Raw genomic sequence first — 115,343 nt, forward strand, 5'->3', positions numbered from 1 at the left:
AGTATTCAACATCTATTGCCAATTTCCTTTTTGTGAAAAAGAAAAACCTTATCATAATTTCTTATGACAAGGTTTTGACTTTTTCAGCGGCCTCGGTTCTACCGGGGGTTCCAAAAAGCTTTGGCTATGAGTAGAAAAAAATAACCTTCTTTTGTTAGAATAGATACGGTTCGCCAACCAAATTTGAGACAAAGAGAGGTATCGTTATTTTTCTCTTGAGAGTGCTTATAAAAGCTGTATTTAATTTTATCATAGCGAATAGAAAATACAAAATACAAAAACGTTTTGGTTAATATTAATGTGGATTATAGTAAAAAAGGAATCAAAGTTATGAAAAATATATATAGCTATAAACAAAATATAGTAGTGAAAGGATTGAAATCAATAATTACTTTATGTTGGGTTAAAATGTATTGACATAATCTTCTTATAATTCTATAATGACAATATAACAACAAAAACGTTTTAGTAAATATGAGGTGACTGTTTTGAAAAAGCGTATTACTATCAAGGACATAGCTGAGAAGTCAGGTGTTTCCATAGGCACAGTACACTGTGCTTTGTCTGGAAAACCGGGAGTGAGCGAAGAAACACGATTGCGTATTCAGAAAGTTGCTAAAGATTGCGGCTATCGACCGAATGCCGTTGCAGCATCGTTAAAGCGTAAAACCATTCGTATTGCGGCAGCATTTCCAGGTCCAACTGAAGATAACAGATTCTTCTTTACTTATGTGTGGGAAGGCGTGCGTGACTATATGCGCACGATGAGTGACTTCAACGTTGAACTGCTTGAGGTGCAGTACTATGACGGCCTTAATAATCAAGCAGATGAACTCACTGATCTGTTGAAACACACTGAAGTTGATGGTTTGCTGACGATGGGCTACACGGATATTCGGGAAAAAGTGGCTATTCAGCGCTTTATTGAAAAAGAGATTCCTGTTGTTCATGTTGGTATGGACTCACCACAATCCGGAAGATTGTGCTGTGTGCAGCCCAACTATCAAATCATCGGACGCACATTGGCAGAGCTTATCATTCGCCAAACGCCAAAGGATGGGGGAATTCTGCTTTGTGCCGGAGATGCAGCAGTTCCAGCTCACTACCTAATTGCCCAGGGGTTCGATGCCTATTTGGAGGAAAAAGGACTGAAAAATCCAATCTACAAAATTCACACCAATAAAATCCAACAGGAAGATTACAATCGTATTCTTCGAGGCTTGCAGCGTGAAGAAGTGACTGCGTGTTGTAGTGTAAATGCCCGAGGCAGCGTAATGCTGGGAAAGGCGCTGATTGAAAGCGGTAAGGCTGGGCAGATGACAGCAGTAGGGAGTGACTTGTTCGAAGAAAATTTTGATTATTTACGAACAGGTGTCTTTACCAATTTGCTGCATAAAAATCCTTACAAGCAGGCATATTTAGCAGGAAAGTACCTAGTAGAATATGTCCTTCGAGGCATACGCCCGCCTATGGATACAGTCTATGTAGGCAGTGAAATCGTTTTTCAAAGCAGTATGTCGATGTATGAACACGGAGAATACAAGTTGTTATTTTAGCAGAACAAACAAAATTAAAGGGGGATCATTTCAATGAAAAAAACGCTTTCCTTGTTACTTGCGATGGTAATGCTCATGACTTTATTGTCTGGGTGCGGTGCAAAGCAAGCATCTAATACCGAAGCCAACTCTACAGCAGAAAAAGAAAAGCCTTCCTATACTTTTAAATATGCAGAATTAAACCCCGATGGACACATCATGGCTGAAAGTGGAAAACAGTTTGCCAAGCTTGTTTCTGAGAAATCAAACGGACGTATCAAAATAGAGGTATTCCCAGCTGGCCAGCTAGGTGATGAAAAAACTATGTACCAAACATTACAAATGGGTGGCGGTGCAATAGATATCGCCCGCGGGAATACCAACTCTCTTGGCGATTTCGGAGCTAAAAAATTGACATTGTTTGGATTGCCTTTTATCTTCCGTGATCGTGCGCATCTTTGGAATGTACTGGACAGTGAAATCGGAGAGGAATTCCTTGGTGAACCTCAAGAAATAGGTTCAGGTATGGTAGGACTCTTCTATCTTGATGAAGGAGCTCGACACTTCTTCACATCAAAAAAGATTGCGATTGACAGTATTGAAGACTTCAAAGGTCTTAAATTGCGTGTTCCTACAAATGACCTTATGACTGATACTGTAGGTGCTTTAGGTGTTCAATCAACGCCTATCAGCTTTTCAGAACTATATTCTGCTCTTCAAACAGGTACAGTGGATGGTGCGGAGCAACCTTACTCAGGTTACTACTCAAACAAATTTTATGAAGTTGCGCCAAACTATGTTCTAACAGGCCATACATATAGTCCTTCCATCGTACTGATGAGTGAGTCTGTATGGAGCAAGCTTGATACGGAAGATCAAAACTTGATTATGGAAGCTGCGAAAGAGACTGAAAAATGGAATCGTGAGAATATAGAAAAATTGGATAGTGAACTATTAGAACAAATTAAAGCAGCAGGTGCCAATGTCATAGAAGTACCTGACAAGACACCATATATTGAAGCAACAAAAGGTGTTGTGTCAAAATATGCTGCTGGTTCTGAAAAATACTACGATGCGATTCTAGCAAAATAGAAGACTTTCAGCAAAAAGTGGGGACAGTTCCGGCGCGGGTCCCCATTTTCATACTCAGATTAAAACAGGGGAGGTATGCTATGAAATGGGTTGCAAAGTTTTTTGATGGCGTATACTGTTTTTTTATGACCTCATGCAAGTTAGCATTTATAGGCATGGTAGTGATTACAACATATGTTGTGTTCAACAGATTTTTTATAAAAAGCAGTCTTGTATGGGGTGAGCCTATTGTGCTGATGTGCATGGTGTATATGTCTCTTGTCAGTGCAGCACTTGCTATACGAAATGATACACATATTCGTATGTCAGTGATTGATTTTATTGTACCTGAAAAGGTTGTATCTGTGATGCGCGGTGCGGCGCAAGTTGGTATATTTGGTTTTGGTGTATTTATGATTGTTTATGGATGGAAGTTTTCCATGTTGGCTGGAAGAAATACGATAACTGGTGTAGGAATTAAATCCATGTGGTTGTATCTTACCTGCCCCGCTGCGGGTATTGCAGTATGTCTGATGGAAATGGAGAGATTGATCAATTATTTTGACCGTCGTAGAAGAGGTATCATACTCCATGGTAATACTGTGGCAGATGATGCCAAAGCGTTGGTAGAAGATGCTGCAGAACAAATTCGTGAAACGGAGGGAAAAAGCAAATGGATGTAAATACAATTGCTATATTGATTCTAGTTGGTTCCTTTTTTGTTATGCTGATTTGCCGATTCCCTATCGCTTTCGCCATAGGTATTTCCAGTCTTTTAACAACTTTGTATCTGGGATTGCCACTGATGCAAATTGCACAGCTAATGGTAAAGGGTGTAAATGTATTCACGCTAATGGCAGTGCCATTCTTTATCATAGCCGGTGAGCTCATGGGGGCAGGCGGTATATCCAAAAGACTTATCAATCTTTCTAATGCCCTTGTAGGCTGGCTTCGAGGTGGGCTTGCCATGGTAAACGTGGTTGCCTCAATGTTCTTTGGCGGCATATCAGGATCTTCCACTGCAGATACTGCATCTCTTGGAACCATTCTTATTCCAATGATGAGAGAACAAGGGTACGATGATGAGTTTTCAACGAACATTACAATGACAAGTTCGGTTCAAGGACTATTGATCCCTCCTAGTCATAATATGGTCATGTATGCCATGGTGGCAGGTAGTGTATCTGTAGGTCGTCTATTTCTAGGCGGAATTGTTCCTGGAATCACCTTAGGAATTGCATTGATGGTATACAGTTACATTCTTGCTGTAAAACGAAACTATCCAAAGGGTGATCCATTTGATATCAAGCATGTATGGAAAACGCTGATTGATTCCATTTGGGGGCTTATAACTGTTATTATTGTAGTCTTTGGTGTTGTAACTGGTGTTTTCACGGCTACAGAATCTGCAGCCATTGCGGTAATATGGGCAATGTTCGTTAGTTTCTTTATTTACAAGGAACTTACACTGGCAAAAATGTGGCGAGTTATCGAACGATCCCTTGGCACTCTTGCGATCGTGATGATTCTGATTTCTACTTCGCAGGTTTTCGGATGGCTGCTGACCTACTTGAAAATGCCTGAACTGGTGGCAAACGCTATTACCAGTGTAACAGATAACAGATATGTAATCATGCTCATTCTAAATATAACGTTGTTATTACTTGGTACGATTATGGATATGTCTGCGATCATTCTTGTAGCGACACCAATATTGTTACCGATAGCGGTTGGCGCTGGACTTGACCCAGTTCATTTTGGGGTAATCATGATATTAAACCTTGGTATTGGGTTAATTACACCACCTGTAGGAGGGACGTTGTTTGTAGGTTCCGCAGTATCCGGTGTGCCTATTGAAAAATTGACGAAAACACTGTTACCTTTTTTTGTGGTTATGATAGTGGTATTGCTTATCATAACATACGTTCCAGGTATCGTAATGTATATCCCAGACTTGGTTATGCCTGTAATGGGAGGCTAAAGGAGGTTTTATATTGACCCAGTGCTTCATTAACGAAGATACAGGCGCGAGCCTTTCTTATAAGCAAATACCCAATGCAAAAGGTGCAATCATTATCTGTCCGGGAGGAGGATATCAATTTCTCTCACCTCGGGAAAGTGAACCGGTAGCCGACGCATTTTGCTCTGCAGGCTGGCAAGCATTTGTGCTTCGCTATTCAGTGGGAGAAAACTTAGGAAAGAAGCCCCTAAAAGAGCTTGCATGGGCTGTAAGGGAAGTAAGAATACGTGCTGCAGAAATGGGTTTTGAGGGAAAACCTGTGATTGTTTGCGGTTTTTCTGCAGGTGGTCATTTAGCTGCAAGCCTTGGTGTGCATTGGAACGATGATACAACCTTCGGGCCTATGACCATACATAGACCAGATGGGCTTATTCTGTGCTATCCGGTTATCACCACAGGCAAATATGGACATAAGGAAAGTATAGAAGCCCTTGCAGGAAAAAATGATGCGTCATATTTTTCCTTAGAGCATTTTATAAGCGAACATACACCGCCCACATTTTTGTGGCACACGATGAATGATGAGACAGTTCCAGTACAAAATGTAATTCTGTTTGCCCAGGGGTTGGCAACCTACGGTATTCCTGCTGAGGTACATCTTTATCCCAATGGTGTCCATGGTCTATCCCTTGCAACAGAAGCCGTAGCTGAGCCTGAAAAAGGACGCTTGCCTGATAACCATGTAGCAGGCTGGTTTGAACAATGCATTCAATGGCTCGACACTATTAAACTAGTAAAGGAGAAATATTTATGACAATCTGGAAAAATGAAGATGAAATGTTTGCTCTGATGAAAGAAAAACTATATACGCCCGTTGTTGGCGACATCCTGGATGTGATGGGATATACCCATCAGTTCATGCCGCAATATATTCGACCGTTGCAAAATGATATGAAGATAGCGGGAAAGGCATGTACAGTTCTCGAACACGATGTGTTTGGTGCACAAAAGAAGCCTTTTGGATTGTTGACAGAAGCACTGGACCAATTGGAAAAGAATGAAGTATTCGTAGCAACTGGTGCTCGAAATAGTGCTTTGTGGGGAGAACTTCTCACTGCCACTGCAAGAATGCGTGGTAGCGTGGGTGCGGTAGTGGATGGCTGGCATCGTGATACACCGCAGGTACTCAGTCAAAATTGGCCTGTATTCAGCAAAGGCTGCTGGGCACAAGATTCCAGTATCCGTACAAATGTGGTAGATTTTAGATGTCCCATTGAGATAGGACAGGTTACAATTCATGACGGCGATATTATCTTTGGTGATATAGATGGCGTCTTGGTAATTCCCAAAGAAGTTGCTGAAGAAGTGATTCAAAAATCACTTGAAAAAGCGGCAGGTGAGAAATTAGTACGAAAGGCAATCGAAGATGGCATGAGTGCCACCGAAGCTTTTGCGAAATTTGGGATACTGTAGGGAGGATATGATGAAGCAGCAAATAGCATTTCAAATTGATCCTCGTGATAATGTAGCCACTGCATTATCTGAAATAAGTGAAGGATCTGTTGTATTAAGGGGCGATTTGACTCAGGATGTAACCGATGCGGTAGAGCATATTCCAATGGGGCATAAAATGGCCCTGCGTGATATAGATCGTGATGAAGATATAATAAAATATGGCATCGTCATTGGTCGTGCAACTCAAAGTATTGCGAAGGGAAAATGGGTCCATTTACACTGTATGTGCAGTAAATATGATGAACGTTCAAGCCATCTAGATATAGTAACAGGGGCACCAAAGGACATCAAATATGAATGAGGAGGTAGTTATGGAACTAAATAATATGCAATGGCAAGGATTTGCCCGTAAGAATGGCAGCATAGGCATTCGTAATAAAGTGCTTGTTATTTATACCGTAGAATGCTCCTCTTTTGTAGCCAAAGAAATTACTCGAATCAGCAACAACATGGATGTAGAATGCGTAGGCTTTTCCGGTTGCACCGACAATGAATATGCTGTGCGTATGCTAATTTCTCTTATTCGCCACCCTAATGTCGGCGGCGTGCTTGTGATTGGACTTGGCTGTGAGTACGTTCAACCCGAATGGTTGGCCAACATCGCGGAAGAAGAGGCTAAGGAACATGCTTGGATGTTCATTCAGACAGAGGGTGGAACGAGAAAAAGCATCGATAAGGGTATCACCCTTGTACATGAAATGCTGCATGCACTCAAGGAAACGCCACGTGTACCAATGAACATGTCCGATCTTGTAATCGGTGCTGAATGTGGTGGAAGCGACTACACCAGCGGACTTGCTGGAAATGTGGTTGTAGGCCGTTTTTATGATATGCTCATAGAAATGGGAGGCACTGCTATTTTTGAAGAGATTGTGGAGGCAATCGGCCTTGTGGATTTGCTTACAGGTCGGGCCGCCAATGAGCAAGCCCGTGAGGAGATTCAATATACTTATGACAAGGCGCTGGACTATTGTAAATCTGTAAGGCAATATTCTGTCAGTCCCGGAAATTTTGCCGGGGGACTCAGCACCATAGAGGAAAAGAGTATGGGCGCCGTTATAAAGAGTGGAACAAAGCCAATTCAGGGTGTTTTGAAGGTAGCTGGCAAACCGCCGCATCCAGGACTATGGTTGCTTGACTCCACACCAGATCCCTATTGGATGCAATTTGGCATCACAAATCCCAATGATAATGAAGGTTTGATGGATCTCATATCTTGCGGTTGTCATATTGTACTCCTCGTTACAGGGCGTGGAAATGTAGTAGGCAGCGCTGTTTCTCCTTGTATAAAAATAACAGGTAACAGTGCGACATATGCACGGATGGAAGATGATATGGATTTTAATGCCGGGTTTGTTCTTGAGGGTGACTGCACCCTCGATGAATCGGCAAAATCTCTCGGGCGAATGATAGCAGATATCGCATCAGGTACATTGACAAAAAGCGAGGTACTGGGCCATAACGAGTATTTCATTCCATACAAGTATCAGGAGAAGCAAGTTACTCTGCCACGAAAATGTACGGAGTAATCGATCATATAGAAAAAGGAGGAAATAGAATGTCAATTGATCTGGCAAACTTTAATATTCAAAAAATATATTCTTTGGAAGGACAGACTGCTATCGTAACCGGAGGAGCCTCAGGATTGGGTCTTGCTATTATACGGTGTCTAGTTAGTGCAGGGGCAAAGGTGATTGTATTAAGCTCCCGAGGTCCTGAAGAGGCAGCAGAATCATTAAACGAGTTTGGTGAAGAGGTAGTATTCTACCAGTTTAATGTTACAGATACGGATCGCACCCAGGAAATGGTGGATAGGATTATCGCAGAACAAGGTCCCATTAGTATTCTCATTAATAATGCGGGTAATCACTGCAAAAAATTTATATGGGAGATGTCAGTAGAAGACTATGTAAGCGTTCTGAATGTACATCTCATTGGTGCTTTTGCACTGACGAAAGCGCTGGTACCCCATATGAAAACCCTCAATCGTGGCAGTATCATTTTTATGGCTAGCATGGCCAGTTATATCGGTCAACCTCAAATAAGTGGTTATGCCACTGCAAAAGCAGGCTATCTAGGTCTTGTCCATACCCTTACGGCTGAATGCGCTGAGTTCGGTATTCGTGTGAATGCAATTGCGCCAGGTTGGATTGACACACCAATGTTCCGTAAAGCAACTGATAATGATCCAGTGCGTTTGGCAAAAATCATGGGTCGTATTCCTGCCAAAACAATTGGTGATCCAATGGATATAGGTATGTGCGCTGCATTTTTGTGCAGCGATGCAGCTCGCTATATCAATGGGGCCTGCATTCCCGTTGATGGCGGCGGACTTATCGGTTTTTAGGGGTGAATAAAATGAACAGAAAATTTTCCGAGGAATTATTTCTTACGAACGAGACTGGCCGCAAACTATATCATACTATTGCTAAGCAAATGCCTATTATTGACTATCACTGCCATTTACAGCCCAAAGAAATCTGGGAAAACAAAGAATTTGAAGATATAGGCGAAATGTGGCTTGCCGGCGACCATTACAAATGGCGGGCCATGCGTACCTTTGGCATTGACGAAAGATATATAACTGGTGATGCAAGCTATTATGAAAAATATATGGCTTTTGCGAAGATATTTCCACAGCTCATAGGGAATCCTCTTTACATTTGGTGCGCTCTGGAATTAAAACGCTTTTTCGATATCGATGAACCTCTAAGTGAAGCGAATGCCGATGAAATTTATAATCGGACAAAGATACTGATTCGCCAAAAGGGAATGACACCTCGATGGTGCATGGAGGTGTCGAAGGTGGAGCTCGTCAGCACGACGGAAGATCCTATCGATACTTTAGAATACCACAAAAAGCTGCAGGCCGATGACACAATGAAAGTAAAGGTGTTGTCTGCATTCCGTCCTGACAAAGCTATGTTTAGTGAAAAAGCTGACTTTTCTAGCTATATTGCTAAGCTTAGCAATGCTGCCCAGGAAGACATTCATAGTTTTGAAAGTTTGCTTTCCGCATTGGAAAAACGCTTAAAATTCTTTAAGTGTATAGGAACAAATATTAGTGACAATGGTATTCCTGACTTTACATGGGCAGATTATACCTTAGAAGAGATTGAGGCTATTTTTGCTAAGGCACTTGAAGGAGAAAGGCTCAGCTCACAGGAGATAAATCAATACCGCTCGGCTTTTCTATTTGAGATGGGACGCATGTATAAACGCAATGGATTTGTCATGCAGCTCCATGTAGGAACTTATCTTGATGCAAATACCAGTAAAGTGGCTGCAATAGGCCAATCGACTGGCTTTGATTGCACCGATGATAATACCAGTGTAAAGAGCATTGGCATTTTGCTCGATCACCTAACATCCATTGATGAATTGCCAAAAACGATTTTGTATCCACTTGATAGTAGTAAGATTGAAAATTTTGCTATACTTGCTGCTGGCTTCTGTGAGGGGGGAACCCGTGCCAAAGTGCAACTGGGTGCACCTTGGTGGTTTAATGACCAGGTATATGGTATTGAGCGTCAATTTGCTGCTGCAGCAAACCTCTATCCAATCAGCTTATCAGTAGGTATGCTTACTGATAGCCGCAGTTTTTTAAGCTATCCGCGTCATGAACTTTACCGTCGTGTATTATGTAATTACCTTGGAAGCCTTGTAGAGCGCGGAGAATATTTCTCAGGCGAAGAGGAATTGAAAAGTATTGTTGAGAATGTTTGCTATTACAATGTGAAGGATTTTTTCGGTTTTTAGAATCAGAGTAAGGACAAAAGATAAAGGCCGTCTACCCAAATAGGCGGCCAAAATTATAAATATATGGCGAGTTGATTGAGTAACTGAAATTATTCCATTTAAAATAATATAGCGTTCAATAGGAGGTACTTATGAAAATAACGAAGTTTGAAACATGGTGGGTAAAACGAGATAAATGTTTTTTTGATGAAAAACGGCAGGGTAAAAGTAACATGCCGTGGGATGTTGTTGTAATAAAGATTACGACAGACACTGGTATAGAAGGAATCGCTGCGGCTATGGCTGCAAGATCGGGAGCGGTGACCGAGGCATATTTACAAGACAATATCGCACCAATACTGATGGGAAGAGACCCTTATGATCGAGAAGCCATATGGCAAGAACTATGGAATATTGACAGACACTTGTGCTTCTTTCCTGTATATCTGACAGGGCCTGTGGATGTGGCTTTATGGGATATCGCTGCAAAAGCAGCAGGGTTACCGCTATATAAATATTTAGGAGCTTATAGAAACAAGCTGCCAGTATATGCAAGTGGTCTTTTTCATGACACAGTAGAAGAATACGTGGAAGAAGCTTTATACTATAAATCTAAAGGAATTAAAGCGTACAAAGCACATCCACCAGGACCGGTGCAGAGGGATATGGAGATTCACCAAGCATTGCGGGATGCGGTGGGGGATGATTTTATCTTGTTGAGCGACCCCGTAGCGGAGTACAGCATAGATGAAGCAATAAAGGTAGCAAGGCAGCTAGAGAAGTTAAACTATTTGTGGCTGGAAGAACCTTTTAGAGATTTTGAGTTATATAAATATAAAGAACTATGTAGAACCGTGGACATACCTATTGCAGCTACGGAGACCACAAGAGGCTGTCATTGGGGTGTTGCACAGTCTATTGCACAAAATGCTGCAGATATCGTAAGGGCGGATGTATCCTGGAAGAATGGGATTACTGGAACATTAAAGATTGCTCATCTTGCAGAGGCATTCGGTCTAAGATGTGAGATACATACTACAACGATGAACTATATGGATTTAGTGAATTTGCATGTATCATGTGCCATTAGAAATTGCGATTATTTTGAGTATTTTGTCCCTGAAGACAATTTCCAATTTCCTATGAAGGGGAAGCTGCCGATAGATGAGGAAGGAATGATTATAGTTCCTGAGGAGCCAGGTGTAGGAGGAGAGTTGGATTGGGAGCTGATTGAAAGACAATGTGTATCCTATAAGAAATTAGAAGTATAGTTGTATCTTTCAAATACATTATTGAGTTCCTTAAATTGAAAAATGAAAGAAGTGTTCACTATGACTAGAATTAAAGATGTAAAAATTTATAAGGCGACTTCGCAAATATCGAAATCAATCGCAGATGCAACACACAGCATCTCTGAAATTGCTTTTTATGTTGTAGAGATTCTCACAAATAGAGGAACCAAAGGACAGGGATATTTACTGTCTTTTCATTATTCTCCTAGAGCAATAGAAGGAGCCTTAAGAGATTTAAAAACTTTTATATTAGAAAAACAGTATCATATTTACGAGACAGTTAAAATGAAAAAAGAATATGAAATAGAAACGGAATACTTCGGAAGTGTAGGAATTCAAAGATGGGCAGTATCAACCTTTAATATCGCAATGTGGGATGCATGGGGACATGAACTTAATCAACCTATATGGAAGATTCTTGGTGGAAGTAATATTAAAATACCTGTATATGGAAGTGGTGGATGGTTATCTTATACAGATGAAGAATTGTTGGAGGAAGTGCTAGATTATAAAAAGCGTGGATTTTCAGCGGTGAAGATAAAAGTTGGTTCGAAGGATATTGAAAGAGATATACAACGTATTGCAAAAGTAAGAGAAACAGTAGGAACAAATATAAAAATTATGATGGATGCGAATCAAGGAATGGATGTGCCTTCAGCCATTGAGCTTTCTAGACTGGCATCAGATATGGGGATACATTGGTTTGAAGAACCAATTGCACACGATGACTTTTCTGGTTACGAAATTATTCGCAGCAAAACAAATGTTGCACTTGCTATGGGGGAAAGGGAATATGACTGTACTGCATTAAAAGAACTTATTAGAAGAAATGCTTTAGATTTATGGCAACCAGATATCATAAGAATAGGTGGAGTAGAAGAATGGAGAAATTCAGCTGCCTTAGCGATTCTAAACAATATTCCAGTTCTGCCTCACTATTATAAGGACTATGATGTTCCATTACTTACTACAATTTCTAAGCCTTATGGAGCGGAATCCTTTGATTGGATTGATGAAATAATCGATAATCGTATGGTTATTGAAAATGGTTATGCATGCCAACGTCAAGGTAATGGTTGGGGCTTTAGGTTTAAAGAGAAGTTCTTAAATGAGGTGAATCTGGAATACCTGACAAAATAATATTAGCGTTGGAAAGCCACAATTTGTAACAAGCGAATTGTGGCTTTTCTATTGGCAAAATGCTTTTCCCTTTTTCGTTGAAGTATAGACGAGGTCATGGAACTGCTCAAACGGTTTCGTCAAAAAGATTATGTATTGAAGAAGTGAATAAAAGCCGAAATAGAGGTAAAAATATTGATAGTTATTGACCGAATCGGTTAATTGTGCTATTCTATTATCATTAACCGATTCGGTTAATGATATTTGGGAGGTGAGCCCTTTGGAGAAATTTTTAAGTTTATCCGTGGAAAAACAAAATATAATTATTGATGGTGCCCTTACATGCTTTGGCATGAACGGTTACAAAAAAGCATCTATGAGTGATATCGCTACTGCGGCTGGGGTTTCAAAAGCATTGATATTTCATTACTTCGGCACAAAAAAAGCCTTATATTTATATTTAATTGAATTATGCGGCAATATTCTTACGAAAGAAATCAATGAAAAGTTTGATAACAGTGTTACTGATTTCTTTGACAGAATTAAGCTTTTGACTGATATTAAAATTTCGGTTATGAAAAAACACCCTGCAATGCTTTCTTTTTTAAACAGTGTGTATTTTGAAAAGGAGGACGAAGTAAAAGATGATATAAAAGCTATTCTGGCAAATGGCAAAGGTGAAAATATCAGAAGCAAAATTACTTTTGATTGTATGGATACTTCAAAATTTAAAGATGACATTGATCCAACACTTGTAATGAAAATAATTACCTGGCTTACCGAAGGGTATATAAGCAAACTGACGGGAAAAACAGCGTTTGATTTTGATGCCTTATCCAAAGAATTTGATGAATGTATCAATCTGTTTAAAAAGAATTTTTACAAGGAGAAATATTTATAACATAATGTTGATTTGCCCAAAACTGCTTTTTATCAATAAAAATAATAGAAAGGAGAATCGGTATGAATTCATATGTGCTTGGCTTTCAGGAAATCGATAAAACAAAGCTTGCGATGGTCGGGGGCAAAGGTGCCAATCTGGGGGAACTATCCAGAATTGATGGAATAAGAGTGCCGGAGGGCTTCTGCGTCACTACCGAAGCATATAAAAGAATCATCGGACAAACACCAGAGTTTAATGCTCTGCTGGAGCAGCTATCCCTCTTAAAGGCAGAGGACAGGGAAAGAGTTCGTGAAATTAGCGGTAAGATACGCAGCGTCATCGAAGGGACAGCAATTGCTAAGGATATGGAAGAAGCAGTTACCCGTCATCTTACAAAGCTGGGAGATAAAAATGCCTATGCTGTGCGTTCCAGTGCTACGGCGGAGGATCTGCCCACGGCATCCTTTGCGGGACAGCAGGACACGTATTTGAACATTATAGGAAAGGAAGCCATACTGAAACACATTAGCAAGTGCTGGGCATCACTTTTTACCGATCGTGCCGTAACCTATCGTATTCAAAATGGATTCGACCACAATAAGGTCCATCTGTCGGTAGTCGTCCAGAAAATGGTTTTCCCAGAAGCGGCAGGAATTATGTTTACAGCTGACCCGATCACATCGAATAGAAAGGTTGTGTCCATCGATGCCAGCTTCGGTCTGGGTGAAGCATTGGTTTCCGGGCTGGTGGATGCTGATATTTATAAAGTACAGGAGGGTAGAATTGTCGATAAGAAGATATCGACGAAAAAACTGGCTATTTATGCATTGAAAGAAGGGGGCACGAAGGAACATCATCTAGGGCCCGACCAACAGAATAAGCAAACGCTAACGGACGAGCAGATTTTGCAGCTTGAGAAAACAGGCAGAAGAATTGAGGCGTATTTTGGCCGCCCTCAGGACATCGAATGGTGTCTTTATGAAGGTAAATTCTATATCGTTCAGAGTCGTCCCATTACTACCTTGTATCCTCTGCCAGAAGTGAAGGATGGGAAAAATCATGTCTATATGTCCCTCGGTCATCAGCAGATGATGACGGATGTCATGAAGCCGTTAGGACTGTCCCTTTTCCCGATTTGGCTTAAGAAGATTACAAGTGCTCCCATGGTGGAGGCCGGCGGGCGGATGTATATGGACGTCTCCTATGAGCTTGCTTCGCCCACAGCATCAAAGATTTTTGTCAAGAGCGGTCTCGGTTCGATAGACATCTTGATACAGAAAGCACTCACCAATGTCCTGAAAAGGAAGAACTATATTAAAACACTGGTCCGCGGAAAGACGTCAATGGGCCTAAGCGGCGGCTCGATGGGACAGGTGGTTTCCGGCTTCATGCAAGCGAGAAAAATCGAACGGGAGAATGATGCCGGTCTCCTACACAAAGTTTTTGCCAAGCATGATGTGCAAGTTCGTGACCTGGAGCAAAGGATCAACGGCAAAACGGGAATCGACCTGTTCGATTTTATTCTGCAGGATATGGATGAAGCCTATAAGTCTATCGTTTTGGACAACTACGGCGTGGGCATTGTCGGTGTATTTGCTCCCAACTGGCTTAAGAAAAACATGAAGAAATGGCTGGATGAAGAGGACGTTACCGATATCCTTACGCAATCGCTCAGCAACAATGTCACCGCAGAAATGGGGCTTGAGCTTTTGGATGTGGCGGACGTGGTCCGACAATATCCGGCGGTACTTGAATATTTTCAGCATGCCGACGATGAGGCCTTTTTTGAGGAACTGGGGAAGCTTGAGGGCGGCAAAGCTGTCAGCGATTCCATCCGGAGCTATCTGAGGAAAAACGGAGGGCGTTGCCCCGGGGAAATCGATATAACGAGGCCGCGATGGGCTGAGAAGCCGACGATGCTGATTCCTCTGATTCTCAATAACATCAAGAATTTCGAGCCGGGTTCCCATAACGTTATATTTGAGCAGAAGCAGCGAGAAGCGGAGCAAAAGGAACAAGAGCTGGTCAAAAAATTGCAGAAGCTGCCCGGCGGCAGGCAGAAGGCGGAAAAGACAAAAAAGAAGATCAGCGTTATGCGAAATTTCATCGGTTTCAGGGAATACCCCAAGTATGCGATGATGCAACGTTTCTTGGTTTATAAGCAGGCTTTAAAGAAAGAGGCCGCCCTGCTAGTACAAAAAGGACTGATCTGGGAGCAGGAGGATATCTATTATCTCACCTTTGAGGAACTGCGGGAGGTTATCCGTACGAACCAGCTGGATTACAGCATCATCACGAAGCGAAAGGCGGATTACGAGGTCTATGAGAAATTGACGCCGCCTCGTGTAATGACATCCAATGGTGAAATCATCACCAGTGAGTATGACACCAGCAATATCCCTCAAGGTGCTTTGATGGGGGTCCCTGTTTCATCAGGTATCATTGAAGGGCGGGCGAGAATCGTTTTAAAACTGGAGAATGCCGACATTGAAGAGGGTGATATACTGGTAACAGCCTTTACTGATCCCAGTTGGACGCCGCTATTTGTATCGATTAAAGGCCTGGTTACGGAAGTAGGCGGGATGATGACCCATGGCGCTATTGTTGCAAGGGAATACGGTCTTCCCGCAGTAGTAAGCGTAGAAAATGCTACCAAGCTGATTAAAGATGGGCAAAAGATTCGGGTAAACGGAACAGCAGGATATGTGGAAATCCTAGAATAGTGAACATTGTTTTCCCTGTAAATGAAGAGATCAATAAGGTAAAATCATAAAGGAAACCCTTTCAGAGCCATTTTGGCATACAAAAAAGAACCAAGGCAATGGAATTATAGAAAGAGGTGACGTAGTTGGGGAAAAATGGTAATAAGATTGAAAATACAAATCTTATGTTGTTCTTTCTTGGGAGGATGGTTTCTGATACGGGATCAAGCATCCAAATGGTGATTATGCCATTGTATATCATTGATGCCGGCGGTTCAGCGGCTACCGTAGGATTGTTTACTTTCTTATATTTAATGCCAGCTCTCCTCGTCTATCCCTTTGCTGGAGTACTTGGGGATAGGCTGAACCGGAAGATAATTATGGTAGTAACTGATTTATCCAGTGCCGTGGTAATACTGGGCTTGGCTTTGGGTGCGTATACGAATAGAATGAATCTGACTTTGCTACTGTCAGTGCAGATCATTGTTTCTTTGCTATACGGTCTATTTGACCCGGCAACGAAAGGGATGCTGCCCCAGTTGGTAACGAAGGAAGAACTTACCCGGGCCAACTCCACCCTTGCAACCCTCAGGATATTGGCCAATCTGTTAGGCCCTGTCATTGGTACTGCCCTCTATGCAAGCAAGGGTATTACAGTGGTGCTCTTTATTAACGGGATCTCATTTTTGCTGTCGGGGATCAGTGAGCTGCTGATAAGATATAAGTATGTTAAACGAGAGTCAGCCCAGGGTGTGTCTGGATTTGTTGAGGATTTGTCCAAGGGTGTCAGCGTTATGTTAGCGAATAAAGTAATCATTAAACTATGTGGTTTTTCACTGGCAACATTCGTTTTAATCCAACCAGTATATAGTACAGTGTTGCCGATTTTTTTCAGAACACAGTTGGCGTACTCCGACACACAGTATGCCTATATGCAAATGGTAATCGTATTGGGAGCGTTGTTAGGAAGTATTCTGGTGGGGCTGCTGTTCGGCAAGGAAAAGAACGTGACAAAACCTCTGGTAATCGGCTGCAGCTTGCTCATGGGCACAATGCTGACGTTTTCGATTTTGCTGTTTCCCAACATTTTATCTTTCATAGGGAATGGCACGGTTTTGTATTTTGCATTGCTGATAGTAGTTCTTAGTCTATTAACTACAGCATTCATGTTTATCAATGTTCCAATACAGACCCTTATTCAAAGGGCAACGCCCAACGAATACATGTCCCGTGTGTTTTCTATCGTTGGAATGATTACCAAAGGAGGCTTACCCCTTGGTGCCTTAGTATATGGAATTGTCCTAAGTGGTGTTGAGATGCATTGGGCTGTGCTGGCAGCTACTCTAATGATGATGCTAATTTCAGTTAAATTTTTTGTCTCATTTTTAAAAGCCCATGATCTTTAATAAAAGGCTCCATTACACAGAATCATAGGGACAGGTATCTCGATTTAATTCGAGGTACCTGTCCCTTGTAGCATATATATTAATCCACTAGACGAAATTGAGGATATTGAGAAATATTTGTGAACAGGCTGGATGCATTAGCAAAATATATAGGATTCAGCAATGGATATAGCCATAGTACCGCCAGGGTTATCTGCTAAGGTTCAGATTAACTTTTATCAGAATACGGAGGACGCTGTGTTTAAGGTTTTTGGAGTGGAATAGGTAGGTAATGTTCGGCGTAGATCGGACTGTTTTGTATATTATTAATTATGAAATTTAAATATTTGATTTAGACAGATAGCTTTCCAAATCTTTAGAATAACGATCGGCATAACAAATGTGTGCTAGTATTATTTTAGACTTAAGTGAGTATTGAAGTGTGCTTTATAATATTTTTTCTTGCCATAAAAAACAGCTTTCTATGATAATTTGATTTTCTCATAGAAAGCTGTTTTTACAGGCTTTTTTCACAGTTACTTTTGATATTTAGTGGTCGTGGTGCTCTTCAGCGGCTTCTGCAATAGCTTTCGTTTCATGAACGGTACCTCGCGGATGCTGTGGTGGTGCATAAATAGAATACAGTTTAAGTGGTTTATTGCCTGTATTGATCACATTGTGCCACTTTCCAGCAGGTATGATGATCGCAAAATCATCATAGACTTTTTCTTGAAAATCCAACTTATCTTTTCGGTCACCCATTTTAACAATTCCTTGACCTTCTTCAATACGTATGAATTGATCAAGGTTGGGATGAATCTCTAAACCTATGTCTTCCCCAACCTTGATGCTCATCAAAGTAAGTTGCAAATGGCTTCCTGTCCATAAAGCGGTACGAAAAGTATCGTTTTGCTTAGTAGCCTCCTCAATATTAACTACAAAGGGTTCTGGTCCATAATCCTTTAATTTAGTAAGCTGTTTCGAAAAGTCTGCGTTATACATTGAGGTGTTAACCCAGCTAGGATATAGGTAAGGGCTATAAACATGATACGTATTGTGTGGGTTATAAAATGGTGTATTCACATAGTAAGGACATGGATATGGTTTATAAACATTATACATATTGTTCATTCCTTTCATAGTCTTATAAAATTATCCTATGCCCTATGTTAAGAAAATGTGTTTTGATCCACAGGAATATTGTGATATGGCAGGGGATGGTTCCTTGACATACTATGATTTCAACGAAGTTGTGTATATGCTAACTGCTACATACCATGGATGTGGAGTAGTGTGTAGTGAAGATTGGGAAGAAATAGTCTCATAATAGAGATTCTAGAGGACTTCAAACAAATACTAAAGTGTATTGATAAGATATGATCATCATATGACACATTAACGGAAAAACATGGCAGTATAAAGAAGGAAGATTCAAAAAATAAAAATCATAGGCTTTGATGAAAGGCCTAATAGAGAGAGGAATATTTATTATACGGTCATAAAAGTAGCAGATGAGTTTGTAATTTAAACGAGAACCGTGCCAAGGAGAATATGAAAAGAATCTTAAATCTGCGTCGGCTTAAGATCCTTTTTAGTACATAAAGCAATAATTCACGATTCATTATGATTGGCTTTGTGGCGGGTTTTCTTTTTCTCTATTTGGATAAGGCTACCAAACCCGATGATACTGGTAAACAGAGAAATTCCTATGCTATATACACCTAGGATGCTAATCATGGCTAAAGGCTTGCCCTTCACTAGGATATATAGAGCGCCGGCGATACCTATCAGCAGGGTCACTATGAAGCAGAGATTGGGGGTTAAAAATTTTTCAATAGCGTTGTATATCATGATGAGTGCCACAACAAATAAAAGATCTATATTTAATAATAGCTTGATGACAGGTAAGAAGAAAACGAAGCGGTTGGATATACCTAATGCATATTTGCCATATTCCACGAGTGCAGCTATATTCAGTAAAAAGAAAGCAGAGAAACCTGCCAAGCCTATATAATTGATAAAAACGTGACTGCTTGTTGATAGCTGAAATAGTTTTTTCATTTGCATTTCCCCCTCAAAACCAAAATAAAGCTAAGTCATACAACATAATCCATATCCATTTGAATCATATCTAAATGTTAATATATATTTGCTTGTCCATAAAAATATGACAAGAAATAAAAGTCATAGAAGAATCGCATATATAGTCATGCCTAAATAAGAATCACTCTTCTGATCTGTAGGATACTATATACGATTAGGTGGATTTTTATGTATTTCGAAAAAGAGAAGAATTTCCTGGACAAACGATTATTGTCCACAATAAAAAGCCTGTACATTTTTTGTGTTTATTAAGCTGCTTCAAAGGTATATATAATTTAAATTCATGAATTAACAAAAAGGTATAAATTATTAACTTGGGTTAGTAAAATTATGAATCGAAAATTTGCACAACTCAAGTTAATTACTATACAGAGATAATAAAATAGAAATAATTGAAACCTTTGAAGCAGAAGATACCTATTCAATTGAGCAGCAACAGCAAGGATGGCAGGCCATCTTAGATAATTTTAAAAAATATACGGAAGGAACCTCATCAAGATAACATATAAAAGAGTAAGACCAATAATGATGATGTACATTTAAGGTATTGCATACTTTGTATCTGGAGATAGTTTTGGTAGTATATTAGATCCATTTAGGTTAAATGGTCAATTGTGGCTAAAAATAGGATAGACGTAATAAGGAGGATAATACTATGCAGAAAATAATTCCACATTTATGGTTTGACAAAGAAGCAGTAGAAGCTGCCAAATGGTATGTCAGTTTGTTTGAGAATTCGAGGATCATTAATATTGCTACGATTCCAGATACCCCATCAGGAGATACTGAACTTATTGATTTTCAACTTGCTAATCTTAGATTCTCAGCAATCAGTGCAGGTCCGTATTTTACATTCAATCCAGCGGTTTCTTTAATGGTAGCTTGTAGTACTAGAGAAGAGGTGGATAGATTACATGCTAATCTGTCTTCTGGTGGGACAGAACTCATGCCTATAGGTGAGTATCCGTTCAGTAGACGGTATGCATGGGTACAAGACAGATATGGTCTAAGCTGGCAACTCATGTTAGTTGAAAATGTGGAAGAACATCAAAAAATAAGACCGACATTACTGTTTACTGGAGACGTATGTGGTAAAGCTGAAGATGCGATTGACTATTATGTTTCAGTTTTTGAAGAATCTAAGAAAGGCTTCATAAACCATTATGCAGTCGGTGAAGCAACAGATACAAGGGCAAAAACAAACTATGGAGAGGTGAATATCTGGGGAACTCAATTAATAGTTATGGATCATGGATTTGGTGGAGATTTTACTTTTAATGAAGCTTTTTCTTTCATGGTACTTTGCGAAAACCAAGAAGAAATAGATTATTTTTGGGATAAACTTTCCTTTGTTCCAGAGGCTGAACAGTGTGGATGGGTCAAAGATCAATTTGGATTGTCTTGGCAGATTACACCTACTCATATGAACGAAGTTTTAGTGAAAGGTACAAAAGAAGAAGTAAAACGTGTGACAGAGGCATTTTTGAAAATGAAGAAGTTTGACCTAGCTGCACTGGAAAAGGCACAGTTAGGGTAGTTGCTTTAATAGCAAACTGCCCGTGATATGTTGAATTACAAGAGTGACTCGTATATGCTAACTGCAACACACCATCCATGTGGAGTGTGTCGTGAAGATAGTGAGGAAATAGATTAAAAAAACTATATTATGATTTTAAGTGAATAGGAAAAAATCCCTCAGCTGAATTAGCTGAGGGATTTTTTCCTATTTTAAATGGGGATGAAATTTCTCAGAATAGAGGCGGTTGATTTCTAAGAGTCTCGCTGAGAAATAAAAAAGTGGTTTAAATCGGGGAATCTTCATGGGAATACCGCTAAGTTTTTAGGCTACAATAATTATTGATTGAAAAGATATTCTAAAAACTTACATAAACCCTATTGACTTAAAAGTCAATGAAGTTTATACTATAAATACATTATTGACTTTTAAGTCAACGATGTAAGATAGGGGGGAAAGTGCATGGTACGAAAGAATAAAGATGCTGAATTTATTTGTGAATATGAAGTCAAAGACCATAAAATCATGACCATGGAAGAGGAGAAGCGTGAACGAGTTATCGCAGCAGCATTAAAGGAATTCAATAAAGGGTACCATTTAGCAAATATAGATGAAATCATCAAAGAAGCAGGAATATCCAAGGGGTTGATCTTTCACTATTTTGGCTCAAAAAGGGGGTTGTTTCTATTTTTGCTGAAATATTCTGCTGAAATTATGAACAATGAATATTCTAAGGTCATTTTAAGCAGTAGAGATTTTCTGGAAAATGTCAGGGTGGTATCTAAGCTTGCCATGGAAATGACATTTCAGTATCCAATCATGTTTGGATTTGTAGCGAAAGCGATTTTTGTTCTTAATGAGGTTTTTCCTGAGGGTTTACCTAAGGATATACCTAATTCTAATAGAACACTGCTACAGCAAATTCTTAAAAAATCTGATAAGGCATTGTTTAGAGATGATATTGATTATGACAAGGCGCAAAACATTATTATGTGGACGGCGAATGGTTTTTCTGAAAGCCTGCTTCAATATGGAGATGAAGCGGAAAACTATAAAATTCATATTGACGAGATAATGAAAGAATTTGAAGAATATGTGGAACTGCTTCGCAAGCTGATTTATAAATAAAACGGTAAGGAGGAACAATAATATGTTTATTGAAGTTTCAAATTTGAAGAGGAGCTATACAACTGGGGTCGTTAAAACTGAAGTGTTGAAGGGCATCGCAATGAATTTAGGAAAGGGGGAAATCGGTGTTATTCTAGGACCCTCCGGCTCAGGAAAATCCACACTGATGAATATCCTCGGCGGCATTGACCGCGGTGACAGCGGCCGGGTCTCTGTTGACGGGGTAGAGATAAACAATTTGAATGATGATCAGTTGACGGATTATAGACGTGAGGATATTGGTTTCGTCTTCCAGTTTTATAACCTGGTTCCCAACCTTACAGTGGGGGAAAACATTGAAGTCGTTTCCAACATCAGCAAATCACCTCTGAACATTGATGAAGTTTTAGCGGCGGTGGGAATGCAGGATAAAAAGCACCGCTTCCCCAGGGAACTGAGCGGCGGTGAGCAGCAACGGGTCTCCATTGCCAGGGCGATTGTCAAGAATCCAAAGCTGCTGCTTTGTGACGAGCCAACCGGGGCCCTTGATTTTTCAACTTCTCGAAGCATCCTACAACTTCTGCAGCAGGTGAACAAAAAATACGGAACAACCATTTTGATGATAACCCATAATGCTGCGATTGCCGCTATGGCCAACAGAGTATTTAAGGTGAGGAGCGGAGAAATCGTAGAAGCAGTGGTGAATCAAGTGACTGTTCCTGCGGAAAGGATTGAGTGGTAATGGCGCTAAATAAGAGAGTTTTTCGGATATTGAAAGAAAACATACTGCGATATATTGGTATTCTTATGCTTATCATCCTTGGAAGCTATACGTTTGTTTTGGCGGCAGGGCTTTCACAGAATCTCGATACCCTGGTCACCACGTTTACAGAGAGACATATGCAGGAAGATCTATCCTTTTCAACAGATAGAGCTATTTCTGATAGGGCAGAATTAGAAAAAGGGTTTAACGCTATCATCGATGAGTATATGAGCTTTGACGCTAAACTGTCCGACACCCTTACCCTGCGGCTCCTCAGTGAAACAGAAAAGCTGAACATCCCCGCTATTATAGAGGGACGGGGGCTTTCAGGTTCAGGGGAGATTCTACTTGACCCTGCCTTTGCCGAAGCGAACGGCTATTCTGTGGGAAGTCAAATAGAAGCAGCGGGTAAACAATTCACTGTGGTGGGTTTTGTATCCTTGCCCCACTATATCTATCCGTTGAAAAACGTATACGATATCATGGTTTCACCCGATAATTTTGGTGTAGGTGTTATAAACCGCGAGGAATTTGCGGATATAGACAATGCTGCCACTATTTATTCCGTCAGGTTTCATGACAGAACCCAAAGTCTCAATAAACAGGCGACGCAACTTCGGGAGCGCTTACACGCAGAAGGCATAACAGAGTCTGATTGGATTGACATTATGAACAACAAACGGGCAAGAATGGCTTGGGCATCTATAACCGGTTTAAAAACCATGAGTGTCCCGCTACCTGCGGCAATGTTTCTTTTGTGCTGTTTAATTATCGGCATCACGATATGGCGCATGATACGCCATGAATCGGTGATCATCGGAACATTCTACGCCCAAGGCTACCGGAGGCGTGAGTTAATGCGCCACTATATGGCCATTCCTCTGCTGCTGGCTATTGGGGGCGGCGTGATTGGAAGCGTATTGGCGCTGCCGTCCATTGAACCGTCAGTTATGGCTATGGTTTCATACTATAATGTTCCCGTTACAAACATTGAACTAAGTGCTTTGAATGTCTTAATTGGAATACTGACACCTGTGCTGTTTTTGGGTGCCAGCAGCTATCTGGTTATCCGTTTGGAATTGAAACGTTCTCCGGCGGAGCTTATGAAGGGTGACAAACAAAAAACCAAGGTTAACGCATTAGAGCGGGCGTTTAAGCTGGAAAGATTTAAGTTCAGCACAAAATTCAAGCTGCGGGAGCAGCTAAGAAGCATCTCACGGCTTTTGTTTCTGTTCTTGGGTGTTACCAGCGCGTCTGTCCTCATGCTCTTTGGTTTCACTATTATGAACTCCATGAACCATGCATTCAACACCGTTTCAGACGTATACCAGTTTGAATACGAATACGCCTTCAGAGATCTACAATTCGGTGAAGCACCGGAAGGAGCAGTGGCCTTTAATGCAGGAAGGTTCTATCCTGAAAACAACGAGGGAATTGAGTTTTATATAACTGGGATAGAGTCAGATTCAACGATTGTGACGCTGAAGGATAGTAAAGGAAATCCCATTTCTAATAACCAAACAAATATCACAAAGCCTTTGGCCAACCGATTGGGAATTAAGGCCGGGGACACCGTAACCTTCATAAACAAAGAGAATGGGAAGCCCTACACCTTTCATATTGATGCTGTTGCCGATTCCTACGTCGAGCAATTTATATATGTGCCAATAACAGAGTTTAACAAAAAACTGGGGTTTCCGGAAAACAGCTATATGGGGCTTTTTAGTACAAAAAAACTTGATATTCCTGACGAAAAGCTATCAGGAGTAAAATCCATGAGCGAGGTTAGTGGAATGGATGAACTGTTAGGGCAGATGGTTTCCATGGTAGCATTGATGACTATTGTCTCCAGTATTGTGGCCTTGATTATTCTCTATCTTGTAACTTCGTTGATTATTGAGGAAAATAGAAACACCATATCGCTTTTCAAGGTATTTGGCTACCGCCGTCGAGAGATTAAGTCCATGATACTAAACAGCTCCACCTTTGTCATAGTAGCTGGATTTATTATCAGCATTCCTATTATGGCAGCGTCGATGGATGCAATGTACGGCTATCTTGGCAAAATGATTAATTTAGTGCTGCCAACCATTATTAGTCCTCTTTATGTGGTTGTCTGCTTCGTGGTCATCATGTTAACCTATCACCTTAGCAAGCTGCTGTGTGCAAAGAAGGTGAACACAATTTCCATGAGTGAGGCACTAAAAGCAGGAATGGAATAGAAAAAGTCTATCTCTATTGAGGCCGCAGTAAAAGGTACTGCGGCCTCAAACTTTAGTTTTTAGCAGTACAGCCATATTGATCATTTATGAAAAGGGTAGACTAGTAGATGTTCATATCAAAGGTATTTGATATTTATAGTTATTGAGAAGAGCTGCGTACATTCGTTACAACTTGACTTGTTAGATATCTTATTGTAAACTTAGAAAGTAAAAATAATACAGACAGTTCGTAACCATCCTGTCTATAAACAAAACTAGGACCTAACTATCAGTTTAAGTAGTTATTTTGTTTAAGGGCATTTATGCCCTTTTTTATTTGCAAAAAACTATTGAAATTGAACAAGTATAATTTATAAAACCTCGAAAACATACAGGAATCATAATAAAAAAATGGGATTAACAACCATAGTACCAGGTGAAGTTCTAATTGGGGTGAGATATACTCCTATAACCTAAATAATAGTTTTATACTTTCAAAGAATCGGATGCTGCTATTACGCGAATAAGTTTTTAAGCTAAGATTAGGAGGAAAAAATATGTATATTTTGAAGGCTGAGCATAGTTTTGATAGCGCTCATTTTCTTGCGAAATACGAAGGAAAATGCGGAAACATTCACGGTCATAGATGGAAGGTTGAAATTGAGATACAGTCAGAAGCATTGGTTAACGGCGGTCAACTGGACGGTATGGTAATAGATTTTGGAGACTTGAAAAGGGATGTTAAGGCTATGGTTGATTATTATGACCATGCACTCATAATTCAGAAGGGGACGATGAGGGAAGAAACCTTGCGTTGCCTTAGGGAAGATGGATTTCATATAATAGAAGTTAATTTTAGACCAACAGCAGAAAATTTCGCATTTATATTTCATGAAACAATGAAAAATAAGGGTTATAACGTAAAAAGAGCTATAGTCTATGAAACACCTACGAATAGTGCTGTATATGAAGAAAGCGGGGGCAATTCAAGTGGATTTTAAGGTGGTTGAAAAGTTTGTCAGCATTAATGGAGAGGGTCGCCATTGCGGGCAACTGGCAGTATTCATAAGATTTTCAGGTTGCAATCTGAATTGTAGCTATTGTGATACAGCTTGGGCTAATGAAAAAAATGCACCCTATGAGTTAATGTCATCAAAGGATATTTATGAGTATATCAAATCAACTGAGGTTAGGAATATAACCTTAACAGGAGGAGAACCTCTTTTGCAAGAGGGAATCATTGAACTATTGAAAGTTTTATCTAAGGATAAAGAGCTTCATGTTGAAATTGAAACCAACGGAAGTGTATTATTGGATAAATTTTCGAATATAGCAAATCCCCCGAGCTTCACTATGGATTATAAGCTGCCTTCAAGTAATATGGAAAACAGAATGGTATTAGACAATTTTAATTATTTAACGAGTAAGGACACCATCAAATTTGTATCAGGGAGTATTGAGGATTTAGAGAAAGCTAAAGAATTAATAAACAAATATAATCTAGTAGATAAAACTAGTGTATATATAAGTCCGGTGTTTGGAGAAATTCATTTAGACAGTATCGTGGAATTTATGAAAAATAATAAAATGAACGGGGTTAACTTACAGGTACAGCTCCACAAGATAATATGGGAGCCGAGCAAGAGGGGGGTATAATATATGGCAATTGATATAAAAGCAATTGAAGAGCATATAAGAGGTATTTTATTAGCCCTAGGTGATAACCCTGACAGAGAAGGTCTAAAAGATACACCAGAACGTGTAGCTAAAATGTATGGAGAAGTATTTAAGGGAATGTGCTATACCAATGATGAAATTGCAGAAATGTTTAATACCACCTTTGAGGATGACTTAAATATAAATAATAATGCTAATGACATGGTCTTCATGAAAGATATAGAAGTATTTAGCCATTGTGAACATCACTTAGCATTGATGTACAATATGAAGGTAGCAATCGCATATGTACCGAATCGGAAGATTATCGGTTTAAGCAAAATAGCAAGAATAGCTGATATGGTAGGACGTAGGCTGCAGCTTCAAGAGAGAATTGGAAGTGATATAGCAGAAATCTTAAAAAAGATAACTGACTCAGAGGATGTAGCGGTTATTATCCAAGGTGAACATGGCTGTATGACCACTAGAGGAATAGAGAAGCCAGGTACTAAGACAATAACAACTACTTTAAGCGGGAGATTTAGCACGGATCCAATTTTAAATAATAAATTAATGATGCTTTATGCGAAGTAAGATTCTAAAGGGAAGGTGTAATAAATGAATAAGGAAAAAGCAGTAGTAGTATTTAGTGGTGGACAAGACAGCACAACTTGTTTGTTTTGGGCAAAGGAGAAATTTAAAGAGGTTATAGCAGTATCCTTTGATTATAACCAAAAGCATAAGATAGAATTAGAATGTGCAAAGGATATATGTAAAAAGCACAATGTAGAATATCATGTTCTAGATTTAAATTTATTAAATCAATTGGCACCAAATTCACTCACTAGACAAGACATAAGTGTTGATAAGGATGCACCTAAGGAAGGACCTCCTAATTCATTTGTTGATGGTAGAAACCTATTATTCTTAACCTTTGCTGCGATATTTGCAAAACAAAGAGGAATAAATGCGATTATAACCGGCGTATCACAAAGCGATTTTAGTGGATATCCAGACTGCAGGGATGTGTTTATAAAATCTTTAAATGTCACGCTAAACTTAGCTATGGATTATCAATTTGAGATTCTTACACCTTTAATGTGGATTAATAAAGCAGAGACCTGGAAAATGGCCTACGACTTAGGTGCTATTGATACTGTAAAAGAAGAAACCTTAACTTGCTACAATGGCATAAAGGGAAATGGCTGTGGAGAATGCCCAGCTTGTAAATTAAGAAAAAATGGATATTTAGAGTTTAAAAGACAATATTTGAAATAGTGTAAGTTCACCCGTAGCTTTCTGGGTTAACATTTATAGAAGCGTGTTTTTGTTCCCTCAGACTTAGGTTTGGGGGATTTTTACGTGGAAGGTTTAACCATTACGTAGAACCAGGGAAATAATTAAATAGCAGTATTTTTACGCAATTTTATATAAAACATTGACATTAAATAAACTTTTTAATAGAATGTTAGGTGTTATTCAAACAATGCAATCATATGTTTATATATAACAATCGATCATACTATTGGAGGAAAGTAACAATGAATGATAAAAATATCCAAAACTTAACGGACAGTATCCGAAACACACTAAATTTCCAGTTTCAGATCTCGTGGCAAATTCTTGAAATTCATCTTACCGACCTTAAAGACGAGGAGTATCTCTGGAGACCTGCTTTAAAGGGGCTTCATGTTTTTAATGAAGCAGGCGTCTGGCGCGCAGATTGGCCGGAATCAGAGGAATACGATATTGGACCGGCGAGTATAGCCTGGTTAACATGGCATGTCATATTTTGGTGGTCAATGGTTCTTGACCATTCATTTGGAAATGGAACTTTAAGTCGAGAGGATGTTACTTGTCTTGGCAATATAAAAGAAACGAGGGAAAGAATAAATCACCTGCGTGATGAATGGGAAACTGCAGTGGCTGAGCTGTCGGACCATGAACTTTTTTCTACTGAAAGAACAAGATGGCCGTTCACCGATAAACCGTTTCATGAGCTTGCGGCATGGTTGAACCTTGAACTTATGAAGAATGCTGCTGAAATAGGTTACTGTCGGTTCCTTTATGCCTCTCAAAAGGAATAATCAACGTTGCATGCGCAAACGCTTGTTTATAAGTACTGTTTTGATTGTTAAGCTTTACTAAGGTGTTGGATAAATAAATAGAAGTATTGTATATTCCCTCAGATGAATTCGTTGAGGGAATTTTTACTATAGAAGATTAAAGGTGATAATAGAACGGTTCAAGCGAGTAGGATGATTTATTTCTTTCTTAAGAAATTTATAAGAAATATAACGAGTTTTTCTTAAGAATTGTTTTTTATAATTAAACATAGAAAAATAAATCATTGGAAAGGGATAACCATGAGACAACAAAAGAAGTTAAGGAAAAAAAGGAAATTTTTTCGAATTTTCCTAAGGACCTTGATGATTTTAGGTGGAGTACTTGTTCTAGTAAACCATTTTGATACCGATGACTATGTAAAAAATCCTGAGCATATTCAGGTACTCGTGAATAGGGAGAATCAGCTTTCTCCTGATTATGTACCAGAAGATTTGGTCACCCCCCAAATACGATACACCTTCGACGAGGATTCCCCTAAGAGGAAAGTACGGAGGGAAGTGGCAGAGGCCTTAGAGGAAATGTTTACTGCAGCGGAACAGGAGGGAATCACCCTATATGCCACATCTGGCTATCGGTCCTATGAAAGACAAAAGCAGATATATCAAGAACGAGTCAGTGCCTTGGGTATCCAGGCTGCATCTGCATATGTGGCGCCACCTGGGTGTAGTGAACATCAAACGGGGTTAGCGATGGATATCGGCAATCAACTGACGGAGGAATTTGGAAACTCGAAAGAGGGAAAATGGCTTGAAAAGAATGCTTTCAAATATGGTTTTATCATTCGATATCCCAAAGGAAAGGAGCACATTACTGGAATCAGCTATGAGCCATGGCATATAAGATATGTAGGGGATGAAGCCGCAGTGGAAATAGCATCTCAGGGCATAACATTGGAAGAATTCGTAGGTGCTGATCCAGTCGGTCGTCACAGTGGGGATGTAAACCAGCGAATTTCTATTCAGATACAGCATTTTCTTGGAATGATCTTGAATAGATTTGCAACCTTTACAAGTGAAAATAATTAATGAAATACGTATTAGTAGGCTCGGAAAAAAGCATATGTTTTTTTGTTCTCTCACAATTTAAAAGTGTGAGGGAACTTTTTAATTGTGTAGATGAAACTCCCTTGTACATATCACTTTTCTTGACTCACAAAAAATATGAGATTATTGACAATTATTACATGTAATGATAAATTATCTAAAAGTTAAAAGGTATTACAATAAATCAAAGACGTAAAGTAAAAGTGAATATTGTCATGTAATAATTAGGACAAATGAGAGAAAGAATATTTTCCTAAAGTATACAATAAAAGGTAACGATCTCAAATATATTGCTTGGCTTTACAAGTTTACACAATTTAAGAGATATACAGGGCGTTTGTTTCAGCAAAGGAACTGAAAGATTTTTGCCATTTGGCGCGAAAGAATATGAAATAGTAGAAGCTCGAGAATTAGTTTTTACTAGCGGAGACATTGTTCAGACAAGAAAGTGGATTTGGCGTCAGAGCGAATTAGGTAAAATGAGAGTAGATACAAAAAATGTTTTCTTTCAGTTGGTTAGCATACTTCACATCATTTTCGACTAATGGCGGCACAAAAAATCGAGATGATTTGATGGGGTATGTAGTACCATTGAGTTGAAAGGAGAAGAGATAATATGCAATGGATTGAGCGCATTAATGACGTAATTAATTATATAGAAGAACATCTTGATAGAGAGATTTCTTATGATAAAATTGCAGAAATCTCAGTATGTTCTGTATATAATTTCCAGCGAATGTTTTCCTACATCGCGGACAAATCATTAAGTGAGTATATCAGAAACAGACGACTTACTCTGGCGGCCTTTGATATTTTGAACAGTGAAGATAATATCATTGATATTGCAATGAAATATGGATATACATCTCATGATTCTTTTACTAGAGCTTTTCAAAAGTTTCATGGTGTTCTTCCATCAAAAGTACGTACAGAGACAATAATGCTTAAATCTTGCCCTAAAATCTCCTTTCAAATAACAATCAAAGGAGAGGTGTATATGAATTACAAAATTGAGCAATGGCCAGCTTTTACTATTTCAGGAATAAGGAAAAGAATGAATACCGATGAAGCATTCCAAATTATCCCCCAGCTTTGGGAAACTGCAGGTAGTGATGGCACCATGCAGCGGTTATTTGAACTTTTGAGTCAAGCGGATATGCGCCCTGCAGGACTTCTGGGAGTTAGTGCTGGGGGACAATGGGGAAACTCAGAAGAAATGAATTATTATTTGGGTGTAACTACTCATGTGGATAGTCCTGATTGCGCAAAAGTTATTCCTCATGATTCTATGGATGAGTTATCATTGTCTAAAGCCACATGGGCAATATTCGAAGCAAATGGATCATTACCAGAAGCTGTCCAGAATATTTATAAAAAATTTTATACGGAGTGGCTACCCAATTCTGGCTATGATCTGGATGATTTACCTGTAATAGAATGTTATCTGCAGGATAATAAACAGGAAGTATGGATTGCAATAAAGCCAAGAGACTAATGACAAGTACGCGTTAAAAATAATTGAAGAATAGCGTCGGTATTTTGAAAATAAAATGCCGGCGTTTTTTCTATTCCTAAAAAGGGCGTTGGAATCATTGGATTTTTCTAATGGAAAACTCTGTGTCTGTAAATGTGAAATGATGACAAATCCAAATTCTTAAAAGATTGGCATTGGCGATTACAATTTTACCAAGAGGATATCCCCTTTTGCCATTATTTTTTTAGGAATTTTTTAATTTTATTAAACGAATTATACCTTACCAACGTAGTATTAATTGTTAGGGCAGTGCCTTATCTAATAAGCAATGGTGTCGTAATAATACAAGCTATTTTTAGGATAGCGTATTGTACATCATTCAAATTCAATAATAATATATTTCACAATATTTATATGGAAAGGAAAGGTTATAACTATGAAGATGAAATCAAAAATAATAGTAAGTACTATTACATTGGTAATGTTCGGTGTAGCTGGTGTTGCGCTGCTTTTTAACAATTCAAGTAAAGACCGTTTTGAAACTAGTCAAAACAATGATGCATCCATATCCTCCATGATTGAAACATATACAAAAGGCAAAAATGATGTTAAATTAACTATTGGCGTGTTGAAATCAGATAAGACAAACTATAAGGTATTTGGTGCTGATTCCAAAGAACTAGAGCCAGTTGAATACGAATATGAAATTGGCTCTATTTCAAAAACTTTTACTGCTGCCATGCTTTGTAAAGCGATTGCTGATGGACAGATAAATTTAGATGACTCCATATCAAAGTATCTGCCATTGGATACTGATACTTTTTGCCCAACTATTAAAAGTCTTGCAACTCATACGTCTGGATATGGGGAATACCCATTTGACTCTTCTACACTATCCAAAGAAGAACTGGAAATGATAGATAGTAAATTTTACGAAAAAAGACTTAATATATATCAGGGAATCAGTCGGGAAGAAATGCTAGATATGATAAAATCACATGTTTTGAAAGACAAAGCTTATGGTTGGGAGTATTCTAATTTTGGCATCGCAGTATTAGGTACAGTCCTTAGTGAAATATATGATACATCGTTTAAATTGCTAGCTGAAGATTTTATTAAGAATGACCTTGGTCTTACTGAAACTCGCCTTGGTAATGGTACAGGAAATCTGAGCAATTATTGGACATGGAATGATGATGATACATACTTTGCAGCTGGCGGAATGGTATCCACTGTAACCGATTTATTGAAATACGGCCGGATCCACTTAAATGATTCCCCTGGCTATCTCGCTTTGTCACATAGAACGTATCAAGCTTTTGAGAATGACGGATTCTCTATGGGACTAGGATGGATTATCGATCCTGAAACAGGTTACTTATGGCACAATGGTGGTACATCATCGTATAAAAGTTTTCTTGGTATCGACAAAGAGCATAAAACTGCTGTTGTGATATTGTCAAACTACCCTTCAAAAGATGATGAGAAAGATGAGGATGCTTTAGATATTTTAGGATATGCGTTACTTGATAGCTTAAGCAATAGCGATAGTGATGTATTTAATGTGTTGGAATAGTAGTGCAATGCATCATGCATGTAGAAGTAGTCGTAAAATTGAATAGAAAATGACCAAAAGCATCTATCAAATGGATAGGTGCTTTTGTAATGAGGTGATAATGGGCAGGATTAAATCGAAGAATAGATGGTTAATATATTAAAATGTATTTGATAAAATCTGTGTTTTAAGACGATCCGTTGCGAAATGGAAAAACGGAGCAACAGCGCAGGGTGTCAATAATTGTTTAGCTTTGGCAAAGTATGATAAATGAATGCATTTTGTAGAATCAGTTTATCAAGCTGAAGAATGCAAGGAGGAGTAGTGGAGAGAATGAGAAATAAAGAAGAAAGAGATATGGGACAAAAGGCGATAAAGGGGAAGAAAATTAAAGTGCTGAAAATACTTTTGCTTGTACTGTTTATAATCATTGTAGTTGCCGCAATCGCTCTTGGTATTTATGCTTATCGAAATATGCATTATGATGAAAAACCATTAAAAAGAACATATAATGCGGGTTATGAAGAAAAACAGGTAACTCTTGATGATGGAACCGTATTAAATTATGCTGAAGGACCAAATAATGGGCCGGCCCTTCTGTTAATACACGGCCAATCTATGGAATGGGAAGATTATTCCAGAGTTCTTCCAGGACTGGCTGAGTATTATCACGTATATGCAATTGATTGTCATGGACATGGAGAATCAAGTCATGATTCTTCAAAGTATACAGGTGTTGCAATGGGGCAGGATTTTGTCTGGTTTATTGAAAATGTCATTGGTGAATCATGCGTGATATCTGGCCATTCTTCTGGTGGTATTTTAGCAGCATGGATTGCAGCCAATGCACCAGAAGATGTGTTGGGGGTTGTTTTAGAGGATCCACCATTTTTTAGCGTAGAGCCAGAAGAAATGCAGAATACCTTTGTGTGGCTTGAAAGCTTTGAAATAGTACATAACTTTAGAAATCAAATAGATACGGATGATTATGTAGTGTACTATATGGAAAACAGTTATTTCTGGGGACTGTTTGGTGATTTGAGAAAACTTACTGCAGCGAGTACAAGGAAATATCGGGCACAACATCCGGGAGAGCCGTTGAAATTATGGTACATACCATATAGCTGGATTCATGGTACACTTTATTTGGATGACTTTGATACAGCGTTTGCAGAAACTTTTTATACAGGTGCATGGTTTGAAGGATTTGATCAGGAAGAAACTTTGTCCACTATAGACTGTCCTTCTGTATACATTAAGGCAGCCACATTATATGGTAAGGATGGAGTGCTTTATGCAGCTAACAGTGATGAAGATGCAGAAAAGGTTCATAGCCTGATTGAAGGAAATGAAATGATAACGATAAAATCCGGACATGATATTCATTTTGAGCATCCAGATGAATTTATTCAGATTATGGTAGATTTTTTGAATAGAATAAAAAGAAATAGCTTGATATCAAGGCGTTAGAGAATAACTAAGGACAGGAATCTCTCCTGTCCTTTAAATCGCCGTCACGCCGAAAGTTACGCCAGCGATATATTAGAAAATTGTATTTGATGTAGAATGTCTTTATTGATGATCTGATTAACGATATAGGCGACACCGTTTTCATCATTGGTAAGTGTAACAGTATCACACAATGCTTTTATGTCGTTATGTGCATTCCCCATGGCCACGCTAAGGTTTGCCTTTTCAAACATCGATATGTCGTTATAGCTGTCGCCTATGGCCACCGTATGATCAAGGGATATATTCAGCATCCTTGATAGTTTCTCCAATGCATTTCCCTTTGAAGTTAGCTTATTAGCTAATTCAAAGTTGTTGTTTGCTGAAGAAATCATGGATAAATGCTCCATCTGGGCAAAGTGCTTCATGCCATCTCTCAGTCTCTCTTCATCAAAGGTTAGGGCAAACACACTATAAAATTTCTCTTCGGCATCTAGAATAGCTTCGTTATTTTCCAAAAGTTTGTGACCATTTTGACCAAACTGAATGGCTATTGCAGTCTGAATCATTTCAAACTTAAGATTGTCAGTGCAATCTTTAGCTTCCTCTTCTAATGCATTCTTTCTGTTATAGGTTGAATAAATTCCCCGTTCTGCAAATATTTCATAATAAAAATTCTGTTCCTCCAACTCCGTAATGATTCTCTGTACATCTTTCTTTTCCATAGTAATAGAAGAAATTTGCTCTCCATCTTTCGTATGAATCAATGCGCCATTATCACTAATGATGTGAAGGTTTAACCCAGCTTTTTCGCAGATTTTTTTGGCGTCAAAGTAAGCCCTACCTGTGGCGATGACGACTTCTATTCCCATACTTTGTGCCTTTTTAATAGCCTGAATATTCTCTTCGCTAATTTCCTTCCAGTGATTTAATAATGTTCCATCCATATCTACCGCTATTAGTTTCATTAAACTCCTCCATTTCCGCTTAGCAGCTTTATGTCTTCTATGAAAATTGATAATTTCCTATTTTTTAGCTGTTCCAAAACTATGAATAGCGCATCTTCATTTTTGAGCAGTATAAAAAGTGATAAATTACACTGAATAGAAGGGCAATAAGGCATAGCCCTCCTTGGGCCAGCAGCATATTCTTTATCCCGATGCTATCCGCCAACCACCCGGATAAGATCGTGGCAAAAATCCCACCCAATCCTGAATAAATGCCCATTGCTACCATTTGTGATGTCGTTTTCAAATTAGGTGGGGTTACCTCATCAATGAGATATTTAGAAGTAAAAACAATAATGGAAAATGTGACAATTTGTAGTGCACCCGACAGAATCAGGGTAAAGATGGTTTTATTATATGCAATCAAAATCATCCTGATCGTCAATGCAAATGCAGCAAAAATTAGCAGGTGGCTTAGTCTAAACTTATTCATCAATAACCTAGCATAAAACAATATAGGGATTTCACTGGCTGCTGCTACAAAAAGATACAGACCCACATGAAACTTTGTTCCTCCATAGCTGTTGATAATGATTGGCGCAAACATATTTATAACCTGCAATGATGCAAACAGTAAAAAATAAATAAGTAGAAGCTGCACATACTGTTTATTTGAAAACAGAACCTTTATGTCTTGTAGTCTGACAGGATCAGGAGAGGTATTTTCTACTTGTTTCCCATCCTGCATCTTTCGAACCATCAGATACAATAATACTGCAAATACAATGTATAGAATATAAATCATATGCCATCCCGTTTGGTCAATAATCTTTCCTACGACAACGGCAGAAATTCCCCATCCCGCGGAGCCCAGCGCTCGTACAGCGCCAAAGTTCGATTTTGTCTGTGCACTGCTTTCTAAAACCCAGCTGTCACTTAAAGCCATTACTGAAGATTGAAAGAAGCCGATGATGGAAATGAGCATTATCATATACAGCATGTTTTGGGACTGAAAAAATAAGACAACACTAATACAAAGCAATATCATCCATAGAATAAATATGTTTTTGATCGTTCCTTTGACATCACATAAATATCCTGTGAAAAACTGACCTATTACACCGGAAAAAATCATCAGTGAAATGATCATACCTATCTGTGTATTGCTGATCTTGAGACTGTTGAGATAAGGAACGATAAAGGCCCAGAAAATCGCCACTGTGAAGTAGAAAAAGAAATACATCCTTTTAAATTGTCTTAAACCCTGATCCATGCATGCACCATCTTTCCATGAAATTTACATACTTATATTTTCAAAATGACTTCATATGAAATCATATACATAATCAATAGAAGATTGTATAATAATTATAACACGGTTATCGGAAATATCAAGCATATTCATGCAAAAACTTTAACATTCATTAATATTTCGGAATAACTTAGAATCTTCTTTTACTACCAAGGAGGTATACACAAAGATGTTTACAGAAGAGCGTCATAAAAAAATCTTGGAGATGCTTAAGAAAAATGAACGGGTCGAAGTTCTTTCATTAAGTGAGTTGTTCCAAGTATCTCAAGACACTATACGTAGAGATTTGCGCATCATGGAGAAGAAAGGAGTATTATCCAGAACCCACGGTGGCGCTATCCTACCCAATAAAGCAGTAGCATTAGCATCATATGCCACAAGAACAAATCTGCACAAAAAGGAAAAATGTGAAATCGCCCAGTTGGCAGCCACATTCATTGAAGATGGTGACGCCATATTGCTAGATGGCTCTACCACAGTATCCAGATTAGTACCATTTTTATACGAATTCAAAAATCTGACGATTATTACAAATGCTATCAGCATTGCCCATGATATTACGCAAACACCTAGCGATATGAAGTTGTTTATCATTGGTGGATTGGTGCATCAACCAAGTTCCAATACCATAAGTTATGAAGCTATACAAACTCTTCAAAAACTACATGTTGATAAAGCCTTTATTGGTACATGTACGTTATCTCCTACGAAAGGATTCGGAACTACTTTAATTGAGGAAGCCCCTGTCAAGGAGGCCATGATCAAAGCAGCCGGAAAAGTATTCTTCATGGCAGACAGCAGTAAGTTCTTGGAAGAATCCTTGGTTACTGTGGCTCCTGTTGAATCCAATCACATTATACTCACCGACTCAGGGTTTAGTCAGGATATGGCCCACAAGTTTCAGCCTTTATTAGAAAAAGGGTTAAAAATCTATGCAGGTAAACGCTAACACAGGAATATCTCACTAATGGCTGAGACGGGTTCGAAACCACTGAAAAAGTTTCAATTAGAGGAAAATCTTCGAGCCTGTCATTCTGAGTGCAGCGAAGAATCTAGTATTTAAAGGCTTTAGAGATTCTTCATTTCACTACGTTTCATTCAGAATGACAAAATTCTAGATTTTTTCAGTGGTTTCGGGCGGGTTCTGTGACATGATAATATTTTAAGAGATTTTTGTATATGCTAACTGCAACACACTAGGCATGGGGAGACAGTCGTAAGGATAGAAAAGAGATAGTCTTGTATCAAAGGCGTTAAAGGTTTTAAGTGAAAATTAAAATATGTTTAATGTTCCCTCAGACAGATGGTTTGAGGGAATTTTGCTTTTGAGGGTTGCACCTTTATGCAGAGCTAAGAGGTACTGCATTAAGGAATAGGTTTTGCATCGTTGAAGAATATTTACTTTTGAAGTATTTTGGTCGAATTCTCATTTTACGCCCTCCAAGATCATGATTAAACATTATACTATTGGTTTAAACTTTATTTTAAGAAGGGTCTAATAATAGAGGTAATGGCTATAAAAAGTTTTCTAAATGCATCAATGTTATATAATTAAATTAGGCTCAGCACTAAATATAACTAATCCTGAATAAAAACATCTAATTTAGATATAGAAATGAGGTAGTGAAGTGGACAACATTATTATTAAAGGTGCTAAAGAAGGAAACTTGAAAGATATCTCATTAGAGATACCCAGAAACAAACTTGTCGTTCTTACTGGCGTATCTGGTTCTGGAAAATCCACATTAGCCATTGATACTATTTTTAAGGAGTGTCAAAGACAGTATCTAGAGGCTATGGGGCTTCAAGGGATTAATAAGCCCAAAATTGATTCAATCAGTAATGTATCACCTTCTATTATCATTACGCAAAATGAATATAATAAAAATCCACGTTCATCCGTTGGTACAGTAACTGACATTTATACAGATCTAAGGATGATTTATGAAAAACTAAGTAAAAGAATTTGTCCCAATTGTAATAGAGAAATAATATCTTCTGAATGTAAAGAAGAGGTAGAGAAATTCAAAGATAATTTTAAAGTATATATGTATTGTAATCATTGTAATTACAAAATGGAAAAACCGACCAGAACACATTTTTCTTATAATACTAGGGAAGGCGCCTGCAAGACATGTCAAGGATTCGGAAAGGTTTTAAAACTAAATAAGAACAATATAGTCCATGAACATTTATCACTGGAAGATGGGGCAATCGACTTCTGGGAACAAAAATATAAGGATTATCAAATCTCTGCATTATACAATGCTTTTAAACATTTTGACATTCCAGTTGAGCCCGACACTCCAGTTATAGATTTTAGCAAAGGTCAAAAAGCAATACTTCTTTATGGGGTTGAAAGCGAAGAAGTCAAGAACATGTTTCCAGACATTCTTCCTCCGAAAACCGTGGCTGAGGGCAGAATAGAGGGTATATTCCCTGTACTTTGGAGGAGATTATCAGAAAAAGAGGGCGCTTCAAAGCAACTGGATGCTTATTTTGACTCAGCTATTTGTCAGGATTGTAAGGGGGAGCGGCTAAATGAGTTAAGCCGCAGTGTAACTGTGATGGACACAAGGCTTCCGGAGTTAGTTTTCTTATCCCTGGAGGAATTATCTCAATGGTTGCTAAAGCTTGAAAGCTTTGTGAGTGGCACCAATAAACTTATGGTAGAACCCTATTTAATAGATTTGAAAACAAAAATTCAAAGAATCGTTAACGTCGGACTGGGTTATCTTTCTCTTGATAGACAAACCATGACTTTATCCGGCGGTGAGGCACAAAGAATAAAACTAGCGGCAACTTTGGATTCTAATCTAACCGGGATTATCTATATAATGGACGAACCAACAATCGGGCTTCATCCAAAAGATACGAATGGAATTATAAAGATACTAAAAGAATTAAGGAATCTGGGAAACACGGTTATCGTCATTGAACATGACATAGATGTCATGCAAGAGGCTGACTATATAATAGATATTGGCCCTGGCTCCGGTAAATATGGTGGAGAAATCATTGGAAAAGGGTCTTTAGAAGAACTCAAGGGACAAGATACTTCTGTAACAGGATCCTATTTGAAGAGAAAAATACAAAATCGTAAAGCGTTTCGAAAAGGGACAGGGGACATGATAGAAGTAAAAAATGCAAATTTATATAACTTGAAAAATGTTAATGTTAGCTTTCCTATTGGCTGCTTGATCAGTGTTACTGGAGTTTCTGGTTCTGGAAAATCAACATTGGTATTTGAGGTAGTATCAAAATCAAATATAAAAAATCAAACGGATTGTAATAAAGTAGCAGGAACAGAAGTTTTTGATCAGATCGTCACAGTCGAACAATCTCCGCTCACCAGAATGAAGCGCTCCAATGTGGCAACCTATTCTGAAGTTTATTCTGAAATAAGAAAAATTTTCGCTGGACTAAAGGATGCTAGAGATAAAGGGTTAACCATTAAGCACTTTTCATTCAATACGAAAGGAGGACGTTGTGAGAATTGTGAAGGACTTGGATATGTTACAAGCAATATGTTATTTTTTAAGAATTTAGAAGTGCCTTGTCCGGTTTGCAATGGAAACCAATTTAATGATATGGTGCTATCTGTAAAATATAAAGGATATTCTATTAAAGATGTTCTAGGAATGTCTGTTGAAGATGCGTTGCGTATATTTAATAATCATTCCAAAATTATTAAGATTTTAAGGTTGCTTGAAGATGTAGGATTAGGCTATCTGGAACTTGGACAAACATTGACTACCCTATCTGGCGGTGAAGGTCAACGATTAAAGCTGGCGAAAGAGTTAATCAATAACGAGGGCAAGAATAATCTTTATCTTATCGATGAACCCACAACAGGATTGCATCCAATTGATGTAGAAAACTTTCTTATACTTCTGAATCAAATAGTAGATTCAGGAAGTACAGTCATTGTTGTAGAACATAATCAACAAATCATTAAAGCTTCCGATTGGATAATAGACCTTGGACCAGAAGGTGGAATCAATGGAGGAAATGTAATTGCCGTAGGTACTCCTGATGAGATAATATCCGATGAAAATTCTGTAACAGGAAAATTCTTATGCATATAGAATTACTGATCATGGTTATTCAGGATAACCAAAGGCATCTATCAAATCAATAGATGCCTTTTGAAATAAGAGGGCAATTATCATAGAAAATTTTTGTAAGCTGGTATTATTTCTTAAAGACGAACCAGTTGCTTTGTAAATATTTAGATATTATACTTGATTATATATATTTGTTAGTAAATTTATTGTAAAATTCATTTAATGCTTTAGAAATTAATTATCTAAGGATGTGACTATAGTGGATTCTATCAAAAATAATGGGTTGCATAGTCAGACTGAACATACAACTATTCATGAAGAGTTGTTAGCCACTAAAATTTCTATAATTGCGAATGCTTTTGTAAATACGAATAATTTGAGCAAGAATGATTTCTTCAGTCGTGTTTTTGAAACTGCATTTATTCTAATACCAGAGGCGCAAAAGGGTTCCTTTTATGAGCTTGAAGGTGAAATTTTTAGACCTATCTTTTGTAAAGGGTATGACTTTGGTTTGCTTAGTCAATTGGCATTTAGCAAGGATGAAGCCTTTATTGATTTTGAAAGCAGTCCTAATCAAATGATTGATGCTTATCAAGTAAATATAAAAAAACGGGACGATGCGCTGTTCTCTGAGAATCAAATTGATATATTTAAACAACTTGGAACTTATTCAGATTTTGCGTCATTATATGCACCAATAAAGTTCGATGAATTAAAAATTGGGTTATTATGCATTGAAAACTTTGACGAGAAGATGTTCTCGGAAACCTCAAGGCTGGTTTTAAAAATTTTTGCTCAACTAATCTCAAACTTTTATTCTCTTAAGGTTCACCAAGAGCGTGAAAATAAGAGATACAAAGAAATCATAAATGCATTGGTATCCGCCATAGAAGTAAAAGACGTATACACAGAAGGGCACGCAAAAAGGGTTTCTGATATAAGCTTGAAGTTGGCAAAGGCAATGAATATTCCCGCGAATAGACTCAAAATAATTGAAACTGCTGCGATTTTGCATGACATCGGTAAAATTGGCACTCCGACAGAAATACTTAATAAGAAATCAAACTTAACGAAAGATGAATATGAAATTGTAAAGAGACATCCGTTAGATGCAAAGAAAATACTCGGAAAAATTGAAGGTTTTGAAGAAATTGTAAATTTAACGTATATGCATCATGAACATTATGATGGCTCTGGTTATCCAGAAGGTCTGTCAGGTGATGAGATTCCAATCGAAGCTCAAATTATTCAAGCAGCTGATGCATTTGACGCAATGACCTCAAAAAGAGCCTATAGAGATGCGATGAGTATTGAGACAGTAATGAATATATTTAGAGAGGAAAGAGGGAAACAATTTAATCCTGCAGTAACAGATACAATGCTTCGTTTATTTACTGAGTAGATTAATAATTTTACATACAATATATATCATACAAGGGAGTTAAAAGCAAAGCTTTATTCAAATAAAGTTTTGCTTTTAATTTTTTGAAAAGAATGTAATTATCACCTTTTTCTGGCTGGCAAATATACTATTATATGGTGCTATCGCATATAATCTAATATATTATTTGAAAGGAAATTACAATGATTAAGCTTGCTTTGATAGGCTGCGGAAAATGGGGTAAACACTATCTAAAAACCCTAACTTCAATAGAAGGCTGTGAATTAAAGTGGGTCTGTGACCTTGACCTTCGAAAACTAAAGGAAGCTGTTTCTGCTTACCCTCAAATCAAATACACCGAGAATAAAGCTGATATATTAAATGACGGTACGGTGCAGGGTGTTGTTATTGCCACAACACCTGAAAGTCACTATATGTTAGCAAAAGAATTCATCAGCAAAGGAAAAGCAGTTCTTGTAGAAAAACCTGTGACGATGAATCGGAAAGACAGTATTGATTTGACTCATTTGGCAGCTGCTCAAAATACTATATTAATGGCCGGCTACACATTGATTTATCACCCTGCTGTTAAAACGATAAAAAGATTTCTGGAAGAAAATGATAATATAGATAATCTATGTTACTTAAACATGTCCAGAACCAATTCTTCGTCTCAGTGCTCTGGCGTAGATGTTCTTCATGATCTAGCAGTTCATGATATATATCTTTCTCGCCATTTGATCGGCGAAGATCCTATCTGGGTAATTGCTCAGGGAGGAAGTTATCCAAAAAGTGCCGATAACAACGTTGCTTACATTCTACTTGGTTTTCCTAATGGTAAAATTGCTTCTATTTTTGCAAGTTTTATTCACACTGAAAAAACGAGGAAGATTACATTGGTTACATCAAAAGCAAAATTAGTTTTTGATGATGTACAGCCAGCTGATAAAAAAATTCAACTTCTCATTAACGGAGATAATAATCATGCTTTAAAAATTGAAGAGAATTTAGAACCCTTAAAACTTGAGTGTCTTCACTTCATTGAATGTATCAATGAAAACAAGGAGCCCCATAGTGGTAGAGAGAATATTCATTTTGTGGCGAAAATTACTGATTGTATTTCAGATTCCCTTGCAAAAGGCGGAGAAAAAGTTATGATCCGTTGATGGAATAATGATTAATGATAAATATTATAATTAGGGTAAGAGTGATAAGAATGACGATGGTAGTGAAAAGATATATAGAAGCCTATGAAAATGAATGGAATGATTTTGTTGTTTCTTCTGTGAATGGTACCTTCATGCAGGAGAGAAAGTTTTTGAATTATCATCCTGTAGACAGATTTATGGACCATTCTTTAATTTTTATGGAAAATGAGCGGATTATTGCCGTCCTTCCTGCTGCTCAAATGCAACAAGCAGACAAAAGTACTGCATTAATATCTCATCCGGGCGCTTCTCACGGAGGACTTATGATTCAACCCACCCTAAGCACTAGGAAATGTTTAGAGCTAGTTAGAGTTTTTGTTGAATATTGTGGTAACGTTGGTTTTGATTATATACGGCTAAAACCTGTCCCGAGGATTTACCATAGGGAGTTGGCAGATCAGCTTGACTTTGCATTAAGATTTTCGGGATTTAAGATTGAGTATACAGAATTGGCGACGGCCCTCGAACTGAATAAAGGCGAGGAACCTTTTTTAAAGAGAGTAATGAGTTCCACAGCTTTTCGAAACTATAAAAAGGCATTGAAAAGTGGGTTATCCGTTGTTGAGGATGCAGATATACATGATTTTTGGCCTATATTAGAAAATAAATTGAAACAAAATCATCATGCAAAGCCCACCCATTCCCTTGCGGAGATAAAGCACCTTAAAGCCCTTTACCCTGACAAAATTAAATTCTTTGCAGCCTATAAAGGGGAAATACCAACAGGGGGTGTTTTAGTGTTTTTACTGAACGAAAGAGTTATGAACTGTTTTTATATTGCTCACGACGACCATTACCAGCACATGCGACCGCTAAACCTTATTTTTGGTTATCTAATGGAGTGGGGACGAAAAAACGGTTTTTTTTATTTGGATTGGGGTATTTCCACTGAAGAAAAAGGGAGAAAGGTAAATACTGAATTATTCCGATTCAAAGAAGGCTATGGAGGCCATGGGGTATTACGAGAAAGCTATTTATATGCATTAAAATAGAACGGATTGTTAGATGAGGTATGACGATGAAATTAGCTGTGCACCAGCCTAATTATCTTCCCTGGCCTGGGTATTTTAGTAAGATAGCCCAGTGTGATATTTTTGTAATTTTAGATATGGTTCAGTTTCCAAGGGGTTCTTCGGTGGCGAACAGGAATCTTATCAAAACTCCTGATGGCCCTCAAATACTCACTGTACCAGTTAAACGTAAGGGCTTAAGTCTACAGCGATATGATGATGTTCTTGTTGTACCTGGCTGAAATTCGAAACAAAGCTTGTTTTTCTGTCATCCTTACCTCAATTTGCTGACCTTCACAAAAATGAATTGATCATCGCTCTCTGCCATCATTTTTCCGTTGATTGTTACTTATCTGGTAGTGGCGGTAAGATATATAATCAACCTGAAATTTTTGAAAAACACGGTCTTGCATTGGAATATCTAAACTATCAGCCCATAACGTATCCTCAACTTTGGGGAGGCGTTATTCCGAATCTTTCTATCATGGATGTGTTGTTTAATTGTGGTACGGAGTACACACGCAGTCTTTTAGTAAAAGGGGGGGAGATATGACTAGAATACTGTTTTTTGCCCGCAGCTCCAAATACACGTTGGGATTGCCTCAGGGCTTCAGAGAGCTAAATTGCCCTGTTTTTGTTCTCAGGGATTTAAGTAGAGATTCTATAAAAGAAGCTGTTGACCACTTTAGGCCGGATCTTTTCATAACAACAGGGTGGGCATATCGTCGACATAAACGAAAATATATAGACCAACTAGTTGAGAAAGTGGCAAAACATAGGATAAAACATGTTTATTGGGCAACCGAAGACCCAAGATGGACGGAAGAGTGTTCTTTCGAGTGTATTAAAATTTTCAACCCAGATGCAATCTTAACGATACATCCAGAGAGTGTAAGTATATACCAGAGGCTAGGATTCCCGGCTGGACACCTGGATTTTGGATGCAATCCAGAATTTAACAAGTATGAGCCTCCCAGCAGCAAATATGCTTATGATGTGGCCTTAGTCGGAAATGGCGGCAAAGAGTGGAAATCCTACCGAAAGGATAGTGTTCAGACATTGCTGAGGCCCTTGGTTGAAAGAGGACATAACATTGCAATTTGGGGTAAGCGGTGGGACCGTTTTAACGAGGACTTAATGGGCTTTAAGATACCAAAGCATATACTTAAGGGTGAGCTGCCTTATGAGGAGACAAATAAGGTTTATAATTCAGCCAAAATCATCATAGGCTTGCAGAATGATCAAGATATGTTGACTTCCCGGACTTTTGAGGTGCTGGGTTCAGGAGGTTTTTTGCTGACAATGCCAACACGAGCCGTAAAAAATTTGTTTATAAATAATGCACACCTAGTATGTTCATCCTCACCTGAAGACACAGTCAATCTTGTAGATTATTATCTGAAAGATGGCAAAGCACGTCAAGAGGTGGCACAAAATGGTCAACGGGAGGTTTGCATAAATCACACATATAAGGAACGTGCTAAGCAGATCTTGAAATTTTTATAGCTAGAAAGGGAATGAAATGTATAATCAGACAACGATTCAACATCCTGTTTCTTTAACGGGTATTCGTATAACTGGCGAAGCGGATGCAAAAGTTTCTTTTTATCCTGCCCCACCGAATACGGGTATTGTATTTATCCGTAGGGACCTACCAGGCCGCCCTAAAATAAAATGCTCATTGAAAAAAGCAAAAGTTGAATATCGATGGACTTCTCTTGTCCACGGAAATGTTCGTATTGAACATACGGAGCATGCGCTGGCAGCCATATCAGGATTAGGTTTGGATAATATGTTTATCGAGCTGGCTCAGCCGAGTTTGCCTGTAATGCCGGATTACAGCAGCAAAGACTTTACTCAGGCGCTGTTAAGCGCTGGGTTAGTGCAACAACCATTTAAACAAAAAAAGATTAAAATACATAAACCGATTGTTGTCTTCAAACGGGAAAAGTTTGGAAACGCGAAAAATGAAAAGCTGATAATGGCTCTTCCTTACGATGGGTTTAAATTAACCTATGTCCTTGACTATCCTGATCTTCCACAGTTATCTCAATATGCTGAAATAAATATTACCCCTGAAACTTTTGCTAAGGAATTGGCGGAAGCCCGTTCTTTCATCATTGAGTCGGAGGTAGAAGAAGTTGTAAATTTGACTGGAGAAGCTAGTTCAAATGTTTTAGTGGTGAAATCAGGATCAGAGCAGGGAGAATGGTTGTGGCCGAATGAACTTGCCCGGCATAAAACGTTAGATCTTCTTGGGGACCTTAGTTTGCTTGGAGAAAGGATTATAGGACATGTGATCGGTATTCGATCGGGACACCGATTAAACCTTGCGTTATGTAAAAAAATTTGTAGGGAGTGTAAAAATGATTCCTTTGGTGAAACCCATGGTTGGTATAGAGGAACAAATGCTGATGAATGAAGTTCTTTTCAGTGGAAAGCTGGCCCAGGGAGAATATGTAGAAAAGTTTGAAAGAGATTTTGCATTATATCTGGGCAGTAATTATTGTGTTGCAACCTCTTCTGGAACCTCCGCTCTTCATATAGCTTTATTGTCATCAGGTATTCAGCCAGGCGAAAAAGTAATAACCACACCTTTCTCATTTATTGCGACAGCCAATGCAATCCTTTATGCACAAGCAGTTCCTGTCTTTAGTGACATAGAGCTGCAGGATTATAATATTTCTCCCCAATGCCTGCTAGATACGATCAAAAAGCATCCGGATTCAAAAGCAATGATCATCGTTCATCTTTACGGGCATCCAGCATGTATGGAGGAGATCATGGAGATCGCTAATCAATACAATCTGATTGTAATAGAGGATTGTGCACAAGCCCATGGTGCTTCCATAAATGGAAAGAAAGTTGGAACTTTTGGGCACTTTGGTGCTTTTAGTTTTTATCCTACAAAAAATATGACCTGCGGTGAAGGCGGTATGATTACGACCCAGGTGAAAGAGATGGTCCAGAAAGCTAGAAGTTTAATAAATCATGGTCAGACAGCTAAATATCACCACGATTTACTTGGGTATAATTATAGAATGACAAATATACATGCAGCAATAGGTATAGAACAACTGCATAAGCTACCTGGTTTTAATGAAAGACGCAAAGAAATTGCGAAGCGTTATTCTAGGGAGATAACAAACCCAGCTTTTATGAAGCCCATATGTTTACCAGGTTTTGAGCATGTATATCATCAATATACCCTTGCGGTGAATAACCGGAATCGTTTCATAACGTTTCTTGAGGCCAAGGGTATAGGGTATGGTATCCATTATCCCAAAACGATTCCTGACCAACCCCTATATCTGCAAAGAGAAAACCTTGGATCTTTCACAAATGCCCGTAAGGCTGCCGAAAGGGTAGTTTCAATACCCGTTCATCCAGCGCTAACAGAACAGGAGGTTGATTACATCATCAGTAATTTGCAAAAATACGCAGAAAATGAATAGTGCCTTAAGGGTACTCGTTACAGGTGCTGGTTCTGTATACGGACTTGGCATCATCAGGGCTCTTAAGGCGTCCGTGCTGCCTATTGAAATTTTAGCAGTGGATGTCAATCCATATTCGTTAGGCCTATTTATTGCTGACAAATCCTTTATTGCTCCCCGCGTAGCAGATGAAGAAAGCTACTACATATTTATCGAGAATCTTTGTAAAAACTATCAGGTTAGAGCAGTATTTATTGGTTCGGGAACGGAACTTTCATTTTATTCAAGAAAAAGAACATTGATTGAAAAGTCTACAGGCGCTAAGGTGTTTGTAAGCTCTCCTACCGTCATCAAAATTTGCAGCGATAAATGGTTAACAATGGGTCGTCTGTCACGGGCTGGCTTTCAGATACTGGAAAGTATTCGATATCCTGAAGATACGAATAAGCTTCCTTCATTTTTAAAAAGCATGAAATTTCCCATGATCGTTAAGCCTCGTGTTGGGCACGGCTCAGAAGGGGTTACGCTCGTAAAGCATATGGGGCGATCAATATTTAGCTGCGTCTGAAGGATGGGAAGCCAGTAATTCTCGAAATAAATCCTCGGTTTAGCAGTTCTACTGGTATGAGGTTACTATTAGGAATAAATGAACCGGAGAGTTTGATTCGCGCAGAGTTGCTTTCTCAGGAGGTTATACCCGAGCACCCAAAGACTGGCCTGCTATTGAGACAATACACGGATTACTATTTTCCACTAACTAGACTTAAAGAAATTAGAAATGACTTTTAATGGGTAAAAAATAAAAGAAGTTATTGAGATTGCAGAAAAACATGACTTGCAACTTATCCTGTTGTAATTGTAGAATTTGCTATGATATCTGGACTGGATGAATATGAGCAGATGGCAAAACAGACATTAGAAGTAAATGAAATGTAGACTAAGTTGCATGACAAGGGAAGGTTCTGTGATACATGACATAGAACCTTCCCTTGTCTTACCACTTCCTCTTATTTTACACTACATGCACCCCTGTACCATCTTTGATATGATCGTAAACCCACTTCGCGTCATCTACGCTCAATCGAATACAACCATGGGAAAGGGATTGGCCTAGGCGTGAATCTACAATTTTTTTCCCCTTAGCATCAAATAAAATAGAGTGGAAATAATAATTTCCAAAGAATCTAACTTTGTATTTTGCTTTTACTTTTCCATCATAGGAAGTAAGCCATGGAGCCCTGCCATTGATTTCAAAATTGCCCTTAACAGTAGGTGTAGACGCTTTGCCATCTGTGCAAATCATTGTTTTACTAAGATGCCAATTCTTATTCTCCCCTTCGAAAACATAGATTAAATTCTTGTCTGTATCCACCCACATATAATGGTTTGTTTTACTACTAAAATCTCTTTCGTTCATCATTGCTTCTAGCTGCTCTGTTTCTGAAACAGTCTTTTCATTTATGATAATTTCCTCGGTATATTCGTTTACGCATTTTCCAAACCGATCTTTAACAAATACACGCCCCTTATAGACGCCAGGTTCACTAGGTGTATAATGAATGCTGTTATTCTGACTAAGTAATCCGTCAAAGGCTACCGCTGAATCTTTGAATATATACCAATGATATACTAAATCTTCACCTTCTGCTGAAACAGAAAAAGTAAGGGGAGTGGAGACAGGCTGCTCACCATTTTTATCTACTGAAACAGAATGAATTGTAGCAGGACGAACAATCGTAATGTGCTCCGAATAATTCGTTGCAGTAGTTCCATTTTGATCTTTAATGGTTACAACAGCTTGGTACGTTCCTGCCTCATTCATCGTAAATTCTAAAAAGTTCTCTCTACTATAATCCTTTTTATAGATCTCATCAAAGTCTTTAAGCAAAACCCATTCATACGTGAAATTTTCCCCTTCATAAACCGTTGTAAATCTTACTACGGTTCCAATGATCTCAATGCTGCTTTTATCAAATGTTATTGAATTGACCCTTGGGGAGCCTTCATTCGTAACTGTTATATCCTCATTTGTATTATTAAGTTTAACTTCTTCAATAGTAGATGCATCTTTATTTTCTCCATGTACCTCATTAACTGATAAAACCTGCACTTGAAGCAATACTGAAATAAAAATCAGTGCATAATAAATCGGATTTTTGCGTTTACAGAACATAGTCTCCTCCCATAGTTTGATAATTTACCTACAAGTAAATATATGTATCTTCTAAGGGGGGTATGAATGAATAAATTTTTAGCTATGCATTGATATGGAAATCAAGTTTTCAATGTAAATTACAACTTAGGTTGTATCTTTAAACAGTCCTCGCTTGCACGCTTTTATGATATGCTGTTATCAGCTTATTTGTGTTATACTGATTATAATAAATGGGAATAGGTGTATAGAGAGCAATGGCTACATTAGAATGTGTATGATTAAATTTAGCGAAAGAAATGGGGATAGTAAAGAATGTATCATAATTTAGAAGAATGTATTCTAGATTTAGAGAAAGCTGGTCAATTAGTTAGGATACATGAAGAAGTCGACCCGAATCTTGAGATGGCAGCTATACATATGAGAGTGAACGCAGCTGGGGGCCCTGCACTGTTATTTGAAAATGTAAAAGGCTCAAAATTTCGAGCGGTATCTAATTTATTCGGTAACTTGGAGAGAAGTAAGTTTATTTTTAGGAATACGTTAGATGCAGCAAAGGACGTGATTGCGTTACGCAATGATCCAATGAAAATATTGAAAAATCCGTTTAAATACTTCAGTACAGGGTTGGCAGCTTCAAAGGCACTTCCTTTGAAAAAAGCAGGTAATAAATTGGCTGGATTTCAGGAAATACAAATTTCTGATCTTCCCCTGATTCACCATTGGCCAGATGATGGAGGGGCATTTATCACTTTGCCTCAAGTTTATTCAGAAGATCCAGAAAAACCTGGGATTATGAACAGCAATTTAGGAATGTATCGTGTTCAGCTTAGCGGCAACGATTATAAAATGAATAAAGAAGTTGGGTTGCACTATCAAATTCACCGTGGGATTGGCGTGCATCAAGAGAAAGCGAACAAGCTTGGTGTTCCGTTAAAAGTGAGTATTTTTATTGGAGGGCCCCCTGCCCATACACTAGCTGCAATCATGCCATTACCTGAAGGGCTAAGTGAAATGACATTTGCTGGTTTGCTTTCTGGGCGTAATTTTCGTTACTGCTATGTTGATGGGTATTGCATTAGTCTCGATGCTGATTTTGTAATTACAGGTGAAGTTTATCCCGGTGAAACGAAGCCGGAAGGCCCTTTTGGGGATCATATTGGATATTACAGTCTTATTCATGATTTTCCTTTAATGAGGGTGCATAAAGTATTCGCTAAGTCCAACGGGATTTGGCCGTTTACAGTTGTTGGTCGTCCCCCTCAGGAAGATACTGCTTTCGGAGATCTTATTCATGAGCTAACAGGCCATGCGGTAAAACAAGAAATTCCTGGGGTGAAAGAAGTCCATGCTGTAGATGCAGCTGGAGTTCATCCGCTGCTATTTGCAATCGGAAGCGAACGCTACACACCGTATCAAAATGTCAAACAACCAGCTGAACTTCTCACCATTGCAAATCGAATTTTAGGAACAGGACAGCTAAGCCTAGCCAAATATTTATTTATTACGGCCGAAGAGAATCAACCATTAGATACCCATAAAGAGATAGAGTTTCTAACATATATACTTGAACGAATCGACCTTCAGCGTGATATTCATTTTCAAACGAATACAACGATCGATACCCTTGATTATTCGGGAACGGGGTTAAATACAGGTAGTAAAGTGGTAATTGCAGCCTACGGTGACTCAAAAAGAAACTTGTGCCAAGAAGTTCCAGAACAGTTGAAGGGTTTGCGTGATTTTAGAAATCCGCGTTTCGTGATGCCAGGGATTATCGCCATCGAAGGACCAGCGTTTTCAAGCTATCAGCAAGCAGAAAAGCAATTAGACGAGCTGTGCTCGGCTATTCAGACGAGAGGCACGATGTCAACTTGTCCAATGATTATCCTTTGTGATGATAGTTCATTTATGAGTGGCTCCCTTCAGAACTTTTTCTGGGCAACATTTACGCGAAGTAACCCTTCACATGATATTTATGGCGTGAATAGCTATTATGAAAACAAGCACTGGGCCTGTGACAATATGATTATCGATGCTCGCTCGAAGCCACACCATGCACCACCACTAATTCCTGACCCGTCAGTAGAAAAGAAGATCGAGCGTTTGTTTGTAAAGGGAGCAAGCTTAAGTAAAGTAAAAGTAAATTGATTGAAGCATATACATAGATTGGAGTAGGAAGAAAAATATGTTATGGCATAGTTGCCGCCTTAGTAGCAACAGTTGGATGGGACAAATATCATGTTTTTGGTGCATCAATGGGTGGTATGCTTGCTCAAGAGCTGGCAATAAGATATCTAGAGGCTGTGAAATGAGTTTCTTGGAAGGAGTGTCCAATACGATGATTAATGATTTATTAATAAGCAATCCCACCCAAGCCGATGTAAAGGCAGCTTATCAGATTTTTGAAACAGCAATTTCTGATGCGTTTGAAAAAGAGGGGCTTGGGTTTTTAAGAGAAGAGATTCACAGAGAAATAACGCATAAAAAATATTTGCTAGACGCTTCCCTTGACAAGCCGGATTCAGATATATATTTCCTAATTGCGAAACAAGATGAGACTGTAGTCGGTACAATCTCCTTTGGGCCATGTGGTGAGGATATAAAAAAATGCACTGAAAATCAGCTCCAAAGCGTAGGTGAACTAGGCAGCCTTTACATCTTGCCGGGCTATCAGGGACAAGGTGTGGGCTCGGCATTAATCAATGCTATGGTGGCGCATCTGTCTAAACAAGGGATTGATCAATTTTGTTTAGACAGCGGCTACAAACGTGCGCAGAAAAGGTGGCTAAGGAAATTTGGAGTGCCCTACAAAGTGGTAAAAAACTATTGGGGACCCGATTCCGATCACATGATCTGGCTTTGTAAGGTGATTGATTTTATAAAAGAATGATAGTAATGAAGATATACAGTTTTTAATTTGCAAAGAGAAATAAAAGTCATGAAAATAAAAGAGAGACACACACGCAGCAAATAGTAAGGAAATCTATGAAAGGCATCTATCGAAAAGATAGATGCCTTTCATATTCCTGTACGGGCCCTATTTCTTGTAAAGGCGTGGGCAGTTTAACGTTTGCACAATATACTTACAAAGATTACGCTATAGTTTGATTTTGGTTTTTGATAGAATGAAGCTGAAGGGGTGATCATTATGATTCATTGGCAGTTGGATACGAGATGTAAAACGATTTTAGAATTATTAATAAGCCGTGAAGATTATATTTCCATTCAAGAAATTGGAAAAATATTAAATATATCGAAGCGAAGTGTTTATTATGATCTAAGCAAGATGAATGACTGGTTGAATATGCAGCACATATCTGAAATCCAAATTGAACGAAATAAAGGAATATATCTTACATCGATAACACGGCAAAAGATCAGAGAATTAATAAATAATGTAAGCCAATCATCTTATTATACATTATCCCCAAAAGAGAGAACACGTTTGATGATATGCTCATTGCTGGGCTCAGCGAAGCCCCTGTTTATTGAGCAATTATGCCTAATATGTGATATAAGCCGCAATACAGCTTTTAATGATTTGAAAGTGGTTCGCCAGAAAATGGAACGATACGGGTTACAATTGAACTTTGAATCCCATGTGGGCTATAAGGTTGATGGTTCCCTTATCAAACAACGGGCGTTATTTTTATACTACTTTCAACCTTTAATTGATCTAATAGCGAATAAGCAAATCTCCAGTATCAATGAACTGTCATTTTATAATGAGACGATTATAAAGGAATATCTTAGAAGGTTAAAGGTTATCGAAGAAAAATTGAATACTACTTATGTGGATGGGATGTTATTATCTCTAGCCACATTGATCCATATCATATTAATGAGAAAAGATAATATTGTGTTTGAAGAAATTGGAGTAGATGAAGTCGTATCTACTGAAGAATTCCAATTGGTTACTCAACTTCTAAACGAGCTGCCGCTATCGGAGCAGGTATACATAGCCATGCATTTACTTGGATCACGGGTTCAAGTTCCGACGATTAAGCCCCAATCAATTGATACCTACAGTTTAGCAGAAAAGCTGGTTCTTGAATTTGAAAGATTAGCTTGTGTGGTTTTCGAGGACAAAAATCAACTGATCAAGCTGCTGTCATATCATCTAAATATGTCCATATATAGGTATCGCTATGGGATTCAGATTGGGAATCCACTTATGAGCGAAATTCAATCCAGCTATCCAGATCTATTTGATATTACACGTAAAGCATGTAAGAGCCTTAGGCATAGTTTGGGAACGCCTATTCCTGATAGTGAAATAGCTTACATCACCATGCATTTTGGAGGATCTCTTCGTAAAAAAAATTATGGGAATGCAAAATGCAGGGTACTAATCGTCTGTCCGAATGGGATATCTACTGCAAATATGCTCAGGGTAGAAGTAGAGAGCCTACATACTGATATAGAAATAACTGCAATGATACCGGTTAGGGAAGTAGAAAATTATTATGATAAAAGTGATCTTATTATTACGACAGTAGATATGGACTGTCCGATTCCCGTGGTAAGAGTAAATCCGGTTATATCAGAAGAAGATCGAGTCCGAATCCTTTCAAAAGTAGTACAAAAGATATCGAGGAATATTACGAACAATATTACGTTAGAAAAAGTCTTTAGAATCGTAAGAGAATATGTTCATCCGCAAAATCATGACAAACTGAAACATGACTTGTATAAGGCTTTTCAGGGTGTTCCGATGCAAGCTTACAAGTCAACTTCCTCTATTCGATTAATGGATGTTACCATGACGAGTCGCATTCAATATAAAAAATCAGTACAGGATTGGAAAGAAGCTATCAGAGAAGCATCTAACCCCTTGCTGTTCGAGGAAATAATTGAACCCGGATATATTGAGGCCATGATAGCGAATGTTGAGAAATACGGCCCCTATATCGTGATCGCACCCAAGTTAGCATTAGGGCATGCATTGCCGCAAGATGGAGTAAATTCCCTAGGACTATCCTTATTATGTTTAGAAGAACCCGTATCATTTTTTCACATACCTGTGTACATTATCTTTATCTTGGCACCTATAGATAAAAGCAGCCATTTAGGGATCATGAGGGATATGATGGAGTTGTTTGCTGATGAAGAAAACACTGATAAATTTCTGGAAAAAAGAAACGCTCAGGAGATCTTGGCGTTTATAAAAGATCATATCAAACAAGAAGCAATCATTCCATATGAAGATTAAAAGATTATATTTGACATGAACCGAGCACTGCTAAAACTTGACTTCCCAGTATTCGACAAAAAGAGCAATAGTATTTTTTTGCACATTTTATAGTGTAAACATTGTTCTTCACAATAAAGGACGCTTTACTTAAAATAAAAGTAATAGAACGTCCTTCTCTAAGAAAAATCAATGAAACGGAGGACTAAACGTGCACGATCTAATTTCTCTCGAAAACATAGTCATTGTAGACAGGGTAAAGGATTGGCGTGAGGCGATAGAAAAAGCAGTACGCCCGCTCGTTATAAACGCTTATGTAGAGGAGCGATATATACAAGGAATAATAGATAATACTTTGGAATACGGCCCTTATTATGTGCTTGCTCCAAACATAGCTATGCCTCATGCCAGACCTGAGCAAGGCGTTCTCCAAAAACAGATTGGAATCCTACTACTTCGGCAGCCCATTAAATTTTCAGAAGAGGGGTATGATGTTCGCCTTATTATCACATTAGCTGCAACTGACAACAAATCGCACCTAGAAGCACTCCGCAGTTTATCAGGATTATTAGAGGATGATGATTATGTCAGTAAAATAATCAGCGCGCAAAATGAAGAAGAGATCTATCATCTCTTCCAGGTCTGATCTTATTGAGCACCAGCTGCATAGTGCTCAGAAAATAAAAAGGGGGTAGGTTGTTTTATGGGAGGTATTTTAAATTTCACGCAACAGATTCTTTCAACACCATCTTTGCTAGTCGGAGCCATAGCACTTATTGGATTAATATCTCAAGGTAAACCTATTGAAGATGTCATCAAAGGAACGATTAAGACGATTCTCGGGTTTATCGTTATCGGTTCAGGGGCTGGAATACTTGTTGGGGCTTTGAATTACTTTGGTGAACTATTTAATTTTGCTTTCGGTGTTCAAGGTGTTGTGCCCAACAATGAAGCGATAGTCTCTTTGGCTTTAAACGATTATGCTTCTTCAACTGCATTAATTATGGCTTTTGGTATGATTGCAAATATTATCATTGCCCGTTTTTCTCGACTAAAGTATATTTTCTTAACAGGTCACTACACGTTGTATATGGCGGCTTTAATTGCAGTAGTACTAACTGTTGGAGGACTTGATGGATGGCAGCTGATATTAGCAGGATCTTCTGTTTTAGGATTTACCATGGTGTTTTTCCCCGCCCTTGCGCAAAAGACAATGCATAAAATTACCGGGGATGATTCAATCGCATTTGCACATTTTGGAACGCTAGGTTATGTTTTTTCAGCATGGCTAGGCGATAAGTTAGGAAATAGATCAAAATCTACAGAAGATATAAAGTTCCCAAAACGATTATCTTTTATGAGGGATACCTCTGTTGCCATTGCATTGACAATGTTTCTATTTTTCTTAATCGTTACTTTTTTAGCGACTACCCATGCTGATTTTGATCCAGCAATGATTGGAGGCAATAACTGGTTCTTATTTTCAATTATTCAGTCATTAACATTTGCTGGGGGCGTATATATCGTGTTAGCAGGTGTACGTTTATTGATTGCTGAAATCGTACCCGCATTTAAAGGGATTTCAGAAAAAATTGTACCAGATGCAAAACCAGCGCTGGACTGTCCTATTGTTTTCCCATTTGCAGAAAATGCCGTACTTCTAGGCTTTTTAGTATCCTTTGCTGGCGGTCTCGTTGGACTTAGCATTTTAATATTGCTTGGCGGCTCTTTGGCTTTAATCCTTCCAGGAGTAATCCCCCATTTCTTCTGTGGTGCAACAGCAGGTGTTTTTGGAAATGCTACAGGAGGACGAAAAGGAGCGATCATTGGAGCTTTTGGTCACGGTCTTTTGATTACCTTCTTGCCAGCATTTCTGATGCCAGTTCTCGGTTCTCTTGGATTCGCCAATACGACGTTTTCAGATGCTGACTTTACAGCCGTAGGAATCGTCTTAGGAAATATTGCAAGAGCGATACAAGGTTATGGACTATTGGCCATATGCATTGCCTTACCTTTAATTCCAATTATTTATAACATTGTTTCTCCAGCAAAGATAAATAATCCAGCAGAAAATAAGGGTGCTTAAAACACCCTTTCCTTTCCTTTTATTTCAAGTTGAAAACGATGAGAAATGAAAGGATTTAATAAGACAACATAATAAGGAGGGAAAACATGATCATTAAGAAAATACAATGCGCATGTGGAAGTGGTCTGGGATCTTCATTTCTTGTAGAAATGAACGTTAAAAAAGTTCTAAATAAATTAGGGATAAAAGGTATTGAAGTAGAGCATAGCGCAGCCACAGATGTATTCAAAGGAAGTGCTGATCTATTTGTATGTGGAAAAGATATGTACGATGTTCTTTCTAAATTTGGTCCTTGCATCACCCTTACGAATATTATTTCTTTACCTGAACTTGAAGAAAAGTTAAGTGCATTTTTAAAGGAGAAAGGTGTTATCTAATCGATAGCACTTTTTGATTGGAGGATTGATCAAATATGAGCGACTTGAAAAAACTATCTACGAAAATCCGTTTAGAAGTTTGTAAGATGCTAAAGCATAGAGGGTTTGGGCATTTAGGAGGTTCTTTGTCAATCATAGAAACATTGTCCGTCTTATATGGTGATGTGATGAAAATAAATCCCCAAAATCCAAATTGGGAAGAAAGAGACTGGTTTATTCTATCTAAGGGTCATGCAGGACCAGCTTTATATGCTACATTGGCAGTCAAAGGATATTTTCCCCTTGAAATGCTAAATACCTTAAACAATAACGACACGAGGATTCCTTCCCATCCCGATCGATTAAAGACTCCGGGAGTTGATGTAACCACAGGCTCCCTTGGGCAAGGTATTTCACTGGCTGTGGGCATAGCCAAATCTTTTCAGATTAGCCAAAAACCCAATAGAGTATATACCATTGTAGGAGATGGTGAATGCAATGAAGGACAGGTTTGGGAGGCTTTTCAATTTGCAGCACATCATAAACTGTCAAATTTAATTATTTTCATTGATGAGAATCATAAACAACTGGACGGACCAACAAAGGATATTATAAATTCATTTGACATGAAAGAAAAAGTGGAGGCCTTTGGATTTGCGGTTAAGAGGATAAGCGGAAATGATGAATTAGCGATAAAAAATGCAGTTCTTGAAATGTTCGAAGTGAAGGATAAAGCTTGCTGCATTATTCTGGATACCATCAAAGGACAAGGAATTAAATATTATGAAATGCTTAGTGACAATCATCATATTCGGTTTTCCGGTGAAAGTGAATTTCAGCTTGATTTAGCGATTGAAAAGCTGAAAGAGGAACTAGAAAGGGAGGGTAGATGATGATGTTCAGTTTAGCTGAAAAACAACAACCAAAAGAGCTTAGAGAAGTCTACCAGGAAACATTGATGGAAATCATGAAAAACAATATAAATGTAGTCGTATGTGATGCAGACTTAGTGAATGCATCTGGAACCAAGAAGCTATTTGAAACATATCCTGATCGTTGTATCAATATGGGAATAAGCGAAGCAAATATGATCGGAGCAAGTTGTGGGATGTCATTAACGGGGAAGATACCATTCGTCCATACCTTTGCACCCTTTGCCACTCGCCGCGCCTTTGACCAGCTTTATTTATCAGGCTGCTATCAGCAATCCAATATAAGAATATTTGGTTCTGATCCTGGGTTTTGGGCTTTACACAATGGGGGCACCCATACTTCAGTTGAAGATTTGGCTTTAACTAGAGTGGTTCCTAAATTGACGGTGCTGGCTCCAGCAGATGCTGTTCAATTCAAATGGATTTTATACAACACGGTGGATAAGTACGGTATGTATTATTTTCGTTGCCCAAGAAAGTCAGTTCCTGATATATATAGTGATTCTTCAGTATTCGAAATCGGAAAAGGGAATGTAATCCAAGAAGGATCAGATATAGCCATTTTTACCATCGGTGAAATGATCTCTGAAGGAATGAAGGCAGGAGAGATATTAAAAAGTCATGGAATCTCTGCTACGGTAGTGGATATGTTTACTGTAAAACCCTTAGACGAGGAACTTGTGAAGACTATTTCCAGAGGTAAAAAAGTCATTGTCACAGCTGAAAATCATAGCAAAATAGGGGGCCTAGGATCAGCGATTGCGGAAGTATTAGCGGAAAACCCTATCGGAGCTCCATTAATACGAGTTGCCATACAGGATCATTTTGGAGAAGTGGGTACGCCCGATTATTTAAAAAATAAATTTGGATTGGATAGTGACACAATTGTGAAAGGTGTTCTAAAGGCATTAAATATAGCAGTTTAAATCGTATCTAAAAGCTGTTAAAGTCATTAAATTTCTAAACGATAAAGATGTATCCCCGCGTTATCAAGACGCGGGGATATTTCGATGTGAACCCATTGCTTGCCAAGCTCCCATTTGAATATATGTTCATTCAAGGTTTAAGTATTTCTTAACACGGTAATGAACCCATCGAGTATCTGATGACTTATTTTGAATCCTTTACCTTGATAGAATTTTAATGCATTACTGTTCCCATTAGATACAAAGATAAACAAATCGCTTATTGACTTAAATGAATTTAACCAATCCATAGACTTTTCGAACAAAACTGTACCAATGCCAGTTTGACGATAACCCTTTTTTATATAAAACTGAGAAAGACAACCTATGTCATCACTTTTAACGGAATCAAAGTCAAAAAAATTAACAGGTTCAAGGGTAGCAAATCCACCTGAATATGTTTCCTTCGGACAAATGTTGCTATAAGCATATCCTACAATTTCATTATCATCTTTAGCTATGATTATAAAGTTAGCTTTAGCACTTTTGACAGATGGAATCATTCTCGTTTCAAAACACATGTTATCAAACCATTCAGGATGGATATGTGCTTTAGATTTTTGATAAGCCATTAATTCATTACATAAATCCTTAATGCAAATAATATTATCATCAGAAATAATTTCATAATGGATACTCATATTAACCTTCCTTTCGAATTAAAATTTAAAAACATGTTTGATTGATCAATCAGCTTTGATATGATTATATCAGTTACAATTGTTATAACAAGTATGCAGTATTTTCTGTTTAAGGAAGTAAAAACTGAGCATTGGAGTGATATTATGAATGAACAACCATTTTATAAAAACAGGCTGGACAACTGTCCATTGACATTTGCTTTAAACCTTATCGGTGGAAAGTGGAGATTGCCTATCATTTGGGCATTAAGTAAAAATGGAACGATGAGATATAATGAATTAAAAAGGAACATTGAGGGAATTACCAACATGATGCTGACGCAAACACTAAAAGAAATGGAATTGTATGGTATTATAAATCGGAAGCAATTTATGGAAGTACCACCGCGCGTTGAGTATTCACTGACTGATAATGGAGAAAATCTTATTCCAGCCCTCAAAGCACTTGCTAATTGGGGAAATAAAATGAAAAACACTGATCATTCGAAATAGCATAGAATTAGAACTTGCATGCCATTGTGTAGATCTGCTAGGGCTGTGTTTCCCATCCATAAAGCAGTATCTATTTTTTTTTTGCCATCGCTAATCCAGGCCTAGAGCGCAGCACTGGTGGTATCAGGCCAAACGCCTCATATTTTCTTAGCGTGGTAGTGCTAACATCCAGTTTGCGACAATATCAATTGGTCGCCCAGCAATTTGAATTCCTACGCAATTGATATTTTGTCCTATAGAAATTTTCCCTAATACGAAATGAGAGAGAAGTAAATAGGAGATGGGGTTTTTAAAAGCACTCTTTACAGCGTAACAGTGTTATGTTACAATGAAAACGAATAAGAAAAATACTATTGCCTTAAACTATATAGAAAAGCTTAGCTTTTGCTAAAGAACATTGGGATTTGGCGAGAACACAGTGACGCAACAAGCTATATCCCTATTTATGTGTGGAGAATCTATTGCAAATACATTCTCCTAATGTTATATCAAAAAGCTAATTATCAAAAAACAATGGAACATTGTTATATAATCTTAAACTTTGAATAAAGCTTTATAGAAAAATAAATGACTGGAGGAATGAATTATGGAAAATCAAAAAAAATTCGATTTGATTATCTCAGGCATAGGGAGTTCAGCAGGAGGAATTTTTAACAAGGTTCGTATTGATGGTCAGGGAAAAATTAATGGAGATGTAGAATGCGATGATTTTAGCATAAGCGGAGTAGGAAGCGTGGAAGGCAGCGTCAAAACTAAAATGGGCAAAATCAGTGGAAAAGGTGGAATAAAGGGCAACTTGCAATCAGATGAATTTAGAGTCGATGGTTGTGCAAATATCGGTGGCAGTATAGAAGTTAAAGAAATCAGATTTGAAGGTGTAATTGATATTAATGGCAGTATTGACGCTGAGACTGTTGAGAATAAAGGTGTTATTACCATTAAAAAAGACTGTAATTCAGAAATATTTACTTCTAGAGGAGCCTTTAAAATAGGTGGACTTTTAAATGCAGGAAATATAGATATCAGTTTATATGCGCCATGCAAAGCAAGAGAGATTGGTGGAGAAAAAATTGAGATTAATATGGGTCGTTCTTTTAGTTTAAGAAAACTCATTAAATCTATTATCCCAATGCTTGATATTCATGTGGGACTTTGTAGCGAGGTCATTGAAGGAGATGAGGTTTATCTTGAATATACCAAAGCGAAAGTGGTTCGTGGAAATAACGTTATAATTGGAGAAGGATGTGAGATTGAATTAGTAGAATATAAGGGGCTCTTTGAGAAGTCTGATAAGTCTGTTGTAATTGAGAATAAAAAACTAGGCTAAAGAAAGGAGAAAGATATGGAACAAGCGCTAATATCAAAAAAGGAATTGCTGGAGCTGACAGGAATATCCTATGGGCAGTTGTATAGATGGAAAAGGAAGAATCTCATCCCAGAGGACTGGTTTATCAGAAAATCTACATTTACAGGTCAAGAGACTTTCTTTCCTAAAGAAAAGATACTTGCCAGGATCGCTAAGATTAAAGATATGAAAGACGATTTATCTCTGGACGATTTGGCGGACATTTTTTCACCAAATTTAGCTGAGATTATTTTGAAAAAACAGGAGCTTTTAGAACGCAATGTTGTTAGTAAAACGGCTGTAGAGGTTTATATAGAAAAGATGGGGGATACCGATAACTTTACCTTTGACAAAATCCTGTATGTGTATATACTAGATAAACTGCTTCAATCAGGAGAGATTAGTTTGGAAGAAGGAAAAAGCCTTTTACAAACAATGGCGGATAACTATAAGAAGTTTGAAGGAAAGCACTGCGAACTGATTTTTATACGCAAGATGGGGATCTCGACTTTCTTGCTGACATTGATTCCAAATGAGATTTATTTCGAAAGCAGTACAAAAATTGTTACCAGTCTTAATTTGGCAGATTGTATAGAAGAGTTGAAAATCAAGGTAGGTGCCTTATAGGAGGGATTCGTGATGGAAAATAAAGAAAGACAGAATTTAAATCTGACTGGAAATGGAACTGTAGCAGGCGGTGTATATAATAACGTAAAAATAATCGGTGAAGAGACAATTCATGGGGATGTTGACTGTATCAGCCTGAAATTAACAGGAACATGCGATATTCGGGGGAATGTTCAGGCAAGAACGGCCAAATTAGTAGGTACTGCAGAGATTAAAGGGAATTTGAAAGCAGAAGAGCTTACAGTTGTTGGTAATATTAATATCGACAATAATATTGTTGTGAAAGAATTAAAGATTACCGGTGAATCGAAAGTAAAGGGGAATGTCTTAGTAGAAAGAGTAAGTATATTCGGTTTTCTAGATATAGATGGCGAATGCACCACGGAAACCTTCATTGTAAAGGGACCTTTTAAAATTGGCGGACTGTTGAATGCTGGTAATGTTGATATAGAGATGCACTCTAAATGTCATGTTAAGGAAATTGGGGGGGAACGGATCAACATTAGGCGAGGTACGGATATGCTCATCAAAAAAATTGTTAAATCTCTTTACATGCCGAGGGATTTTTATCTTGGGCAGCTTTTAACGGACAGCATTGAAGGCGATGAGATCTACCTTGAATACGTTAAAGTGAAAGTTGTGCGGGGAAACAACATCGAAATTGGTCCTGGCTGTGAAATTGACCTGATTGAATATAAGAATACCTTGAAACAGCATGAGTCTTCAAGTGTTGGAAGCAAAAGAAAGGTTTAAAAGGATATGATTCTATGAACCTGTATTTTTTTCCTTCTTTTAAGACCATGGCGTAATGAATGTTGAAGACATTCAAAATATACTAAAATACAAAACAGAAAATCTGATATAATGGTGAATAGGATTGGAGATGGGCCTATGAAGATTAATAAAAAGTATTTATTTACTTTTTTGATTCTGCTGATAATCGAAATTATTATTGCACTTTTTGTGAATGATACGATTATACGACCATTAGTTGGAGATATTTTGGTAGTTATTTTAATGTACACCTTTATAAGAGGATTCATATCAAAATCAATAAAGCTTTTACCTTTGTATCTATTCTTATTTGCTGCGGCAGTGGAAATGGCTCAATATTTTCACATTGTAGATTTATTGAACTTACGAGATAACAAATTAATTTCTACAATTATCGGAACGACATTTGACCAGAAAGATATTTTGTGTTATCTAATTGCTGCTGTCATTTTGTTTATATGGGAGAAGCTAGAAAAAAGATAGGTATATATCCATTAAATGAAAAGTCATAATTTAGTATTAAGGTGTGTGTCCGATTCTTTGGTCCGAATAAGGTTGAGACCCGGCCAACAACATGCCCATATAGGGATGAGCAAACCACCCGCTTTACGGGTGGTTATGATTTTAAATTATGGAAGTGTATTTGTATCAGAGCGCATTCTTTGAAATGAAAGCTTTTGTTGCTGTTTAGTTTAAAATGCTGCTATTTTCACCGTTTTTTATTTCACCTCAAAATCACATGTTACAACAGAGGTAATTTCTTTTTCTATGGAAGTAGTGTCATTAATGCCATAATCTGATATCTCATCGGAATACAAAGGTGTTATTTGAAATACGCCTACATTGGCTGAGCTTAACTTTCCTACCTTATTGCCTGTAGTTGAAAGCATTTTCTCAGCCCTTGCTTTTGCATCCTGCGTTGCCAATGCAATCATATCAATTTTTAAATCAGCAAGCTTTGTGTAAAAATATTGAGGTGCATTTGATTGAAATTCTACACCTTCATTGATTAAATCTGTAGCATTACGAGAGATATCGGTAATCTTTTGTATTTCATTGGATTGGATTTCAACATTTTGATACAGCCGATAGCTATCAATCTGGTTCGAATATGTACCGTTCATAAGCATCACATAATTTGTACTGGTAGTAATAGACGAGAAAACGATATCTTTCTCTTTAATTCCTTGTTTTATCAGGTAATCTCTTACCTTTCCTTCACTATCCTTCAGACTCTTATACGCATCTGAAAGACTTTGGGATTGTGTACTGAAAGAACCAGTCCATACCACTAAGTCCGAAGTAATTTGTTTCTTTGCCGAACCTTTCACAGATAGTGTATTGTCCGGACCTTTCACTTCTTTTATTCCTATCGTAATGATATAGGATGAAATAACCAACCCTGCTGCTAAGATAAATGATACGAGCACCCATACAACATTTTTATTTTCTTTATCCAGCATTTTTTCTTCCCCCTTTCAAATCATCTGCTAATTTATGATGTAATAGGATTCTTCTATCTAAATACTAGCATATATATTTTTTAACATGGTTACAAATTATTTACACTTTCTATATATTGCTAAATAATTGCATGATTTTCTCCCAGAAGCAAGTGCCGATGATTTTAAAAAAGAAATAGATGCTCAATATGGTATAATCAAATGAGAAGCTCCATGGTTTTCATCGAGGGAGGTATCGAAAGTCTTATTTAGCATTAGTTATGGGGATAGGAAGAGAAAAAGGGGATGAGAATAATACAAGATAACACATTTAAAATATTACAGCCTAGGTATTATAGTAAGTTTCAGTGTGACCCAATCAAATGCTACGAAACATGCTGTGAACGATGGAAAATAATCATTGACAAAAGTACCTATCAAAAATATATTCAGAGTGAAAATGCCACCATCAAAGAGATTGTAAAAACGGGACTTTCTATAAACGAAACATCTGTAAATGACGACGACTTTGCAATCATTCATCTAAATAACGAAATGGGATGTCCGTTTTTAAATCAGAATAATCTTTGCGAAATATTCATCCACATGGGAGAGAGTAGTTTGTCAAAAACGTGCAAGAGTTACCCTCGTGCTGTCATCTTAGTAAACGATGTGATAGAACGGGGATTAGAAATGTCTTGTTCGATTGCTGCGGAATTGATTTTGCTAAATGAGAGCGGAATCGAATTCGAGCTTGTTATGGACGCCGTAAAGTTGAATGACATTTATATAGTTTCACCTACCATAGAAGATTCGAGGCAAATCGAAATCATCAAAGAAATCAGAACAACGGTGATTAATCTTCTACAGACTCGTACAGTTGAGTTGAGTGGAAGAGTAGCCATTGTAGGCTCCTTCTTGAATCAAATAGTAGGCAGCATTGATTTTTCAAATATTCATCACGAAGAAGCACTATCTAAAATTAAAGAGGCAAAGTCCCTTATTAACCTAAGAGAATTTAAAACCACGAAAAATGACCATCAACTGCAAGACATACGACAGTTTGATTATTTAAATACCATACTTTCAATGAAGTTTAAAGAGGGTGACAGCATCAGCTTTTTTTCAAAGCGATATATTGAGTGCTTAATGCAAGTTCTAGATGCCTTTGGAAGAATCAAAAATAAGGAGTTAGAAAAGCACTATAAGAGAAACTTTGAAAAATATTTAAAGCCTTATTTAGATAAAAAATCCTATATCTTAGAGAACTTTCTTGTAAATTATGTTTTCATTTATGGCGTAGAACTCTTTAAATCGAATGACATTTGGACTTCGTATTTGAAAATATGTGTGATTTACGGCTTGATCAAATTCAACTTAGTTGGACTAGCGACCTATCATAAAGGAATGAATGATGACTTGGCCCTTAAACTGATTCAATCCCTATCAAAAACGATTATTACCGATAAGAGCTATTTGGAGTCGGTCATTAAATATCTAGAAAGAGAAAAACTAGTTGAACTTACCAAGGTAACAACACTTATTACAGATTGATAAAGGAATTATGCTTACAGCATAAAAAATAGAAAGGATGTTAATATGAATACAATAACCTCTGAAGCATTAGATGCATGTCTAAAATATTGTGAAATTACGAAATTATCCGCTACTAATTATGGAACCTTCATTAGAGCCTTAGTGTACACCATGAATACAGAATTGCCTGTTGAGATTGTCGATAATGAAACGGGCCGTATTATGAAAGCCCAGCTGAAGTTCTTCTCAATAACATATACAGAGGGGCAAGAGGGAGTCTTGGATAATTTAAATATACAGTATATCGTTGTGGGAGAAGAAGCGTTGAAAACCTTAAAATTTGAGAAAATAGGGACAGTCAATGTAATTCAGGATAAAAAGAGCAATGCCCGCACCTTTTATAGATATTATATAAATCTAAATAAAAGTGTGAGCTATAGATTTACCTTTAACAGAAGAATTTCTAAAGCTAAATAACTTATTGAACATAGGGAAATGCTGCTGCAAAGTGAAAAGCATGATATAGGGGTAGGGGGGCGAAAGAGTGAATGAGAATGATGCAAGGGACCAAGGTTACAAATTACCACGATGGGTTATTGCGATTTTGATTATATCATTATCGCTTAACGTAGCGACTTATTTTAGAGTCGACTCACTGAAGCAGGAAATTAGAAATACTCAAAACGATATCAGCACGCTTAGCGGTTCTATTAACGGTAGTGTCTCCAGTAGCATGAGTCAAATAAATGAAATGTTGAAGAAGGAATCAAGCCTTATAACAGAGTTTAAATACGAATTTGGCGAATATAAGGATAAAAGAATTGATTTATTACTTAATGTAAAGCCCAAGGTATATACAGCAGGGGATAAACTATATTTTTCATATAAGACAGATAATGAACGCCCTGCGCTTATAGAAGCCCAATCCCTAGACAACATAAATTTTGAGTCGAAAATAAACGTGTCTATTTTGGATAATATTGATATAGACTTGATTATTGATAATGGGGCAAGTAGAAAAACGGAAAAGCTGGAAAGCATATATCGCCCTGCAGAGAAATTTACTGCCAGATTGAGTGCCAATCCCCTAGGGGGATCTATGACCTATAACAAGGAGAAAAGTGCTCTTATGATTTCTTACGGCTTTGAACTATTTGATGCAGGCACCGATATGAACGAATACATCCTTAGTGATGTAAAACTTTCTATTGTGGTAAATGACAAGAAGATTGCCACTGAGCCGATTCCAAATGTTGGTGAGCATTACTATAGCATTCAGTTGAAAGATTACAGGATTCCGTGCAAAATAGGGGATCAGGTAGATATATATATTACGGCTAGGGACAACAAAGGATTTGACTATAGTTCTCTAGTAGAGTCCTGGAAACTAGAGGAAAATGGGGCCATAGGGCAAGGCGATAAGATGATGGAAATGGGCAGAGTTGAAATTAGATAGGTATGTATTATAATAATATACCAGCAGGTATATGCATACGAATTAAAACATACCATGCCGTTGTATTAGGGGAAAAGTGAATAATATAGCTGAAAGGCACCTCTGCTGATTCATGAATCAGCAGAGGTGCTTTTTTATAATAAGAAAGTATACTTTCTTATACTATAAAAAAGCAGGGGTGCAGGGGAAGTATTCCCATGCCGCAATCAGAGGGGATTCGTCACCTGAAAACCATCAACAAAATGAATAGAAAGGCAGTGAACTTTTTATTAACTATCAGAATAGTCATTGACAGGAGGTGACTATTCTGATAGTATTGACTTATCATATGACTATTGAAATAGTCATTAAAATGAAATTACATATGCACTATTAAAATAAGCTATATGGTTTCGAAATGAATGATACCACAGGGGGATGGATGATGTCAGTATTATTAAAGTCAGGAAAAAAATATAACAACAAAGCAGCACTACTCTTTCTGGCACCAAGTCTTATCGGGTTTTTACTTTTTTTCTTTATACCCTTTATAGGTGGACTTTATTATTCTTTTGTAGATAGTCCCATAGGTGGCAGTTTCGTTGGACTGGCAAACTATATAGACCTCTTGAGAAATCCTATTTTCCTAAAGGCGGGATATAATACGCTGGTTTTTACAGTGATTAGTGTCCCTCTCAATATCTTATTTTCTCTTGGCCTTGCCTTACTGCTTAATAGGAAGATTTACGGGCGGAATATTATACGTATGGGATTCATTATACCCTTGGTGGTTCCAGTGGCATCGGTGGTTCTTGTATGGCAGATATTGTTTGATATGAATGGTTCCCTCAATGCCTTTATGTCATGGCTTGGATTATCACCGATAGACTGGATGAAGACTGATCATGCCATGATTGTGGTTGTAATCGTCTATTTGTGGAAGAACATTGGTTATAATATGGTGTTGTTCCTCGCAGGCCTTCAGAATATACCACCGGAGTATTATGAAGCAGCCGATATTGATGGAGCAAGCAATTGGCACAAGTTTACCAATATCACGCTGGTTTATCTTACACCTACAATGTTTTTCGTATTTGTGATGTCCATCATTAATTCTTTCAAGGTGTTCAGGGAGGTATATTTGATTTCCGGTGCATATCCTCATGATAGCATTTACATGCTGCAGCATTATATGAACAACAAGTTTGCCTCCCTAGATTATCAGATGCTAACATCAGCTGCTTTTATCATGGCTGTTTTCATTTACATACTAGTACTGTTTTTATTCAAAATTCAAAGAAAAATCAGCAGTACAATAGGAGGATGATAAAGTGATGCAGATTACCCGGAATATAAAGAGAAGACTTGGAAAGACAGCACTATCTGTTATACTGCTTGCTATGGCTGGCATACTCTTGTTCCCTCTCATATTGACAATTACCAATTCCTTTATGAGCGAACAGGAAATAGAAAATAGCTACAGCATGGTAACTTCAAACGATTCAAACCAACAGGACAATCCTTTTTCCGGTAAGTATGCCAGTGTCAAACTAATACCCAACATGGTGACCGTCAAACAATATTATACAGCCTTGATCAAAAGGACACAGTTTCTTATTAAGTTCTGGAATTCAGTGATCATAGTAGCTCCCATCATATTGGGACAGATTCTTGTTTCATCTATGGCTGCATATGCCTTTGCAAAGATAGAGTTTATTTTCCGTGATAAGCTGTTCTTTACATATATCATTATCATGATGATGCCGTTTCAAGTCACTCTGGTACCCAACTATATTATGGCCAGCAAACTGGGACTAGTGGGAAGTTATTTATCCATCATACTGCCAGGTATATTCGGTACATTCGGAGTGTTTTTGATGAGACAGTTTATGATATACATTCCGGATGCCTATATAGAATCCGCAAAAGTAGATGGTGCCAGTCAATTCAAGATTTTTTTCAGTATTATTCTTCCCCTATCGAAAACAGGACTTGCTGCACTTGCCATTCTAGTTTTTATAGACAACTGGAATATGGTGGAGCAGCCGTTAATATTCCTACAGGATGCGAATATGCACCCGTTGTCAATTTACTTGTCCAATATCAACAAAGGGGAGATGGGGATAGCTTTTGCCGCGTCGACGATCTATATGCTGCCGATGCTACTGGTTTTCCTTTATGGAGAGAATTACTTGGTGCAGGGTATTCAGCTCTCAGGACTTAAAGGTTGATGTTCATATTACCATTTACAATGTGGTGTCATTCTGAACAATAGTGAAGGATGACATTGGAAAAGTGGGTAATTTAAGTCCGACTTAAGTATCTATAAAGACACTATTAGAATTGGAGGTAGAACAAAGAATATGAAGGCATTAGATGGAGATGCAACGATAAGAAAAAAAATAACGGGAAAGGCAACGGTAATATTCCTTTCAGTAATGATTGTTTTAACCTTTTTTTCAAAAACCATAAACAACTTTACATTACCAAAGGTGACATATGAAACGCCTGCAAATGGGGCACTAATCAAAGAAGCTACAGGTACCGGAAAGGTGCAGGCAAAAACAATCCACGATCTGTATGTCCGTACCAGCATGAAGGTGACAGGTCTTATGGTGGAGGTTGGAGACTCGGTAACACAGGGGCAGCCACTGTTAACCCTTAACACAGCCGATGTAGAAAATCAATTGAAGGATGAACAGGACAAATATGCCCAAAAAAAATTGCACCTTGAAAAACTCATAGAAGCCAGTTCGCCTGACAATCTGCTGACTTTGGATAAAGCAGTTCAAACTGCCCAGCAGAATGTAGAGAAAGCCCAAAGGCATTACGACAGTAGTAAAAGCCTTTATGAAGTTGGTGCGATATCTGCAAATGATTTTGCTGATGCGAAACCAAATCTTGATAATGCCAAGATGGATTATGAAATAGCAAAAAACAACAAGGATAAAATAATAAACGATTATAGAAAAGATATTGAAAGCACAAAACTCGAAATAGATATGATAGAACGGAAAATAGCTGAACTAACCAAAGAAATGAACATGAGCACAGTGACAGCTCCCTGCGATGGAATCGTCACCGAATTGTATTATTCAGAGGGAATGACGGCCACTGCTTCTCAACCAGTATATAAAATTGCGGACACCAAAGGGGGATTCCAATTTGTAGCCACTGTCAATATAAGTGCTGCTGAATACCTGGGGTCAGGTGACACGGCCGAAATATCCATAAATTCATTAAATAACAGGAGTATACAGGGTAAAGTAAATCAAATCAAAGACAATCAACAGCAGATTGGTGTGAAAAAGGATGTGGTAATCGATATTCCTTCCGAGGGGGTGATTGGTGGAGAAATCGGTACAGCTGCCATCAAAAAGAATATCGGATCCTATAATGTCCTTGTATCTAATTCAGCAGTGGGGCAGGATAATGACGGACATTTTGTATACGTGTTGAAGGAAAGAGAAGGTCCCCTTGGAAATGAATTTTATGTGCAAAAAGTATCTATCAGCATCGGTGACTCAGATAACATAAAAACCGCAGTTTTGAGCGGTATAACCGCCATGGATAAAGTCGTTTCAAACAGTGATAAGCCGTTATCTGATGATTCCCCCGTTATGCTCGCCAATTAAGGAGTGAGATATCATGAAAAAAAGAAAAGCTGTATGGATTCTGACATTCTTAGGAATTTTACTGATGCTTTCCTTCATTGTTCTGGGCAGAGGGCTGGTTATGCAATGCGTTCAGTTGAACAGCGACTATTCCATGGAAAAGGTATTGGTGTCTGTTAAGAACCAGATAGATCGCCAAGGTATAAATTCCTTTTCAATAGATGATATAGAAAGACTTGAGAAGGAGCTTACAACAAAACCGATCAGCTATACGACTCAGTCTGGGATTATCAGTACGCCCGTTTCTTCTAGTGAGAGTACAGCCTTGTCGGTCAGACTGGCAGGTGTAGATTATAATTACCCGCTGTTCACCAGCATGACTTTGAAAGAGGGGAGTTTTATTACACAGAAACAGGAAGAAGAAGGATCGATGGTTGCAGTAATCGATGAGCAACTGGCATGGGAACTATTTAAGACAGTAAATGCAACAGGTAGAACCATTGATATTTTCGATAATGCATTCAGGATCACAGGAGTTGTGAAAAAGGATCCATCTCTTATAGGAAAATTAACGGATGACGGCCTACCCAATGTATACATACCAGCTGCTGTAATGATGGAGCTCGATGTTACAGCACGTATCACGGTTCTTCAGATAAAGACAATCGATGGAAATACGCTGAATCAGAATATGGCCGATGTATCGACTGCTCTTCGGCAAATAGGCAAAGATCCTTCAAATTACAATATCGTGGACTATAACATTAAATTAGCGTTAATAAAACAGTGGCCTCTTCTGTTCGTATCTATCCTTGGAATTGTATCGATGTTCATACTGCTGGTGCATGTGAAAGATTCAATAGGAAATCTATATGCTTTGATAAGGGCTGGGTGTAAGATCGATTATTTCTCAAATGTGATAAAGGGCAATCTGACGGGAATCCGAACGCTAATCCTTGAAATAACCCTTGGTTTCTTAGGAATTGTGTTCATTTGGCTGGGAATAAGATTCAAGCCTTATATTCCACCGAAATATATTCCTGAGGAGTTAATTAATATCTCCTATTATTTGGATTTGATCAGAGATGAGATTCAAGGCGGCATACAAAATATAGGCTATGTCCCACCGCAATCTGAGTTGATTGTTAATGCCGTTAATATGCTGTTGTATCTGCTCTTCTGCATCTCCGTTGTTTTAGGATTACTGCTTTTGTATATAGGTTTCCGGGAGGTTAAGGCATTAAACCTGGATTCAAACAAGCTTATATTTATCTTTGGTTTGTTTTTCGCTTTTTCCTTCGGGATTCTTGCTGTTGCAGCTTTTTTGACAGGACTGCCTTTTATGCTGGATGTAAAAAGCATCCTGGTTGCATGGGCGTTTATATTCTTAAATATCTTACATATTACAAAAAGAAAGGAAAGTGGGATTAGAAATGTTTAAAAAAATGATAAGTTTGTTACTGATAGTGATGCTTATAGTGAGTCTTTCAGCTTGTGGGTCGGAAAGTAAAAATGTTTCTCAACAACAAAATCTCTCCACTTATACAGAAACGGAGATCGGGAGCAATTCAGGCCTTATATGGCCAGGAGGCAGTCGAGTAAACTCTAAAAGCCAGCTTGTGGTTTTTGACAGAGGAAATGGAACAAATTCCGGATTTGTAACTTTAGATCAGGATGGGAAGCCAGTAGGCGATTCAAAATTAAGTTTTTCAGGAAATGTCAGAGCCTTTGCCCTTGATGGGCAGGACAACATTTATGTGGTAACAACGGAGCCAAAGAGTGATAATAATATATCCCAAAATCTTACAGTCCTCACTCCTCAAGGTAATATTTTAAAGACGATTGATCTTGGTACATTTTCAGGTACTGGAAGTAATGGGATGAAAAATACAGGATTTACGGATATCGCTATAGATATCAATGAAAGTATATACCTGTCCAACCCTTTAGAGAACATCCAGGTGTTTGACAAGGAAGGGCAGAAGGTGAAAAGCCTAGGCGCCCAAGGGTATGAAAGCATCGATATCGATTCGGAGGGCAATATTATTGCTGGAAACTTCTTGGGGAACAGAATTATTGAAAAAATTGATGTTTCAACAGGAAAAAGTGTTTGGTCTATTGATTTATCAGCCCAGAATTCAAGTGGAGTATATATGATGGGTTCAAACAGGATCAGGTTTTCAAAAGGGGATGAAAGTATTTACTATATCACGAGTCAGGATATTACGAAATATGACTCCTCTGGAAAGCTGATCGGGACTGTCGTTGATTTTAAATCCTATACGATCCTGGCCAGTGGATATAATATATCCGATATGGATATAGATGCAGCAGGTAATATTTACGTCACTACTACATCTGTACCTGCAGGGGGAGGCGTGAAAATAAAATCTCCTGGGAACAATTCAAATAACGCTGCTGGAGGCAGTTCATCAGGAAACGGTGCCCCTCTAGGAAATATAAAGTATGAATTATTTAAATATACATTACAGAGCGGGGGCAGCACAGCTCAAAATCAGGAGGTAATTACTGTTTCGGTTCCTATATCCAACAGGGGCCTTGAAATAGCAGCAAGCAAATTCCAAAAGGATCACCCCGGGTACAGGATCGATATACAGACATACCCCAGTAGCGATTATGAAACCTATGTGAAGAATCTGAATACCCAAATACTGTCGGGGAAGGGACCGGACATTATATCTGTCGCTGGGCTGCCCTACGAGAACTATATTTCTAAAAATATACTGGCCAATTTAAGTGAAATGATGATCGGAGACAAGAACTTTGATACGAGCGAATACTATACCAATATCTTTGATGCGTTAAAATACAATGGAGATCTGTATGTACTGCCCACAGACTTTACATTTAATATTTTGATGGCAAACCAAGGAATCCTTGATCAGAAATCCATAAAAATCGATAATAGCAAATGGACATGGAACGATTTTAAATCCATTGCTGAGCAAGTGACCCAAAAGGATGGTAATGGTGGTACAGGTAATCGGGCAGCGTTGCCTTCCGTCAGTTCCAGCGATCTACTTGATCTCTTTACGGGTGGCAGCTACAGCAGTTATATTGATGACGGGAGGAAGGCCAACTTTACATCCCAGGAGTTTATGGACCTGTTAAATACGGTCAAAGCCTTTAGTGACGACAGTCTTGTTGACAGAAACGTCAAAATGGACATGGTTTCAATCTTGGAAGCGGCAGGCAGAGAGGCGATTGTATTTTATCCCTACACAATTACTGACTACAATATGTATGGATTTATGAAAGCTGCATTTAAAGAACAATTAAGTCTTTACAATATGCCCTCAGCAGGTGGTTCTAATGGAGGGACCTTCACATCAAACTCAATGTATGGAATAAACAGAAATTCAAAATATAAATCGGAAAGCTGGGAATTTTTAAAGACACTTTTATCTGATGATGTCCAATCCCTGAGCATGCAAGGAATGGCGGTACAGTCCAAAGCGGGAGGACCTGGGAAAGCATTGGGTGGCTTTTCGGTCAACAAGGCTGCCCAACAGCAGAAGGCGCAGCAAGCAATCGATGCATCCCAAAGCGGAAATATGAAAATGATGATGAAAAGTGGGAATGCCAGTATTTCATTGAGTCCTGCACCAATGTCCCAATCGGATATCGACTATATAAACAAGTTTATCTCGGAATTAAAGATCTATGCCAATGCAGATGCAAACATCGGCAGCATTATACAAGATGAAACCAAAGCATTTTTTTCCGGGGCTAAATCTGTGGAAGAGACGACAAAGCTGATACAAGACAGGGTAAATACCTATCTTGGAGAGTAGGGGAGATGCTAGTGCTTTAGAAATACCATAAACAAATATCAGGGGCTTAGGTCCCTGATTTATCTTCAGATAAGTGAAGTTAGAAGGGAGTGAATATTTTGGCAAGCGTAAATTTAAAACATGTGATGAAACGATTTGAGGGGAAGGTTGTTGCAGTGGCAGATTTTAACCTGGACATTGAAGATAAGGAGTTCATCATTTTTGTAGGTCCTTCCGGCTGTGGGAAGACGACTACACTTAGGATGATTGCGGGACTGGAAGAAATAACTGAGGGAGAAATATATATAGATGGGAGACGGGTGAACGACGTAGAGCCCAAAGACAGAGATATTGCCATGGTCTTCCAGAACTATGCATTGTATCCCCATATGACTGTTTTTGAGAATATGGCATTTAGTTTGAAGTTAAGAAAAACACCAAAAGATGAAATAAAAGTAAGGGTACATGAAGCTGCTAAAATATTGGATATAGAGCACTTGCTTGACAGAAAACCAAAGGCGCTATCAGGAGGTCAGAGGCAGAGGGTGGCACTTGGTCGTGCAATCGTCCGGAGCCCTAAGGTATTCCTCATGGATGAACCATTGTCAAACCTTGACGCGAAATTAAGAGGTCAAATGAGGACCGAAATCAGCAAACTTCACCAGGATCTGCAAACAACTTTTATATACGTTACCCATGACCAGACAGAGGCTATGACAATGGGAACAAGGATTGTTGTGATGAAAGATGGATATATCCAGCAAGTCGATACACCGCAGGCCCTATACGAAAAGCCTGATAATTTGTTTGTCGCTGGATTTATAGGAAGTCCCCAGATGAACTTCAGGGAAGTCCTTGTTGAAAACTTGGGAGGAGAAGTATACCTGAAATTTGGCAAAAGCAGCATAAAGCTGCCAGGTGAAAAGGCAAGGAAACTAGAGGAACTGGATTATATAGGGAAGGAAGTAATCATGGGAGTCAGAGCTGAAAATATGCTTGACGAGCAAATTTACCTTGATTCCCTTGTAGATTGCGTTGTGGAAGCAGGTGTAGAAGTTGTTGAAATCCTTGGCGCTGAAACGTTGCTGCATGTAAAAGTTGAAGGCACTAACTTTGTTGCAAGAGTGAATCCCCAAAAACGAGTGAAAGTCGGGGATATCATAAAACTGGTTTTAGATCCCAGTAAAATCCATATCTTTGACAGGAAAACGGAAAAGGCAATTAGATAGGGGATGACTAAAAGGCGCGAACTTAAGCTAATGTATACTATGTATATTGATGGCTTTCCTGAATCCAACTTGAAAGGAATGAATCTCTTATGGCAGGAATTTTCCATTCGCTAAACGATATAAAATCAGGACCTGGTATTCCTAAAAACGCACCGACAAAACCTCGTATCATCGTTTTCTTCGATATATTCTTCCGCAAGTTCTGGCACCTTGTTAAGCTGAATATGCTGTTCCTTGTCTTCAACCTGCCGGTAATTGTAGGAATGCCTTTTATCTCACAGTTTTTTCTGCCGATGTTGAATAAAAATGGAGGCTCGATAGGGAATAGTGTTTATGAATTGGCATTTTACTTTGCTGCCAGTGCTATTTTTGTATGTATACCGATCGTGACAGTAGGTCCTGTACAGGCGGGATTCACTTATGTACTGAGAAATTTCGCCCGTGAAGAGCATGCATTTCTATGGGGGGATTTTAAGGAGCACGCCTTGGGTAACGCCAGACAAAGTATCTTCATATGCCTCATTGACCTGGTTGTGGTGCTGGTCATTGGGATGGATATCAACTTCTATTTCGGAATAAGTAGGGACAACATATTTTTGACTGCAATGACTTTTTCGATCATGTTGTTGCTTCTTCTTTACCTAATGATGCACATGTATATTTATCCAATGCTAGTTACATTCAGACTTTCGGTCAAACAGATCTACAAAAATGCTTTTATATTTTCTATCATTAGATTTTTACCAAATCTGGGAATACTCGTTCTATGTTTCATATTGGCTGCTTTTCCGCTATTGCTATTCCCGACAGCGGGAGTTTTGTTGTTCTTCCTTGTAACGATGAGTACCATAGGATTGATTACCAACTTCTACGTATACCCAATACTTAAAAAATACATGATGGATAAAATAGTCATTGACAGGTTATGACGATTGCGATAGTATTTACTTGTAATCAACTATTGTAGTAGTCATGTAAGGAGAGATGTATATGAAAATCAAATTATTCGACTCCGAACTGAAGGTGATGGAAGTATTATGGAAAGAAGGAAATTTGACGGCAGGGCAGCTTGCCCTTATTTTAAAAGAGGAAACAGGTTGGAATAGGAACACAACCTATACCGTTATCAAAAAATGCATCGACAAAGGCGCGATTGAAAGATTGGAGCCTAATTTTACATGCAAGGCGTTAATCTCCAGGGAAGAAGTCCAGGAGCAGGAAACAACTGAGTTTATTAACAAAATGTTTGATGGCTCTGCCGAAATGTTCTTTGCAACATTTATTAATGAAAAAAACCTGACGAAAGAACAGATTGACAAACTGAAGAAGCTTGTTGATAAGTTGAAGTGAGGTGAATATAATGAACGTACTGCAAATGAGTGTTTCAGCAGGAATTCTCATTCTTATCATTGCTGGTATAAGGTTGTTCGCCATGAACAGGCTGCCTAAAACAATGTTCATTACACTTTGGGGAATTGCTTTATGTCGATTGATCATTCCTTATTCCATTCCTTCAAAATTAAGTATTTATAATGCGATAAATCGTTTTAGTGAAGAATTTGCACGAAAAGCTGGAGTAGCAAATGTCGATAATACCAGAGTTTTGATCTATCGAAGTACAGGAAATATGGACGTGGTATATAAGTCGTTACAGATAGAACCTATTATGATACTTTGGATCGCTGGAACAGCTTTTCTTGCTCTATTCTTTGCAGCATCCTTTTATAAAAGCTACAGAGAAATCAGAACAGCCCTGCCAATCAAAGGGAATACTTTGATTGACAAGTGGTTGAGTGAGCAAAAGACAAACCGATCTATAAGGATTCTGGTATCGGATAGAATTACAACACCCCTTACCTATGGCATAATAAAGCCTAAAATCATACTTCCAAAGTCGATGGATTACAAGAATGAAATGCAAATGAGGTATATTCTGGCCCATGAATTGATACATATCAAGCGGTTCGACGCCCTCTGGAAGCTTTTACTGGTCATGGTTCTATGTTTCCATTGGTTCAATCCGATGGTATGGGTATTGTATATTCTAATGAATAGAGATCTGGAAATTGCCTGTGATGAGAAGGTAATCAAGTTATTTGGAGAAGATACAAAGTCTGAGTATGCGCTATCCTTAATCGAAATGGCTGAACGTAGAACTAATTTTACTCCGCTATATAGCAGCTTTAGCAAAAATGCCACTGAAGAAAGAATCGTATCCATCATGAAATTTAAAAAAACATCCGTATTTAGTTTGGTGTTAGCTTTTATGCTTGTTGCAGGAGCAACATTTGTGTTTGCCGAAAGTACTGCAAACAAAGTTCTCCGGCTCTACGGAGTCATTCAAACAGACAGCGGCAGGTTCAGTTTCGACCTTGATGAAAAGGGAGTGGTTACTGTAAAAAATGCCGATGGAAAGGTAATTAGCACGACTACTGTAGACAGTGATGGTAAGGCTACCCTGACGGACGGCAGTGGAAAGACCATTAAAACATTACAATTGGATATTCCTAAACAGCCTCAAGGGAAACGGGTTATAATCTATAAAACAGCAATGCTATCTGAAAAAGGCGAGTTGGATGTTAAAAATGAAGGAAGTGCAGGCATCGATACGCTGCCCAAATACATTGTGGAAGTTGTTGGAAAAACTATGGTGACTGTAAAGGATACTGATGGCAATGTGATTGGTACAGGAACGGCTGATAACAATGGTATGGCAATTATGACAGATAACAGTGGCCTGAAAATTGGTAATGCAACTGTTAAGGATGGCACGGTGACCAAACTGACTGTAAACTTTCACAATAATGGCAATTCAAATGCTGTGTTTTTTGGAACAATTGAGTAAAATATTGCAACAGATGAGCAGGATATATTTTAACAAAACATAGCCGTGATGCAGCTGTTTCAAGGATCGCTAGAAAATAATCAAAGGCATCTATCCAATGGATAGGTGTCTAAGACTGTAGACAAATAGGGTTTCAGAACTTGTACCTAAGTTCTTAAACCCTATTATTATATGTTCTTAAAACCACCTGCTATGCAAATGATTGAGGAAAGCTTCCAGCGGGGTATTACCTCCAAAACTGTTAAGATATAGAAGGTTTCCCGGCCACCAAATCAACAATTTAGGAGGGATCCTTTTATGAAGAAGGACAATGAAAGTTTATCACACACAACGTGGAGATGTGTGTGATGAATTTACGCTTACCCCCTCTATAATTGAAAATGAAGGTGGATACTTGCCTAAATAAAGCAGGTAGTTTACATATTTACATGCGTACCCTTATACAAAACTGGTATTGCCGCTGCTATAAGGATCATACCTATAAAAGCGGGTGCGGCATGACCAAGTGATACATAGATTTGACCTCCAATGATAGGCCCAATTATTCTTGCTAAGGATTGAATAGATTGGCTACCTCCTTGAATCCTTCCTTGTTCACTAGAATCGACAGACTTGGAGACCATCCCATTGAATGAAGGCCCGAAGATCGAATCACCAAAACCAAATATAAACATTCCAGCGATAAGAAGAGGATAAAATGAGAACAAAGCCGATGCTGCAATAAGACTGTAGCCTATAATCTCCGAAACCATTCCAAGAATTGCGATCTGTGCGTCACTAAGTTTTATCAAAAGCTTTGGCATTATGAAACCTTGTGAAATGATGTCTTGAACACCCATTATTGAAAGCACAAGTCCGATTAGTGCAGGCTCCCAACTGAAAGTATCTATTGTAAATTGTGTAAAAACCGCCTGTAAAGATCCGTTGGGTATCCAAAGTAAGAATGCTGAGACAAGTGGCCTTTTTAAGTTTTTCATGGAAAGTACATTTATAAGCTGTGTAAACGGATTCAGTCTTACAAAGGTAATCTTTTGCAGTCTATTATTCTTGTCAAGGCTCTCGGGCATATATAGGACTCCATAAACAACATTCAATAAAGTTATTATTGCTCCAAAATACATGGGTACAGAATAACCAAACTTGGCAAGTAATCCACCTAGAGTAGGTCCCATGACGACGCCTACACCTGAAACCGCACTCACCCACCCAAAGTATTTGGTTCGCTGTTCTCTAGGCGTGATGTCTGCAAAATATGCGAAGATAGTGCTTATGGTCCCGCCTGTTATACCATCTATTATGCGGCCAGCAAATAGTACCCATAGAGCTCCTCCTATGCCAAAAACTAAGTACCCGATTGCAGAACCCAAAAGGCATACTAACAGTACTGGACGACGGCCATATCTGTCGCTCAAAGCTCCAAGTCCGGGCGCCGCAAAAAACACGCAGACTGCATAAACAGAGGTCAGCAGCGTAACAACTATAGCTTGCTCTCGCGGATTGTTTATATAAGGCTGCACTAAGAATGGGACGACAGGTGCTATGATAGTGAAGCCTATTCCACAAAGAAACACAGACATAAGACCGAATATTAAAGCCTTTTTATCTATGGTTTGTTCTGTGTTTTGTTCATTGTGTGATCTAAATTTGAACACTTAAATTCTCCTTTCAAAAGTTATAATTTTGTTTCCAAGGAATCAAAATTATCGTATCACGCTTTTGTTTCCTTGTCAACAAAATATTAGCAATAAAAATGCAGCCTGTTCTCAATAGAATTGGGCTGCCTGTGGTTTCTTTTCATTATTCAAATTTTTCCGACTTACTATCTACACCCAGTTTCTTTATTTCTGCATCCAAATGCCTACTATACTTTTCCACGAAGCTAAGCATACTGTCAAATTGTTCCTCGGTTACCTGCTCAAATACAGCTTTATCACGCTCTTGAAACTCTTTATGCAGCTCCTCATGGACTTTATAAATTACTTGCCCTTCTTCAGTAAGCCTGAAATAGATTTCTTTCTTATTATCTGGCTTCTGATAGCTTTCAATGGCACCCTTTTTTATGAGCTTCTTGGTCATTTTGCTTATGGCGCCCCTAGTCATATAAAGGGACTCCGCAAGTTTTGTCACGTTGGAATCTACATTTCTTCCAATGTATTCGATGTAATGTACTTCAGAAGACGTATAACCCTTAAGACTGTCTTCCATCTTAAACTTATTAAGCCAAGCCATCTTGTTTAATAAGTTCCTGAAACCCATTATGACCTGTTCTTCTTTGTTCATGGCCTGTCCTCCCACCCATTGGTGAATTAACAATATTATATTAAATTTTTGTTTCTATTTCAACAATATTAAAATAATTATTTTAGGAATTGAGCTATACGTGAAAAAAGAGAGTCGTAAGCGTCTAAGCATTCGGTAAACAAACGCTAGTTATCATTTGATAATAATTGATTAAATATACCAATCCACTAAACGGCAAGTAGGGCAAGTGTCAAGACACTTGCACAAGACTGTAGGCTTAAGTCTGACTAAGACTTTGTCTACAGTCTGAGGCATCTATCCAATGGATAGGTGCCTTTTTGAATAAAATATTCATCATTATTGAAGTTTTTTAAGAACAGATATAATTCTAAAAGGAATATAAGTAATAACTATAGAAGATAAACAGAATTAGTAAAGGAACAAGGGTCCACTTCAGACCGTCCTCATTTTTGGGAAAAAATATGCCGACATTGCAGACGTTGCTATACAAGCCGTTGCTCAATACATTAAAGAAGTGAAAGAAGGAGTTTGCCTAGGACCTGAGCACTTAACACATTTGATAAAGAGAGGTGGTTTACTATGTCAAAATTTGCCCAGCGGATGACGACAATGGAGAAATCTGCAACAGTAATCCGAAATCTATTTAGTACAATGAACGATCCAGAAATTATTTCATTTGGCGGCGGTGCTCCAGCAAAAGAAGCGCTGCCCATTGATTTGGTTCGTGAAATTACAAATGAAGTTATGAGAACTGACAAAAGAGGTGTGGAAGCGCTTCAATACGGAAGTGTTATGGGCTTGCCAGATTTGCGTGAAGTTATTGTTAATGATTTGTTGCTACCTAAGGGCGTCAAGGGAAATGTTGATAATGTTTTGATTACCAATGGTGGACTGGAACCTATGAACTTAGTATGCCAGCTATATATCGATCCCGGTGATGTTATTTTGGTTGAATCACCTACTTTTGTTCAAGCAGTAGAAATATTTGAAATGTTTCAGGCAAGATGTATTGCCGTAGAAATGGATGACAATGGTATGATTCCGGAAGATTTAGAAGCAAAGATCATAAAGTACAAACCGAAAATGGTCTATGTCATTCCCACTTTTCAGAATCCTACTGGTAGGACGCTGTCCCTGGATAGAAGACAAAAAATTGCTGAATTAGGCAGTGAATATGATGTAATTATTTTGGAAGACGATCCATATCGCGATATTCGTTATAGTGGAAGGGATTTATTGCCGATTAAAGCTTTTGACGAAACTGGCCATACTATTTTGGCAAACAGTTTTTCAAAGATATTCTCACCGGGCAGCAGGCTTGGCTACATTCTTGCCAGCGATGAAGTAACGGCAAAGCTGTTTGATGCCAAGACAGCAACCAACTCCCACACATCTACATTATCTCAGATAATCTGTGCTGAATTCTTTAAACGAGGATATTATCCAGCGCATCATAAAAAAATTTGTGATTTGTATCGCGAGAGAAGAGATGTCATGATCGAATGTATCGACAAGTTCTTTCCGAAGGAGACCAAAAGAATTTTCCCAGATGGTGGTTTGTTTACATGGGCAGAGCTGCCAGGTGGTATCAATACTACTGAGTTGTTGGTTGAATCTACGATGAATCCAGACGTTAAAGTTTCTTATGTAGCGGGTGAGGGTTTCTTTACTGAAGAAGGCGGCATGGGCAGGAATTGTATGAGAATTAGTTTTGGTGGCGTTACTCCGGAAAAAATCAGAATTGGCGCAGAAAAATTAGGGAACTTGATTTGCACGAAAGTAAAATAGGCAAATGCTGTATTCTCAAAGAAAAATTCCTCTCTGATAATATCTTCTAATTCTTATCAGAGAGGAGTTTCTAATTTATTGACAAATAGCAGGTTTTATAATTGACTGCTTAATCCTGTAATATGTAGTCTTGAATAAGGCCTTTAATCATTAACTTTTTGGAATGATCTAGTTTTATATCAGAATTTTTTAGCCGTGTATTAAAGTCATGGTTCAAGGTCAAATGGACTGCTTCTTTAATAGCCAATATAAACGGGTTTGATTGATCATAAACGCTCATCAGCGCATTAATTTTCTTTTGATAACGAATCAACTTGTCTAAATCACCTTCTGCATAGGCCTCATAGGTACTAAGGAGCAATTTAGCTGCAAAGTTGCCCAGCCCGCCGATGATTCCTGCGCCCCCTGATAGTAAGTTTGGTACTAGGCATTCATCAAATCCAGAAAATACATAGAAATCATCCTTTATCTTTTTTACTGTTTCAATATATTTCCTTGTATTTCCAAAAGCAACTGTTGAATCCTTAATACCGATAATATTATCAAAATCTCTTGCCAAGCGACCTACTAACTCTGCCGACATATTTACTGATGTGCGATCTGGAAAATTATATAGTAAAATAGGCAGTGGGGATTCAACGGCTATCTTTTGATAATATTCATAAAGGGCGTCGTCTCCCAATGGAAAAAAGTAAGGGCATAAGACTAAAGCAGCATCTGCTCCCAACTCATAGGCAAATCGATTGAGCTCAATGACTTCCTTTACATCATTAGAAGCTGTCCCTACCATTACCTTCGTTCTTTTTTCAACAACGCCAATGGCAAATTTCAAGAACTTCTTTTTTTCTTCTAATGATAAAGCAAAAAACTCTCCAATACTTCCCAAAAAAACGATACCATCTACTCTGTCCTTAATTAATTTTTCAATTAGTTTCCTATTACTTACTTGATCAATCTCTCCAGCTTCATCAAATATTGTGATCATTGGTGGATAAATTCCCTTAAACATTTTATCATCCCTCCATTTTATTATGAAATTGTTCCATATCTGAAATTGGATTCAGTATATGGAATAAAAAATATTTTTTCAGAATTAAGGTAGGGGCATTAACTACCTATTTTAATAGCATTCGCTAATGGTTTGTTTCAATAATTTTATAACGTTTACTTAACATCTTCAAGAGAAATGGTTTAACTTTTCTGAATTATCTTGGTTTTTAAAATAACTCTCCAAATTTTCATGATCAACGATAGAAGGAACGATACGAATTGAATAAATTAGACTATTTATAATTGTATGGGAGAAGGGGAAGGATATCGTTAGTTATTAAAGATAAAAGAAGGGTACTGTCTTATAGGTGTTAGACATGAATCCTTTAAAGGGAAGTGAGAATATCGATACATTAAAAGATATGAAATTGACGAAGGATATTAAAAACAATAAAGAAATCTTCCTGCAAAAACTTCCTATTGAGAAGAGTTTTGATGTAGTAGGAAGAGAGGTACTCATTGGACAGAGAGAGGCCTATTTGGTTTTCATAGACGGTTTTGCAAAAGATGACATCATGCTTTGGATTTTAGAGGTACTACAGTCTTTACAGGAAGAGGACATCGCATCGAATACCATCGCTATCTTAATGAAGCGTAAAATAGGATATATTGAGGTAGGGAACTTTTCTGATGTAAAGCAAGCAGTATCTTCAGTGCTGGCTGGCGCGGTGGCGTTAATAATTGATGGTCAGGAAGAGGGGATCATTATTGACGCAAGAGAATACCCTGTACGAGGTCCCCAGGAGCCAGACTTGGAGAAGGTTACACGAGGTTCACGGGATGGGCTGGTAGAGACAATTATATTTAATACGGCACTTATCCGGAGAAGATTGAGAGATCCAAATCTTATATTTGAGATTAAAAGTGTGGGTAAGCGTTCCCAAACGGATGTGGTGATTGCCTATATAAAGGACTTAGCAGACGAGAAACTGCTAAAAGAGATTCAAGATAAAATAGATGGGATCGATGTGGGCGCTCTGGTAATGGCAGAGAAGACATTGGAAGAGTTGATTATTAAGAAACATTGGTACAATCCTCTTCCGCAGGCCAAGTTTTCAGAGCGCCCTGACGTTGTGGCAGCTCACTTAATGGAGGGTCATATTGCAGTCATTGTAGATACTTCCCCTAGCGTTATGATTCTTCCTGTTACCATATTCCATTTCACACAGCATGCGGAGGATTACTATCAAAACATCACTGTAGGAACGTACATACGGTGGATACGCTTTCTAGGGATGTTTTCTGCCTTTATACTGCTTCCTCTATGGCTTTTGCTGGTAAATAACAAGCAGTATCTGCCTGATTTTTTGCAGTTTCTAGGACCGAAGGAATCCAGTAATATCCCTTTATTTCTTCAATTCATTCTACTAGAGTTTGGATTGGATTTACTGCGAATTTCCTCTATTCATACGCCAAGTGCGCTAACTACTTCTTTGGGCATCATTGGCGGCTTAATGCTGAGCGAGTTTGCTGTAAAAGTAGGATTGTTTGTTCCAGAAACTGTGCTCTATATGGCGCTTGCAGGAATTGGAACTTTTGCCACGCCTAGTGTGGAGTTTTCTATGGCAATTCGTATTTTTAGACTGTTGCTACTTACACTGACAGGATTCTTTAACCTTTATGGATTTGCTGCGGCGATTCTTATCATACTTGTCATTACGTATAAAAGCAGCTCCTTTAAGCATGGAAAGAAGTATACTTGGCCGCTTTTTCCTTTCGAGTGGAAACCCTTATCCCATATTCTATTTAGAAGGCCAATACCGGAAATTAAAGATAGTAAAAAGAAGTAGCGTCTTATCTCAGATACTGTAGAAAGCTTTGTCTCATAGCCCAGCAGATGAATTTAATAATTTGTAGAACGATGATTTTCATATTATTATATATATATAATATAATTAAGGGGGTAGTATCAATGCTGCGTGAACTTATAATAAAGAATAGAACCTATAGAAGATTTTATGAAGATGTAAAAATTGAAAGGAACACACTAGAAGAACTAATTGATTTGGCTAGACTATCATCATCAGGAGGAAACCAGCAATCTTTAAAATACATAATCGCCTACACAGAAGAAAAAAATAATCTAATATTTCCTCATCTCAGATGGGCAGGGTATTTGAAAGATTGGAATGGTCCAATTGAAGGGGAAAGGCCTGCTGGTTATATTGTACTATTATTAGATAAAGAGATTTCAAAAAATTGCTTCTGGGATCATGGAATAGCTTGCCAAAGTATTCTGCTAGGTGCTGCAGAAAAAGGATTAGGTGGCTGCATGTTTGGTGCCCTAGATAGAGAAGGTCTTAAAGAAGCTTTAGATATTCCAGATAATTATGAATTGCTTTTAGTCATTGCTTTAGGAAAGCCTAAAGAAGAAGTTGTCCTCGAAGAAATAAAGGACCCTAAGGATGTTAAATACTGGAGAGATGAAAAGCAAGTACATCATGTACCAAAAAGAAAGCTGGAAGATTTAATACTAGATATATAATATTTCAATGAAGGTAAAGCCTGACTGCCTTTCCGGCGGTCAGGCATGCCTATATCGAGCTAATGTCTTTGAGCCCCATAGGTACGTTACGATCACAGCAGCGATAAAGAATACAATAAAAACGATCGGTTTCTATTAATAACAAGTCTAATTATTAATTCTATCTCAAATTTTCTTTAAATATTTATAAGTTTATTATTCCGAAGCAGTTTATCTGACTAAATTAGTTGTAAATAGCATCTAATCAATTTATAATATAGTTAAAGGATGGTGGAGATAGATGGAAAGAGAGATAGAAAGCTTTGTAATTGAAGAAGCTGTCGGCTTTGCAATTAATCGCGCTTCTATTGAAATGCGGAAAAAGTTAACTTACATTTTTAAGAAGGAAGGCTATGACATAACTCCCGAGGAATTTTCAATATTAAGCCAGCTTTGGGAGGAAGACGGCCTTTTGCAATCTGTTATCAATGACAAAACCTTAAAGGATAAAACCACAGTTACGCGTTTGTTGGAAAGGCTTAAAACGAAAGGCCTTATTGAGAAAAGGATCGAGGAAGCGGATCGTAGAAACTATAGAATTCATCTGACAGAAAAAGGCATGGCAATAAAATATAATATAATCCCCATCGTAATAAAGCTCCTAGATATGGCGTCGCACAATATTGATGGTGAGGATTTAAGAATAACGATCAAAACATTAAAAGAAATCGTTAAGAATTTGAATGCGGAAGATAACCAATAATTCCAAAGGCATTTGGTTTTGGCATCTAATCTTGCAACATCAAAAGCATTAAGCTGCAATTCGAAGGATTTTAAAGTTAGATTGAGCAAAGTAAAAGCCATACATAACTTTTAGTTGCCATACACAACTATAGTCTGAATACATGGTTGTGTATGGCAACTAAAAATTTTATAATGAAGTTACCTGAATAGTAAAGGGCTTCGCCTTTTCTTCAGAGTGGGCAGGGGATGAGACGCTGCTTCGTTAAAACAAGCTGCAAAATAGGGGGGACAATGCAGCCCATAGGGCTGTAATTGAATATGAGAAAATTATTAAATCTTGGTTTTGATATAGGTTCGACCACTATAAAGGTAGTAGCCCTTGATTCGAGCAATAATTTAGCGTTTTACAGGTACACTAGGCATTTGTCGGATATAAAAAACACACTGATAGGATTAATGAATGAATCATACAGTAAATTGGATAATTATGACGATGTGACAGTTGCGGTAACCGGTTCAGGCGGTATGGCAGTCTCCAACTGGATTGATATGCCTTTTGAACAGGAAGTTATTGCATGTACGGAAGCAGTAAAAATGTTTGTTCCACAAACGGATGTTGCAATTGAACTAGGTGGTGAAGATGCCAAAATCACCTATTTCAATAATGGTTTGGATCAAAGAATGAACGGAATATGTGCAGGCGGAACAGGAGCTTTTATTGATCAGATGGCAGCATTGTTAAATACGGATGCGTTAGGCTTGAACGAACTTGCAAAAAATTATAAGACGATATATCCTATTGCTTCAAGATGTGGTGTGTTTGCTAAAAGTGATATTCAGCCACTGGTAAATGAAGGGGTAAGAAAGGAAGATATTGCAGCATCAATATTTCATTCTGTAGTTAAGCAAACCATCAGCGGGCTGGCATGCGGCAAGCCGATCAGAGGGAATGTTGCCTTTCTCGGGGGCCCCTTACATTTTCTTTCGGAACTTCGCAAAAGTTTTATTGAAACTCTAAAATTATCAGAAAATCAGGCAATTGTTCCAGTAAATTCACACATATTCGCAGGAATTGGGTCTGCTATTTTATCAAGGTCTAGTACACCTTTAAGTTTTAAGAATTTAACTAGAAAAGTTTCAAGCGTAAAAACTGTTGTGACTTTTGAAACAGCAAGGTTAGCGCCTTTATTTGAAACGCAGCAAGAATATACGCAATTTCAGCAACAACATGATAAGCATACACTCAAAAGAGCAGATATTAAAGAATATGCTGGCAATTGTTTTTTAGGCGTTGACGCTGGGTCTACAACGACCAAACTTGCCTTAGTCGGCGAAGATGGGTCCCTTCTTTATTCCTATTATGGAAATAATCAAGGTAAGCCGCTGGACTTGGCAATTGATCAAATAAAAAATATATATTCGATGATTCCTCCAAGAGCGAAAATAGCCAATTCATGTGTCACAGGTTATGGTGAAAGGCTGATAAAATCAGCGTTATCCATTGATATCGGCGAAGTAGAAACAATAGCACATTATAAGGCAGCTGAATACTTCTTGCCTGGGGTGGATTTTATCCTGGATATAGGCGGTCAGGATATGAAATGTCTTCATATTAAAAACGGCGTAATTGACAGCATACTCCTAAATGAGGCTTGTTCTTCCGGTTGTGGCTCCTTTATTGAGAGCTTTTCTAAGTCATTGAATATGGGTATTGAAGAGTTTTCAAAAATTGCGCTCAATGCAAAAAATCCTGTCGACCTTGGTTCAAGGTGCACTGTGTTTATGAACTCCAGGGTCAAACAGGCACAAAAGGAAGGCGCAAGCGTTGGGGATATTTCGGCGGGACTTGCGTATTCAGTTATTAAAAACGCACTCTATAAAGTGATAAAGATTACAAATCTGGAAGAAATGGGCGAAAGGATTGTAGTACAGGGTGGTACATTTTACAATGATGCAGTACTGAGAAGCTTTGAATTGATATCAGGGCGTAAGGTTGTCAGACCTGATATATCTGGCATTATGGGGGCTTTCGGTGCTGCTTTGATAGCAAAAGAAAAATATGTGGAGGGAGCAGAAACAACACTTGTTTCTACCGATCACTTGAATCATTTCAAAATGGATATCTCAACAAAACGATGTGGTGCCTGCAGCAATAATTGTTTATTGACAGTAAATAAATTCAATGGAGGAAAAAAGTTCATATCAGGGAATCGCTGCGAGAATGGAATAAGTGAAGAAAAGCTAGAATTAGAGGTGCTCAATCTTTATGATTACAAATACAAGAGAACCTTTGGCTATATTCCATTGAAAAAGGAACAGGCCAAAAGAGGGACAGTCGGCATACCAAGAGTACTTAATATGTATGAAAATTATCCCTTCTGGTTTGCTTTTTTCACTGATCTTGGTTTCAATGTAGAATTATCCCCTGAATCGTCAAGAGAAATCTATGAGCTTGGTATCGAAACAATGCCTTCAGAGTCGGTCTGTTATCCTGCTAAACTGACGCATGGACATATCATGAGCCTTGTAAATAGGGATATAGATTTTATATTTTATCCTTGTGTTGTGTATGAGAAAAAAGAGCAGAAAGAAGCAGACAATTGCTTTAACTGCCCTATCGTAATCTCCTATGCAGAAAATATTAAAAACAATATGGAGATTTTAAAAGATAGGAATATAAAATTCATGAATCCTTTTTTATCTTTCAGTAACAAGAGCAAATTATTCAAAAGGCTTTGTGAAATATTTGTACCTATGTCCATCGATAAAAAAGAGATAGTCAAAGCGGCATCTTACGCCTGGGATGAACAGGAGAAGGTGAGAAATGACATAAGGAAAAAAGGCGAAGAAGTATTAGAATATCTAAAAATAATGGGGAAAAAAGGCATTGTACTTGCAGGAAGACCTTATCATATTGATCCTGAAATCAATCATGGAATTCCTGCCCTTATAAATAGCTATGGTATTGCCGTACTATCAGAAGATTCCGTAGCACATCTCGGTAATGTGCAAAGACCGCTGGGGGTTGTGGATCAATGGATGTATCATTCCAGACTCTATGCTGCAGCAAGCTTTGTAGGAACACAAAGCAATCTGGAACTGATACAATTGAATTCATTTGGATGCGGCTTGGATGCAGTTACCAGCTGTGAAGTTCAGGGGATTTTAGACAGGTATGGAAAGATATATACACTCCTGAAAATAGATGAGATCAGCAATCTGGGCGCTGCTAGAATACGTATCCGTTCTTTGCATGCTGCGATTGAGGAAAGAGCGAGGAAGAGCTTAGCACCTGTCAACAATGAAGAAGAACAAAACGAGGCTGTTTTTACTCGAGAGATGAGAGAAACACATACAATTCTTGCACCACAAATGTCGCCTATTCATTTTCAATTTCTGGAGGAAGCATTTAATACCTGCGGCTACAGGGTGATCGTGCTTCCAGATGTTGATGCCGATTCAATCAATGAGGGATTGAAATATGTCAATAACGATGCCTGCTATCCATCATTGATTGTTGTAGGCCAAATTATCCAGGCATTAAAATCAGGCAAGTATGGTACCCATAATATTTCAGTGATGCTGACACAAACTGGTGGAGGGTGCAGGGCAACGAATTATGTCGGCTTTTTAAGAAAGGCTTTAAAAAAAGCGGGTTTTGAAAATGTGCCAGTTATTTCACTTAATGCTGTAGGTATTGAAAAAAATCCGGGCTTCAAATTCAGCTTGAATATGGCACATAGGGCCATGATGGCACTGGTTTATGGAGACTTGCTTATGAGGGTTTTGTATAGAGTAAGGCCTTATGAAAGGATAAAGGGTTCAGCGAATGGATTATATGCAAATTGGGTGCAAAAGTGCAAGGAATCAGTTAGAGATGGGAAAATGAAGACTTTTAGGCAATACTTACAACAGATTGTCTTTGATTTTGACAATATAGAAATTACGTCAGAGAAGAAGCCTAGGGTTGGTGTAGTAGGAGAAATACTTGTGAAATTTCATCCTGCAGCAAACAATCATATTGTCGAAATGCTTGAGGAAGAGGGTGTTGAGGCCGTTGTTCCGGATTTGATCGATTTCCTCATGTACTGTGCCTATGACAATGATTTTAAATACAAATATCTTTCCGGTAAGAAAACGGCTCAAATATTAGGCTTTTCAGCAATAAAACTGATGGAATTCTATCGGATTGAAATGAAGAAAGCACTGAATAGAAGTAAAAGATTTGGTTCTTTCAAAACGATCGAGGAAATGGCCTGTATGGCCGAGCCATTTGTTTCCCTGGGGAATCAAACGGGAGAAGGATGGTTTTTGACTGCCGAAATGGTAGAACTTTTAGAAAGCGGGGTAAACAATATTGCCTGCTTGCAGCCCTTTGCCTGTCTTCCAAACCATATCATCGGGAAGGGTGTTATAAAAGTACTAAAAAATAAGTATCCATATGCAAACATAGTTGCCATAGACTATGATCCTGGCGCAAGCGAAGTAAATCAATTGAACAGAATTAAGCTTATGCTTTCTTCTGCGAGAGATACTCATGGTAGAAGTAGTTATATCAAGTAGGACGCTGAAAATGATGCGATGTAAACTCTGACGGAAATTTTAGTACATCAAATCATTTCAAACTAACTCCTGTTATTGAAGAAATAGGCTTGAAAGGAGATCTGTAGAGACTAGGACATAGGGATCTATTCTGATGATGCAAAAATTCTCTGGGATTGTTGAAAAACAATCCCTTTTGTTATGGATGAATTTGTCATCATGACTTTTTAAGCTTTAAACTTCTGTTTTTTGTGAATATAAAATTCCTTTCTATCATATGTTCTTTATGATCAAATCCAATAATCCAGGGAATCGTTCTTCCAATTCTTCATATCGAATAGATAGAAACCGCTGTTTTCCTTCAATTCTTACTTTAATCAGACCTGATTCCCGCAGTACTCTAAAATGATGGGAAAGAGCGGATTTTGGCAAATCGATATTGCAACAAGCACAAGTCGTTTCATAATTATTAGCAAGATTTTTTATAATATTAAGTCGAATGGGGTCACCCAAAGCCTTAAGTATTGCTGGTAAATTCAGTTGATCTATATTGGGATGGAACAATTCTCGCAATGCTTTTACCTCCTGTTCGTATTTTTATATTGTTAAATTTACTCTTGAATTATACCACATTCTATGATATGTTTAAATAGTTCAATTATAATTGAACTATTGAACAAAATATTAAGGGAGGAGAACATACATGAATGAAGTTTTAAGAGCAATAAAAAGCAGAAGAAGTGTTAGAAAGTATAAAACTGATCAGATAAGTCAAGAGAGTTTAGATTTAATCATTGAAGCTGGAGTTTACGCGCCAACTGCACATAATGAACAGCCGTGGCATTTTACGATTATACAAAACCAGGAAATGCTGCAGCATATGAATGAAAAAGTAAAAGAATTAATGGCAAAATCAGATATCGATTGGATTCAAAAGATGAGTTCAAATCCTAATTTTCAAGTAACCTATAATGCACCTACATTGATTATCGTATCAGGCAGAAAAGATGCGATGGCTTGGAGTGCAGATTGCGCAGCCGCCATGCAGAACATGTTAATTGCTGCAGAGAGTTTGAATATTGGATCGGTTTGGTTGGGGTTATTGAGATTCTTTTTTGAGCAGGAAGAAGAGGTTAGTAAATTGGGGATACCAGAAGGTTACCAGCCTTATTATGGAATAGCGCTTGGCTTTAAAGCACAGGAAAAGGAACAGATTGCTCCGAAAAGGAATTTAAATGTTGTAAACTATATTAGATAATTATGCGAAATATCAACAAATATTGTATTCTGGAGGATGCTTTATGAAAGTGATTGCTTTTAATGGAAGTCCAAGGAAAAATTGGAATACTGCAACACTGCTGAACCATACCCTTGAAGGTGCAGCTTCACAAGGAGCTGAGACTGAGTTTATCCATCTTTATGATTACAATTATAAAGGATGTATCAGCTGCTTTGCCTGTAAGTTGAAAGATGGTAAAAACTATGGCAGGTGTACTGTAAACGATGATCTAAAATCAATTCTTAAAAAAGTTGAAGAAGCCGATGCTATCATTCTGGGTTCACCAATATACTTTGGAATGACTACAGGTGAGATAAGATCTTTCCTGGAGCGTTTGATGTTTCAGTATCTGGTGTATGATGCAAACTATACAAGTCTCTTTAAAAGGAGAATACAGACAGGGTTTATTTACACAATGAATGTAAATCAGAGCCGTATAGAAGAAGTGGGATACGAGCAGAATCTCAAAGGAACGGAAATGGCAATGAAGAGGATTTTTGGCGCATCGGAATCATTATTTGTTACGGATACATATCAGTTTGACGATTATTCCAAATATGAAACGTCCGGTCTCAATGAGGAAGAAAAGGCAAAGCGAAGGAAAGAAGTATTCCCGGAGGATTGCAAAAAAGCTTTTGAAATGGGCGTTAGATTCGCCCAGCAAAGCACCTTATTGAAGTAGGTAGGCAAAGGATGCAATAGAAAATTTCAATTGACTTGAATGAAACCTATGTGAAATGGCTGAATGGGCAGTTCAGAGATTAAACCTATATGAAGGAGGTGAAAAAAATGATAACAAAAAACAGATCGATAATGGATATTGTTGAAAAATATCCTGAAACCGTTGAGGTTTTCTTAAAGCATGGAATGCATTGTTTTGGATGCATGGCCGCAAGATTTGAGAATATTGAACAGGGAGCACTGGCTCATGGTATCGATGTTGACCAATTGATGCAGGACTTAAATAAAGCTGTAAGCATATAAATCAATTTTCTATCTAAAAGTAAGAGAATCGTTACACTGCGATTCTCTTTTTTATATTTTTATACCTTGCCCCAGTGAAGATGGACCATACTTGCTGGTACATGCGAATCACAACACGCTGCTTATGGGGAGTGCATGGTGAGAATAGAGAAGGGATATGACTTTCATAATACAGAAAAGTGTGAGATAATGGAAGAATATTCTAAATAATAATGAAGGGGATGGGTATAAGGCATGGGGGAGATCGGAAATCTTAATATAAAATTAACGGGGAAATTAGAGGAAAATGACTATGAGGATATCAATAATCTTCAGAACCTTTGTTTAAAAGTGGATCAAACAGCATTGAAATTAGAACTTGATTATAAATTAGGCAGAGGGGAAAGAAAAAGCGAGAACCTAAATAATATTAATGAATTTATGTATTATGATAGGAATAAGCTTATTGGCTATATTGGTATAGGTAACTTTGGCGGAGATACGATAGAAGTAAATGGGATGGTGCATCCGGATTATAGGAGAAGGGGTGTATTTAAAAGGCTATTTTCTTTAGTAAAAGATGAATGGAACAAAAGAGAATCCCAGAAAATGCTTTTACTAAGCGACACGAATTCTATTTCGGGACTGGAATTTATTAAGTATACATGTGCTAGCTATGACCACTCGGAATATGAGATGTTTTTAAAAAGTAATGCAAGAAAAAATGTATTATTGAATAATGTGGCTTTAAGAAAAGCTACGAATAATGACGCCAAAGAGATTGCATGGCAAGACTCCATTTATTTTGATATAGAATACAAAGCAGAAGATATTTCTATGCCTGAGGAAGAAGAAAAGTATGGCTCAGTTACTTATATAGCAGAAATCGATAATAAAACGATAGGAAAAGTTCGTTTAGAAATAATCGATGGTATAGGAGGCATTTATGGATTAGGTGTACTTCCAGAGTATCGTGGGAAAGGTTATGGAAGAGAGATCCTAACTTGTGCAATAGAAAAGCTAAAAGAAAAAAACGCAAAGGATATAATGCTTCAAGTGTCCGTAAAGAACAAAAGTGCTTTAAATCTTTATCAATCCTGTGGTTTTGAAGAGACTTCTACAATGGATTATTATAAAATAAGTAAAAAATAGATAATTTATCTGTAGATTACAATGTCTTAGAAGAGGAAAGCACGAGATGAAGTAATCAGGGAAACTGAAAAAAATGGAAGGGACGGTTAACAACTTTTATCACTTTTGCTTAAAGTGCTAATTGATTTTAACTGTCCCTGTTAAATTATAAGATAGATATTGTTAAAATATTGTTTTATTGCTTAATTTATTTTTTCTTGGAAAAGCAAATATATGGATGTATAATTAAGGGTGTAGTATTTTACGCAGTAGATTTTTTTGATTTTAGAAGACCATTTATATATACATCTATAGGGGGCTGGGATCATGTCTATATTTTTACATATTCTAAGTTATAATGTTGTACCGATCTTTACCATGATTATATTAGGCTTTGTGCTTGGCAAAAAATTCGATTTAAATATATTTACCCTAAGCAAATTGAATTTCTATTTATTTGTACCTGGATTTATATTCTTTAATCTTTATACAAGTAATTTAGATCGTAGTATGCTTAAAATTTTATTATTTAGCATTTTGTATATGGTAACGAATGATTTATTATCCAGAATCATTTCGAAAATTCGTAGGTATGATGTAAGTATGACGAATGCTTTCAAAAATTCTATAATGTTTAATAATACGGGAAATATAGGCCTGTCACTTGTTACACTTATTTTCGGAAGCGCACCCTATATCATTAATGGACAAAAACCGTATCTAAGTGAAGCCCTTGCAGCTCAAATCATAGTTTTGGTATTCATGAATGTAACAATGAATACCTTAGGGTTCTATAATGCGGGAAGTGCCAAAATGAAACTCAAAGATTCAATCAGACAAATTTTTTCTATGCCATCTATATATGTTATACCGCTAGCACTTTTACTTAAGTATCTGGATTTCGATGTAACTGCAACACCCTTATGGGCTGCCATTGGATACTTAAAAGACGGACTGGTAGCGATGGCATTACTAACATTAGGAGTTCAACTTTCAAAAACGAAGTTTGATTTTAGAAATAAGGATGTACATATTTCGGTGTTTACACGCCTTATCATAGGTCCAATCCTTGCATTCGTATTCATACATTTATTCGGTTTTTCCAGTGTTACCGCACAAACCTTACTTATTTCTTATTCTGTACCCACAGCAGTAAATACCGCATTGATTGCCGTTGAATGTGATAACAATAAAGATTTTGCATCTCAGGTAGTAGTAGTTTCAACGGTTTTTAGCTCTATTACCCTTACATTAGCTATTTTTATAGCTAGAATTGTATTTCCTGTTTAGTCTTTGATATATGAATAACGATAAGAGAGATAAATATCCCCTGGCTAGGCCGGGGGATATTTATTATGCAGAAATTCAGAGAAAAACATCAGCATTATAGCTCCAAGGCATGTCGGGGTAGTCGTAAAGGTTGTAAAGATGTAATTATTAGGAAAATAGAAATTTATGGATATAATGAAGCTTCTTCATTAGTGAGATATGTAACTTGGCACTATCCAGTATAAAAAAAGTAATTTTATATATTGTATGCTTGACATACAAATAAATTAATTGTATACTTGGCATACAAACAGTTAGAATATACTAACTTGATAGAAAGGATGTGACAATATGTACTGTCCAAAGGAAAATTCAAGTCTATACTATAATCTTCTTCACAAAAAAAGAGTTGCAGAAATTCTTCTGTCTGCGTTGCGTTTTGACCTATTTTCTTATCTTGAAAATTGGGAAACTGCGGAGTCTGTTGCTGAAAAAAGTGGCCTTCATATACGGAGCATATCTCTGGTACTCGATGCGCTGGTATCGGTCGGATTTATTGAAAAGAGAGAAAATACGTACAGAAACACTCCACAAAGCAATGAGTTTTTAAATCGCAGCAGTTGTGTATATTTGGGTGAAAGCATTATTTTCCGGGAGCAAATGATGTCACTAAAGGATATAGATAAACGTGTTCAAATGGGACCGATTCCAGAGGTGGTTCGTAATAATAGTGGTGTCGAGGTGTATGATTTTTATGAAGCAGCGCGAATCAGTATTCCTGAAATGTACACAGGGCGTGTGCAAGCTTTCATCGCTGCGGTGACGAGCATATATTCCGGCAAGCCGCCCCAAAACATACTCGACCTTGGTGGTGGCTCAGGCGTTCTTGCCATTGAGCTTGCCAAGGCTTTTCCAGGCTGCCGGGGAACAATCTTTGAGCATCCTAGTGTAGCTGGACTTCCACGTGAGATTGTGATAAAGGAGGGCGTTTCTGAGCATATTACAGTGTTGGAAGGGGATTTTAACAAAGACGATTTTGGCGGTGGGTATGATCTTATCATAGCAGCAGGAATTCTGGACTTTGCCAAAGACCATTTTGAATACTTGATGAATAAATTATATAATGCGCTAACCGCTGACGGACTTTTATATTTAGTAACACACCAGATCAGTGAAGATTATTTATCTCCTCCCGAGAGGATTTTAGGATGGTTGTCCAGCCATTTGGATGGGCTTGATTTACTGCTGACAGAAAAATTCATATCAGAAGCTTTGAAATCCCATGGATTTAAAAAGATACAAACCGACGTTGTAGGTGGTACCTTTGAATCTCTACAGGGTATGTTTTTCTCAAAAGGAATATGACGAACAGCTACCTCATAGACAAACGGAACAGATGTTGCCCAAGATTAAATGAAAACATTAAGAGAAGCGTCGTTATCAAGTTGACAGAGCAGAGCTGAGAAACCTGTAAGGCTAACAAAAAATAACTGGAGGCGGATAATCAAGATGGAAAAACTTCAAAACCTTGTGATTCACGATTTTATACGGATGACAGAACGGATTGCCAATGGCAAAACCAATGTACTTCATTTCGGTTCTGAAGAAATGACGTTTTATCGTGGAGAGATACACATGATTAAAATGGTTGGCGATTGTCCGGGGATCTTCATCTCTGAAATGGCGCGGAACTTTAATATCACCCGCGCTGTGGTTGCTAAAACAATCCGAAAGCTTGAAGAACGGGGCTTTTTAAACAAGGAGGAGGATGCCAAGGATAGAAAACGTCTTCGTCTGTTTCTCACTGAAAAAGGAAAACGGGCTTATGCCCTTCATCATGAATATCACCAGACTTTTGACCGCCCGCTGTTTGCCTATCTGGAGAGCCTTGATGACAATGAGCTTCGTGTGCTTCAAGAATTTTTAAAACATGCAAACAGCCTGGTCGAAAATCATTTTTGATTTTGAGATAAAGGAGGGATAAAATGAAAGAGAATATTGTAGTAGTGGGTGGTTACGGACATGTAGGACAAATACTCTGCAAAGAGCTTGGTGAAATGTTTCCCGGCAAGGTATTTGCCGCAGGGAGAAGCCTTGAAAAAGCTGAGGCGTTCAGCAGAACTATGGCAGGAAAAGTTCAGCCGATGAGGCTAGATATCATGGAATCAGTGGATCCAGACGTTTTGCGGGATGTGAAAATAGTTGTTATGTGTTTAGATCAAAAAGATGTCACTTTTGTACGTACGTGCCTTCAGCAAGGTATTCATTATGTAGATATATCTGCAAACATTGACTTTCTTTCTCAGGTGGAGAAGTTGGATGCAGAGGCCGTTTCTGGAAAGGCAGCGGCGCTGCTGAGTGTAGGACTGACCCCGGGATTCAGCAACCTGATGGCGTTGGAAGCCAGCAGGCAAATGGATCAAACGGATACAATCGACATAGCCGTGATGCTGGGACTTGGCGACAAACACGGTAAAGCGGCTATTGAATGGACACTGAATAACATTAGCAAAGACTTTCAAGTCATGAGAAACGGAACGAAGCTATCTGTTGCAAGCTTTCGGGATGGAAAAGTATTTGATTTTGGAAGTGACTTGGGCCGGAAAAAGGCATACAGATTTAATTTTTCCGATCAACACACACTTCCACGATCTATGGGGACACCATCGGTCAAAACCAGATTGTGTTTTGACTCTTCATTTGCAACCTATTTATTTGCAATGCTAAAAGCAATCGGCATTTTCCGCTTGCTGAGATTCGGAACCATTCGCCATGCAGCAGCGGAGGCATTTGGCAAGCTGAAAATGGGAAGTGACAGGTTTGCGCTCAAAGTCGAAGCTTACGGCAAAAAAGATGGAAGGTCGGTTAAAGCAGAAGTTTTCCTTCAAGGAAGAATGGAGGCCGATATGACAGCAAGAGTAGCTGCAGCCGTAACAAAGGCCCTTTATGAATCAGACGTTCCCCACGGAGTACACCATATTGAGCAATTGTTCGATCTCGGCATCATGCCGTCCTCTATTCGGGAAAGAGTTATCCGAGAAATACAGATTACACAAAATTAAAATAAGCTAGCCTTAGAAACTCTAAAAAATATATTTAGTGCAATAAACCGAGCACAGAAAATTTCCTATTCAAAGTGACTACAACATGCATTTTGTCTCAAATTGAGGACGTAAATGCATGTTGTTTTTTACGTTGGAACTCAACATTGAGCGTAGTGCTATATAAGCATCTTGTGACAGCGACTCTAAAGATGTGTTTGTAAGCTTTTTGAACTTTATTAAGAAACTTGTTTTTCCTAAAAATAGAACCTTCTTTTTTATATACAACCTAAAAAGAAGTTATGAAATGATGTAATAGATGAGTGAGATAAGGAAAGAATAGAATAGAGGTAAGCAAAGCATGCATACACAAAATGAAACTGAAATTCAATATCAAATGATTGGTTTTACAATATAAGGGTATATACATATTAAAAGTTAAAATATTATCAAGTCAAGGAGGTAATATAAATGAAAATAGTTGTTATTGGTTGTACACATGCAGGAACAGCAGCCATATTAAATTCAACGAAACTCTATCCAGATGCAGAGATAACTGTTTATGAACGAAATGATAATATTTCGTTCTTGTCTTGTGGGATAGCATTATATGTAGGAGGCGTTGTAAAAGATCCCCAAGGATTGTTTTACTCTTCACCAGAAGAGTTGGCAGTTTTAGGGGTACGTACAAAAATGCGCCATGATGTAGTTGGAGCCGATCTGGATGGAAAGAAATTAACGATTCGTAATTTAGATACAGATGAAACCTTTGAGGATCACTTTGACAAATTAATTATTACAACAGGTTCATGGCCAATTGTGCCAAGAATTCAGGGAATTGATCTCGAAAATATATTGTTATCTAAAAACTACTATCATTCAAACACAATTATTGAAAAAGCGAAGGATGCAAAGAATATTGTGGTGGTAGGCGCAGGATATATCGGTGTTGAACTGGTAGAGGCTTTTGAAATGAACGGTAAGCAGGTAACATTGATTGATAGTCTAGATCGCATTCTTAGCAAATATTTAGATAAAGAATTTACAGATGTTGCAGAAAGTGCATTTATAGACCGTGGTGTTAGGTTGGCACTGGGAGAAACTGTTACACGATTTGAAGGAAGAGACGGGGCCGTTTCAAAAGTTGTTACATCTAAAGGGGAATACGAAGCGGATCTCGTAATACTTTGTATTGGATTTAAGCCAAATACGGAATTGTTCAAAGGGCAGATCGATATGTTAGATAATGGAGCAATTATCACAGATGAGTATATGCGTACAAGTAAGGAAAATGTTTATGCAGCCGGTGATAGCTGTGCGATTATTTATAATCCTACAGGTAAACATGCCTATATTCCACTGGCAACCAACGCCGTTCGTATGGGTACATTAGTGGCTAGAAATCTAGTGAAACCAATGACCAAATACATGGGTACCCAAGGGACTTCTGGAATCAAGATATACGAAGAAAATATTGCTTCTACAGGATTGACTGAAAACTCAGCAAGAGAATTAGGATTAGATATTCAGGTAGTGACCGTTAAGGATAATTATCGCCCAGAATTTATGCCTACTTATGATGAAGCTACATTAAAAGTAGTCTATGAAAGAGAATCTAGAATAATATTAGGTGCTCAAATTATTTCAAAAACAGATTTAACACAATCTATCAATACCATATCTGTGTGTATTCAAAACAAAATGACGATTGATGAATTAGGATTTGTTGATTTCTTCTTTCAACCTCATTTCAATAAACCATGGAATTTGTTAAATTTGGCAGGGTTAAGAGCAGAATAAGTGAAATTAGTCGCTTGTTTTATAAAATCTGATATGAAGAGAGTCTATTCATTAGGCTCTCTTTTAAATTGTGATATGAGAATCATTTACCAATCAATGATATACATGCTAACGGCAGTATACTGTGCTTGTGGTGTGTGATGTGTTGATAGAGAAGAAATAGAATAAAACAGTTAAAAGGCCTTCTTTAAATCATAATGGATGATCAGAAAATGGATAATTACTTATCGTTAAGTAAAACATATTTTTGAAGCAATATGAAGGAGGGGCTAAAATGAATGTTATTGAGATAGAAAATCTGACGAAATATTATGGCAAGGCACGGGGAATTATGGATATAAACTTTAATGTTGAAGAAGGTGAAATTTTCGGATTTATTGGACCAAATGGGGCAGGCAAGTCAACAACCATTCGGACATTGTTAGCACTGATTTATCCTACAAGCGGAACTGCTAAGATCTTTGGGAAGGACTGTATAAAGTATGGGCCTGAAATAAAAAAGGAAATAGGTTACTTGCCATCGGAAGTTTTTTACTATGATAGGATGAAAGTTATTGATCTTTTAAGGTATTCCGCTAGCTTTTACAAAAAAGACTGTAATAAAAGAATTCGTGAATTGGCTGAAGTCATGAATCTGGATCTCAATAAAAAAATTGATGACCTATCTTTAGGGAACAAAAAGAAAGTTGGTATTGTTCAAGGGCTGCTCCATGAACCAAAACTCATTATACTAGATGAACCCACCAGTGGATTAGATCCACTTATGCAGCAAAATTTTTTCGATTTGTTGGCGGCAGAAAACAAAAAAGGAGCAACCATCCTTTTTTCTTCTCACATTTTAAGTGAAGTTCAGCGATTATGCAATCGCGTTGCCATTATTAAAGAAGGTAGAATCGTAAAAGTTGAAAAGATCAGCACCTTAAAAGAAAACACTTACAAGAAATTCAAAATTGAAACTGTGTCAAATATAGAAAAGAATCATTTTGATATTACCGGTATTAGTGATTTGGAGGTAAAGGAGAACATTGTAAGCTTCTTATTTAGAGGTAATATTAATTCTATTTTGAAAAAGATTTCTCAAATAGAGATTGTTAATCTTTGGATAGAGGAACCAAACCTTGAAGAGATATTTATGCATTACTATGTAAAGGAGGACTGAAGCTATGAATATGTTTCTGCATGAATTGAAGGCTTACAGGAAATCCACCATTACTTGGACACTATCCTTGGTTGGACTGATTTTACTTTTCTTTTCCATGTTTCCATCTATTTCAAAGGAAGCGGAAGAGTTCAAAAAGATAATGGAGGGTTTTCCTGAGGCCCTAAGGCTGGCATTAGGGATTTCAGTGGAAAATATAGGCTCTATTTTAGGGTTTTATTCTTACGTATTCTTATATATTTCACTTTGCGGAGCAATTCAAGCTATGAATTTAGGAACATCCATCGTATCTAAAGAAGTACGTGAAAAGACAGCAGATTTTCTTTTATCTAAACCTGTTACCCGTACACAAGTCATGACTTCAAAGCTTTTGGCAGCGTTAGCCTCATTGGTTATTACGAATGTATTTTATTTAACAGCTGCAGTCATTATGGCATCTCTGGTAGAGACAAAAGCGTACAGTACAAAAATATTTTTGATGATTTCCTTGACATTGTTTTTCCTTCAGCTTATATTCCTGGCTTTGGGCATTATCGTTTCTGTTGTGGTTCCGAAGATCAAATCGGTGCTTCCCATCTCTTTGGGGATTGTATTTACATTCTTTATCATTAGCGCGCTGGCTTCTACTACTGGGGATGATGCCCTACGCTATATCACTCCCTTTAAATATTTTGACTTAGCCTATATTGTACAACATTCTAGTTATGAGCCCACTTTTGTTATGGCAGCAATAGGCTTTATAGCTGCAGCAATTACAATTAGTTATTTTATTTATTGTAGAAAGGACATACATGCAGTTTAAATATATTGGCTTTTGAGTTTTTATAGGAGGAGGCTTGACATATGAATATTTTTATTAGGGAAATGAAAGCCAATAGGACATCTCTTATTATATGGTGTATTGGTGTATTCTTAATGATTATCAGTGGTATGGGTAAATATGCTGGTCTATCAACCACGGGTCAATCTATCAATGAATTACTGTCTCAAATGCCAAAATCTCTACAGGCTATTATGGGTATAGGCACCTTTGATTTATCAACGGCCAGTGGTTACTACGGTGTACTCTTTATTTATTTGGCAGTTATGGCAACTATTCATGCTGCAATGCTTGGAGCCAATATCATTTCAAAGGAGGAACGGGATAAAACAGCAGAATTTTTGTTTGCAAAACCTATTTCGAGAAATAGAATAATAACATCAAAATTACTCGCTTCTTTAATCAATATATTTATATTCAATCTTGTAACTTTGATATCTTCAATTTTTATGGTACAAAAATACAGCAATGGAGAAGCGATAATGGGTGACATAACAATACTGATGATTGCAATGTTTATCTTACAGCTTATTTTTTTATTGATCGGCACAGCAATAGCAGCGATAAGTAAGAATCCAAAGACTGCTACATCTCTATCCACGGGAATACTATTGATTACATTTATGTTATCTATTGCGATCGACTTGAATAGCAGGATAGAAAATTTGAAATATCTTACCCCATTTAAATATTATGACGCTAAAAATTTGATGCTTGATGGAGGCTTTGATACCGTCTATATAATATTATCCATTGTAATTATTGCTGCACTACTTAGTGGAACCTATTTATTTTATAAGAAAAGAGATTTAAACGTATAGGTATTGGACGTAATTCAATGTACGGAGAAACTGCTGGAGACAGAGAAAAGTTGATAAATTAATGAATGGTTATGGAAAGGCAGATGATGAATTTGGATGTATCACAGGAAATGATTTTAGAACTGCAAAGGAAACTACGAGATGCAAGTATGAATTACTGGATAAAGCATGTATTTAATACTTGGCAGTGGTGGCTTAATATAGCGACTCTCATTCTGCCAGTTGTTTTATGGTGGAAGCTTGTGGATAAGAGAAAGCTGATGAAAATTGTTATTTATGGTTTCTTTGCCAGCGCCTTTGCTGTTTTCTTTGATACCATCGGCGAAACCTCAGTACTGTGGGAATATCCATATCTAATTATTCCGATGGACTATATTTTAATTGATACGGATTATTCTGTTCTACCGATTGCATACATGGGGTAATACCAGCAACCGTGTTATGTACTGAAAAGTAACTGTAAATATATGTTAAATACATATAAGCCATCTCCACATCATATGAAGTGTTGCGATGGCTTATTAACTATATGGCTATTTCTATTGGTATTCTTTCGTCCATATCCAAGTCAAAATGCCCATATGGGTTTATATGTGTATAAATCAGTGGAGTCAGTGCTCTGAAATCTTCAGGAGCCATAATATCGTATATCCTGCTCTGTGTTAATACCTGCTGTATCATAAGGGTATTGATATATACAAGACAGTTTTGCAGTAAATGTAGACTTAACACTGCAATTTCCTGGTCTTCAATTCGATTCGTTGATATTTCTCCACCTTTACCATAGAATATAAAAGAGTTTGCAGAATTCCAATTCTCAACGACATTGAGCCCTTCATGAATCTCCCTTCTAAGTTCCTCTGAATCAAGGTATTGGCACAGAAATATTGTCTTTATAGCTTTGCCTAACTCTGCAAGTGCTTGATAAGTTGGGTGTTTCAGATTATTTCTTGTGAAACGTTTCATAATAGCTTCTGTCTCAGCGGTTCCAAGTCTTAAAGCTGTAGCATACTTAACCATTTGGTCATATTGCTGCCGAATAAGATCCCAATTGATAGGTCTAGTAAGAATCGGTTGAAGGTTTGGGAAAGCATCACTTATGCCAGTATCTGGGCGATAAAGCTTTTGTGAGTTTATTGCCTTTAATCTGGGCATAAGCTGGAAGTTTAACAAGTGGCAGAAAGCAAAGGCAACTTCACTTTGACCATGGGAATCTACAAAGTTTTTTTCTATTTCCATGTCAGTACAATGCTTTAATAGCCCATCGATCATAGCTGATACTTCGGAAGATGAGCAAGATTTGAGTTGTGAGTAAATACAGGTTGAATTCTTTTCAACGTGCCAGTAGATCATTACACCACGGCCCCGATATCTTATGTGCCATTCTGTCATGAGGTTCTGATCCCATGCCCCAAATTTCTTTGAATCTGATGCACACGTGGTTGTACCTTCACCCCATACATCTTGTACTCTGGCTTTTAATATAGCATTTACTATTTCTGATATGGCATTTCTAAGATTGTCTTTATGTATAAATTTTTTACGGATATACAGCAGATCATTATAGCTCTCTCCATGATTGCCAGCTGCTACACGCTTTAACCCGGTATTAGTACCAAGTCCATATAAAGCTAATATAAGGCGTTTTTGTATTGTAGATCGGTCTAATCGTTCATGCGTGGCTACAGTCTTGAAGTGATCTGTGAAATTAATTCGAAGATCTGATTCTTTCAAAACATCTAATAAATTAGTCATTGGCCATAAATGAAGTATTTCTGATTTTAGCTTTGATAGATTTTGTGGTTCCTGCTGCGGAGCACTTGGGGATAAAGTTATCCATCCATTACTCCTATCGGATAATCTTACTTTCGAATTCTTGGGGATTTCATCATTAAACTTAGACAAAGCAGTATACATGCTTTGCTTTATACTGCTTATAAATTCATCCGCATCCAAGGGCTTCTTTAATGCACTATAGTTTTCTTCTCGGCGTTTTTCAAAATCAGTCGGTAGGTCTTCATCAGGATTCCTATACCTGCTTGCTCCTACTACCCATATTTCTTTGCAACGTAATTTGTCCCTTAAAGACTGCAAAGCAACTATTTCATAGTTTATCCTGTTTACTCGATCTCTTCCAGCATCGTCTCTTTCTATAACAGCTTCTTTCATTCCTGGTCTAACTACACCTTCTATGGGAACATAATCAGTTTCAGAAAAGTAATGGGTACCGATATGATAATATTTCCGTATAATTTCTAATGCTTTTATTACAGGCTTATGCATGTCATTATTTGATCTAAATTCAAGAGTGTCTAGAATTTCTGGAACCATACGCCTGTAATGTGTACTATAGGAGGCTCTCATAACCGTATATACCTTTTTCTTATATGCAGAACCAGTATTTTTAAATTCCTTTACTAAAGCTTTTAAGGTACTCTCGCTTACCACAGGGAATAATATTTCACGAATAATGCCGTCTGGATTACTTAGTGCTGCATCTGCCATTTGAAATAATATACCTGTTTTACCGTTTACTTTCCGAAAGTCATTTATAAGTTCTTTATCTACTTTTCTTTCAGCTCTTACACTTATTCTGTGGATTATCTGAATGAGCAGTTCTATAAGGTTATCTGTTATTTCTCTGCATCTGAGCCAAAAGAACGCTGATAAGAGAGTATACCTAACAGCTTCAGGGTGTCTTCTAAGTTCTCTCAAATCTTCAGCTACAGCCCTTTGCTTATATTTTTTTAAAACCTTTTGGGGGATATTATTAAATAGATCATTGGGAAGTCCAAGCTGTTGAATCGTCTTTAGTTTCGTTACTTCTCTAAATACACTTTCCAAGCCTATGCGTCCAGGATCGGCGCGCAGTTCACTGAAAGAAATATTGTCTTCATTGCTGCCATCAAGTTCATTTTCATCATATGCAGTCAGGTCTTTAATTAAGTGATCCATCCTAGATATTGAATCTGGAGACAGTTTCTTATATATATCCTGAAAGAATTGATTTTCATAGGTGTATATTGCTGATTTTGTTAAACGATCTATCCTATCTGGTGTTGGAGGCTCAATATGCAATTCCCTGAACCGTTTATAAGCTTCAACTTTTAGATGATCTATATCCAGATCGTAGTATAAAACGTGCTTACGTAGCCATTCAGTCATATTATTAGCATCTTCGGCCGATGGCTCACGAAAGCCAAAGAAATCTCTTATCTGTGCTTTATGATTAAAGAATGTTCTGCTGTTTATATCATAAAGCTCAAACTGCCGTGCTTCTGTTTGCGTTTGCTTTGCTATGTATTCGATAATTGTTTTAGGGATTTCACCTTTTGAATTTGGAAATCTTGCTTCATATTGAAAAAACTTAAACATAACAGCGAAACCCAATCTTGTTTCCCCTGTTTTGTTGCCAATCGTAGATAATTCATTTGGTAAAAAAGTAAAATGTTCGATCAATTCGTCTACTTCCCAGTTACGTTTCACAAAGCATCTCTCCTAACCGAATGTAGTTTCTATTGATACTATTTTCGGCTTTTCTCTCTTTGTTCTGCATACCTGTAAAGACTCGTTTTACAAACGCCTGTGGCTTTTGTTATTTCAGAGATAGAATATTCTTTGCTATCATACATCTTTAAAGCCAGGTCAACATCGTTTTTGCTTTTGGATGGGCGACCCCCCTTACGACCGCGTGCCCTGGCACTGGCAAGTCCTTCCTTGGTTCTTTGACTGATTAAATCCCTTTCAAATTGACTGATGCCAGCAAAGATTGTAAACATCAATTTGCCCTGAGGCGTGGTCGTATCCACCCATGCTTCCTTGAGGCTTTTTATATTGGCACCTTTTTTCTCTATAAGCTCCACAATTTGAAATAGATCTTTTGTGGATCTGCTCAAGTGTGTTAGCTCACTTATAATGATTGTATCTCCTGGTCTAATGTTATCAAGCAGTCGATCCAGCTCTGGACGCTCTTTTTTCGTACCAGTTATTTTCTCACAAAATATTCTCTCACAACCGGCTTGTGTTAACTGATCCATCTGACGATCTAAATTCTGATCTTGCTTAATAACGGACTATTCTTTCAAGTAGATTCTTACTGCTAGCCCATAATGAGCATTTGGAGTCCTATTAAAGACAATAAGATACTAACAAATTTCATGAAATTTTCTTTAGACATTTTTTCAATGATCTTCTTTCCACTCCATGTACCAAATATCATGGCAATTCCCATAAAAAGCCCAATGAAAATCTCCTTTGATCCTATGCCTAAATATTTCTGATAGACGATCGTTTTAGTGATATGCATTGCCACTGCTGTAACAGCTTCGCTAGAAATATAAGCAACCGGAGAAAGGTTTAATGATAGAAAAAGAGCGGCTCCAATTGGGCCAGCGCTTCCCACAAGACCGGAAATTAGCCCTACGATTCCACCTCCAATGAACATTACTCTATTATTCGCCTCAAATTTCAACAGCTTATAATATTTTAGAATGACAAATAGAATAATAGCTGCCCCTATAGTTCTTGTTACGAGACTTTTGGGAATAGCAATAAAGGACAAAGACCCTATTATGCTCATAGGGATCGCTCCTAATATAAAGATTTTCACAGGTTTCCATTCAATCACCTTAAACCCCATGAATACCCTCGATAGGTTTCCAATTAGTTGTGCAATCGTAAGAATCGGAACAGCCAAAGTAGTACCTATTGTATTTGTGAGGAGTGGAAGCAACAGCAATGCTCCACCAAACCCTGCTGCACCAGATATCGCTGCAGCTAAAAAGCTGCCAACAAATAAAACCATGTATTGTGTGATATTTCCCATTCTATAAAACATCTCCTTTAATCCCTTCGGATAACATATCAATCCTGTGGGTATATTCAATAAACTCTATAACCCACCAAGCTCTTTAACTCGACGATAAAAGGTGCCACGGTTCAAATTAAGTTTTTGCATAGCATCAACAGCTGTAATTTCACCTTTTTTCCAAAGACCTATGACTTTATCCCAATCTTTTGGCTTATCAATTTTTGGTCTTCCAAACTGTTTTCCTTTGAGACGTGCAGCAACAATTCCTTCTCTTTGTCGCTGCAGGGTACTTTCTCTTTCAAGCTCTGATAAGGCTCCAAATATAGTAAGCATAAATCTACCCTGAGGAGTAGTAGTATCAATATTTTCTTTTAAGGATACCAGGTCTACCTTTTTATCTTGAAGTTGTTGTACGATGGAAAGCAAATCCCTTGTGCTACGGGCCAATCGGGATATACTTTCTATATATAGGGTGTCACCCTCCCTAACGTACTCAAGCATTTTTTTCAGTTGTGGTCTGTCTGTATTTTTTCCAGAGACTTTTTCCATAAAGAATTTATCAATTCCTAAATCAGATAAAGCCATTTCTTGTCTGTCCATATTCTGATCAGTGGTAGATACTCTTATATATCCAATTTTAGACATGTAAGTTCTCCTTTTTTTATAATTTTACCTCTACAATATATCACTTCTGTCACATAAATACCATGAATAATTTTGTGATGTCACAAAATATGAAATCAGATATTTAGTGACATGATTTTCTAATGTCACAAAAGGTATACTTTTTGTGATTATATTTTATACAATTAGATATTGGCGAGACCCCTTATTTGATTTATACCATGTGGAATAGGATGCATACTGACTACAATTTTACATGGAGTATCTCCGTATGTTAACTTGGATAAATTTAAACATTGAAGTAAAATACCTAACTTTTTAATCGGGAATCTTCAATCAAGTAATATCTATAACTAAAATATATTGGCAAAAAGTACTGCTTGTTAAATATTTAGAACATTGTAGATCTTAAGGATGGATTTAACAATTATATTTTGAAATAGGGATAATACCAGCAACATGGTTGTTGGTATTATCCCTATTTGTAGAATCAAGTTAAAACTTTAAAGCAGTTATAGAATACATAAGAATAAATAAGTGATTGTTTATTATTTTGCAATTCCTAAACTACACTGTTTGAGGAAAGAATATTTATTGTTTGTATAATCCTGATATTATTGTATTAGTAAACGATTAATTACAGATCATTTTAATGATTATTTGATTTGGTAGAACACATTATAAGCACAATAAAATCAGATAATAACAACTTAGTTATCGAAATTCTTACCCAATTTTCTGGAGAACATAAAAAAGAGTCTCTTTGGTAGTTATGATTGTAAGCTAAAATCATTGCCAAAGAGACTCTTTGAATTTAGTATGAAGTATAATTATTCGTATTTATGAGAGTATCATCTATTGTAATAGACCAAGTAGGGCAGATAGATTCAGCATGCCTAGCCATCATAAGTAATTCGCCACTAAGTTCTGTATCTAAGGATATAGGTTTGCCATTAATATCTGTTTGGAAAACATCAGGGCACACCCCACCACACAAACCACAATACATACATGAGTTTTTATTGATAAAGGCTTTCATGGACATCACTCCTATTATCTTTTAGATAGACGCTGCTAATCTACAAGTACTTCATACATTTGATATGAAACGACTTGTTTTAAGTTATTTCCCTAAAATCGATGGATTATACAATAATGATGTTAGAATAGATTGAAAGATATAATTGCATATAGATTGAAGAAGGACTGTAGATTAGAGGATATAATAATCGTGAAAAGATAATATTAAAAGATCATACGCTAGAAATGTAATTCTTGGCCATTATATAATGAATATATTATTGAACAAAACTAAAATGTAGAGTATAAGGATGGATTACCATGGATGGACAGAAAAAGATTTTGATAATTGACGATGAACACATGATCACGGATGTAGTGAGAAGCTACTTGGAGCACAGTGAGTTTAGCGTTCATGTGGAGCATAATGGAAAGGAAGGATTAAAGGCATTTAGGGATGTTAAACCAGACCTGGTAGTGCTGGATCTCATGCTCCCAGATTTATCGGGAGAAGAGATCTGTAAAGAGATCAGAAGGAGTTCACGGACACCGATTATCATGTTAACTGCAAAGGTTGAAGAAGAAGATATATTGACAGGTCTAGACATTGGTGCTGATGACTATATGACGAAGCCCTTTAGCGGGAAGCAATTAGTAGGAAGGGTGAAAGCAGTCTTAAGACGAACAGAGAGCGACCCAGTACCCCTTTTTAATATAATGACCTTTAATGATGGAGACTTAGAAATTAATCTGATAAACAATGAAGTTAGAAAAAAAGGGGAATTGATAAAACTAACGCCCAGTGAATATAAGATACTCCTTTCGTTGGTAAAGTACCCGAATAAAACCTATACTCGGGATGAACTGATTTATGTTGCATTGGGGGAAGATTTTGAAGGGTATGATCGGATTATCGATACACATATAAAGAAGCTAAGGCAGAAGGTGGAAGACGATCTAAAGAACCCTAAGTATATTCAAACCGTCCATGGATTTGGATATAAGTTTGGAGGCGGAAAGAATGAAGCATAAATTGAGGACAAAGCTATCCATCACCCATGGGATCATTACTTTAGCTACTATTACGATTATTGTATTATTATCTAATTTGCTAGTGGATAAACAATTTATTGGTTTTGTAAAAGACAGTAATCAAAGAAAGATCGATAATATTGTTCATGATATTATGCATCAGTATCATGAAGAATGGAACATAAAGAAGATCGAAGAGACAAGCCTAAGAGCATTGGAAGATGGTTTGGTTATATCTATCGTTGATTCTACTGGAAAGATTATATATGATACTGAAAAAGCTACTAAAAAGAAGATAGAAGAATTATTAAGTCCTATCAATCGTAATATGAGAGAGCATTTTCACTCTTGGAGAGGTGAATTAGAGACAAAAAGAATTTCCTTAGCACATGGACACGAGAACACTGGGGAATTAATTATAACCTACTATGGACCGTTCTATTTTACTGAGAGAGATTCGAGCTTTATCCGTTCTTTACATGATGTATTAAACATTACTAGAATTATTTCTGTAATTTGCGCTCTAATTCTAGGGTTTGTTATCGCAAAACAGATTAGTAATCCTATAACAAAGGCCATACAGGTCACAAAAGAAATTGCGAAAGGAAATTTAAAGGAACGAATCCGTGTGAAATCTGATATGGTCGAGATAAAAGAATTATCAGATTCGGTTAATTTACTTGCGAGTACATTAGAAGAACAAGAAGGCATAAGAAAAAGAATTGTAGCAGATGTTTCTCACGAATTAAGAACGCCATTATCTGCGATTCAAATTAACATGGAGGCCTTGGTAGATGGCGTGCTTCAACCTACCCATGGAAGGCTTGAGGGAATATATAAAGAAGTTCTTAGGGTGAATCGCCTGGTAGGCGACCTGACTAAACTAGCAAAGTATGAGAGCCGAATAGAGAAAATAAATAATAGAAAATTTAATATTAAGAAGGTTATTGAATCTATTGTCACGACTTTTGAAACGGAAATTCAAAGAAAAAGTCTAGCTGTCACCGTAAGGAGTGGTGTCCAGGAGATTTTTGGTGATGAAGACAAACTTAGTCAAGTGATCGTAAATATTCTCTCAAATAGTGTTAAATACAGTAAGGAATCAGGGTCTATAACTATAGAAACAGCAGAACAAGAAAATAACTTTGTGATAAAAATCCGGGATGAGGGTATTGGAATACCAGCTGAGGATTTACCATATATTTTTGAGAGATTTTATCGCGTAGATAAATCGAGGGATAAAGCCACAGGAGGATCAGGCATTGGCCTTACGATTACAAAGGAAATCATTGAGGCCCATGGAGGGACAATTACTTTGGATAGTAAGTTAGGCGAAGGTACTGAAACCACTATTGTATTACCGAAACAATAATAACAAAATAGAATTTTCTTCATTTCTCTTCACAAAATCTTCACAAGAAGTTCGTAGTATTAAACCATAAAGAACAGACAACTTGTGAAATTGTATAAGGAGAGATGATAGATGAAGAGACCAGCCATATCTTTAATTATACCTGCATATAACGAAGAGAAAAGAATTTATAATACATTGTTATCGGTAAGCAAAGCAGCAAGACTTTTTGAAGTAGAAACAAATGAGAAAATAGAGATTATTGTGGTTGATAACAATTCAAAGGATCGAACAGCAGAAATAGCCCAGATATTTGGCGTAAGAATCGTGCAGGAAGAACGTCATATCATATCTGCAGTAAGAAATACTGGGGCTAAAGCTGCTCAGGGTGATATATTGTGCTTCTTGGATGCAGATAGCGAGGTGAGTGAGAACATATTTAATTTGGTTTACCAAGCTATGCAGACAGGGGAGTATATCGGTGGTGGTGCAAAAATGAAGTTAGATCAGGATGGATTATTCTATAAAGGACTGTCCTTCGGATCGCTTGTGATGTCTTACATCACAGGAGTAAGTGCAGTATTGATCTATACAAAACGGGAAACCTTTGAGAAGCTTGGTGGGTTTGATGAGAAGTATTATGCAGGGGAAGACTTGAAATTCATATTTAACCTTCGGAAAGAAGGAAAGAGACTAGGAAAGCAGTTTAAAAATATCTACAATGGATATGTAGTAACATCTGCAAGAAAGTTTAATGCCATGAGTTTAAAAGATATCACCTTGTTTGCTAGACTGCTTGTCAATAATAGGATGATGACGAATCCAGAATACTGCTATACATGGTATGATTTAAGTAAACGGGGAGAGTAAGAAGAAAGTTAATTGTATGCGATTGCTTTAAGATCTCTTACGAAGTGGAATATATGTGAATAAAATTATGCTAAGCCTACCTTTGTATTTTCTAAACCTTAAATCTTGTAAATTTATTAATCAACGGGATTGGAGAACCATAGGATAAAAAATGGCACAAAAATTGCAATGATTCTAGTTCGCGTTTTATTATATTAGAGGAGGTGTCTATATGGGCTGTTGTGGTGGAGGTCATCAAAATCATCATTCAACTAGAAATCAAACAAATAATGAGATGAAACACCAAAATCATCATCAAGAAAAAAATACTTTTTCTGCTTATTTACCTATGTTTGTAGTGCTAGGACTTGGATTGGCAGTACTGTATTTCTTTAAGTAATCGAGTAGGAGCTGAATAATTATTCAGCTCCTACTCGGTTTCAAAGTTTAGTGGGCATATATCAAATCGAATATATGGCAATCTTACTTTATTTGCTAGATTGCTTCTTAATAATAGGATGATGACAAATCTAGAATATGGCTATACTTGGTATGATTTAAGTAAATGAGGAGAATGGCTAAGCGGTGGAAATACGTATAAGTGAAAAAGTAAAGAAAAGTTTATTTCATAAAGACAAAAAGCCACTTTCATGATGTGGCTTTTTACATTATTTAGGTGCCTTCATATCTATAGCAGCTTATTGAGGATAAAATCTATTTATACTGTAGTTCAATCACAAGACTTGTTTTATGGATAGATATGAAACATAAAAGAGACAAATTTAGAAAGCAAGGAATATATTGAATATGGAAGGGGTTGGTATCGTTGAAGAGACCTTTGGTTATTGCCCATAGAGGTGCATCGGGAGATGCTCCTGAGAATACACTTGCTGCCTATAAAAAGGCATTAGATTTTGGAGCTGATGGCATTGAGATAGATATACATTTAAGTAAAGATGGACGTTTAATCGTATGTCATGATGAGAAAGTGGATCGAACAACAGATGGAAAAGGTCTTATAAACGACATGACACTGCGGGAGATAAAAAGATTAGATGCTGGTAGCTGGTATGGGGAAGCCTATCGGGGAGAAAAGATTCTTGTGCTAGAGGAAGTACTAGATCTTTTAAGAGAGAAAGATATTCTATTAAATATTGAATTAAAAAATGGAATTATTCCCTATAGACAGTTGGAAGAAAAAGTGCTCCAGCGAATTAAAGACTATCGTATGAAAGAGAAAATTATTATCTCTTCGTTTAATCACACTAGCCTAATGAAAATAAAACAATTAAATCAATCAATAAAAACGGGTGTCTTGTATGTGGCAGCTCTTGTAGAGCCATGGGAATATGCTAAAAAAATAAAAGCGGATGCGCTCCATCCGTTATTCTATAATATTAGACCCGAACTCGTTAGAAACTGTCGACAAAGCAGCATAGATATTAATACTTTTGTCGTAAATGAGGCAATAGAACTTTCGCTAATTTCAAAATTAGGTGTATCAGGAATTAT

105 protein-coding genes (1 of these 105 running past the window's edge) are annotated in these 115,343 nt (G+C 37.7%); 89 read left to right on the forward strand and 16 right to left on the reverse strand.

Annotation, left to right across the window (positions count from 1 at the left end; genetic code table 11):
* Window positions 1–488: 488 nt before the first annotated feature.
* The 15 genes from HNQ80_RS06875 to HNQ80_RS06945 all read left to right on the forward strand — a co-directional run bounded on the left by HNQ80_RS06875 (window position 489) and on the right by HNQ80_RS06945 (window position 17,221).
* Window positions 489–1,556 carry a LacI family DNA-binding transcriptional regulator gene (locus HNQ80_RS06875; protein WP_184309522.1) on the forward strand — a complete coding sequence of 356 codons (1,068 nt, stop codon included), beginning with the start codon at window positions 489–491 and terminating at the stop codon, window positions 1,554–1,556.
* 33 nt (window positions 1,557–1,589) lie between these two features.
* Entirely contained in the window at window positions 1,590–2,627 is a 1,038-nt protein-coding gene (locus HNQ80_RS06880) for a TRAP transporter substrate-binding protein (RefSeq protein WP_184309525.1), read from the forward strand.
* Between the two features lie 80 nt (window positions 2,628–2,707).
* Complete coding sequence (locus HNQ80_RS06885) at window positions 2,708–3,289, forward strand: TRAP transporter small permease (protein ID WP_184309527.1); 582 nt, start codon at window positions 2,708–2,710, stop codon at window positions 3,287–3,289.
* Window positions 3,280–4,587, forward strand: coding sequence for a TRAP transporter large permease (locus HNQ80_RS06890; RefSeq protein WP_184309528.1), 1,308 nt, complete (start codon window positions 3,280–3,282; stop codon window positions 4,585–4,587). Before HNQ80_RS06885 ends, HNQ80_RS06890 begins: the two co-directional genes overlap by 10 nt.
* Before the next feature lie 13 nt (window positions 4,588–4,600).
* Entirely contained in the window at window positions 4,601–5,380 is a 780-nt protein-coding gene (locus HNQ80_RS06895) for an alpha/beta hydrolase (RefSeq protein ID WP_207726896.1), read from the forward strand.
* Entirely contained in the window at window positions 5,377–6,039 is a 663-nt protein-coding gene (locus HNQ80_RS06900; protein WP_184309530.1) for an RraA family protein, read from the forward strand. Before HNQ80_RS06895 ends, HNQ80_RS06900 begins: the two co-directional genes overlap by 4 nt.
* Window positions 6,040–6,049: 10 nt before the next feature.
* Window positions 6,050–6,382: a UxaA family hydrolase gene (locus HNQ80_RS06905; protein WP_330602779.1), complete on the forward strand. Its 333-nt coding sequence runs from the start codon at window positions 6,050–6,052 to the stop codon at window positions 6,380–6,382.
* A 25-nt stretch (window positions 6,383–6,407) separates the two neighbouring features.
* Entirely contained in the window at window positions 6,408–7,610 is a 1,203-nt protein-coding gene (locus HNQ80_RS06910; protein WP_330602797.1) for a UxaA family hydrolase, read from the forward strand.
* Between the two features lie 29 nt (window positions 7,611–7,639).
* Entirely contained in the window at window positions 7,640–8,428 is a 789-nt protein-coding gene (locus HNQ80_RS06915) for an SDR family NAD(P)-dependent oxidoreductase (protein ID WP_184309536.1), read from the forward strand.
* Window positions 8,429–8,439: 11 nt separating this feature from the next.
* The gene (gene uxaC / locus HNQ80_RS06920) at window positions 8,440–9,840 is read left to right on the forward strand and encodes a glucuronate isomerase (RefSeq protein ID WP_184309538.1); all 1,401 of its coding nucleotides are present in this window, start codon (window positions 8,440–8,442) and stop codon (window positions 9,838–9,840) included.
* 131 nt (window positions 9,841–9,971) lie between these two features.
* Complete coding sequence (locus tag HNQ80_RS06925; RefSeq protein WP_184309539.1) at window positions 9,972–11,090, forward strand: enolase C-terminal domain-like protein; 1,119 nt, start codon at window positions 9,972–9,974, stop codon at window positions 11,088–11,090.
* A gap of 42 nt (window positions 11,091–11,132) precedes the next feature.
* Window positions 11,133–12,251, forward strand: coding sequence for a mandelate racemase/muconate lactonizing enzyme family protein (locus tag HNQ80_RS06930; protein WP_207726897.1), 1,119 nt, complete (start codon window positions 11,133–11,135; stop codon window positions 12,249–12,251).
* Window positions 12,252–12,510: 259 nt separating this feature from the next.
* Window positions 12,511–13,131 carry a TetR/AcrR family transcriptional regulator gene (locus HNQ80_RS06935; RefSeq protein ID WP_184309541.1) on the forward strand — a complete coding sequence of 207 codons (621 nt, stop codon included), beginning with the start codon at window positions 12,511–12,513 and terminating at the stop codon, window positions 13,129–13,131.
* Between the two features lie 62 nt (window positions 13,132–13,193).
* Complete coding sequence (gene ppsA, locus HNQ80_RS06940) at window positions 13,194–15,836, forward strand: phosphoenolpyruvate synthase (RefSeq protein WP_184309543.1); 2,643 nt, start codon at window positions 13,194–13,196, stop codon at window positions 15,834–15,836.
* Window positions 15,837–15,961: 125 nt separating this feature from the next.
* Complete coding sequence (locus HNQ80_RS06945; protein WP_243183025.1) at window positions 15,962–17,221, forward strand: MFS transporter; 1,260 nt, start codon at window positions 15,962–15,964, stop codon at window positions 17,219–17,221.
* A gap of 528 nt (window positions 17,222–17,749) precedes the next feature.
* Here HNQ80_RS06945 and HNQ80_RS06950 read toward each other — a convergent pair.
* Complete coding sequence (locus tag HNQ80_RS06950) at window positions 17,750–18,202, reverse strand: cupin domain-containing protein (protein ID WP_330602781.1); 453 nt, start codon at window positions 18,200–18,202, stop codon at window positions 17,750–17,752.
* Window positions 18,203–18,811: 609 nt separating this feature from the next.
* On the reverse strand, window positions 18,812–19,261 hold the full coding sequence (locus tag HNQ80_RS06955) for a hypothetical protein (RefSeq protein ID WP_184309547.1): 450 nt from the start codon (window positions 19,259–19,261) through the stop codon (window positions 18,812–18,814).
* A gap of 697 nt (window positions 19,262–19,958) precedes the next feature.
* Here HNQ80_RS06955 and HNQ80_RS06960 point away from each other — a divergent pair.
* From HNQ80_RS06960 to HNQ80_RS07020, 13 genes are all read left to right on the forward strand, one after another.
* The gene (locus HNQ80_RS06960) at window positions 19,959–20,840 is read left to right on the forward strand and encodes a VOC family protein (RefSeq protein WP_184309549.1); all 882 of its coding nucleotides are present in this window, start codon (window positions 19,959–19,961) and stop codon (window positions 20,838–20,840) included.
* A 441-nt stretch (window positions 20,841–21,281) separates the two neighbouring features.
* Window positions 21,282–21,947 (forward strand): TetR/AcrR family transcriptional regulator, encoded by a 666-nt coding sequence (locus tag HNQ80_RS06965; RefSeq protein ID WP_184309551.1) that lies wholly within the window; start codon window positions 21,282–21,284, stop codon window positions 21,945–21,947.
* A gap of 22 nt (window positions 21,948–21,969) precedes the next feature.
* Entirely contained in the window at window positions 21,970–22,668 is a 699-nt protein-coding gene (locus HNQ80_RS06970) for an ABC transporter ATP-binding protein (protein WP_184309553.1), read from the forward strand.
* Window positions 22,668–24,911, forward strand: a complete 2,244-nt coding sequence (locus HNQ80_RS06975) for an ABC transporter permease (protein ID WP_184309555.1) — start codon at window positions 22,668–22,670, stop codon at window positions 24,909–24,911. Before HNQ80_RS06970 ends, HNQ80_RS06975 begins: the two co-directional genes overlap by 1 nt.
* Before the next feature lie 536 nt (window positions 24,912–25,447).
* A complete protein-coding gene (gene queD, locus HNQ80_RS06980) occupies window positions 25,448–25,891 on the forward strand; it encodes a 6-carboxytetrahydropterin synthase QueD (protein ID WP_184309557.1) in 444 nt (147 codons plus the stop codon).
* Window positions 25,881–26,546: a putative 7-carboxy-7-deazaguanine synthase QueE gene (gene queE / locus HNQ80_RS06985; RefSeq protein ID WP_184309559.1), complete on the forward strand. Its 666-nt coding sequence runs from the start codon at window positions 25,881–25,883 to the stop codon at window positions 26,544–26,546. Before queD ends, queE begins: the two co-directional genes overlap by 11 nt.
* A gap of 3 nt (window positions 26,547–26,549) precedes the next feature.
* Complete coding sequence (folE, locus tag HNQ80_RS06990) at window positions 26,550–27,140, forward strand: GTP cyclohydrolase I FolE (RefSeq protein ID WP_184309561.1); 591 nt, start codon at window positions 26,550–26,552, stop codon at window positions 27,138–27,140.
* A gap of 24 nt (window positions 27,141–27,164) precedes the next feature.
* Window positions 27,165–27,824: a 7-cyano-7-deazaguanine synthase QueC gene (queC, locus tag HNQ80_RS06995; protein ID WP_184309563.1), complete on the forward strand. Its 660-nt coding sequence runs from the start codon at window positions 27,165–27,167 to the stop codon at window positions 27,822–27,824.
* 263 nt (window positions 27,825–28,087) lie between these two features.
* Complete coding sequence (locus HNQ80_RS07000) at window positions 28,088–28,633, forward strand: DinB family protein (RefSeq protein ID WP_184309565.1); 546 nt, start codon at window positions 28,088–28,090, stop codon at window positions 28,631–28,633.
* Between the two features lie 342 nt (window positions 28,634–28,975).
* Entirely contained in the window at window positions 28,976–29,698 is a 723-nt protein-coding gene (locus HNQ80_RS07005; RefSeq protein ID WP_207726899.1) for a M15 family metallopeptidase, read from the forward strand.
* A 634-nt stretch (window positions 29,699–30,332) separates the two neighbouring features.
* Window positions 30,333–31,211 carry an AraC family transcriptional regulator gene (locus tag HNQ80_RS07010; RefSeq protein WP_184309569.1) on the forward strand — a complete coding sequence of 293 codons (879 nt, stop codon included), beginning with the start codon at window positions 30,333–30,335 and terminating at the stop codon, window positions 31,209–31,211.
* Between the two features lie 421 nt (window positions 31,212–31,632).
* Window positions 31,633–32,766 carry a serine hydrolase domain-containing protein gene (locus HNQ80_RS07015; RefSeq protein ID WP_207726900.1) on the forward strand — a complete coding sequence of 378 codons (1,134 nt, stop codon included), beginning with the start codon at window positions 31,633–31,635 and terminating at the stop codon, window positions 32,764–32,766.
* Between the two features lie 312 nt (window positions 32,767–33,078).
* Window positions 33,079–34,215, forward strand: a complete 1,137-nt coding sequence (locus HNQ80_RS07020) for an alpha/beta fold hydrolase (RefSeq protein ID WP_243183027.1) — start codon at window positions 33,079–33,081, stop codon at window positions 34,213–34,215.
* A gap of 56 nt (window positions 34,216–34,271) precedes the next feature.
* On the opposite strand, the gene HNQ80_RS07025 is transcribed toward HNQ80_RS07020, so the two are convergent.
* Together HNQ80_RS07025 and HNQ80_RS07030 are read right to left on the reverse strand one after the other, a co-directional pair.
* Entirely contained in the window at window positions 34,272–35,162 is an 891-nt protein-coding gene (locus tag HNQ80_RS07025; RefSeq protein WP_184309573.1) for a Cof-type HAD-IIB family hydrolase, read from the reverse strand.
* Window positions 35,163–35,241: 79 nt separating this feature from the next.
* Window positions 35,242–36,414: an MFS transporter gene (locus tag HNQ80_RS07030; RefSeq protein WP_184309575.1), complete on the reverse strand. Its 1,173-nt coding sequence runs from the start codon at window positions 36,412–36,414 to the stop codon at window positions 35,242–35,244.
* A 208-nt stretch (window positions 36,415–36,622) separates the two neighbouring features.
* Between HNQ80_RS07030 and HNQ80_RS07035 the strand changes: the two genes are divergently transcribed.
* The 12 genes from HNQ80_RS07035 to HNQ80_RS07090 all read left to right on the forward strand — a co-directional run bounded on the left by HNQ80_RS07035 (window position 36,623) and on the right by HNQ80_RS07090 (window position 48,342).
* Window positions 36,623–37,402: a DeoR/GlpR family DNA-binding transcription regulator gene (locus HNQ80_RS07035; RefSeq protein ID WP_184309577.1), complete on the forward strand. Its 780-nt coding sequence runs from the start codon at window positions 36,623–36,625 to the stop codon at window positions 37,400–37,402.
* 679 nt (window positions 37,403–38,081) lie between these two features.
* Window positions 38,082–40,541, forward strand: a complete 2,460-nt coding sequence (locus tag HNQ80_RS07040; RefSeq protein ID WP_184309579.1) for an ATP-binding cassette domain-containing protein — start codon at window positions 38,082–38,084, stop codon at window positions 40,539–40,541.
* Window positions 40,542–40,779: 238 nt separating this feature from the next.
* Window positions 40,780–41,922, forward strand: a complete 1,143-nt coding sequence (locus tag HNQ80_RS26415) for an HD-GYP domain-containing protein (protein WP_184309581.1) — start codon at window positions 40,780–40,782, stop codon at window positions 41,920–41,922.
* Between the two features lie 182 nt (window positions 41,923–42,104).
* The gene (locus HNQ80_RS07050) at window positions 42,105–43,067 is read left to right on the forward strand and encodes a Gfo/Idh/MocA family protein (protein WP_184309583.1); all 963 of its coding nucleotides are present in this window, start codon (window positions 42,105–42,107) and stop codon (window positions 43,065–43,067) included.
* A gap of 50 nt (window positions 43,068–43,117) precedes the next feature.
* Window positions 43,118–44,101 carry a GNAT family N-acetyltransferase gene (locus HNQ80_RS07055; RefSeq protein WP_184309585.1) on the forward strand — a complete coding sequence of 328 codons (984 nt, stop codon included), beginning with the start codon at window positions 43,118–43,120 and terminating at the stop codon, window positions 44,099–44,101.
* A gap of 26 nt (window positions 44,102–44,127) precedes the next feature.
* Window positions 44,128–44,361 carry a WbqC family protein gene (locus HNQ80_RS07060; RefSeq protein ID WP_207726902.1) on the forward strand — a complete coding sequence of 78 codons (234 nt, stop codon included), beginning with the start codon at window positions 44,128–44,130 and terminating at the stop codon, window positions 44,359–44,361.
* A gap of 23 nt (window positions 44,362–44,384) precedes the next feature.
* The gene (locus HNQ80_RS26630) at window positions 44,385–44,672 is read left to right on the forward strand and encodes a WbqC family protein (RefSeq protein ID WP_408626306.1); all 288 of its coding nucleotides are present in this window, start codon (window positions 44,385–44,387) and stop codon (window positions 44,670–44,672) included.
* Window positions 44,669–45,625 carry a CgeB family protein gene (locus HNQ80_RS07070; protein ID WP_184309589.1) on the forward strand — a complete coding sequence of 319 codons (957 nt, stop codon included), beginning with the start codon at window positions 44,669–44,671 and terminating at the stop codon, window positions 45,623–45,625. Before HNQ80_RS26630 ends, HNQ80_RS07070 begins: the two co-directional genes overlap by 4 nt.
* 16 nt (window positions 45,626–45,641) lie before the next feature.
* Window positions 45,642–46,541 (forward strand): UDP-3-O-acyl-N-acetylglucosamine deacetylase, encoded by a 900-nt coding sequence (locus tag HNQ80_RS07075; protein WP_184309592.1) that lies wholly within the window; start codon window positions 45,642–45,644, stop codon window positions 46,539–46,541.
* Complete coding sequence (locus tag HNQ80_RS07080) at window positions 46,486–47,574, forward strand: DegT/DnrJ/EryC1/StrS family aminotransferase (protein WP_184309594.1); 1,089 nt, start codon at window positions 46,486–46,488, stop codon at window positions 47,572–47,574. The genes HNQ80_RS07075 and HNQ80_RS07080 overlap by 56 nt, the downstream gene beginning before the upstream one ends.
* Window positions 47,567–48,121: an ATP-grasp domain-containing protein gene (locus HNQ80_RS07085; RefSeq protein ID WP_207726903.1), complete on the forward strand. Its 555-nt coding sequence runs from the start codon at window positions 47,567–47,569 to the stop codon at window positions 48,119–48,121. The genes HNQ80_RS07080 and HNQ80_RS07085 overlap by 8 nt, the downstream gene beginning before the upstream one ends.
* Before the next feature lie 56 nt (window positions 48,122–48,177).
* A complete protein-coding gene (locus tag HNQ80_RS07090; protein ID WP_330602785.1) occupies window positions 48,178–48,342 on the forward strand; it encodes a hypothetical protein in 165 nt (54 codons plus the stop codon).
* A 223-nt stretch (window positions 48,343–48,565) separates the two neighbouring features.
* Here the strand turns inward: HNQ80_RS07090 and HNQ80_RS07095 are convergent, their stop codons facing one another.
* Complete coding sequence (locus HNQ80_RS07095) at window positions 48,566–49,726, reverse strand: L,D-transpeptidase family protein (protein ID WP_184309598.1); 1,161 nt, start codon at window positions 49,724–49,726, stop codon at window positions 48,566–48,568.
* 294 nt (window positions 49,727–50,020) lie between these two features.
* Here HNQ80_RS07095 and HNQ80_RS07100 point away from each other — a divergent pair, with 294 nt between their 5' ends.
* The 8 genes from HNQ80_RS07100 to HNQ80_RS07135 all read left to right on the forward strand — a co-directional run bounded on the left by HNQ80_RS07100 (window position 50,021) and on the right by HNQ80_RS07135 (window position 59,199).
* Entirely contained in the window at window positions 50,021–51,856 is a 1,836-nt protein-coding gene (locus HNQ80_RS07100) for a UbiD family decarboxylase (RefSeq protein ID WP_184309600.1), read from the forward strand.
* A gap of 190 nt (window positions 51,857–52,046) precedes the next feature.
* The gene (locus tag HNQ80_RS07105; RefSeq protein WP_184309602.1) at window positions 52,047–52,598 is read left to right on the forward strand and encodes a GNAT family N-acetyltransferase; all 552 of its coding nucleotides are present in this window, start codon (window positions 52,047–52,049) and stop codon (window positions 52,596–52,598) included.
* Window positions 52,599–52,856: 258 nt separating this feature from the next.
* Window positions 52,857–54,920, forward strand: coding sequence for a BglG family transcription antiterminator (locus HNQ80_RS07110; RefSeq protein WP_184309604.1), 2,064 nt, complete (start codon window positions 52,857–52,859; stop codon window positions 54,918–54,920).
* A gap of 190 nt (window positions 54,921–55,110) precedes the next feature.
* The gene (locus HNQ80_RS07115; RefSeq protein WP_184309605.1) at window positions 55,111–55,545 is read left to right on the forward strand and encodes a PTS sugar transporter subunit IIA; all 435 of its coding nucleotides are present in this window, start codon (window positions 55,111–55,113) and stop codon (window positions 55,543–55,545) included.
* Window positions 55,546–55,602: 57 nt separating this feature from the next.
* Window positions 55,603–56,985, forward strand: a complete 1,383-nt coding sequence (locus tag HNQ80_RS07120; protein ID WP_184309607.1) for a PTS ascorbate transporter subunit IIC — start codon at window positions 55,603–55,605, stop codon at window positions 56,983–56,985.
* Between the two features lie 86 nt (window positions 56,986–57,071).
* Window positions 57,072–57,362 (forward strand): PTS sugar transporter subunit IIB, encoded by a 291-nt coding sequence (locus tag HNQ80_RS07125; protein ID WP_184309609.1) that lies wholly within the window; start codon window positions 57,072–57,074, stop codon window positions 57,360–57,362.
* A gap of 35 nt (window positions 57,363–57,397) precedes the next feature.
* The gene (locus HNQ80_RS07130) at window positions 57,398–58,234 is read left to right on the forward strand and encodes a transketolase (protein WP_184309611.1); all 837 of its coding nucleotides are present in this window, start codon (window positions 57,398–57,400) and stop codon (window positions 58,232–58,234) included.
* Window positions 58,234–59,199, forward strand: coding sequence for a transketolase family protein (locus HNQ80_RS07135; RefSeq protein ID WP_243183029.1), 966 nt, complete (start codon window positions 58,234–58,236; stop codon window positions 59,197–59,199). Before HNQ80_RS07130 ends, HNQ80_RS07135 begins: the two co-directional genes overlap by 1 nt.
* A gap of 137 nt (window positions 59,200–59,336) precedes the next feature.
* Here the strand turns inward: HNQ80_RS07135 and HNQ80_RS07140 are convergent, their stop codons facing one another.
* Window positions 59,337–59,879 (reverse strand): GNAT family N-acetyltransferase, encoded by a 543-nt coding sequence (locus tag HNQ80_RS07140; RefSeq protein ID WP_184309612.1) that lies wholly within the window; start codon window positions 59,877–59,879, stop codon window positions 59,337–59,339.
* 144 nt (window positions 59,880–60,023) lie between these two features.
* Between HNQ80_RS07140 and HNQ80_RS07145 the strand changes: the two genes are divergently transcribed.
* The 5 genes from HNQ80_RS07145 (at window position 60,024) to HNQ80_RS07165 (ending at window position 63,600) form a co-directional block, all read left to right on the forward strand.
* Complete coding sequence (locus HNQ80_RS07145) at window positions 60,024–60,371, forward strand: winged helix-turn-helix transcriptional regulator (RefSeq protein WP_184309615.1); 348 nt, start codon at window positions 60,024–60,026, stop codon at window positions 60,369–60,371.
* A gap of 586 nt (window positions 60,372–60,957) precedes the next feature.
* Window positions 60,958–61,698, forward strand: a complete 741-nt coding sequence (locus HNQ80_RS07150; protein WP_184309617.1) for a polymer-forming cytoskeletal protein — start codon at window positions 60,958–60,960, stop codon at window positions 61,696–61,698.
* A gap of 15 nt (window positions 61,699–61,713) precedes the next feature.
* Window positions 61,714–62,343 (forward strand): YhbD family protein, encoded by a 630-nt coding sequence (locus HNQ80_RS07155; protein ID WP_184309619.1) that lies wholly within the window; start codon window positions 61,714–61,716, stop codon window positions 62,341–62,343.
* A gap of 12 nt (window positions 62,344–62,355) precedes the next feature.
* A complete protein-coding gene (locus HNQ80_RS07160; RefSeq protein ID WP_184309621.1) occupies window positions 62,356–63,096 on the forward strand; it encodes a polymer-forming cytoskeletal protein in 741 nt (246 codons plus the stop codon).
* 138 nt (window positions 63,097–63,234) lie between these two features.
* A complete protein-coding gene (locus HNQ80_RS07165; RefSeq protein ID WP_184309623.1) occupies window positions 63,235–63,600 on the forward strand; it encodes a ribosomal maturation YjgA family protein in 366 nt (121 codons plus the stop codon).
* 236 nt (window positions 63,601–63,836) lie between these two features.
* Here HNQ80_RS07165 and HNQ80_RS07170 read toward each other — a convergent pair whose 3' ends face one another.
* A complete protein-coding gene (locus HNQ80_RS07170; protein ID WP_184309625.1) occupies window positions 63,837–64,580 on the reverse strand; it encodes an SIMPL domain-containing protein in 744 nt (247 codons plus the stop codon).
* A 285-nt stretch (window positions 64,581–64,865) separates the two neighbouring features.
* On the opposite strand from HNQ80_RS07170, the gene fliB reads away from it, so the two are divergent.
* The 12 genes from fliB to HNQ80_RS07230 all read left to right on the forward strand — a co-directional run bounded on the left by fliB (window position 64,866) and on the right by HNQ80_RS07230 (window position 79,012).
* A complete protein-coding gene (gene fliB, locus HNQ80_RS07175) occupies window positions 64,866–66,113 on the forward strand; it encodes a flagellin lysine-N-methylase (protein WP_184309627.1) in 1,248 nt (415 codons plus the stop codon).
* A 45-nt stretch (window positions 66,114–66,158) separates the two neighbouring features.
* Window positions 66,159–66,572: a hypothetical protein gene (locus HNQ80_RS07180; RefSeq protein WP_184309629.1), complete on the forward strand. Its 414-nt coding sequence runs from the start codon at window positions 66,159–66,161 to the stop codon at window positions 66,570–66,572.
* A 67-nt stretch (window positions 66,573–66,639) separates the two neighbouring features.
* The gene (locus HNQ80_RS07185) at window positions 66,640–67,551 is read left to right on the forward strand and encodes a hypothetical protein (RefSeq protein ID WP_184309631.1); all 912 of its coding nucleotides are present in this window, start codon (window positions 66,640–66,642) and stop codon (window positions 67,549–67,551) included.
* Window positions 67,552–67,975: 424 nt separating this feature from the next.
* Window positions 67,976–68,857, forward strand: a complete 882-nt coding sequence (locus tag HNQ80_RS07190; RefSeq protein ID WP_330602788.1) for a carbohydrate ABC transporter permease — start codon at window positions 67,976–67,978, stop codon at window positions 68,855–68,857.
* 7 nt (window positions 68,858–68,864) lie between these two features.
* Entirely contained in the window at window positions 68,865–69,761 is an 897-nt protein-coding gene (locus HNQ80_RS07195) for a carbohydrate ABC transporter permease (protein ID WP_184309830.1), read from the forward strand.
* A 132-nt stretch (window positions 69,762–69,893) separates the two neighbouring features.
* On the forward strand, window positions 69,894–71,165 hold the full coding sequence (locus HNQ80_RS07200; protein WP_184309636.1) for an HlyD family secretion protein: 1,272 nt from the start codon (window positions 69,894–69,896) through the stop codon (window positions 71,163–71,165).
* 13 nt (window positions 71,166–71,178) lie between these two features.
* Window positions 71,179–72,585, forward strand: a complete 1,407-nt coding sequence (locus tag HNQ80_RS07205; protein ID WP_184309638.1) for an ABC transporter permease — start codon at window positions 71,179–71,181, stop codon at window positions 72,583–72,585.
* Window positions 72,578–74,959 (forward strand): extracellular solute-binding protein, encoded by a 2,382-nt coding sequence (locus HNQ80_RS07210; RefSeq protein ID WP_184309640.1) that lies wholly within the window; start codon window positions 72,578–72,580, stop codon window positions 74,957–74,959. The genes HNQ80_RS07205 and HNQ80_RS07210 overlap by 8 nt, the downstream gene beginning before the upstream one ends.
* 98 nt (window positions 74,960–75,057) lie before the next feature.
* Complete coding sequence (locus HNQ80_RS07215) at window positions 75,058–76,167, forward strand: ABC transporter ATP-binding protein (RefSeq protein WP_184309642.1); 1,110 nt, start codon at window positions 75,058–75,060, stop codon at window positions 76,165–76,167.
* A gap of 89 nt (window positions 76,168–76,256) precedes the next feature.
* A complete protein-coding gene (locus HNQ80_RS07220) occupies window positions 76,257–77,096 on the forward strand; it encodes a DUF624 domain-containing protein (RefSeq protein WP_184309643.1) in 840 nt (279 codons plus the stop codon).
* 61 nt (window positions 77,097–77,157) lie between these two features.
* Complete coding sequence (locus HNQ80_RS07225; protein ID WP_184309645.1) at window positions 77,158–77,517, forward strand: BlaI/MecI/CopY family transcriptional regulator; 360 nt, start codon at window positions 77,158–77,160, stop codon at window positions 77,515–77,517.
* 10 nt (window positions 77,518–77,527) lie between these two features.
* Entirely contained in the window at window positions 77,528–79,012 is a 1,485-nt protein-coding gene (locus HNQ80_RS07230; protein WP_184309647.1) for a M56 family metallopeptidase, read from the forward strand.
* Window positions 79,013–79,428: 416 nt separating this feature from the next.
* Here the strand turns inward: HNQ80_RS07230 and HNQ80_RS07235 are convergent, their stop codons facing one another.
* Together HNQ80_RS07235 and HNQ80_RS07240 are read right to left on the reverse strand one after the other, a co-directional pair.
* Window positions 79,429–80,589 carry an MFS transporter gene (locus HNQ80_RS07235; RefSeq protein ID WP_330602798.1) on the reverse strand — a complete coding sequence of 387 codons (1,161 nt, stop codon included), beginning with the start codon at window positions 80,587–80,589 and terminating at the stop codon, window positions 79,429–79,431.
* Window positions 80,590–80,809: 220 nt separating this feature from the next.
* Complete coding sequence (locus HNQ80_RS07240) at window positions 80,810–81,292, reverse strand: MarR family transcriptional regulator (RefSeq protein ID WP_184309651.1); 483 nt, start codon at window positions 81,290–81,292, stop codon at window positions 80,810–80,812.
* Between the two features lie 561 nt (window positions 81,293–81,853).
* Between HNQ80_RS07240 and HNQ80_RS07245 the strand changes: the two genes are divergently transcribed.
* Complete coding sequence (locus tag HNQ80_RS07245) at window positions 81,854–83,062, forward strand: aminotransferase-like domain-containing protein (protein ID WP_184309653.1); 1,209 nt, start codon at window positions 81,854–81,856, stop codon at window positions 83,060–83,062.
* A 109-nt stretch (window positions 83,063–83,171) separates the two neighbouring features.
* Here HNQ80_RS07245 and HNQ80_RS07250 read toward each other — a convergent pair whose 3' ends face one another.
* On the reverse strand, window positions 83,172–84,071 hold the full coding sequence (locus HNQ80_RS07250; RefSeq protein WP_184309655.1) for a dihydrodipicolinate synthase family protein: 900 nt from the start codon (window positions 84,069–84,071) through the stop codon (window positions 83,172–83,174).
* 358 nt (window positions 84,072–84,429) lie between these two features.
* Here HNQ80_RS07250 and HNQ80_RS07255 point away from each other — a divergent pair, with 358 nt between their 5' ends.
* The 5 genes from HNQ80_RS07255 to HNQ80_RS07270 all read left to right on the forward strand — a co-directional run bounded on the left by HNQ80_RS07255 (window position 84,430) and on the right by HNQ80_RS07270 (window position 91,883).
* A complete protein-coding gene (locus HNQ80_RS07255; RefSeq protein ID WP_243183031.1) occupies window positions 84,430–85,902 on the forward strand; it encodes a spore germination protein in 1,473 nt (490 codons plus the stop codon).
* Window positions 85,903–85,973: 71 nt separating this feature from the next.
* On the forward strand, window positions 85,974–86,597 hold the full coding sequence (locus tag HNQ80_RS07260; RefSeq protein ID WP_330602791.1) for a nitroreductase family protein: 624 nt from the start codon (window positions 85,974–85,976) through the stop codon (window positions 86,595–86,597).
* Window positions 86,598–86,604: 7 nt separating this feature from the next.
* A complete protein-coding gene (locus tag HNQ80_RS26245; protein WP_279288964.1) occupies window positions 86,605–86,736 on the forward strand; it encodes a hypothetical protein in 132 nt (43 codons plus the stop codon).
* A 141-nt stretch (window positions 86,737–86,877) separates the two neighbouring features.
* Complete coding sequence (locus HNQ80_RS07265) at window positions 86,878–87,339, forward strand: MarR family winged helix-turn-helix transcriptional regulator (protein WP_184309659.1); 462 nt, start codon at window positions 86,878–86,880, stop codon at window positions 87,337–87,339.
* A 299-nt stretch (window positions 87,340–87,638) separates the two neighbouring features.
* Window positions 87,639–91,883 (forward strand): 2-hydroxyacyl-CoA dehydratase, encoded by a 4,245-nt coding sequence (locus tag HNQ80_RS07270; protein WP_184309661.1) that lies wholly within the window; start codon window positions 87,639–87,641, stop codon window positions 91,881–91,883.
* Between the two features lie 252 nt (window positions 91,884–92,135).
* Here the strand turns inward: HNQ80_RS07270 and HNQ80_RS07275 are convergent, their stop codons facing one another.
* Window positions 92,136–92,435 (reverse strand): ArsR/SmtB family transcription factor, encoded by a 300-nt coding sequence (locus tag HNQ80_RS07275; RefSeq protein WP_184309663.1) that lies wholly within the window; start codon window positions 92,433–92,435, stop codon window positions 92,136–92,138.
* Between the two features lie 130 nt (window positions 92,436–92,565).
* Here HNQ80_RS07275 and HNQ80_RS07280 point away from each other — a divergent pair, with 130 nt between their 5' ends.
* The 13 genes from HNQ80_RS07280 (at window position 92,566) to HNQ80_RS07340 (ending at window position 104,570) form a co-directional block, all read left to right on the forward strand.
* The gene (locus tag HNQ80_RS07280; protein WP_184309665.1) at window positions 92,566–93,120 is read left to right on the forward strand and encodes a nitroreductase family protein; all 555 of its coding nucleotides are present in this window, start codon (window positions 92,566–92,568) and stop codon (window positions 93,118–93,120) included.
* 43 nt (window positions 93,121–93,163) lie between these two features.
* On the forward strand, window positions 93,164–93,823 hold the full coding sequence (locus HNQ80_RS07285) for a flavodoxin family protein (RefSeq protein ID WP_184309667.1): 660 nt from the start codon (window positions 93,164–93,166) through the stop codon (window positions 93,821–93,823).
* A 107-nt stretch (window positions 93,824–93,930) separates the two neighbouring features.
* The gene (locus tag HNQ80_RS07290; RefSeq protein WP_184309669.1) at window positions 93,931–94,125 is read left to right on the forward strand and encodes a DUF1858 domain-containing protein; all 195 of its coding nucleotides are present in this window, start codon (window positions 93,931–93,933) and stop codon (window positions 94,123–94,125) included.
* A gap of 234 nt (window positions 94,126–94,359) precedes the next feature.
* Entirely contained in the window at window positions 94,360–95,256 is an 897-nt protein-coding gene (locus tag HNQ80_RS07295) for a GNAT family N-acetyltransferase (protein WP_184309671.1), read from the forward strand.
* 306 nt (window positions 95,257–95,562) lie between these two features.
* Window positions 95,563–96,525 carry an AEC family transporter gene (locus HNQ80_RS07300; protein ID WP_184309673.1) on the forward strand — a complete coding sequence of 321 codons (963 nt, stop codon included), beginning with the start codon at window positions 95,563–95,565 and terminating at the stop codon, window positions 96,523–96,525.
* Between the two features lie 330 nt (window positions 96,526–96,855).
* Window positions 96,856–97,869, forward strand: coding sequence for a methyltransferase (locus HNQ80_RS07305; protein WP_184309675.1), 1,014 nt, complete (start codon window positions 96,856–96,858; stop codon window positions 97,867–97,869).
* A gap of 144 nt (window positions 97,870–98,013) precedes the next feature.
* Window positions 98,014–98,466, forward strand: coding sequence for a MarR family winged helix-turn-helix transcriptional regulator (locus HNQ80_RS07310; protein ID WP_184309677.1), 453 nt, complete (start codon window positions 98,014–98,016; stop codon window positions 98,464–98,466).
* A gap of 23 nt (window positions 98,467–98,489) precedes the next feature.
* Window positions 98,490–99,566: a saccharopine dehydrogenase family protein gene (locus tag HNQ80_RS07315; RefSeq protein ID WP_184309678.1), complete on the forward strand. Its 1,077-nt coding sequence runs from the start codon at window positions 98,490–98,492 to the stop codon at window positions 99,564–99,566.
* Between the two features lie 450 nt (window positions 99,567–100,016).
* Entirely contained in the window at window positions 100,017–101,345 is a 1,329-nt protein-coding gene (locus HNQ80_RS07320) for an FAD-dependent oxidoreductase (RefSeq protein ID WP_184309680.1), read from the forward strand.
* Between the two features lie 274 nt (window positions 101,346–101,619).
* Window positions 101,620–102,504 carry an ABC transporter ATP-binding protein gene (locus HNQ80_RS07325; RefSeq protein ID WP_184309683.1) on the forward strand — a complete coding sequence of 295 codons (885 nt, stop codon included), beginning with the start codon at window positions 101,620–101,622 and terminating at the stop codon, window positions 102,502–102,504.
* A 4-nt stretch (window positions 102,505–102,508) separates the two neighbouring features.
* A complete protein-coding gene (locus HNQ80_RS07330; RefSeq protein ID WP_184309685.1) occupies window positions 102,509–103,306 on the forward strand; it encodes an ABC transporter permease subunit in 798 nt (265 codons plus the stop codon).
* 41 nt (window positions 103,307–103,347) lie between these two features.
* On the forward strand, window positions 103,348–104,145 hold the full coding sequence (locus HNQ80_RS07335; RefSeq protein ID WP_184309687.1) for an ABC transporter permease subunit: 798 nt from the start codon (window positions 103,348–103,350) through the stop codon (window positions 104,143–104,145).
* A gap of 149 nt (window positions 104,146–104,294) precedes the next feature.
* Entirely contained in the window at window positions 104,295–104,570 is a 276-nt protein-coding gene (locus HNQ80_RS07340) for a hypothetical protein (protein ID WP_184309689.1), read from the forward strand.
* A 100-nt stretch (window positions 104,571–104,670) separates the two neighbouring features.
* On the opposite strand, the gene HNQ80_RS07345 is transcribed toward HNQ80_RS07340, so the two are convergent.
* The 5 genes from HNQ80_RS07345 to HNQ80_RS07365 form a co-directional block, all read right to left on the reverse strand.
* A complete protein-coding gene (locus HNQ80_RS07345) occupies window positions 104,671–107,631 on the reverse strand; it encodes a Tn3 family transposase (RefSeq protein WP_184309691.1) in 2,961 nt (986 codons plus the stop codon).
* Between the two features lie 38 nt (window positions 107,632–107,669).
* Entirely contained in the window at window positions 107,670–108,212 is a 543-nt protein-coding gene (locus HNQ80_RS07350) for a recombinase family protein (RefSeq protein ID WP_330602799.1), read from the reverse strand.
* A gap of 32 nt (window positions 108,213–108,244) precedes the next feature.
* Window positions 108,245–108,970 (reverse strand): sulfite exporter TauE/SafE family protein, encoded by a 726-nt coding sequence (locus HNQ80_RS07355; RefSeq protein ID WP_184309695.1) that lies wholly within the window; start codon window positions 108,968–108,970, stop codon window positions 108,245–108,247.
* Window positions 108,971–109,036: 66 nt separating this feature from the next.
* Window positions 109,037–109,600, reverse strand: a complete 564-nt coding sequence (locus HNQ80_RS07360) for a recombinase family protein (RefSeq protein ID WP_184309697.1) — start codon at window positions 109,598–109,600, stop codon at window positions 109,037–109,039.
* Window positions 109,601–110,393: 793 nt separating this feature from the next.
* Window positions 110,394–110,618 carry a ferredoxin gene (locus HNQ80_RS07365; RefSeq protein ID WP_184309699.1) on the reverse strand — a complete coding sequence of 75 codons (225 nt, stop codon included), beginning with the start codon at window positions 110,616–110,618 and terminating at the stop codon, window positions 110,394–110,396.
* A 302-nt stretch (window positions 110,619–110,920) separates the two neighbouring features.
* Between HNQ80_RS07365 and HNQ80_RS07370 the strand changes: the two genes are divergently transcribed.
* The 5 genes from HNQ80_RS07370 to HNQ80_RS07390 all read left to right on the forward strand — a co-directional run.
* On the forward strand, window positions 110,921–111,631 hold the full coding sequence (locus HNQ80_RS07370) for a response regulator transcription factor (RefSeq protein WP_184309701.1): 711 nt from the start codon (window positions 110,921–110,923) through the stop codon (window positions 111,629–111,631).
* The gene (locus HNQ80_RS07375; protein WP_184309703.1) at window positions 111,621–113,003 is read left to right on the forward strand and encodes a sensor histidine kinase; all 1,383 of its coding nucleotides are present in this window, start codon (window positions 111,621–111,623) and stop codon (window positions 113,001–113,003) included. The genes HNQ80_RS07370 and HNQ80_RS07375 overlap by 11 nt, the downstream gene beginning before the upstream one ends.
* Before the next feature lie 111 nt (window positions 113,004–113,114).
* Window positions 113,115–113,852 (forward strand): glycosyltransferase, encoded by a 738-nt coding sequence (locus tag HNQ80_RS07380; protein WP_184309705.1) that lies wholly within the window; start codon window positions 113,115–113,117, stop codon window positions 113,850–113,852.
* Between the two features lie 211 nt (window positions 113,853–114,063).
* Entirely contained in the window at window positions 114,064–114,231 is a 168-nt protein-coding gene (locus HNQ80_RS07385; protein ID WP_184309707.1) for a hypothetical protein, read from the forward strand.
* 426 nt (window positions 114,232–114,657) lie between these two features.
* A protein-coding gene (locus HNQ80_RS07390) for a glycerophosphodiester phosphodiesterase (RefSeq protein ID WP_184309709.1) crosses the window boundary here: on the forward strand, window positions 114,658–115,343 show its 5' portion. It continues 40 nt past the right edge of the window; the window shows 686 of its 726 coding nt (coding positions 1–686); it begins with the start codon at window positions 114,658–114,660; its stop codon lies off the right edge, out of view.

This window comes from Anaerosolibacter carboniphilus (genome assembly GCF_014205875.1).
In the GTDB taxonomy this organism is placed as follows: Bacteria; Bacillota; Clostridia; order Peptostreptococcales; family Thermotaleaceae; genus Anaerosolibacter; species Anaerosolibacter carboniphilus.

Bases quoted from the DNA above. Each gene is read 5' to 3' on its own strand.
- HNQ80_RS06880 (WP_184309525.1), top strand. From the start codon at position 1,590: ATGAAAAAAACGCTTTCCTTGTTACTTGCGATGGTAATGCTCATGACT.
- HNQ80_RS06885 (WP_184309527.1), top strand. From the start codon at position 2,708: ATGAAATGGGTTGCAAAGTTTTTTGATGGCGTATACTGTTTTTTTATG.
- HNQ80_RS06890 (WP_184309528.1), top strand. From the start codon at position 3,280: ATGGATGTAAATACAATTGCTATATTGATTCTAGTTGGTTCCTTTTTT.
- HNQ80_RS06900 (WP_184309530.1), top strand. From the start codon at position 5,377: ATGACAATCTGGAAAAATGAAGATGAAATGTTTGCTCTGATGAAAGAA.
- HNQ80_RS06905 (WP_330602779.1), top strand. From the start codon at position 6,050: ATGAAGCAGCAAATAGCATTTCAAATTGATCCTCGTGATAATGTAGCC.
- HNQ80_RS06910 (WP_330602797.1), top strand. From the start codon at position 6,408: ATGCAATGGCAAGGATTTGCCCGTAAGAATGGCAGCATAGGCATTCGT.
- HNQ80_RS06915 (WP_184309536.1), top strand. From the start codon at position 7,640: ATGTCAATTGATCTGGCAAACTTTAATATTCAAAAAATATATTCTTTG.
- uxaC (WP_184309538.1), top strand. From the start codon at position 8,440: ATGAACAGAAAATTTTCCGAGGAATTATTTCTTACGAACGAGACTGGC.
- HNQ80_RS06925 (WP_184309539.1), top strand. From the start codon at position 9,972: ATGAAAATAACGAAGTTTGAAACATGGTGGGTAAAACGAGATAAATGT.
- HNQ80_RS06930 (WP_207726897.1), top strand. From the start codon at position 11,133: ATGAAAGAAGTGTTCACTATGACTAGAATTAAAGATGTAAAAATTTAT.
- ppsA (WP_184309543.1), top strand. From the start codon at position 13,194: ATGAATTCATATGTGCTTGGCTTTCAGGAAATCGATAAAACAAAGCTT.
- HNQ80_RS06950 (WP_330602781.1), bottom strand. From the start codon at position 18,202: ATGTATAACGCAGACTTTTCGAAACAGCTTACTAAATTAAAGGATTAT.
- HNQ80_RS06955 (WP_184309547.1), bottom strand. From the start codon at position 19,261: ATGAAAAAACTATTTCAGCTATCAACAAGCAGTCACGTTTTTATCAAT.
- HNQ80_RS06960 (WP_184309549.1), top strand. From the start codon at position 19,959: ATGCAGAAAATAATTCCACATTTATGGTTTGACAAAGAAGCAGTAGAA.
- HNQ80_RS06965 (WP_184309551.1), top strand. From the start codon at position 21,282: ATGGTACGAAAGAATAAAGATGCTGAATTTATTTGTGAATATGAAGTC.
- HNQ80_RS06970 (WP_184309553.1), top strand. From the start codon at position 21,970: ATGTTTATTGAAGTTTCAAATTTGAAGAGGAGCTATACAACTGGGGTC.
- HNQ80_RS06975 (WP_184309555.1), top strand. From the start codon at position 22,668: ATGGCGCTAAATAAGAGAGTTTTTCGGATATTGAAAGAAAACATACTG.
- queD (WP_184309557.1), top strand. From the start codon at position 25,448: ATGTATATTTTGAAGGCTGAGCATAGTTTTGATAGCGCTCATTTTCTT.
- folE (WP_184309561.1), top strand. From the start codon at position 26,550: ATGGCAATTGATATAAAAGCAATTGAAGAGCATATAAGAGGTATTTTA.
- queC (WP_184309563.1), top strand. From the start codon at position 27,165: ATGAATAAGGAAAAAGCAGTAGTAGTATTTAGTGGTGGACAAGACAGC.
- HNQ80_RS07000 (WP_184309565.1), top strand. From the start codon at position 28,088: ATGAATGATAAAAATATCCAAAACTTAACGGACAGTATCCGAAACACA.
- HNQ80_RS07005 (WP_207726899.1), top strand. From the start codon at position 28,976: ATGATTTTAGGTGGAGTACTTGTTCTAGTAAACCATTTTGATACCGAT.
- HNQ80_RS07010 (WP_184309569.1), top strand. From the start codon at position 30,333: ATGCAATGGATTGAGCGCATTAATGACGTAATTAATTATATAGAAGAA.
- HNQ80_RS07015 (WP_207726900.1), top strand. From the start codon at position 31,633: ATGAAATCAAAAATAATAGTAAGTACTATTACATTGGTAATGTTCGGT.
- HNQ80_RS07020 (WP_243183027.1), top strand. From the start codon at position 33,079: ATGAGAAATAAAGAAGAAAGAGATATGGGACAAAAGGCGATAAAGGGG.
- HNQ80_RS07025 (WP_184309573.1), bottom strand. From the start codon at position 35,162: ATGAAACTAATAGCGGTAGATATGGATGGAACATTATTAAATCACTGG.
- HNQ80_RS07030 (WP_184309575.1), bottom strand. From the start codon at position 36,414: ATGGATCAGGGTTTAAGACAATTTAAAAGGATGTATTTCTTTTTCTAC.
- HNQ80_RS07035 (WP_184309577.1), top strand. From the start codon at position 36,623: ATGTTTACAGAAGAGCGTCATAAAAAAATCTTGGAGATGCTTAAGAAA.
- HNQ80_RS07050 (WP_184309583.1), top strand. From the start codon at position 42,105: ATGATTAAGCTTGCTTTGATAGGCTGCGGAAAATGGGGTAAACACTAT.
- HNQ80_RS07055 (WP_184309585.1), top strand. From the start codon at position 43,118: ATGACGATGGTAGTGAAAAGATATATAGAAGCCTATGAAAATGAATGG.
- HNQ80_RS07060 (WP_207726902.1), top strand. From the start codon at position 44,128: ATGAAATTAGCTGTGCACCAGCCTAATTATCTTCCCTGGCCTGGGTAT.
- HNQ80_RS07070 (WP_184309589.1), top strand. From the start codon at position 44,669: ATGACTAGAATACTGTTTTTTGCCCGCAGCTCCAAATACACGTTGGGA.
- HNQ80_RS07075 (WP_184309592.1), top strand. From the start codon at position 45,642: ATGTATAATCAGACAACGATTCAACATCCTGTTTCTTTAACGGGTATT.
- HNQ80_RS07080 (WP_184309594.1), top strand. From the start codon at position 46,486: ATGATTCCTTTGGTGAAACCCATGGTTGGTATAGAGGAACAAATGCTG.
- HNQ80_RS07085 (WP_207726903.1), top strand. From the start codon at position 47,567: ATGAATAGTGCCTTAAGGGTACTCGTTACAGGTGCTGGTTCTGTATAC.
- HNQ80_RS07090 (WP_330602785.1), top strand. From the start codon at position 48,178: ATGAGGTTACTATTAGGAATAAATGAACCGGAGAGTTTGATTCGCGCA.
- HNQ80_RS07095 (WP_184309598.1), bottom strand. From the start codon at position 49,726: ATGTTCTGTAAACGCAAAAATCCGATTTATTATGCACTGATTTTTATT.
- HNQ80_RS07100 (WP_184309600.1), top strand. From the start codon at position 50,021: ATGTATCATAATTTAGAAGAATGTATTCTAGATTTAGAGAAAGCTGGT.
- HNQ80_RS07105 (WP_184309602.1), top strand. From the start codon at position 52,047: ATGATTAATGATTTATTAATAAGCAATCCCACCCAAGCCGATGTAAAG.
- HNQ80_RS07110 (WP_184309604.1), top strand. From the start codon at position 52,857: ATGATTCATTGGCAGTTGGATACGAGATGTAAAACGATTTTAGAATTA.
- HNQ80_RS07120 (WP_184309607.1), top strand. From the start codon at position 55,603: ATGGGAGGTATTTTAAATTTCACGCAACAGATTCTTTCAACACCATCT.
- HNQ80_RS07125 (WP_184309609.1), top strand. From the start codon at position 57,072: ATGATCATTAAGAAAATACAATGCGCATGTGGAAGTGGTCTGGGATCT.
- HNQ80_RS07130 (WP_184309611.1), top strand. From the start codon at position 57,398: ATGAGCGACTTGAAAAAACTATCTACGAAAATCCGTTTAGAAGTTTGT.
- HNQ80_RS07135 (WP_243183029.1), top strand. From the start codon at position 58,234: ATGATGTTCAGTTTAGCTGAAAAACAACAACCAAAAGAGCTTAGAGAA.
- HNQ80_RS07140 (WP_184309612.1), bottom strand. From the start codon at position 59,879: ATGAGTATCCATTATGAAATTATTTCTGATGATAATATTATTTGCATT.
- HNQ80_RS07145 (WP_184309615.1), top strand. From the start codon at position 60,024: ATGAATGAACAACCATTTTATAAAAACAGGCTGGACAACTGTCCATTG.
- HNQ80_RS07150 (WP_184309617.1), top strand. From the start codon at position 60,958: ATGGAAAATCAAAAAAAATTCGATTTGATTATCTCAGGCATAGGGAGT.
- HNQ80_RS07155 (WP_184309619.1), top strand. From the start codon at position 61,714: ATGGAACAAGCGCTAATATCAAAAAAGGAATTGCTGGAGCTGACAGGA.
- HNQ80_RS07160 (WP_184309621.1), top strand. From the start codon at position 62,356: ATGGAAAATAAAGAAAGACAGAATTTAAATCTGACTGGAAATGGAACT.
- HNQ80_RS07165 (WP_184309623.1), top strand. From the start codon at position 63,235: ATGAAGATTAATAAAAAGTATTTATTTACTTTTTTGATTCTGCTGATA.
- HNQ80_RS07170 (WP_184309625.1), bottom strand. From the start codon at position 64,580: ATGCTGGATAAAGAAAATAAAAATGTTGTATGGGTGCTCGTATCATTT.
- fliB (WP_184309627.1), top strand. From the start codon at position 64,866: ATGAGAATAATACAAGATAACACATTTAAAATATTACAGCCTAGGTAT.
- HNQ80_RS07180 (WP_184309629.1), top strand. From the start codon at position 66,159: ATGAATACAATAACCTCTGAAGCATTAGATGCATGTCTAAAATATTGT.
- HNQ80_RS07190 (WP_330602788.1), top strand. From the start codon at position 67,976: ATGTCAGTATTATTAAAGTCAGGAAAAAAATATAACAACAAAGCAGCA.
- HNQ80_RS07195 (WP_184309830.1), top strand. From the start codon at position 68,865: ATGCAGATTACCCGGAATATAAAGAGAAGACTTGGAAAGACAGCACTA.
- HNQ80_RS07200 (WP_184309636.1), top strand. From the start codon at position 69,894: ATGAAGGCATTAGATGGAGATGCAACGATAAGAAAAAAAATAACGGGA.
- HNQ80_RS07205 (WP_184309638.1), top strand. From the start codon at position 71,179: ATGAAAAAAAGAAAAGCTGTATGGATTCTGACATTCTTAGGAATTTTA.
- HNQ80_RS07210 (WP_184309640.1), top strand. From the start codon at position 72,578: ATGTTTAAAAAAATGATAAGTTTGTTACTGATAGTGATGCTTATAGTG.
- HNQ80_RS07220 (WP_184309643.1), top strand. From the start codon at position 76,257: ATGGCAGGAATTTTCCATTCGCTAAACGATATAAAATCAGGACCTGGT.
- HNQ80_RS07225 (WP_184309645.1), top strand. From the start codon at position 77,158: ATGAAAATCAAATTATTCGACTCCGAACTGAAGGTGATGGAAGTATTA.
- HNQ80_RS07230 (WP_184309647.1), top strand. From the start codon at position 77,528: ATGAACGTACTGCAAATGAGTGTTTCAGCAGGAATTCTCATTCTTATC.
- HNQ80_RS07235 (WP_330602798.1), bottom strand. From the start codon at position 80,589: ATGTCTGTGTTTCTTTGTGGAATAGGCTTCACTATCATAGCACCTGTC.
- HNQ80_RS07240 (WP_184309651.1), bottom strand. From the start codon at position 81,292: ATGAACAAAGAAGAACAGGTCATAATGGGTTTCAGGAACTTATTAAAC.
- HNQ80_RS07245 (WP_184309653.1), top strand. From the start codon at position 81,854: ATGTCAAAATTTGCCCAGCGGATGACGACAATGGAGAAATCTGCAACA.
- HNQ80_RS07250 (WP_184309655.1), bottom strand. From the start codon at position 84,071: ATGTTTAAGGGAATTTATCCACCAATGATCACAATATTTGATGAAGCT.
- HNQ80_RS07255 (WP_243183031.1), top strand. From the start codon at position 84,430: ATGAATCCTTTAAAGGGAAGTGAGAATATCGATACATTAAAAGATATG.
- HNQ80_RS07260 (WP_330602791.1), top strand. From the start codon at position 85,974: ATGATTTTCATATTATTATATATATATAATATAATTAAGGGGGTAGTA.
- HNQ80_RS26245 (WP_279288964.1), top strand. From the start codon at position 86,605: ATGAAGGTAAAGCCTGACTGCCTTTCCGGCGGTCAGGCATGCCTATAT.
- HNQ80_RS07265 (WP_184309659.1), top strand. From the start codon at position 86,878: ATGGAAAGAGAGATAGAAAGCTTTGTAATTGAAGAAGCTGTCGGCTTT.
- HNQ80_RS07270 (WP_184309661.1), top strand. From the start codon at position 87,639: ATGAGAAAATTATTAAATCTTGGTTTTGATATAGGTTCGACCACTATA.
- HNQ80_RS07280 (WP_184309665.1), top strand. From the start codon at position 92,566: ATGAATGAAGTTTTAAGAGCAATAAAAAGCAGAAGAAGTGTTAGAAAG.
- HNQ80_RS07285 (WP_184309667.1), top strand. From the start codon at position 93,164: ATGAAAGTGATTGCTTTTAATGGAAGTCCAAGGAAAAATTGGAATACT.
- HNQ80_RS07290 (WP_184309669.1), top strand. From the start codon at position 93,931: ATGATAACAAAAAACAGATCGATAATGGATATTGTTGAAAAATATCCT.
- HNQ80_RS07295 (WP_184309671.1), top strand. From the start codon at position 94,360: ATGGGGGAGATCGGAAATCTTAATATAAAATTAACGGGGAAATTAGAG.
- HNQ80_RS07300 (WP_184309673.1), top strand. From the start codon at position 95,563: ATGTCTATATTTTTACATATTCTAAGTTATAATGTTGTACCGATCTTT.
- HNQ80_RS07305 (WP_184309675.1), top strand. From the start codon at position 96,856: ATGTACTGTCCAAAGGAAAATTCAAGTCTATACTATAATCTTCTTCAC.
- HNQ80_RS07310 (WP_184309677.1), top strand. From the start codon at position 98,014: ATGGAAAAACTTCAAAACCTTGTGATTCACGATTTTATACGGATGACA.
- HNQ80_RS07315 (WP_184309678.1), top strand. From the start codon at position 98,490: ATGAAAGAGAATATTGTAGTAGTGGGTGGTTACGGACATGTAGGACAA.
- HNQ80_RS07320 (WP_184309680.1), top strand. From the start codon at position 100,017: ATGAAAATAGTTGTTATTGGTTGTACACATGCAGGAACAGCAGCCATA.
- HNQ80_RS07325 (WP_184309683.1), top strand. From the start codon at position 101,620: ATGAATGTTATTGAGATAGAAAATCTGACGAAATATTATGGCAAGGCA.
- HNQ80_RS07330 (WP_184309685.1), top strand. From the start codon at position 102,509: ATGAATATGTTTCTGCATGAATTGAAGGCTTACAGGAAATCCACCATT.
- HNQ80_RS07335 (WP_184309687.1), top strand. From the start codon at position 103,348: ATGAATATTTTTATTAGGGAAATGAAAGCCAATAGGACATCTCTTATT.
- HNQ80_RS07340 (WP_184309689.1), top strand. From the start codon at position 104,295: ATGAATTACTGGATAAAGCATGTATTTAATACTTGGCAGTGGTGGCTT.
- HNQ80_RS07355 (WP_184309695.1), bottom strand. From the start codon at position 108,970: ATGGGAAATATCACACAATACATGGTTTTATTTGTTGGCAGCTTTTTA.
- HNQ80_RS07360 (WP_184309697.1), bottom strand. From the start codon at position 109,600: ATGTCTAAAATTGGATATATAAGAGTATCTACCACTGATCAGAATATG.
- HNQ80_RS07365 (WP_184309699.1), bottom strand. From the start codon at position 110,618: ATGAAAGCCTTTATCAATAAAAACTCATGTATGTATTGTGGTTTGTGT.
- HNQ80_RS07370 (WP_184309701.1), top strand. From the start codon at position 110,921: ATGGATGGACAGAAAAAGATTTTGATAATTGACGATGAACACATGATC.
- HNQ80_RS07375 (WP_184309703.1), top strand. From the start codon at position 111,621: ATGAAGCATAAATTGAGGACAAAGCTATCCATCACCCATGGGATCATT.
- HNQ80_RS07380 (WP_184309705.1), top strand. From the start codon at position 113,115: ATGAAGAGACCAGCCATATCTTTAATTATACCTGCATATAACGAAGAG.
- HNQ80_RS07385 (WP_184309707.1), top strand. From the start codon at position 114,064: ATGGGCTGTTGTGGTGGAGGTCATCAAAATCATCATTCAACTAGAAAT.